This window comes from Sphingomonas sp. 77B (assembly GCF_056497825.1).
The window spans coordinates 2,734,024-2,848,243 of the sequence record NZ_JBWMBY010000001.1; the positions used below are offsets into that span (position 1 = coordinate 2,734,024).

Genomic DNA, 114,220 nt, shown 5'->3' on the forward strand with positions numbered 1-114,220 from the left:
ATGTCGGCACCGGCACCGGCCTGCTCGCTTTCGCCGCCCGTCACCTCTGGCCGGACGCCAAGGTCGTCGCGACCGATATCGATCCGATTGCGATCGACGTGACGGCTGAGAATGCCGCGATCAACGGCGTGGACGGCGTCGAACTGATCGTCGCCGACGGGGCGCTGGCCGATCCGATCATGGCGGCGTCGCCCTATGATCTGGTGATCGCCAATATCCTGGCCGGGCCGTTGATCTCGATGGCGCCGGAGTTGGCCGCGATCGCCGGGCCGGGGGCGACGCTGGTGCTCGCGGGGCTGCTGGAGACGCAGCGGGCAGACGTTGTCGCGGCCTATGAGGCATGCGGGTGCGCGCTGGAGACGGTCGACCGGCGCGGCGACTGGAGCGTGTTACGGCTGCGCGCGGGGGTGGAGCGGTTCGTGCCGAATGGGCCGTTCGATCCCAAGGGTCGCGACGGCTGGGCGCTGGATATCTGATCGCCGAAGACGCCTCTCCTTCTTCTCCCCTCCCGCAAGCGAGTTTCAAGTCGGTCATGCCCCCGGCATGACCTAAACGATGCGGGGCATCGTTTACCTGAAACTGGGCTGGGGGAGGGCAGGGCCGTGGGCGACAGTCTCTGTGAGACTCCCAACCCTCCCCCCAACCCCCTCCCGCATGCGGGAGGGGGAGCACAGTTCATCCACCTTCCCCTTACGAAAACGGAAATCGCCGCGATTGCCATCCCCTACGCCAGTCGGGCATAAGCCCCGGCAAAGACGTAAGGAGAGGTCATGGCATCGACGATGGTCGAACTGGAACGCCGCCGCGAGGGCGCGCGCGCCGGTGGTGGTGAGAAGCGCGTCGCCGCGCAGCACGCCAAGGGCAAGCTGACCGCACGCGAGCGGCTCGACGTGCTGCTCGACGAGGGCAGTTTCGAGGAACTCGACATGTTTGTCGAGCATAACTGCACCGACTTCGGCATGACCGAACAGGTCATCCCCGGCGACGGCGTGGTGACCGGCTCGGGCACGATCAACGGGCGGCTGGTGTTCGTCTTCAGCCAGGACTTCACCGTGTTCGGCGGCTCGTTGTCGGAACGGCACGCGCAGAAGATCTGCAAGATCATGGACATGGCGATGAAGGTCGGTGCGCCGGTCATCGGCCTGAACGATTCGGGTGGTGCGCGCATCCAGGAAGGCGTGGCCAGCCTGGGCGGCTATGCCGAGGTGTTCCAGCGTAACGTGCTGGCATCGGGCGTGGTGCCGCAGCTTTCGCTCATCATGGGGCCGTGTGCGGGCGGCGCGGTCTATTCGCCCGCCATGACCGACTTCATCTTCATGGTGAAGGATTCGAGCTATATGTTCGTCACCGGCCCCGATGTGGTCAAGACGGTGACCAACGAAGTGGTGACCCAGGAAGCGCTGGGCGGCGCGGTGACGCATACGACGAAGACCGGCGTCGCCGACGTGGCGTTCGAGGACGATATCGAGGCGCTCCTGGCGGCGCGCGACTTCATCGACTTCCTGCCCGCCAACAACCGCGAGGGCGTGCCCGAGCGGCCGACCGCCGATGCCTGGGACCGTATTGAGGAAAGCCTCGACACGCTGATCCCCGCGTCCGCCAACCAGCCCTATGACATGCACGAACTGCTGTCGAAGGTCGTCGACGAGGGCGATTTCTTCGAGGTGCAGCCCGCGCACGGCGCGAACATCATCACCGGCTTCGGCCGGATCGAGGGGCGCACGGTCGGCTTCGTCGCCAACCAGCCGATGGTGCTGGCGGGCGTGCTCGACATCAACGCGTCGCGGAAAGCGGCGCGCTTCGTGCGCTTCTGCGATGCGTTCGAGATTCCGATCGTGACCTTTGTCGACGTGCCCGGCTTCCTGCCCGGCACCGCGCAGGAGCATAACGGCATCATCAAGCATGGTGCCAAACTGCTGTTCGCCTATGCCGAGGCGACCGTCCCGAAGATCACGGTCATCACCCGCAAGGCTTATGGCGGGGCCTATGACGTGATGGCGTCCAAGCATTTGCGCGGCGACCTCAACTATGCCTGGCCGACCGCCGAGATCGCGGTGATGGGGGCCAAGGGCGCGGTCGAGATCATCTTCCGGGGGAAGACCCCGGAGGAGATCGCCGAGCGGACGGCAGAATATGAGGCGCGCTTCGCCAACCCGTTCGTGGCGGCGTCCAAGGGTTTCGTCGACGAGGTGATCCAGCCGCACTCGACCCGCCGTCGCATTGCGCTGGGCCTGCGCAAGCTGCGCAACAAGGATCTGGCGAACCCGTGGAAGAAGCATGACAATCTTCCGCTCTGAACGGGTCGTGAGCGGCGAAGCCCTCCCCCATCCCCTCCCGCCTGCGGGAGGGGCGTGCTCGCGGACGACGCTCACCCCAAACCTCTCCCCTCCCGCAGGCGGGAGGGGCCGGGGGAGGGCTGGCGCTCTCGCCACAATGAAACGCTGGAGGCACGCATGACCCTGGGCCGCCTCAACCATATTGGCATCGCCACGCCGTCGATCGAAAAGACGGTCGAAACCTATCGCCACCTGCTCGGCGCGGACGCGATCGGCGAGCCCTTCGATCTGCCGCCGCAGGGCGTGCGGGTGTGCTTCATCGACGCGCCCAACACCCAGATCGAGCTGATCCAGCCGCTCGACGAAACATCCCCTATCGCCAACTTCCTCAAGAAGAACCCGGCGGGCGGGCAGCATCACCTCTGCTTCGAGGTCGCCGACATCCCCGCCGCCGTCGCCGGGCTTCAGGCCAAGGGCGCGACGCTGTTGGGCCAGCTGCGGATCGGCGCGCATGGCACTCCGGTCGTCTTCCTCCATCCGCGCGACATGGGCGGGGTGCTGGTCGAACTGATGGAAACGCCGGGAGACGATCATTGAGCGACATGTTGCGTGTCGAGCGCCGGGGCGACGTGCTGGTCCTGACGCTCAACCGCCCCGAGCGGCTGAACGCCGCGCCGCCTGCGCTGTTCGATGCGATCCGCGAGGCGCTGGACGCTCGCGATGATGCGCGCGCGGTGCTGATCGCGGGCGAGGGGCGGGCCTTTTGTTCGGGGGCGGATATCTCGGGCGGTGATGTCGGCCCCGATACCGTCCACCGCGCGCTGGTCGAGCATTACAACCCCGCGATGCAGGCGCTCGCCGACCTGCCCATTCCCGTGGTCAGCGCGGTGCGGGGCGCGGCGGCCGGGATCGGGTGCAGCCTGGCGCTCGCCGCCGATTTCTGCATCGCGAGCGACAATGCCTATTTCCTTCACGCCTTCGTCAATATCGGCCTTGTCCCCGATGGCGGCGCGAGCTGGATGTTGCCGCGCCTGATCGGCCGCGCCCGCGCCGCCGAGATGATGATGCTGGGCGAGCGGCTTCCCGCGACCCGCGCGCTCGACTGGGGCATGATCCACAAGGTCATCGCCGACGCTGCGCTCGACGCCGAAGCCTTCGCGCTGGTCGAGCGGTTGGCGGCGGGGCCGAGCGTCGCGCTGGGGCTGATGCGCCGGGCGCTCCATGCCGGATTTGACAGCGACTACGCCACCGCGCTGGCTCGCGAGGCCACCGACCAGCGCACCGCCCGCGCGACGCAGGATGGCGAAGAGGGCGGCCGGGCCTTTTTCGAGAAGCGTCCACCCCTCTTCCAAGGACGCTGACCCTTGCGTGCGTATGATAATTTCGCTCTAGTGAAATAAAATAAGAGTGTATGAGGAGTGGCCCGATGGCCGAACGCCCTGAGCTGTCAGACTGGGAAGCCCTTGCCGCCAAGGAGGTGAAGGGCCGCGACCTCGACTGGCAGACGCCCGAAGGGATCACGGTCAAGCCGCTCTACACCGCTGCCGATGTGCGCGAGGACCCGGGCCTGCCCGGCTTCGCGCCGTTCACGCGCGGCGTGCGCGCCAGCATGTATGCGGGGCGTCCCTGGACGATCCGGCAATATGCGGGCTTTTCGACCGCCGAGGAGTCGAACGCCTTCTACCGGCGCAACCTGGCGGCGGGGCAGAAGGGGCTGTCGGTCGCCTTCGACCTCGCCACCCACCGGGGGTACGACAGCGACCACCCGCGCGTCACCGGCGATGTCGGCAAGGCGGGCGTCGCGATCGACACGGTCGAGGATATGAAGATCCTGTTCGACGGCATTCCGCTGGATGCCATGTCGGTCAGCATGACGATGAACGGCGCGGTGATCCCGGTGCTCGCCTTCTTCATCGTCGCGGCCGAGGAACAGGGCGTTCACCGATCGAAGCTGGAAGGGACCATCCAGAACGACATCCTCAAGGAGTTCATGGTCCGCAATACGTACATCTACCCGCCCGAGCCGAGCATGCGGATCATCTCGGACATCTTCGCCTATACCTCGGCCGAGATGCCCAAGTTCAACAGTATCTCGATCAGCGGCTATCACATGCAGGAGGCCGGGGCGACGCAGCTTCAGGAGCTGGCCTTCACCATCGCCGACGGCATGGAATATGTGAAATATGGCGTGGCGTCGGGCCTCGACATCGACAAATTCGCCGGCCGCCTGTCCTTCTTCTTCGCGATCGGCATGAACTTCTTCATGGAGGTTGCGAAGCTCCGCGCCGCCCGCGTGCTATGGCACCGGGCCATGACGCAGCTGGGCGCGAAGGACGAACGCTCCAAGATGCTGCGCACGCACTGCCAGACGAGCGGCGTGTCGCTGACCGAGCAGGACCCGTATAACAACGTCATCCGCACCACGATCGAGGCGATGGCGGCGATGCTGGGTGGCACCCAGTCGCTGCACACCAATGCGCTCGATGAAGCCATCGCGCTGCCCACCGACTTCTCCGCCCGGATCGCGCGCAACACGCAGATCGTGTTGCAGGAGGAGACGGGGATGACCAAGGTCGTCGATCCGCTGGGCGGCAGCTATTATGTCGAGAGCCTGACCCAGAGCCTCGTCGATGGCGCCTGGGAGCTGATCGAGCGGATCGAGGCCGAGGGCGGCATGGCCAAGGCGGTCGCTTCCGGCTGGCCCAAGGCGATGATCGAGGAAGCGTCCGCGGCGCGCGCCGCCAAGGTCGATCGCGGCGAGGATGTCATCGTCGGGGTGAACAAATACCGGCTGGCGGATGAAGCGCCGGTCGAGATCTTGGACATCGACAATCATGCGGTGCGTGCTGGCCAGGTGGCGCGGATCGCGGCGGTGAAGGCCGCGCGCGACGAGACGGCATGTCAGGCTGCCCTCGATGCCCTGCGCCAAGCCGCCAAAACTCCTCCCCTGCAAGGGGAGGTGGCATCGCGGAGCGATGACGGAGGGGTATCACCCCTCCCGAGCGTGGACACCTCTCCGTCAGCGGCTGACGCCGCTGCCACCTCCCCCGCCGGGGGAGGAATGGAGCGCAATCTCCTCGCGCTGGCGGTGGAGGCCGCCCGTGCCCGCGCGACGCTTGGCGAAATTTCCGCCGCGCTGGAGGATGCCTTCGGCCGCTACGGCACCCAGCCGACGCCGGTGTCGGGCGTGTACGGCGGCGCGTACGCCGAGGACGAACGCTGGGCGCGCCTGATCCGCGGCGTGGAGGCGGTCGAGCGCCGTCTCGGACGCAAGCCCCGGCTGTTCGTCGCCAAGATGGGCCAGGACGGTCATGACCGGGGCGCGAACCTCGTCTCCTCAATGTTCGGCGATCTCGGTTTCGAGGTGGTGGCGGGTGCGCTCTTCCAGACGCCGGAGGAAGCCGCGCAGATCGCGCTGGCCCGCGACGTCGATGTCGTCGGCGCCTCCAGCCTGGCGGCGGGGCACAAGACACTGATCCCCGAACTCATCGGCCACCTGCGCGACGCAGGCCGCGCCGATATCAAGGTCATCGCGGGTGGCGTTATTCCCGCACAGGACTATCAGGCGCTTTACGATGCCGGGGTGCAGGCGATTTTCGGCCCCGGCACCAATCTTGTGAAAGCGGCCGAGGATGTGCTGAGGCTGCTGGGCCATAATATGCCGCCCGAGACGGGCGAATGACAGGACGATACGGAATGACGACCACCGCCCTCAGTCCCCAGGCGACGACCTTGCGCACCGATTGGACCCGCGCCGAGATCAGCGCGCTGTTCGACCTGCCCTTTACCGAATTGCTGTTCCGCGCCGCTGAAGTCCACCGCGCGCATCATGCGGCGGACGAGGTGCAGCTTTGCACGCTCTGCTCGATCAAGACCGGCGGTTGCCCCGAGGATTGCGGTTACTGCTCGCAAAGCGCCTCGGCGGAAAGCGACGTGAAGGCCGAGAAGCTGATGGATGTGCAGGCCGTGCTGGCCGCCGCCGCCGAGGCCAAGGCGGCGGGCTCGCAGCGCTTTTGCATGGGCGCGGCGTGGCGCAGCCCCAAGGACCGCGACATGGACAAGGTCGTCGCCATGGTCGAGGGCGTGAAGGCCATGGGTCTTGAGACCTGCATGACGCTGGGCATGTTGGATGCGCCCCAGGCGCAGCGGCTGGCCGAGGCGGGGCTCGATTACTACAACCACAATATCGACACCTCGCCCGAAAACTACGCCAACGTCATCACGACGCGCTGCTTCGAGGACCGGCTGGAAACGCTGTCCAACGTGCGCGAGGCGGGGATTTCGGTGTGCTGCGGCGGCATCGTCGGCATGGGTGAGACGCGCGGCGACCGCGTCGGCTTCGTCCATGCGCTCTCCACCCTGCCGCGCCATCCCGAAAGCGTGCCGGTCAATGCGCTGGTCCCGGTCAAGGGCACGGTGCTGGGCGACATGCTCGCTGACACGCCGCTCGCGCGCATCGACGATATCGAGTTCGTCCGCACCGTTGCGGTCGCGCGGATCACCATGCCGATGAGCATGGTCCGCCTGTCGGCGGGCCGCGAGAGCATGTCGGCGGCGACCCAGGCCTTGTGCTTCCTGGCGGGCGCGAACTCGATCTTCACCGGCGACAAGCTGCTGACCGCGGGCAATGCGGGCGACGATGCCGACGCCGCGCTGTTCGCCAAGCTGGGCCTGAAGCCGATGGAAGGCGCCGAGCCTATGCGGGTTGCGGCGGAGTAATCCGTTTTACCCTTCTGTTCCCCGGCGAAGGCCGGGGCCCAGTTGCGGTGAGCCATCGATGGCGCGCTACCGATTATGAAGAAACTGGACCCCGGCCTTCGCCGGGGAACAGGTGACACGGACCAACGACATAAAAGGAGAGGTATCCCCGTGTTCCAGAAAATCCTGATCGCCAATCGCGGGGAAATCGCGTGCCGGGTGATCCGCACCGCCCGTGCGATGGGCATCGCCACCGTCGCAGTCTATTCCGACGCCGATGCCGGTGCGCCGCATGTCCGGCTGGCCGATGAAGCCATCCGCCTCGGGCCAGCGCCCGCCGCCGAGAGCTATCTGAAGGCCGAGCTGATCCTCGCCGCCGCCAAGGCGACCGGCGCGGATGCGATCCATCCCGGTTACGGCTTCCTGTCCGAACGCGAGAGCTTCGCGCGCGCCTGTGCCGAGGCGGGCGTCGCATTCATCGGCCCGCCGCCGAACGCCATCGCCGCGATGGGCGACAAGATCGAATCGAAGAAGCTCGCCAAGGCGGCCGGGGTCAATGTCGTCCCCGGCTATCTGGGCGAGATCGCCGATACCGAGGAAGCGGTGCGCATCGCCACCGAGATCGGCTTTCCGGTGATGATGAAAGCCTCGGCTGGGGGCGGCGGCAAGGGCATGCGGCTCGCCTGGTCGGAGGCGGACGTGCGCGAAGGTTTCGAGGCGACCAAGCGCGAGGGGCTGGCGAGCTTCGGCGACGACCGCGTCTTCATCGAGAAGTTCATCGAGTCGCCCCGCCATATCGAAATCCAGGTGCTGGGCGACCAACATGGCAACATCGTCTATCTCGGCGAGCGCGAATGCTCGGTCCAGCGCCGCCACCAGAAGGTGGTCGAGGAAGCCCCGTCGCCGTTCGTTACGCCCGAGATGCGCCGCGCCATGGGCGAGCAGGCGGTCGCGCTGGCGCGGGCGGTCGGCTATTATTCAGCGGGCACCGTCGAGCTGATCGTGTCGGGCGCGGATACTACGGGTAAGAGTTTCTATTTCCTCGAAATGAACACCCGGCTCCAGGTCGAGCATCCCGTCACCGAGGAGATCACCGGGCTCGATCTGGTCGAGCAGATGATCCGCGTGGCCGCCGGTGAGCCGCTGTCTTTCGGTCAGGATGAAGTGACGCTGACCGGCTGGGCGATCGAGAATCGCGTCTATGCCGAGGATCCGTATCGCGGCTTCCTGCCCTCGACCGGGCGGCTGGTCCGTTATAACCCGCCCGCCGAGCACTCGGACGACGATGTGCGGGTACGCGTCGACGACGGCGTCGCCGAGGGCGGCGAGGTCAGCATGTTCTATGACCCGATGATCGCCAAGCTCGTCACCTGGGCCCCGACCCGCGAAGCCGCGATCGACGCCCAGATCGCCGCACTCGACGCGTTCGAGATAGTCGGGCCGGGGACCAATATCGACTTCGTCTCCGCGCTGATGCAGCACCCGCGCTTCCGCTCCGGCGCGCTGTCCACCGGCTTCATCGCCGAGGAATATCCCGAGGGCTTCCACGGCGCGCCCGCCAGCGAGGAGCTGACCCGCACCCTCGCCGCCGTCGCCGCTTTCGCCGCCACCGCCGAGGCCGACCGCGCGCGCCGCATCGACGGCCAGCTCGGCCACCGCCTGCAACCGCCCGCCGACTGGACGGTCAGGATCGGCGGGGCGGACCATGCGGTCAACGTCTCGACCGACGGGATCGGCGTCGACGGTGCCGAACTCGACCTCGCCATCGCCTACACGCCGGGCGACCGGATGATCGCGGTGGAGGACGAGGATGGCGAGACGCTCCACGTCCGTATCGCGAAAACCCGCACCGGCTTCCGCCTGACCACGCGCGGCGCGGCACACACGGCCCGGGTCCTCCCCGCCCGTGCCGCCCCTTATGCGCAGCACCTGATCGAGAAGGTGCCGCCCGACCTGTCGAAGTTCCTGATCGCCCCGATGCCTGGCCTGCTCGTCCGGCTTGATGTGGCCGAGGGCGACAAGGTCGAGGCAGGCCAGCCGCTGGCGGTGGTCGAGGCGATGAAGATGGAGAATATCCTGCGCGCCGCGAAGACCGGCACGGTGAAGGCCATCTCCGCCAAAACCGGCGACAGCCTCGCCGTCGATGCCGTTATCCTGGAGCTGGAATAAGGCGACACACCCTCACCCTTCCGGCGCTGCGCGCCTCCCTCCCTCTCCCGGCGGGAGAGGGAAGGGGCCCGCCCGCGATAGCGGGTGGGAAGGGTGAGGGTAGATTATCCGGCTGCCTTCGCCGCGAGCGCCAAAATCCGTTCCGCCTCCGCCAGATGCAGCCGTTCGACCATCTGCCCGTCCAATCGGATCGCGCCCAGCGCGGCCTGCGCCGGATCGGCAAAGGCGGCGACCACGCGCCTCGCCCAGGCGATCTCCGCTTCGTCCGGCCCGAACCCCGCATTCGCCGACGCGATCTGGTTGGGGTGGATCAGCGTCTTGCCGTCGAACCCCAGCCGTCGCCCCTCGGCGCACTCCGCCGCCAGCCGCTCGGGTGTGTCGAGGGCGTTGCATACGCCGTCCAGCGCGACCAGTCCGGCGCTGCGCGCCGCGACGACGATCTGCACGCGCAAGGGGAGCAGGGCCTCGGGCGCCGGGGGCGAGGGCAGGCGCATGTCCTTCGCCAGGTCGTTCGTCCCCGCGACCAGCGCGGTCAGGCCCAGCTCCGTCGCGGATCGTGCGATTGCATCCAGCGACAGGATGCCACGACACGTCTCGATCATCGCCCAAAGCGGCACGTCCGGCCCCAGCGCGGCGCGCGCGGTGGTGAGGGTTGCGACGTCATCGACCTTGGGGATCAGCACCGCCGCCGGACGCGTCTCCGCCAGCGCAGCGAGATCGTCGGCCGCATGGGGGGTGTCTCGGCCATTCGTCCGCACGACCAGCACCCGCTCGCCGAAGCCGCCTTCGCGTACCGCTGCCACCGCCGCCTCGCGCGCCATGGTCTTGGCGTCGGGGGCGACCGCATCCTCCAGGTCGAGGATCACCGCGTCGCTGGGCAAGGTCCGTGCCTTGGCGATGGCGCGGGGGTTGGAGGCGGGGAGGAACAGGGCGCTGCGCAAGGTCATGCCGCGATCATAGCGGGGTCACGTCTCTGGTGGCACGGTCTTTCCGCACCCATAATACGGTGACGGCAAAATCAACCAGGCCATCCCGGCGAAGGCCGGGATCCGGCAGGGATGTCTTTGCATATCGCGTCCATCGTCTCGCAACTGGACTTCGGCCTTCGCCGGGGTGGACATTGAAGGTGGAGCAAATTGGGGGGAATGCCATGATAATCGCGACGGTGCTGCTGGGGCTGACGATATTGCTGCGCTGCTGGCCGACTTTGCCGGTCAGCCGCTGGCTGGCGGCGTATCTGGTGGCTGCGCCTGCAAGACTGCTCGGCCGGGTCCGGCCCGGGCATTGGGCGATGATGGCATTGGGAGCTGCGCTGCTCGGCCTCGCCATCTGGTTCGAGATCGACGAGATTCGGATGCTGGCCGCGGCGGCCGCGCCGATGGGCGATCTGGTCATGCTCGCCTCGGCGATCGAATGGGGCGGGGTGGCCGAATTGGTCATGGCGGCCGTCCTGTCCTCCTCGATGCTGGCGCGCTGGCCTGTTTTCGGTCGCTGGGCCGGGCGGATGTCCGCGAGCCGGACCACTCGCCCGCGCCGGGTGGAGCGGCCCGCCAACGACGCAGACGATGGCGAGGGGCGAAGACTCGCCGCCTGATCCTTTTACGGTGGCGGAACGAAAGCGTCGGGCCACCGTTCACCGCCTGAATGCTCCGCGATCCGCGCCTCGCCACAAATTCCGCGCGTTTCGCGTGTCTTGGGCTGTGCGTCGTTCTGTCCGCCTGCGAACCGGGCATCCTGAACCCCGCCGGGCCGATCGCGGCAGGCGAGCGTAGCATCTTCTTCAACTCGCTGGCGGTGATGCTGGCCATCGTGGTGCCGGTCATCGTTCTGGCCTTCGCCTTCGGCTGGTGGTTCCGCGCCGGCAACACCCGCGCCAGGCATCTGCCCGAATGGGCCTATTCGGGACGGCTGGAGCTGCTGGTCTGGTCGATCCCTGCGCTCGCCATCATGTTCCTGGGCGGCATCGCCTGGATCGGCAGCCATGACCTCGATCCGCCCAAGCCAATCGCCTCGCGCGCGAAGACGATGACGGTCGAGGTCGTAGCGACCGACTGGAAATGGCTGTTCCTCTATCCCGAACAGGGGATCGCGACGATCAACCGGCTGGTCGTGCCGGTCGGCACGCCGGTGAAGTTCCGCATCACCTCGGCAGGCGTGATGAACAGCTTCTTCGTGCCGCAGCTGGGCAGCCAGATCTACGCCATGTCGGGGATGGACTCGACGCTTCACCTGCGCGCCGACAAGGCCGGGCGCTATCGCGGGCTGTCGGCGCATTATAGCGGAGAGGGCTTTGCCGATATGGACTTCTTCGTCGATGCGGTGCCGCAAGCGAGCTTCGACCGCTTCGTCGCGACCGCGCGGGGAGGGCAGGGCAAGACGCTCGACTGGAACGAGTTCGTCGCCATGGCGCATCCCAGCCGCAATGTCCGCCCTGCCAGCTATCCTCGGCTCCAGCCCGGCCTGTACGACCAGATCGTCATGAAGAACGGCGCGCCCGAGGGCGAAAAGGCCAAGGACGGGCGCGAGCAATGAGTTTGACCGGCAAGCTCGGCTGGGACTCGATCCCGTTCCACGAACCGCTGCCCCTGGTGTCGGCGGGAGTCATCGGGCTGGTCTTGCTCGGCGTCTTCATCTGGGCGTGGCGGCGTGGGCACTTGCCGTACATCTGGAGCGAATGGATCACGAGCGTCGATCACAAGCGGATCGGCGTCATGTACTGCCTGCTGGCGGGCGTCATGCTGCTGCGCGGCTTTTCGGACGCGCTGCTGATGCGGTCGCAACAAGCCATCGCCTATGGCAATGGCGGCTATCTGCCGCCGGATCATTACGATCAGATCTTCTCCGCGCACGGCACGATCATGATCTTCTTCGTGGCGATGCCGTTCATGATCGGGCTGATGAACTTCGTCGTGCCGCTGCAGCTCGGCGTGCGCGACGTGGCGTTCCCGACGCTCAATTCGGTCAGCTTCTGGCTGACATGCAGCGGCGCGCTGCTCATCAATATGAGCCTGGTCATCGGCGAGTTCGCCAAGACCGGCTGGCTGGTCTATCCGCCCTTGTCCGAGCTGCGCTTCTCGCCCGGTGTCGGCGTCGATTATTATCTCTGGGCGCTGCAGATATCGGGGATGGGGACGCTGTTGTCCGGCGTGAACCTGGTCACCACCATCCTGAAGATGCGCGCGCCGGGCATGGGCTATAGCCGGATGCCGATGTTCACCTGGACGTCGCTGGCCTCCAACCTACTGATCGTTGCGGCCTTTCCGGTGCTGACCGCCGTGCTGGCCATGTTGATCCTCGACCGCTATCTCGGCTTCCACTTCTTCACGCCGGAAGCGGGCGGCAACCAGATGATGTTCGTCAACCTCATCTGGGCCTGGGGCCACCCGGAGGTCTATATCCTGATCCTGCCCGCTTTCGGTGTGTTTTCCGAGATCATCTCGACCTTCTCGTCCAAACCCCTGTTCGGCTACCGCTCGATGGTCATCGCGACCATGGTGATCTGCATCCTGTCCTTCATGGTCTGGCTGCATCATTTCTTCACCATGGGGGCGGGGGCCGATGTGAACGGCTTTTTCGGCATCACGACGATGATTATCGCGGTGCCGACGGGGGTGAAGGTCTTCAACTGGCTGTTCACCATGTATGGCGGGCGCATCCGCTATACGTCGATGATGCTGTGGTCGATCGGGTTCATCGTGACCTTCGTGATCGGCGGCATGACCGGCGTGATGCTGGCGGTGCCCCCGGCCGATTTCGTGCTGCACAACTCGCTGTTCCTGGTCGCGCATTTCCACAACGTCATCATCGGTGGCGTGCTGTTCGGGGCGTTTGCGGGCTTCACCTTCTGGTTCCCCAAGATGTTCGGCTTCACCTTGGACGAGACCTGGGGCAAGCGGGCCTTCTGGCTGTGGATCACTGGCTTCTACGTCGCCTTCATGCCGCTCTATGTCCTCGGTCTGATGGGCATGACGCGGCGGATGCAGCATTATGACGTGCCCGGATGGCACCCCTGGCTGCTGGTCGCGGGCGTCGGTGCGCTGCTGATCGCCGCTGGCATCGCGTGTCAGGTCATGATGCTCTACGTCTCGATCAAGACGCGCAAAGACCGCGTGGACGAAAGTGGCGACCCCTGGGACGGGCGCACGTTGGAGTGGATCACCACCTCGCCGCCGCCTGCCTTCAACTTCGCGGTGCTGCCCGATGTGAAGGGCGAGGAAGCCTATTGGGGCATCAAGGCCAAGGCGCGCGAGAACCGTGCTCTGTCCGATCTTCCCGATTACGAGCCGATCGAGATGCCGCGCAATTCGCCGACCGGGATCGTTGCGGCCTTCTTCGCCACGGCCATGGGCTTTGCGCTGATCTGGCATATCTGGTGGCTGGTGATCCTGGGCTTCTTCGGCGCATGGGGGACGTTCATCGTCTTCGCCTGGCGCGACAAGGCCGAGTATGAAATCCCGGTCGAGGAGGTCGAACGGCTGGACCAGGCGCGTCGGCGCAGCAAGGCGACCCTGCTCGACCTGCCCGAAGAGGCCCTCTCATGAGCAGCGCGGCGCAGACCCATGATCCCAACAAGCTGGGCCGCTCGGCCGAGCCGAACCCGGACGGCCCCGCGCCCAAGCGGGTGGTGGTGTCCTATGGCTTCTGGATCTTCCTGTTGTCGGACTTCATCCTGTTCGCCTGTTTCTTCGCCGGTTACGCGGTGTTGAAGGATGCGACGGCGGGCGGCCCCTCGGGCAAGGAACTGTTCGAGCTGAAGCTGGTTGAGACGGAGACGGTGCTGCTGCTCCTCTCCAGTTTCGCCTGCGGGCTGGCGGGGATCGCGACGCTGGCGCGCGACATGCGCTGGTTCCAGATCGCGATGGCGGCGACCGGGCTGCTCGGCGCGGGCTTCCTGGCGTTGGAGGCCTATGAGTTCCTGCACCTGATCGGCGAGGGCAATGGGCCGGGGCGTAGCGCCTTCCTGTCGGCCTTTTTTGCGCTGGTCGGATGCCATGGGCTGCACGTCCTGCTGGGGATGCTCTGGCTGACCACGATGATGGCACAGGCCTGGGCCAAGGGGTTTCGCGAGGATATCCTGCGCCGCATCCTGTGCTTCAGCCTGTTCTGGCATGCGCTCGACATCATCTGGGTGGCGCTGTTCACCATGGTCTATCTGATGGGAGTGCGGGGATGAGCCAGCGGCCTGACGAGGAAATGGCCCGCGACGAAACCGCGCCGGGCGAACAGAGCGAGCAGGACTCGATCGTCGGCGGCGTCCGCAGCTATGTCGTCGGCCTGATCGCGGCGGCGATCCTGACCACGGCGTCCTTCGCGCTCGTCCAGTTCGACATCGTCTGGGGGCCTGCCGTGCCCGCCGCGCTGGTCGCGCTGGCGATCGGGCAGATGGGGGTGCACCTCGTCTTCTTCCTCCACATCACCACCGGGCCCGACAACAGCAACAACGTGCTGGCGCTGCTGTTCGGCATATTGATCGTGGCGCTGGTGCTGCTGGGCTCGATCTGGATCATGGGGCATTTGAACCACAATCTCATGGGGCCGATGGCAACGCCCTAGCTTTGGAGGACAGCACCGCGGAGGGCAGAGACGCCGTGCGTGCGGTCGAAGCGCAGGATCAGGCTTTCGGTGCCGACGGGGACGTACAGGGCAAAGCCATCGCCGTCCCAATCGCCGGGCCCCATGACATCGCCCGATAGCGTCCGCCATTCGGCATCGGCGAGCCATGCCGTCCAGTCGATCGGGGTGTCCCGACGAAAGGCGCTCAGCGCCGCGACGAAATCCTCCAGCGCCCGATCACGGTTTTCCCAATCGAGCCAGGTCGTCTCGTTATCCTGGGCATAGCCGTTGTTGTTGCCGTTCTGGCTACGGCCGAACTCGTCGCCTGCGGTCAGCATCGGGGTGCCGCGCGACAGGAACAGTGTGGCCAGCATCGCGCGAACTGAGCGAATGCGCGCGGTGCGGATGGCGGGATCGTCGGTCGGTCCCTCGGCCCCATGGTTCCACGACACCTCGTCGCCATGCCCGTCGCGATTGTCCTCGCCATTGGCGCGATTATGGCGTTCGGCATAGGCGGTCAGGTCGGCGAGGGTGAAGCCGTCATGCGCCGCGACGAAATTGACCGAGCGGCTGGCGGGGCTGGCGAAGACATCCGCCGATCCCGCCACCCGCGTCGCCAGATCGCCCGCCCGGCCGTCACCGCGCCAGAAGCGCCGCACCTGGTCGCGATAGCGGTCGTTCCACTCCAGCCAATGATCGGGGAAATTGCCCAGCTGATAGCCGCCCGGGCCGATGTCCCAAGGCTCGGCGATCATGATGCGGGTCGCGAGGATCGGATCGGCGGCGATCTCGGCGAAGATGGGGGCGTGTGCATCGAACCCCGGCCCGCGCGCCAGCACCGGCGCCAGGTCGAAGCGGAAGCCGTCCACCCCGGCTCGCGCGAAATGGCGAAGCGTGTCGAGGATCATCGCGCGCACGCTCGGGCGGCTGGCGTCGAGCGTGTTGCCGGTGCCCGCATCGTTGATGAGCGTGCCGTCGGGTGTGCGGGCATAGACGTCCGGGTCGAGCCCCCGGAAGGATAGCGTCCCGCCCTGCACGTCGCTCTCGCCAAAATGGTTGAAGACGAGGTCGAGGATGACGCCGATCCCCGCCTCGCGCAGCGCCGCGACCGTGGCGACCAGTTCGGCGACGCCACCCGGCACCCGCTCGGGGCAAAGCGCCATCGGCACGACCGGGTTATAGCCCCAGGCGTTGCGCAGGCCGAGCGGGGGCAGGTGGCGCTCGTCGATCGCGGCGGTGATCGGCATGAGTTCGACCGCCGCCACGCCCAGCTTGCGGAGGTGATCCACCACCGTCGGATGCGCCAATGCCGCCAGCGTGCCGCGATGCTCCGGGGGGATGGCGGGATGGCGCATGGTGAATCCGCGCACATTGAGTTCGTAGATCAGCCTGCCCGGCCGGAACAGCGGCGGGGCAGGGCTGTCGGTCGGTGGTGCGACGACACGGGCGCGGGGGACGATGTCGGCGGTGTTCTCGCCATAGGCCACCAGACGCGGGGACTGGACGAAGGGGCGGTCGAGTTCGATGGCGTGAGGGTCGACGAGCAGCTTGGCGGGGTCGAACCAGCGATTGTGCGTCGGGTCGTATTCGCCGTGTGCGCGGTAGCCATAGAGATGGTTCGTGCCAGGGACGGTGGCGGTCCACACATCGCCGTCGCGCGTCATGGCAATGCGGCGTTCGTCCGCGCCGTCGAACAGGCAAAGCTCCACCTGCTCAGCGGTCGAGCGGACAGCGAAGCGGGTGCCGCCGGGGACGGGCGTCGCGCCGAGGGGATAGGGCTGATTCGTCATGGCGACCCGACCTTACCCATCATAACCACCCCGGCGAAGGCCGGGGTCCAGTTGGGCCAGCCTATCGAGACTCCCACCAGCTTGGTGGCATCTGGACCCCGGCCTCCGCCGGGGTGGAAGGGGGTAGGGCGATAGCCCCTCCCCCAAGGGCGATCAGGTCACCACATCGGGTTCGATGCGGCCGGTATGCCGGGTGATCCCGGCGATCTCGTCCGCCGCTTCGATGATGTCCGCCAGCATCTCGGGCGTTTCGCGGTCGAGCTGGTCGGCCGAGTAGCGCTCCAGATACACCCGCAGCGTCGCGCCGCTGGTGCCGGTGCCCGACAGGCGGAACACGACGCGGCTGCCGCCCTGGAACAGGACGCGGATGCCCTGGTTGCGGCTGACCGACTGGTCGGTCGGGTCGGTATAGGCGAAGTCGTCCGCCGTCTCGACCGTCAACCCGGCGAACGTCTCGTCCGGCAGGCTGGCGAGGCGGCCGCGCAGGTCGGTCATCAGCGCATCGGCGCGCTCGCTCTCGACGCCCTCATAATCATGGCGCGCATAATAGTTGCGGCCATAGGTCGCCCAGTGCTCGCGCGCGATTGCATCGACCGACTTGCCCGAGGCGGCGAGGATGTTGAGCCAGAGCAGCACCGCCCACAGCCCGTCCTTCTCGCGGACATGGTCCGAGCCGGTCCCAGCGCTCTCCTCGCCGCAGATCGTCGCCATCCCGGCGTCGAGCAAATTGCCGAAAAACTTCCAGCCGGTCGGCGTCTCGTATGCCGGAATGCCCAGCTTCTCGGCCACGCGGTCGGCGGCGGCGCTGGTCGGCATCGAGCGGGCGATGCCCTTCAGGCCACCGGCATAGGCGGGTGCCAGATGCGCGTTCGCCGCCAGCATCGCCAGGCTGTCCGACGGCGTGATGAAGCGTCCACGCCCGATGATGAGGTTGCGGTCGCCGTCACCGTCCGACGCCGCACCGAAATCGGGCGCGTCGGGGGCCATCATGCGGTCGTAGAGGTCCTTGGCGTGGACCAGATTGGGGTCGGGATGATGTCCACCGAAATCGGGGAGCGGCGTGCCGTTCCGGACAGTGCCCTTGGCGAAGCCCAGCCGGTTTTCGAGGATTTCGGTCGCGTAAGGCCCGGTCACTGCGCTCATGGCGTCGAACGACATGGTGAAGCCGCCCTCGACCGCGCGTCGGATCGCGGCGAAGTCGAACAGGCTTTCCATCAGCGCGGCATAGTCGGCGACCGAGTCGATCACCTCCACCGTCATGTCGCCGACCGTCACCTCGCCCAGCGCGTCGAGGTCGATGTCATCGGCCTCGACCGTCAGCCAGCGGCTGATCGTCCGGGTGTTGGCGTGGATCGCATCGGTCACCTTTTCCGGCGCGGGGCCGCCATTGGCGATGTTGTACTTGATGCCGAAGTCTTCGTCCGGGCCGCCGGGATTGTGGCTGGCCGACAGGACCAGACCGCCCAATGCCTTGCGCTGACGAATTACGTTGCTGGCGGCAGGCGTCGAAAGGATGCCGCCCTGCCCGACCACGACGCGGGCGAAGCCGTTTGCCGCCGCCATGCGGATCGCGACCTGGATCACCTCGCGGTTCAGGAAGCGGCCGTCGCCGCCGATCACCAGCGTCTGGCCGGTTTTCTCGTCACCCAGCGCGTCGAAGGTCGACTGGATGAAGTTTTCGGCATAATTGGGCTGCTGAAAGACGCGGACCTTCTTGCGCAGGCCCGAGGTGCCGGGCTTCTGGTCGAGATAGGGCTCGGTCGCGACGGTCTTGATCATGGGGTCCCCAGCACGGATCGATAGAGTTCGGCATAGTGGCGGCCGCTATGGTGCCAGCTATAGTCGGCGTTCATGCCATTGACCTGAATGGTCCGCCATTGGTCTTGGTCGGCATAGAGTCTCATTGTGCGACGCAGCACCGCGACGATATTGTCGGTGGTGACATTGTCGAACTGAAGGCCCGTGGGCACGCCCATCGCCAAAGCGGCCTCGTTGGCGTCGATGATCGTATCGGCCAGCCCGCCGGTGCGCGCGACCACGGGAACGCAGCCATAGGCGAGCGCATAGAGCTGGGTCAGCCCGCACGGCTCGAACCGCGAGGGGATCAGAATCGCGTCGCAGCCGCCCTGCAGCAGGTGCGAGACCGGCTCGTCATAGCCGATCCGCACCGCGACGCGGCCCGGATGGCGCAGCGCGGCGGTGGCGAAGGCGATCTCCAGCGCCGGATCGCCGGTGCCCAGCACGACCAACCGTCCGCCCAGCGCGACCAGATCGTCGATCACCTCGACCAGCACGTCCATGCCCTTTTGCCAGGTCAGGCGGCTGATGACGGTGAAGATCGGGCTGTCATCCTCGTCCAGCCCGAAGGCCTGCTCGACCGCGCGCTTGTTGGCGATGCGATCGTCCAGCGTGTCGACGGTGAAGGGGGCGGGCAGGGCGGCATCGGCCCTGGGGCTCCAGATGGCGGGATCGATGCCGTTGACGATGCCGCTGACGCACTCGGCGCGTGCGGCGATCAGGCCCTCCAGTCCCATGCCATATTGGGCGCGGTGGATTTCCTCGGCATAGGTCGGGCTGACCGTGGTGATCGCGTCGGCGGTGCGCAGGCCCGCCTTCAGATAGCCGATCTGGCCATAATATTCGACGCCGTCGACGCTCCACGCTTCGGGCGGCAGACCCAGATCGGGGAAGTGGTGTGCCGCGAACGAGCCCTGGAAGGCGATGTTGTGGATGGTGACGATGCTCTTCGCCACCGGCCCGGGGCCGGGCGCGTAATGGAGAAAGGCGGGGGCCAGCGCCGCCTGCCAGTCATGCGCGTGGAGCAGGTCGAAGTCGTAACCCGGCACCGCGCCCGAGGCGAGGTCCGCGCCCGCCCGCGCCAGCACCGCGAAACGCCGCCAATTGTCGTGCCAGTCGTTCCCGGCGGTATCGACATAGGGAAGCCCCTCGCGCTCCCACAGCTGCGGCGCCTCGATCACCAGCAGCCGGTGCGTGCCGATCATCGCCTCGCGCAGCCAGGCGTCGGTGCCGATGATGTGCGTCCAGTGATGGACGCGCGGTGCGTCCTCGCCGATCGCGCGCATCACCTTGGGGAAGCCGGGGATCAGCGTGGTGACGGCGATGTCGTGCGGCGCCAACGCCTCGGGCAGCGCGCCCACGACATCGGCCAGACCGCCGGTCTTGATGAGCGGGAACGCCTCCGAGGCGACCGACAGGACGGAAAGGGTCATGGGGACTTTCAGTTGGCCAGACGGTCGATCATCGGCTGGGTGATGAGGCAGATGCCCTTGTCGGTGCGCCGGAAACGCTGAGCGTCGAGCACCGGGTCTTCGCCGACCACCAGTCCGTCGGGGATCTTGACGCCGCGATCAAGGATAACCCGCCGCAGCTGCGCGCCCCGCCCGATCTGGCAGAAGGGCAGGACGACGGCCTCGTTCAGCGACGCATAGCTATGCGTGCGAACCCCGGTCGATAGCAGTGAGCGGTTGATCGACGATCCCGAGACGATGCAGTCGCCCGCGATCAGGCTGGCCACCGCCGATCCGCGCCGTCCCTCGATATCATGGACGAACTTGGCGGGCGGCGTGATCTCGGCATAGGTCCAGAGCGGCCAGCTGCGGTCGTAGAGGTCGAGCTGCGGCACCACGTCGGTCAGGTCGAGGCTGGCCTCCCAATAGGCGTCGACTGTGCCGACATCGCGCCAATAGGCACCGGGTTCATCCTCGGATCGGACGCAGCTGGCGGAGAAACGGTGCGCCTGGGCTTTGCCGTGTTCGACCAGATAGGGGATGATGTCCTTGCCGAAGTCGCGGGCGGAGCCGGGCGTCTCGGCATCGCGGCGCAGCTGTTCGAACAGGAAGGCGGTGCGGAAGACATAGATGCCCAGCGACGCCAGCGACACGCCCGGATTGCCGGGGATGGACGGCGGATCGGCGGGCTTTTCGACGAAATCGACGATGCGGTCGGTCTCGTCGACATGCATCACGCCAAACGCGCTGGCCTCCTCGCGCGACACTTCCAAGCAGGCGACGGTGACGTCGGCGCCACTGTCGACATGCTGCTGGAGCATCAGTTCATAGTCCATCTTGTAGACGTGATCGCCCGCCAGGATGACCATGAACTCCGGCGCATAGCTTTCGATGATGTCGATATTCTGGAACACCGCGTCGGCGGTGCCCTCATACCATTGAAACTCGCTGATCCGCTGGCTGGCGGGCAGGATGTCGAAGCTCTCGTTGCGTTCGTCGCGCAGGAAGTTCCAGCCGCGCTGGAGGTGGCGGATCAGCGAATGCGCCTTGTACTGGGTCGCCACGCCGATGCGACGGATGCCGGAGTTGATCGCGTTGGACAAAGCGAAGTCGATGATCCGCGCCTTGCCGCCGAAATAGACGGCGGGCTTGGCGCGGGTGTCGGTCAACTCCATCAGGCGACTGCCGCGACCGCCCGCCAGCACATAGGCCATGGCATCGCGCGCCAGCGGTTGTCCGCGCCTGTGGTCCATCGTCCGTCTCCTGTCCGTATGTTAGTGTCGCAACGCTTGATCGGTGCGTTGTTATTCCAGGCAAATTCGATTGCGCGTCAGCCATCGAAGCGCAGGATGACGGTGGCGAGCGGCGGCAGCGTGACCCAGGCCGCGCCGTCCTTCGCATCCACGCCGCCCATATTGCCCAGGCCCGAGCCCCAATATTGGGTCGCGTCGGAGTTCAGCACTTCGGTCCAGCGGCCGTCATGCGGCAGCGGCAGGCGATAGGGCGCGCGCGCGACGGGCGTCATGTTGGCGATGACCGCAACCGGCGGCTCGCCCGGTGCCTTGCGCAGCCAGGCGAAGACCGATTGCGCGCTGTCGTCGGCGACCAGCCATTCAAAGCCTTCGCGCTCACAGTCGCGGGCATGGAGCGCGGGCGTGTCGCGATAGAGATGGTTCAGGTCGCGGACCAGCGAGCGAACGCCCTCATGCGCATGGCTGCACCGCAGATGCCAGTCGAGCGGACGATCCTCCGACCATTCCTCGCGCTGGGCGAATTCCTGGCCCATGAAGAGCAGCTTCTTGCCCGGATAGGCCCACATGAAGGCGTAATAGGCGCGCAAATTGGCGAATTTCTGCCAGTCGTCGCCCGCCATCTTGGTCAGCAGGCTGCCCTTGCCGTGCACCACCTCGTCATGGCTGAGCGGCAGGACAAAATTCTCGTCGAAGGCGTAATGCAGGCCGAACAGGATCTCGCCATGATGGTGCCGCCGATGCACGGGTTCGCGCGCCATATACTGGAGCGTGTCGTGCATGAAGCCCATGTTCCACTTGAAGCCGAAGCCCAGCCCGCCGTCGTGCGCGGGTGCCGAGACGCCGGGCCAAGCGGTCGATTCTTCGGCAACGGTGAAGACGCCGGGATGCTGGCCGTAAACCTGGCGGTTGACCTGGCGGAGGAATTCGACCGCCTCCCAATTCTCGCGGCCGCCCTGCTCGTTGGGCACCCACTCGCCGTCCTTGCGGCTATAATCGCGATAGAGCATCGAGGCGACGGCATCCACGCGAAGCCCGTCGATGTGATAACGCTCGGGCCAGAACAGCGCGTTGTTGACCAGGAAGCTCGCCACCTCGCGCCGCCCGAAATTATAGATGGCGGTGTTCCAGTCGGGGTGGAAACCCTGGCGCGGATCCTCATGCTCGTAGAGCGCGGTGCCGTCGAAATGCGACAGGCCATGCGCATCGGTGGGGAAGTGCGCAGGCACCCAGTCGAGGATCACGCCCAATCCGGCGCGGTGAGCGCCGTCGACGAAGCGCGAAAACCCCTCGACATCACCGAAGCGCGCCGACGGGGCATAGAGGCCCGTCGTCTGATAGCCCCAGCTGGGATCGTAGGGATGTTCGGAGATGGGCAGGAATTCGATATGGGTGAACCCCATCTCGACCACATAGGGGATTAGCCGGTCGGCCAGCGCATCCCAGCTGAGATACCAGCCATTCTCATCGCGGTCCCACGATCCGGCATGAACCTCGTAAATGCTGATCGGCACGCGGCGCGGGTCGATCTTTGCCCAATGCTCGCGGTGGGCCACGTCCTGCCAGACATGGGCAGGCGGCGCGGTCGTGACCGAGGCGGTCTTGGGACGAAGCTCGGCGGCGAAGGCGAAGGGGTCGGCCTTCATCGGCTGGTCCGCGCCATGCGGGCCGGTGATGGCGAACTTGTAGGCGCGCCCCTCGCCGATATCGGGGATGAAGATTTCCCAAACGCCGACATCCAGGCGGCGGCGCATGACGTGGCGGCCGGGATTCCAGTCATTGAAGTCGCCGACCACCGCGACCCGCTCGGCATTGGGCGCCCAGACTGCGAAATGCACCCCCGCCACGCCCTGATGCCCGATCAGGTGTGCGCCCATCTTGTCGTACAGGCGGAAGTGATTGCCTTCGCCCATCAGGAAGTCGTCGAGGGGCCCCAGTACCGGGCCGAAACTGTAGGGATCGGTGATCCACCACTCCGCGCCATGGCCCCGGGCGCGGTACTTGACCGGCTGGGCGGGGCCTTTGACGGCTCCCTCGAACAGGCCGCGCGCATCGACGCTTTCCAAATCGCCCAGGGTCGTACCGGACAGGTCGAAGGCGGTGACCGCCTCGGCGCCCGGCACCAGCGCCCGCAGGAACGTACCGCCCGGCCCTTCATGAGGTCCCAGCAACGCGAACGGATCGGCGTTGCGGCCCTCGATCAGGGCATCCAGAGCGGCACGGGGTGGCTTCACATCACGTTCCAGATTTCCTCGGCATATTGCCGAATGGTGCGATCGGAGGAGAACCATCCGACTTTCGCGACATTGTGGATGGCCGAGGTCGCCCAGCCCGCCTGGTCCTGCCAGCGCGTGTCGACGCTGCGCTGCGCGGCGGCATAGGCATCGAAATCGGCGGCGACCATGAACCAGTCGCCGTCGTAGAGGCCGCCCATCAGCCCGGCATAACGGCCGGGATCGTCGGGCGAGAACACGCCCGAGGCGATGGCGGAGACGGCTTGGCGCAGCTCCGGGCTGCCCTCGATCACTTCGCGCGGGTTATAGCCGTCGCGGCGCTTGGCGGCGACCTCGTCGGCGGTCAGGCCGAAGATGACGATGTGATCGTCGCCGACATGCTCCTTGATCTCGACATTGGCACCGTCGAGCGTGCCGATGGTCAGCGCGCCGTTCAGCGCGAACTTCATGTTCCCGGTGCCCGACGCCTCCATGCCCGCGGTCGAGATCTGTTCGGACAGGTCGGCGGCGGGAATGATCTTCTCGGCCAGGCTGACATTGTAATTGGGGATGAACCCGACCTTCAGCAGATGGCCGACGCTGGGGTCGGAATTGACCCGACGGGCGACGTCGTTGGCCAGTTTGATGACCAGCTTGGCGTTGTGATAGCTCGACGCGGCTTTCCCGGCGAACAGCTTGACGCGCGGCGTCCAGTCACGTTCGGGGTGGCTGCGGATCTGGTCGTAGAGCGCCACCGTCTCGATGATGTTCAGCAGCTGGCGCTTATATTCGTGGATGCGTTTGATCTGGACGTCGAACAGCGCATCGGGGTCCACCCGAAGTCCCGTCGATTCCCGAAGATAATTCCCAAGCCCCACTTTGTTGGAACGTTTGATCGCCGAAAAGCGTTCCCTGAAATTCGCGTCCTGCGCAAATTCCGTGAGCGCTATCAATTTTTCCGCGTCATCCTCGAAGCCCGGCCCGATCGCCTCGCGGATCAGCGCGGTCAGTTGCGGGTTGCATTGCTGCAACCAGCGGCGCGGGGTGATGCCGTTGGTCTTGTTGTTGATCCGCGTCGGATAGAGGCGATGCAGGTCGGCAAAGACCGTCTGCTTCATCAGCTCGGTGTGCAGTGCGGCGACGCCGTTGACGCTGTGGCTGCCCGCAAAGGCCAGGTTCGCCATGCGCACCCTGCGCTCGCCGCCCTCATCGATCAGGCTGATCGCCGCGATGGCGCGGTCGTCGATACCTTCCATGCCCCGCGCCTCGCGCAGCAGCTTGGCGTTGATCGCATAGATCAGCTGCATGTGACGCGGCAGCAGCCGCTCGAACAGGTGCAGCGGCCAGCTCTCCAGCGCCTCGGGCAGCAGCGTGTGGTTGGTATAGCCGAAGGTGCGCCGGGTAATGTCCCACGCCTCGTCGAAGCCCAGGTCATGATGATCGACCAGCAGCCGCATCAGCTCGGCGACCGAGACGGCGGGGTGGGTGTCGTTCAGCTGGATCGCCGCCTTATCGGGCAGGGTGCGGATATCCTTGAAATACTGGATATGCCGCCGAACGATGTCCTGGAGCGAGGCGGAGGAGAAGAAATATTCCTGCCGCAGCCGCAGCTCCTGGCCCGCGGGCGAACTATCCGATGGATAGAGGACACGGACCAAGGTTTCTGCCGCCAGCTGTCCCGCCAGCGCGCCGCTATAGTCGCCCGCGTTGAACCGATCGAGCCGGATGGGGTCGATCGCCTGTGCGGTCCATAGCCGCAGCGTGTTGACCCGCTTCCCGCGCCAGCCCACGACGGGGGTGTCGACCGCCACCGCCTCGACCGCCTCGGCGGGCTTCCAATGGACCGCGCCGGTCTCGGTCCCGATCACCTCGCCGCCGAAGCCGACGAAATAGGCACTCTCGCGACGCTCGAACTCCCAGGGATTGCCGTGGCTCAGCCATGTTTCGGGGAGTTCGACCTGCCAGCCGTCATCGATCCGCTGGCGGAACATGCCGTTCACATAGCGGATGCCATAGCCGTAAGCGGGCAGATCCAGGCTGGCGAGGCTCTCCATGAAACACGCCGCCAGCCGCCCCAGGCCGCCATTGCCGAGCGCGGCGTCGGGTTCCATCTCCTCCAGTTCGGCCAGATCGACACCCAGCGATTGCAGCGCGCCCGCCACTTGCGCCATCACCCCCAGATTGGACAGCGCGTCACGCAGCAGCCGCCCGATCAGGAACTCCAGGCTGAGATAATAGATCCGCTTGGCGCCCGCCGCATGGGCTTCGCGGGTCGAGGCCATCCAGCGTTCGATGATGTCGTTGCGCACGGTCAGGATGGTGGCGGCCAGCCAGTCGTGCGGCCGCGCATTGGCGGCATCCTTGCCGATCCGGTGCACCAGCGTGTCGACGATCGCGTCGGCCAGCGGCCCGGTGTCGTCGACATGCAGGGTGGTGATGGTGGTCGTCATTGATTCGGGCGTCCCTGTGGGTCCAGTCGCGCCCAGCTTAACCGCGTGAAGAGCGAAGTCACGCGGCATTCCTTCGCATGTGCGAGACGAAATCAGCCCGTCGCCAGACCCCATAGCAGCGTCAGGTTCAGCCCGATGATGATCGCCGCAATGATCCAGGCCAGGATGCGCAGCCAGGCGGGGCTGGCAAAGGGTCCCATCATCCCCTTGTTCGCGGTGAAGCGGACCAGCGGCACCACCGCGAAGGGCAGCTGGAGACTGAGGATCACCTGGCTGAGGACCAGCAGCTTCGTGGCGCCCGCCTGACCGCTCGCCCCCACGACCAGCACGGCGGGGATGATGGCCAGGCCGCGCGTGATGAGCCGCCGCAGCCAGGGGGCGAGCCGCAGATCGAGAAAGCCCTCCATCACGATCTGCCCGGCCAGCGTTCCCGTGACGGTCGAGTTCTGGCCCGAGGCGAGCAGCGCGACGCCGAACACCACGCTCGCCGCGCCCGCGCCCAGCATCGGGGCGAGCAGGCGGTAGGCCTGGTCGATCTCGGCGACGTCGGTACGCCCGGCGACATGGAAGGTGGCCGCCGCCACGATCAGGATCGCGGCGTTGATGAAGAAGGCGAAGAACAGTGCGACCGTGCTGTCGATCGTCGCCATCCTGATCGCGTCACGCTTGCCATGCTCGGACTCGTCGAAGGCGCGCGTCTGCACCACCGAGGAGTGGAGGTAGAGGTTATGCGGCATCACCGTCGCCCCCAGGATGCCGATCGCGATGTAGAGCATCGCCGGGTCGGTCACGATGCGCGCCGTGGGGATGAACCCGGCCATCACCGCCCCCGCATCGGGGCGCGAGGCGATCAATTCATAGAGGAAACAGCCGCCGATGATGAGGAGCAGCGCGATGATGAACGCCTCGACCTTCCTGAATCCGTAACGCTGGAGCGCCAGGATCAGGAACACGTCCAGCCCGGTGATGAGCACGCCCCAGACCAGCGGCAGGTCGAACAGCAGTTGCAGCGCGATGGCGGTGCCCAGCACCTCGGCCAGGTCGCAGGCGATGATCGCGATCTCGCACAGCAGCCAGAGGATACGCGAGACGGGCTTGGAATAGGCCGCCCGGCACGCCTGCGCCAGGTCCAGCCCGGCGGCGATCCCCAGCCGCGCCGACAGCGCCTGCAGGATCATCGCCATGATGTTGGACAGCAGGATGACCGAGAGGAGGGCATAGCCATAGGCCGATCCGCCCGCGATGTCGGTCGCCCAATTGCCCGGGTCCATATAGCCGACCGCGACCAGATAGCCCGGCCCGGCAAAGGCGAACAACCGCCGCAGGAAGGACGCACCCTCCGGCACGACGATCGAACGATGGCTTTCGGCAAGCGAGCGGGTGGCGGGCGTGGCTACGGTCATCGGCTTTCCGATGTGGCGGAGTTTGGGCAAGGCGACAACCCGTCATGGCGTTACGCGCGGTAAGGACGTTCTGCCGATTGTGAGGGAGAAACGCTCGGTTTGCCCTGACATTTCCTCCTTATCTTCCTTCCCCCTCCCCTGGATAGGGAGGGTTAGCGGAGCTTGCCAGCATGCTGGCTAGCGCAGCTTGGGTGAGGGGTTGAGCGAGCCAAAGGCTCGCGCGCTCGCGTCCCGCGAACGCTCACCCCTCACCCAGCTTCGACTAGGACTTTGCTTACGCAAAGCCCAAGTCTGCGCAACCCTCTCCCCTCAAAGAGGGGCGAGGGAGGGAGTATGAAACGGACGGCGCGTCTCTTCCTAACGCCTTGCTTACCGGAATACGCTAAGGCCCGTTTGCCATGGTCGATTCCGCCCCGCCTGTTCCGCGCCTGCCGCGTCCTCGCTCCGCCGTCAGTGCGGGGGTCGGGCTGGCCGGGCTGGTGGGCTCGCTCGGCTGGATCGGCTATGCCCGGTGGCAGCATCTCGACGGCCCTTATGCGGCGCTGATCCATCTGGTCTGTGCGGGCGTGCCGATGCTGCTCTGGTCGGTGCTGGTCGACAAGGTGCATCGCCATGCCTCGACCGGGATCGACTGGGCCAATCCGCGCCCCTGTCGCGAGACGCTGGACATCAGTCTGACCAAGCTGGCCGGGCTCTGGGCGACGTTCGGCGGGATCGCGCTGATCTTCGCGACAGGGCGCTTCTATTGGCAAGGGATTTTCGCCTTTGCCATGTGGTGCCTGGGCTGGATGGCGCCCGTGCTGTTCCTGCTGTCCATTCCCTATGTGATCTGGCTCGACCGGCGGCTGGTCGAGCCCAAGGACGGCGCCTGGATGCTCGGCGCGTGGCTGACCGGACAGCCGGGGGTGGATCGGCACGCCATCTATTCGCATCTGCGGGCCTGGGCGGTGAAGGCGTTCTTCCTGCCCTTTATGCTGGGGGTGGTGCCGGGCGGCTTTGCGATGTTCGTGCGCGGCGACCTGTCGGTAGTGTTGCACGACCCGGTGGCGCTGGCCAACTGGCTCATCACACTGATGTTCCTGATCGACGTGGCCTTTGCGACGGTCGGCTATATGCTGACCATGCGGCCACTCGATGCGCATATCCGCTCGGCCAATCCTTATGCGGCGGCGTGGGCGGCGGCGCTGATCTGTTACCCGCCGACGATCCTGATGGGGGATAACGGCCCGCTCAACTATCGGCCGGGGACCGCCGAGTGGAGCTATTGGTTCGCGGGGCATCCCATCGTGCTGACGGCGATCGGCGCGGTGCTGGTGGCGCTGACCGCCATCTATGCGTGGTCGACGGTGGCGTTCGGCATCCGTTTTTCCAACCTGACGCATCGGGGGATTTTGACTCATGGGCCCTATGCGGTGTCGCGGCATCCGGCCTATCTGTCGAAGAACCTCTTCTGGTGGATCGCGACGATCCCGATCCTGTCGACGGGGACCTGGGTGGATGCCGCGCGCAGCACGCTGTTGCTCGGCGTGGTCAGCGGGATCTATTACTGGCGGGCGCGGACGGAGGAGCGGCATTTGTCGGCCGATCCGGCGTATCGGGATTATTATGACTGGATGGAGCGGTATGGAGCGGTACCGCGGTTCTTTGGCTGGGTTTTTGGGCGGCGTTAGTCCCTTGGCCTTCGACTTCGCTCAGGCTGAACGGGGTTTGATAGCCCCTAAAGCCGTTCAGGCTGAGCGAAGTCGAAGCCTACGCCGAAACCTCAAAAACTCGCTTCCCCATAAACCCGCGAGATATCCCCACCCCATTCGCCATGATAACGGTCGAGCAGCACCTGCGCGGGCACCTTGCCCGAACGGACGATCTCGCGCAGCGGGTCGAGGAAGCCGGTCTCGTTATCCCCCGCCCCATTGAGCCGCGCCCGCGCCGCAAGGCCCGCATGGGCGATGTCGAGCACCTCGCCCGCGATATCGCGCAGACGTCCGCCCCCCGGCAGCGGCGCATCCAGCGCCAGCTCGGGCACCGAATCACGCAGCGCCTGCCGCTCGTCCAGCGACCAGCCCTTGACCAGGTCCCAGGCCGCATGCAGCGCGCCATCGTCATAGAGCAGCCCGACCCATAGCGCGGGCAGCGCGCAGATGCGGTTCCACGGCCCGCCATCGGCCCCGCGCATCTCCAGGAAGGTCTTCAGCCGCACCTCGGGGAAGGCGGTCGAGAGGTGATCGTTCCAGTCGTCGATCGTCGGCAGCTCGCCCGGCAGGACCGACAGCTCGCCCTTCAGGAAATCGCGGAACGACAGCCCCGCCGCGTCGATGTACTTTCCGTCGCGGTAGACGAAGTACATCGGCACATCGAGCGCATAGTCGGCGTAACGCTCATAGCCAAAGCCGTCCTCGAACACGAAGGGCAGCATGCCGGTGCGCGCGGGATCGGTGTCCGACCAGATATGGCTGCGGAAGGACAGCTTGCCGTTGGGCTTACCCTCGGTGAAGGGCGAGTTGGCGAACAGCGCGGTCGCCAGCGGTTGCAGCGCCAGCCCGACCCGGAACTTCTTCACCATGTCGGCTTCCGACGCGTAATCCAGGTTCACCTGGATCGTCGAGGTCCGCAGCATCATGTCGAGCCCCAGCGAGCCGACGCGCGGCATGTGGCGCAGCATGATCGCATAGCGGCCCTTGGGCATGATCGGCAGCTCGGCGCGGGTCTTGTCCGGCCACATGCCCAGGCCCAGGAAGCCAACGCCCAGCTTGTCGCCTGCCGCCTTCACCTGGGCCAGATGGCGCCCCGTCTCGGCACAGGTCTGGTGCAGATTGTCGAGCGGCGCACCCGACAGCTCGAACTGGCCCGCAGGTTCCAGGCTGATCGATCCGTCCGCGCCGGTCAGCGCGATGACGTTGCCGCCCTCCATGACCGGAGCCCAGCCATATTGCTCCAACTCGCCCAGCAGCGCACGGATGCCCGATGCTTCGTCATAGGAGGGCGCGTGATGGTCGCCCAGCGCATAGACGAACTTCTCGTGCTCGGTGCCTATCCGCCAGCGATCGCTGGGTTTTTCGCCGCGCGCGAAGCTGGCGATCAACTGGTCGCGCGACTCGATGATGGCGCTCTTGGCTGTGCTCGCGGTCTTGGTGCTCATGAACCGCGCCTTACGCGCGCGGAAGCGTCCACGCCATAGGGTGAATCAACGCCAGTCGCCCGCCGCCGCCATCCAGAGGGACACCGCCGCCGCCGCCGCCGTATCCGCGCGCAGGATGCGGGGCCCCAGCCCGATGCCGATGGCGGAGGGATGGGCGCGGATCGCCTCGCGTTCCTCGGCGTCGAAGCCGCCTTCGGGGCCGATCAGGATCGCGGCCGGGCCCTGGTGCGCCCGCATCGCCTCCAGCGCGGGCACGCCGCCGGTCTCGTCGGCGAAGAACAGTGCGCGCCCCTCGGGCCAGTCGCGCAGGCACGCCGCCAGCTTTACCGGCTCGGCCACCTCCGGAAGGGCGGTGCGGCCGCATTGCTCGGCGGCCTCGATCATGTGCGCGCGCAGCCGCTCGGTATTGGGCTTGTCGACCACGGTGCGGCGGGTGACGACCGGCACCAGCCGCGCCACGCCCAGCTCGCATGCCTTTTCCGCCAGCCAGTCGACCCGCCCCTTCTTCAGCGGCGCGGCACACAGCCACAGGTCGGGCACCGCCTCGCGCGCGCGCAGCAGTTCGGTCACGTCCAGCGTCAGGTCGCGCTTGCCGACCGAGGCGGCGACGCCCAGCCATTCGCCGGTGCGGTCGTCGAACAGCTTGACCGGATCGCCGACCTTGGTGCGCATCACCGACACCAGATAATGCGCCGCCGGGCCGTCGATGCGGATCGGCCCCTCGGCCAGAGGCTGGTCAACGAACAGGCGGGGCGTGGATTGCGGCGGCCAGGCGGGGGTAGCGGGCATGGGCTTCGCTTACACGGGTCACGCGGCACTTGCCACTTTTGCGGCTTCGGGTGTTTTCTGTCGTGAAAGGACGGACGATGGGCAAACATTACCAAGAGGAACTGGAGTCACTGCAACTCGCGCTGGTGCGCACCCAGATGGCGATGGCGGGGTCGGACGAGCGCGTCGTGATCGTACTGGAGGGACGCGACGGCGCGGGGAAGGACGGCACGATCAAGCGGATCACCGAGCATCTCTCGGTTCGCGCCACCCGCGTGGTCGCGCTGCCCAAGCCGTCCGATCGCGAACGCACCCAATGGTATTTCCAGCGTTACGCCACCCACCTGCCCGCCGCGGGCGAGATCGTGATCTTCAACCGCAGCTGGTACAACCGCGCCGGGGTGGAGGTCGTCATGGGCTTCTCCACCGCCACCGAGCAGGAGGCGTTCCTGCGCGACGCCCCCGACTTCGAGCGGATGCTGGTCGAAAGCGGCATCAAGCTGGTCAAGATCTGGCTCGACATCTCGAAGAAGGAACAGGAAGAACGGCTGGAGGCGCGGCGAACCGATCCGCTGAAGGCCCTGAAGGTGTCCGACATGGACAAGGTGGCCCAGGCCAAATGGGCCGATTATTCGGCGGCGCGCGACACGATGCTGACCCGCACCCATACGCCCTTCGCGCCGTGGCATATCGTGCGCGCCGACGACAAAAAGGACGCCCGGATCGCGATCATCCGCCACATCCTCCACCAGATCGCCCCCGCCGACATTGCGGACGATGTGAAGGCGCCGGACCCCGACATCCTGTTTCCGTTCGAGATGGCGGCGCTGGAGGATGGGCGGCTGGCGAAATAGGGTTGCGGCCGCATTAGGCAAATCTTCACGGGGGCGGTGATAGCGTCGACGGTAATCTCCTGTGCCTCGAGGACCGTCCGCCATGTTGCCCACTGCCCATCGGCCCTCATCGTCCAGGATCGCCGCGACGCTGATCGTCCGCAACGAGGAGCGCTGCCTGGCGCGCTGTCTGGACAGCGTCGCGCCGTTCGTGGACCGGATCGTCGTGCTCGATACCGGATCGACCGATGGGACGGTCGCGATTGCGAAGGCCGCCGGGGCGGAGGTTCATCACCTTGCCTGGCCGAACGACTTTGCCGAGGCGCGGAACCATGTGCTGGCCTGCGCCGATGCCGACTGGAACCTGATGCTCGATGCGGACGAGTGGATCAGCGCGGGCGGCGAAGACCTGCGCCGCTGGTGCGCGGGGCCGCCCCGGCTGGGGGCCGTCTGTATCGAGAATAGCGTGAACGGCAGCGCCGATCCGACGCGCAGCTGGCTCCCGCGACTGTTGCCGCGCGGCGCCTATTATGAGGGGCGGGTCCATGAGCAGGTCATCTCATCCCTGCCGCGCGCGAATACGCCGATCCATGTCGGGCATGACGGCTATCTGTCGGCCCAGAAGGCCAGGAAGATCGACCGCAACTACCGGCTGCTGGAGCGCGAACTCGCCGCACAGCCGGACAATCCCTATCTCCTGTTCCAGCTCGGCATGGAGGCGCAGGCCCGGCGCGACCTGCCCACCGCCTGCGACTATCTGGAACGTGCGCTTGCGACCGCGCCGCGCGACGCGGGCTGGCGGCATCCGCTGGTGACGAGCGCCATGACGCTGATGACCTATATGGGGCGGCGCGACGAAGCGCTGGCGCTGGCCGATGCCGAGTTCCCGCATTGGCCGCAGTCCCCCGACTATTTTTATGTGCTGGGTGACATATTGTTCGACCGGGCGCTGGCCGATCCCGCGCAGGCGATCGGCCATTGGCTGCCGCTGGCCCAGGTGGCGTGGGAACGCTGTCTCGCCATCGGCGAGCGCCCCGATCTGGACGGCAGCGTGGCGGGGCGGGGCAGCTATCTGGCGCAGCAGAGCCTGGACATCGTCCGGTCGCAACTGGCGACGCTGGCCGCCTGATGCCGACGACCCCGCTTCTTCAACCTTCGACTCCTGTCATGTCCCCAGCACCGTCGATCGCCGCGACCCTGATCGTCCGCAACGAGGCGCGCTGCATCGCGCGGTGCCTGGAAAGCGTCGTGCCATGGGTCGACCGCATGGTCGTGCTGGACACCGGCTCGACCGACGATACCGTGGCGATCGCCAAGGCCGCCGGGGCGGAGGTGCATCATCTGCCCTGGCCGGACAGCTTCTCGATCGCGCGCAACCATGTCCTCGATCTTGCCGACAGCGACTGGTCGTTGATGCTGGACGCCGACGAATGGCTGATAGCGGGTGGCGAGACCCTGCGCGACTGGTGCAGCGGCTCGGCGCTGTTGGGGCGGTTGTGCATCCACAACCAGCATGACGACGGCGCGACGGCGACGCGCAGCTGGATCACCCGGCTGATCCCGCGCGGCACACGCTATGAGGGGCGTGTCCACGAGCAGGTCGCTTCCCCGTTGCCGCGCGTGGCCCTGCCCGTGCATGTCGGGCATGACGGCTATCTGACGGCGCAGATCGCCCCCAAGCGCGATCGCAATCATGCCCTTCTGCTGCGCGATCTGGCCGAGCAGCCGGACGATCCGTACCTTCATTACCAGATCGCGCGCGACGCGCGGATGCGCGGCGACCTGACCGCCGCCTGCACCCATTTTGCGCAGGCGCTGGCGCTGACCCCGGCGGAGGCGAATTGGCGGCATGAACTGGTCGTCACCGCGATCACGGTCCTGACAAAGGCGCGGCGGCTGGACGAGGCGCTGGCGCTGGCCGATGGGGAAATGCCGCATTGGCCCGAATCGCCGGACTTCTTCTTCGTCCTGGGCGATCTGCTGCTCGACCGGGCCATGGCCGATCCGGCCCATGCGATCGCACATTGGCTGCCGCTGGCCGAGGGGGCATGGCAACGCTGTCTGGCGATCGGCGAGCGCCCCGAACTGGAAGGCAGCGTTTCCGGGCGCGGCAGCCATCTGGCGCAGCATAATCTGGACGTCCTCCGCTCGCAGCTGGCGATGCTGGCCGCCTAGGTGTTTGATCCCGGCATTTGATGGTGCATCATCGTCGCAAGCTTGGAGGGATGCACTATGGGACAGGTTCTACACGGGAGCGCCCGCACGACAGAGGCGGTCCGTCGAGCGATACAACATAGTCAAGAGAGCCTGAGGGTGCTGGCGAAGCGCCACGGGATCAACCAGAAGACCGTCGCGAAGTGGAAGAAGCGGACGGCGGTCAAGGATCTGCCGACTGGGCCGAAGGACCCGCACTCGACGGTACTGACCATCGAGGAGGAAGCGGTCATCGTCGCTTTCCGGCGCCACACGTTGCTGCCGCTGGACGACTGCCTCTACGCGCTACAGGCGACGATCCCGCACCTGACGCGCTCGTCGCTACACCGCTGCCTGCAACGCCATGGCATCAGCCGGTTGCCCGAGATCACCGGCGACAAGACGCCCAAACGCAAGTTCAAGACCTACCCGATCGGCTACTTCCACATCGACATCGCCGAGGTTCAGACCGCCGAGGGCAAGCTGCGCCTGTTCGTGGCGATCGACCGAACGAGCAAGTTCGCGTTCGTCGAACTGCATCAGGAAGGTGGCAAGATGATCGCGGCGCAGTTCCTGCGTAATCTGGTCACGGCCGTGCCCTACCGTATCCACACCGTGCTGACCGATAACGGTATCCAGTTCACCAACCATGCCCACCAAAAATACGCCTTCCACCACATCTTCGATCGCGTCTGCGACGAGAACGGCATCGAGCACCGGCTCACCAAGGTGAAGCATCCCTGGACCAACGGCCAGGTCGAGCGGATGAACCGCACCATTAAGGAAGCGACCGTCAAGCGCTACCATTACGACAGCCACGACCAGCTCCGGCAACATCTCGGCGACTTCGTCGCCGCCTACAACTTCGGCCGCAGGCTCAAGACGCTCAAAGGCCTCACGCCCTACGAGGCCATCTGCAAAGCATGGCAGAACGAGCCAGCACGCTTTACATCAAACCCGCACCATCAAATACTGGGACCAAACACCTAGAGCATGATGACATTGCATTGAATCGAGGCAAACCCCTCCCCTTCAGGGGAGGGGCTCTCCTTGGTTCAACGCAACGTCATCACGGTCTAGCGCCGCCGGATCGTCCACCACATCACGCCCAGCACGGCACCGACGAGCAGCACCACGCCGCCGACCATGCCCGCCACGCGCAGGATCGCCCAGAACAGCGCCTCGACGAAACGGCCGACCGCGACCGACAGGCCGATCATGACAGGGAGGCGCGCGGGAGGATCACGGCGGTGACGATAGCCGCGAACGGGCTTGCGCGCCACGGGTCGCCCCCATAGGGGCCAGCCCCATGACCATCGAGCCCATGACCGTCGAGATCGTACCCGATAGCGAGCATCGGGGATTGGTCGGGCGACTGCCGCCCCGACTGCGCGGGCTGGCGCTGCTGGCGCGGTTCGACCGTCCGATCGGCTGGTGGCTGCTGTTCTGGCCCGGCGTCTGGGCGATCGCACTGGCGGGCGGGCTGCCCGATCGATGGCCGCTGGTGCTGTGGTTCCTGCTCGGCTCGATCGCGATGCGCGGGGCGGGATGCGTGTTCAACGACATCGTCGACCGCGACCTGGATGCCAAGGTGGCACGGACGCGCGCGCGGCCGATCCCGTCGGGGCTGGTGTCGGTGAAACTGGCGGCGATCTGGCTGGTGGCGCTGTGCCTGATCGGCCTTGTCGTGCTCGTGCAGTTGCGCCCGCTCGCCGCGATCGTCGCGGTCGCCAGCCTGGCGCCGGTCGCGGCCTATCCCTTCATGAAGCGGATCACCTGGTGGCCGCAGGCATGGCTGGGCATGGTGTTCAGCTGGGCCGCTCTGGTCGGCTGGGCGGAGGTGGCAGGCGAACTTTCCGCGCCGCTGTGGCTGCTCTATGCCGGGTCGATCGCCTGGGTGATCGGGTACGACACCATCTACGCGCTTCAGGACCGCGAGGACGATGCGCTGATCGGGGTGCGCTCCTCGGCGCTGCGCATGGGTGCGTATGTGAAGCCGGGCGTGGGGGCGTTCTACCTAGCGGCGGTTCTGTGCTGGGCCGGGGCGATCTGGCTGGTACGGCCCGACGGGCTGGCGGTCGCGGCGCTGGCGCCGGTGGCGCTGCATCTGGGATGGCAGGTCGTGACGCTGAAGCCCGAGGACGGCGCAGGCGCGCTCCATAGGTTCCGGTCGAACCGTTTTGCCGGGCTGTTGATGGCGCTGGCCTGCGCGGTGGTGGGCAGCAGCCTCTAAGGCCGGGGAAGGATCAGGAAGGCTCGTCCGTCGCGAGGATGTGTGCGACCTCCTCCGGCGTAATGCCGAATGCCGCCGCCAGGCCCGATAGCGACGCCCCCCGTTTGGACAATTCGCGGATCCGCCCCTCGTCGACCACCGTGGTATAGCCGCGGGTATCCCGCTGTTCGCGCACCACATCCTTGCGCCCCGAGGTGCGGTGCCGCTTGGCGGCGGCGGCATGGGGGTCCCTCGCGGCGGCGGCTTCCTCCGCCTCGCGGCGTGCGGCGCGCTCCGTTTCGCGGGCCAGCGTCTCGCGTTCGCGGAAGGCCGCGCGTGCCTCCATCCGCTCGGCCATCAGCGCACCGCGGTCGGCCGCCCGCGCCTCGCGAGCCTTGGCCCGTGCGGCGGCGCGCTCTTCCAAACTGTCATTCGTCCGGACGCGCAGTCCGCCGCGCGGCGGCGTCACGCCCCAGCTGTCATCGACCATGTCTTGCCTCAAATTCGGAAGCTGCCGTCTATAGCGTGGCCGCCCGCCCCCGCCAGAGGGCGCGGGTGTTCGTCCCGAAAGCGGCAGCAATGGCAACCAGCGCGCGCTCCAGTTGTTATTGATCCAGAATAAAAAGGGAGGATGGTGATGAACCCGATGCTGGACCCCGATCTCATGGAATTCATGGACGACGAATCGCTGCTCCTGGCCTTCGCCATGGCCAGCGCAGAACCCGGCGGCGGCGACGCCCAGGCGATCCAGGCCGAGATGACCCGGCGCGGCCTGCGGCCGATCGCGGCCATGCCCGGATTGCTTGACGCGGTGCGCACCGATCATCGGAGCGCACAGCTTCGCCTCTAGGCTTCGGGGGGCGGGGGATTACCGCCGGATATACCGGAAATACCACACTTCATGCCCCTGGCGGCGGGCCTTGCGTTCGTAGCGCGTTTCGGGCCAGTCGGCGGGGCGGGTCAGGAAGTCGGCGGGCGTGCGCGCCTGCCATTCGAAATCGTCTCGGCCGTTCATAATCATCATCGACCAGCGGCAATAGGTTGGGTCGTCGGTGCCGAGGCGAAACTCGCCGCCCGACCTGAGCTTGCGCGCGATGGTGTCGAGCGGGCCGTGGTTCATCATCCGCCGCTTGGCATGGCGCGCCTTGGGCCAGGGATCGGGGTGGAGCAGATAGACGCGCTCCAGGCTAGCATCGGGCAGCCGCTCGATGACTTCCAGCGCGTCGCCCATGTGCAGGCGGACATTGGTCAGCTCCCGGTCGCGGATATGGCCGAGCGCGCCGACCACGCCGTTCAGGAACGGCTCGCAGCCGATAAAGCCGGTGCCCGGCGTCGCCTCGGCCTGTCCGGCCAGATGCTCGCCCGCGCCGAAGCCGATCTCGACCTGGAGCGGCCGATCCTCGCAGAACAGACGCGTCGCATCCAACGGCCCTTCCTCGGGGACGCTCAATGTCGGCAGCATCTCCTCGACCAGCGCGGCTTGGCCCTGGCGCAGCTTATGGCCCTGGCGCCGACCGTAAAGGCGGCGGATCGTCGTCGGATCGTTCATCGCCGGGCCTTTAGCGCGGGTCGGGGAGGGAGCCAAGGGTGGGGCCGCTCGTTGCCCTGGCATCATGAATGACGATGCTCCCCAACCCGATGGCCCCGTGGATGACGGGAAGGCGCAAAAGGCCGCCGATGCCAAGGACCTTCACCGCGCGGTGCGCGAGGCGGGGGAGAGCGAGCTGGACCGGCCCGCGGGCGCGCTGTTCTGGTCGGGGCTGGCGGCGGGAATTGCGATCCACAGCTCGCTGATCGCCGAGGGCGCGCTCCATGCCGGGCTTCCCGAGGCCCTGTGGCGCGGGCTGGTCGCGGCGCTTGGCTATCCGGTGGGATTCCTCGTCGTCATTCTCGGGCGGATGCAGCTGTTCACCGAAAGCACGATCACCGCGATGCTGCCGCTGGTGACGAAGCCGTCGGGCTGGGCGCTCCGGCGGACCTTGCGGCTGTGGGGGATCGTGCTCTTCGCCAATCTGATCGGCACCGCGCTGGCGGCGGGAATGGTCGCGGCGGGTGCGCTGGGCAATGCCGAGATCCGCGAGGCGATGGTCACGGTGTCGGCCCGCATCCTGGAACTGGGCGGGTGGGAGACGTTCGTGAACGCCATCCCCGCCGGATTCCTGATCGCGGTGGTTGCCTGGATCCTGCCCAATGGCCGGACCCAGGCCTTCTGGATCATCCTGGCGATCACCTATGTCATCGCCATCGCCGGGTTCAGCCACTCGATCGTCGGCGCGGACGAGGCGTTCCTGTTGCTGTTCACCGGCCAGGCCGATCTGGGACGCACCGTGTTCGGCCTGCTGATCCCGGCGATCCTCGGCAACCTGGTCGGCGGCGCGGGGCTGTTCACCCTGCTCGCGCACGGACAGGTGCAGGGCGAGACGCGGGAATAAAAAAGGGGAGCCGAAGCTCCCCTTTTCCTTTGCCGATGGCGATCGGATCAGGCGACGGCGGCCTTGATCTGGTCGACCAGGTCGGTCTTCTCCCAGGTGAACAGCGCGCCTTCGGCTTCGCGGCCGAAATGGCCATAGGCGGCGGTCTTGGAATAGATCGGCGCGTTCAGCTTGAGGTGTTCGCGAATGCCCTTGGGGGTCAGGCGAACCAGCTTCGGCAGCGCGGCCTCCAGCTTGGCTTCCTCGACCTGGCCGGTGCCGTGCAGGTCGACATAGACCGACAGCGGCTCGGCGACGCCGATCGCGTAGGACAGCTGAATGGTGCAGCGCTTGGCCAGACCCGCCGCGACGACGTTCTTGGCGAGGTAGCGCGCGACATAAGCCGCCGAGCGGTCGACCTTGGTCGGGTCCTTACCGCTGAACGCGCCGCCGCCATGCGGGGCCGCGCCGCCATAGGTGTCGACGATGATCTTGCGGCCGGTCAGCCCTGCGTCACCGTCCGGGCCGCCGATTTCGAACAGGCCGGTCGGGTTGACGTAGATCTGCTTGTCCTGCGGAAGCCAGCCCTCGGGCAGGATGTCGGTCAGGACGGACGTCACATAGTCGCGGAGCTTGGCTTGGCCCGCCTCGTTCGACAGCTCTGCCGAATGCTGGGTCGACACGACGATCGCGGTCGCGCGGACGGGCACGCCGTTCTCATACTGCAGCGTGACCTGGCTCTTGGCGTCCGGCTCCAAGAAGGGGGCCGCGCCGGAGTGGCGGTCGGCCGCCATCTTTTCCAAGATCTTGTGGCTGTAATACAGGGTGGCGGGCATCAGGCCGGGCGTCTCGTCGGTCGCGTAACCGAACATGATGCCCTGGTCGCCGGCGCCCTCGTCCTTGTTGCCGCTCTCGTCCACACCCATCGCGATGTGCGCCGACTGGGCGTGCAGGTTGTTCGAGAAGTCGAAGGTCTGCCAGTGGAAGCCCGACTGCTCGTAACCGATGCGCTTGACGGTATCGCGCACGGTCTGCTCGATCTCCTCCAGCGCGCCCTCGGCCCACTGGTCGTTCTCGAACACGCCCTTGCAGCGGATTTCACCCGCCAGCACGACCTTGTTGGTGGTGGTCAGGGTTTCGCAGGCGATACGCGCTTCCGAATCCTTGGACAGGAACAGGTCGACGATCGCGTCGCTGATCTGGTCTGCGACCTTGTCGGGGTGACCTTCGGAAACCGATTCCGAGGTAAAGATGTACGAGTTCCGCATTCCCGTCCTCATAAGGATATAAAGATAGCTTTATATCGGTCCTAGCGGCCACGGCGGCGGAAGGCAACGCCGATCGCGGCCAGCGCTGCGGCGATGGCCAGTGCCATCATGTTGCCGATGCGCGAAAAGACCGTGGGCGGCAGGGCGGCGGGCAGGGGGGCTTGCGCGGCACCCGCCGTCTCGTGGGGCACGGTGGCGATCAGGTGGCCATCGGCGGCGATGATCGCCGAGATGCCGGTGGGCGTCGCACGGATGATCGGCAGCCCCTCCTCGATCGCGCGCATCCGCGCCTGCGCCAGATGCTGCGGCGGCCCCCAGCGGCCGAACCAGGCGTCGTTGGACGGATTGAAGATCAGGCGCGGGCGATGCGCCTCGTCGACCACCTGGCCGGAGAAGATGATCTCGTAGCAGAGCTGCACCCCGACCGGCCCAAAGTCGGGCACGCGCAGATTGCGGGGACCGGGCCCGGGGGTGAAGTCCATGTCGCCGGGGACGAGGCGGGCAAGCCCCAGCGGCTTGAGCAGCCACGGCATGGGCAGATATTCGCCGTACGGCACCAGATGCGCCTTATCGTAGCGGCCGGTGATCTGCGCGCGCGGATCGATCGCGAAAACGCTGTTCGTCGCGCTGCTCACCCGAGCGCGGTCGGGCGAGAAGATCAGCGCGGTGCCGCCGACCAGCGCGGTGTCGCGGGGCCCAAGCACGCGGGCGATCTGGCGGCGCGTCCAGAAGGGGGGGGCGTAATTGAACCCGAAATAGGCCCAGTCGGGATAACCGTCCTCGATCATGTCGCGCACGACGCCCTCGGGCCAGACGACCAGACGCGGACGGGGGCCGGGGCGCCCCGACAATTCGGTCAGCCGTTGGAGGAGTAGAGGCCCGTCGCTCTGCCCGCGCTGGTCCTGGCTGACATTGGGCTGAACCACGCGGACCAACGGCGCATCGGCGGCGGGCTCGGGCGCGCGGGTGAGGGGGGCGGACAGTGCGGCGAGCCCGGTGGCGGGCACCATCACCGCCGCCAGATGCCAGTGCCGCCGAAGCGCCAGCCAGATTGCGCCCGCCAGCACGACGGTCAGCCCCGACAGCGCATAGGTGCCGACGAATGCGCTCATCCGCGCCACGCCGATCACCGGCAGCCACGCGACCGAAATCGGGTCCCAGGCATAGCCGGTGAACAGGCGTGCGCGCAGATACTCGGTCGCGATCCACGCCGCCCCGAAGATCAGGACATAAGCCGCATCCGGCCGCCGCCCGCGCAACCGCCAGGCGACACCCGCTGCCGCCATCGGAAAGATGGCGAGGTACAGCGCCAAGCCGACCGCCGCGAAATAGCCCAGCACCGGCGGCATCTTGTCCTGAAAGTCGAAGGCGTGCTGGAACCAGTTGTTGTTGACGGTGAAATGCCCGACCCCGAACGCCCATCCGCGCCAGAGCGCACTCCGGATGCTCGGCGCATCCTGCACCAGCGCGAGCAGCACGATCAGCCCGATGAGCAGCAGCGGCCACAGGTCGAGCGGAGCAAAGCCGCAGGCGGCGACGGCCCCGGCGATCAGGGCGATAAGAGCGGGATAGCGGGTCACGGCGGCAGGATATGGCGCGGGCCTGTGACAGGAGCAATGCGGGATGTGGGGTGATGCCCCTTCACCATGCTTGCGCATGGTCCCCCTCCCCAAGCCAAGCTCGGGGAGGAATGGGCTGAACAAATCCTCCCCAAGCTGTGCTTGGGGAGGGGGACCGCCCGGCAAGGCCGGGTGGTGGAGGGGCGGAAGCTCGGAAATGCTGGCAAATCCCGCCCCGCCACCCTAGCTTCCCCCGCATGACCCTGCGCCCTTTCCACCTTGCCTTTCCGGTCCACGACCTGGCCGCAGCCCGCCATTTCTATGGCGAGGTGCTGGGCTGTCTCGAGGGGAGGTCGAGCGATCACTGGATCGACTTCGACCTGTTCGGGCATCAGATCGTCGCGCATCTCGATCCGGCGGCCAAGCCGGTCGCGGTCGAGAACGCGGTCGATGGCCATCAGGTGCCGGTACCGCATTTCGGCGTCGTCCTGACTATGCCGGACTGGGAGGCACTGGCCGCAAGGGTCGAGGCGGCGGGCGTCTCCTTCGGCATCGCCCCCTATGTCCGCTTCAAGGGCCAGCCTGGCGAGCAGGCGACGATGTTCTTCCGCGACCCCAGCGGCAATGCGCTGGAGTTCAAGGCCTTTGCCGACGACGCGATGCTTTTCGCTACGGAGATGACCGCATGAGCGCCCCCATTTCGCTCGATATCCCGCACAAGCTCGGCAAGGAGGGCGTGCGCCAGCGGCTGGACGGCGGTATCGGCAAGATCGGCCGGATGATCCCCGGCGGCGCGACCGTCGAGCATCGCTGGGACGGCGACACGATGCACTTCACCGTCGGCGCGATGGGTCAGTCGATCGGCGCGCAGGCGACGGTTTATGAGGACAAGGTCCACGCCGTGGTGAACCTGCCCGCCTTCCTGTCACTCTTCTCCGGCCAGCTCGAGGCGGTGATCCGGTCGGAGGTGCCGAAGCTGTTGAAATAGGGGGGCCTGACGGGCGTTGGGAAGAATAGGAAAAGATGGCGCTTCATACCTGGTGGTTGTTCGTCGGGGCGGTGTTCCTGCTTTCGGGGACGCCTGGCCCGAACATGCTGCATATCATGACCCGCTCGGTCGATATGGGACTGAGGCGCAGCATCGCTGCCATGGCGGGATGCCTGACCGCCGTCGTGATCGTCCTCGCCGCCTCTGCGGCCGGACTGACGACCCTGTTGCTGGCCCTGCCGGGGGCATTCGAGGTGATCCGCTATCTGGGCGTCGCCTATCTGCTCTTCCTGGGTATCAAGGCCTGGCGCGCGGATGTCGCGCCGGTCGATGTCGGGGGCGGCGTCGGGGGCGGGGCACTATCGCCGGGTCTGTCGCGCGGCGCAGTGTTTCGAGGGGGCTTGCTGATCGGGATCAGCAACCCCAAACTGATCCTGTTTGCGGTGGCTTTCCTCCCGCAGTTCATCAACCCGGCAAAGGCGCAGGTGCCGCAATTCGCGATCCTCGTGGGCAGCTTCGCCGTGATCGAGGCGATGTGGTACGGGGTTTATGCGCTGGGTGGACGCTCCCTGTCGCGCCACCTCGGCAGGCCGAACGTGAAACGGGCATTCAACCTGGCGACCGGCGCCATCTTCATGGGTTTCGGTCTGATGCTCCTGAAGGTGAAGCCCGCCTGAGCTTTGGGCGGGCGCCCGACCTCACTTCGCCGCGCTGACCTTCCACACCATATTGCCGACATCGTCCGCGACCAGCAGGCCGCCGGTCTTGTCGACGATCACGCCCACGGGCCGCCCCTGCGCCTCGCCCTTGGCGTTCAGGAAGCCGCCAACCACCTCGACCGGCTTGGCGTTCGGCACCGGGAAGGCTCCCGCGAAGGGCACGAACACGACCTTGTAGCCCGAGGGTGGCTTGCGGTTCCACGAGCCATGCTCGCCGACGAACACCCCTTGCGCATATTTGTCGCCCAGCTTCGCGCCCTCTGAGAAGGTCAGGCCGAGCGCGGCGACATGCGGCCCCAGCGCATAGTCGGGGCGCTTCACATATTGCTGGAGCGGCGGATTGGTCGGCTGGACCCGGTTATCGGGATAGCCGCCCCAATAATACCAGGGCCAGCCGAAGTGATCGCCGAACTCGACCTGGGTCAGATAATCGGGCGCGAGGTCGGAGCCCAGCATGTCGCGCTCATTGACCACGGTCCACAGCCGCCCGTTGACCGGATTGAGCGCCATGCCGGTCGGATTGCGCAGGCCTGCCGCATAGATGCGCCAGTTCTTGTCCTGTGGCCAGACCTGCAGGATGGCCGCGCGGTTCTTCTCGGCATCGATGCCGTTCTCGGCGATATTGGTGGCCGAACCGACCGACACGAATAACGTCTTGTTATCGCCCGACGCGATGACGTTGCGCGCCCAGTGATTGCCCCCCGGCGGCAGCGGCACGACCTTTTCGGGCTTGGCGGTGATCTTCGTCTCGCCGTCGCGATACGGTACGCGGACCAGCGCATCGGTGTCGGCGATATAGAGCTGGCCGTCGAACAGCACCATGCCGAAGGGCGAGTTGAGCCCGGTCATGAACGGCGTCTTCACATCCGCCACGCCGTCGCCGTTCGTGTCGCGCAACAGGGTGATCCGGTTGGCCGAGGGCACCGCCGCGCCCGCCTGGCCCAGGAAGAAGTTCATCACCCGCTGGACGATCCCCGAACTGGGCCGCGGCGGCGAGTTGGTCTCGGCCACCAGCACATCGCCATTGGGCAACTGGTACAGCCAGCGCGGATGGTCGAGCCCGCTGGCGAAGGGCTGGATGGCCAGCCCCGGCGCGACGCTGGGCTTGGCGCCGTTCGCCCAGCCGATGGGCTTGGCGATGTCGACCGTCGGGATCGTCTGCTCGCGCGGCGCGCTGATCGTGGGCACCCTGCCCGCGACCTGATCGACGCTCAGCCGCGCCGTGTCGGGCCAGGCGAGCCAGGTGACGACCCCGATACCGATCAGGACGATGATGCCAAGGACGATCAGGACATGTTTGCGCATGGGCGGAAACTAGGCGGCGCAGCGCGTCGGGGGAAGCGCCTATGGGCTCCGCGCCTCAAAAATTTGGCCGCCGGTGCCACGGGGAGCGCACCGGCGGCCGTCAAGGGCGCAAAAGACAGGGAGTTATTCCGCGCCCTCGAACTCGGAGGCCTGAGCTTCATAACCTTCTCACCGCAGCCCATAGGGCAGGCCGTTGTGCGGAGATAACGTAATAAAATGCAGTCTGTGATCGATTGAGTGATCTTGAGCGGGTGGTGACGTCCCCTCCGAAACGAACCCATCGGGCATTGTCCGGCTTGAACCTGCGCCTACACTCGATCGCGCCATAGGGCATTTCAGGGAGGCCAAGATGAAGAAGATTGCGCTGTCCATTCCGGGGTTCGCCGCACTCGCGACGGTCGCCGTTGCTGGAGCGGCAACGCCAGCTGTTGCCGCTCCGACGTGTCAGCAGGAAGTCGAAATTCGCTGCTCTGGCTATGATTTCAATGGCCGGCCTCGGCTGGACATCTATTATTCGAGCTATGACGAATGCGTCGAACACGAAACGGCCGCGCGCTGCACTGCGCCCCGCGACGATCAGCAGACCGCCAGTTTGATGCGCTTCCGGTATCAGCAGGCATAAGGGTGCTGCGGGGCGGTTTGTCTGATTGTCCGGCAAGCCGCCCACCACGTCGCTTCACGAACAGCGTTCAGAGCGTCCGCACCATATCCCATCGATCCAGCCCCGGCCCATATCTCTCGGCCGTCATCGTTTCGGTACGAAAACCTAGCCGCGCATAAAGACCTCGTCTGCGCTGGCTTGTATCCAGCCGGACCTCGCGGGCGGCCTTGTCCAACCGGCGCGGACCAGCGCAATTCCGATGCCGTGTCGGTGCAACGAGCGGTCGGCCATGTCCCAGCGGAAACGTGCTGTCCTGCCAACCGCGCCGATTGCCATGCCGCCGCAGCCGATGGGGCCGCCGTTGCGATCCACCGTCCGACAGGTGCGTATCACTCCTCGGCCGTCGCCACGCCCGGGTGCAGGCGGAGGCGGTGGATGCGACGTTCGTCGGCTTCCGTAACCTCGATCCGCCAGCCGCTGGGATGGTCGATACAGGTGCCGACCGGGGGCACCTGTCCCGCCAGCACCGCGGTCAGGCCGCCCAGCGTGTCGACATCGTCCTCTGCCTCTTCAAGCAGCGGGTCGACGGCGCGGCCGACTTCCTCCAGCCCGACGCGGGCATCGGCATCCCATGCCCCGCCGTCGAGCGGCACGAGCAGCGCCTGGGGCGCGTCGTCATGCTCGTCCTCGATCTCGCCGACGATCTCCTCGATCAGGTCCTCGATCGTGACCAAGCCCTCGGTGCCTGAATATTCGTCGAGCACGATCGCCAGATGAACCCGCTTCTGGCGCATGTCCGCCAGCAGATCGAGCGCCCCGCGCGACATCGGCACATAGAGCGGATCGCGGATCAATCCCGCGATGGTCGCGGGATGCTCCGCGCCGGTCGCCAGGATATTGAACACGTCCTTGATGTGGACCATGCCGATGATCTGGTCGAGCGTCTCGCGATAGACGGGAAGGCGGCTGTGCCCGGCCTCCGCGAAGATCTGGACGAGATGGTCGAAGGTCGTCCGCTCCTCGACCGCGATGATGTCGGCGCGCGGCACGCCCACGTCGCCTGCATCGCGTTCGCCGAAATGCAGCAGGTTGCGCACCATCTGCCGCTCCAGCGGGGTCAGGTCGCCCTTGGCATCGGGGCCGGGATCGCCCTCATGCCGGTCGATCGCGCCCTCCAGCTGGTCGCGCAGCGACTCTTCCTGATCGCCGCCGAAGATCAGGGATTTCAGCCCCCGCCAGATACCGGATTCGTTGGAGTCACCGTTGCCGGTGCTGCTACTGGGGCCGTCGGCCATCGGGGGGTGTCAGTCCTCGCGCACTAGATAGGGGTCGGCGATGCCGAGGCTGGCCAGCGCGTCGCGTTCGATCGCCTCCATCGCCTCTGCCTCGTCATCGTTCATATGGTCATAGCCTAGCAGATGCAGCACGCCATGCACCAGCAGATGAGTCGCATGGGTCTCCGCCGAAATCCCGCGCTCGGACGCCTCGGCCAGGCAGACGCCGTGCGCGAGCACGATATCGCCCAGCAGCACCTCGCCATCGTCGGAATTCTGCGTCACCGTCTCGATCAGGTCGGGCTGGACCATCGGGAAGGACAGGACGTTGGTCGGCTTGTCCTTCTGGCGATATTGGCGGTTGAGCGCGTGCACCTCGTCATCGCTGGTCAGCCGCACCGAGATTTCGATCAGCGCGGGCGTGGTCAGCAGCGGGCCGTACGGCGTCCGCTCGATCGCGACCCGCGCGGCGCGGGTGGCGAGTGCCTCCCAGCTTTGCTCGTCCCCGGACCAGGGCTCTTCGTGGATCAGCGCAATCTCGATCATTGGAGCCTTTCGGTATCGGCCAGGTCAGTCAGGGCGAAATCGTCGCCCTTGTACAAGAGTTCCGCGCTTTGGCTATGCGCGCAGGCATAGGCGAAACAATCGCCCATATTGAGGCGGGCGGGGTGGTGGCCCTTGCCGTAGCGGGCATGGGCGATGACGGCTTGTTGCACTTCCTCGGCGCCGATGGGTATGAGGCTTAGTCCAAGCGCAGTACGAAACCGCTCGACTTCAGCCCAGGCCAGTTCGACGCTCGTATCCCGGGCACGACGGACTGCGGCCATCGTTTCCCAGAGTGCGACGGCGCTGGTCAGACGCTGCTCGTGACGGTCCAGGCGATCGGCAAGCACGTCGACATCTGGTTCCCTGAGGATGATCGCAACCAGAGCCGATGCATCGACGAACAGGGTCACAGGCCGCCCGAAAGATCGTCGTAAAAGGCCTTGTCGATCACGATTCCTGTCGGAGGCGGCAGCGGCGAGGTGCGGTGCAGTTCGGCGATGACGTCTCGCACCGGTCGCCGTTCCGGCTGGTCGGGTACCCGGTTCGCCAGCATCTCCGCCAGCGCCCGCCGAATCGCTTCCTCCTCACTGACGCCCAGACGCCGGGCCGCGCGGGCGACCTGCTCGCGCGTTTCCGTGCCCAGCGTCAGCGGCGGATAGGGATCGCGTTCGGCCATGGCGGCATCCTATCTCAGGCGTTGGGTCCTTCATAGGCGTCGACGATCCGCCCGACGATCGGGTGGCGGACGACGTCGGCGGCGGAGAAGCGGCTCATCGCGATGCCCTCGACGCCCTCCAGACGGCGCACCGCATCGGCAAGGCCAGATGCCGCGACGCCGCCGGGCAAGTCGACCTGGTTGGGGTCGCCGCAGATGACCATGCGGCTGTTCTGGCCGAAGCGGGTCAGGAACATCTTCATCTGGGCAGGGGTGGTGTTCTGCGCTTCGTCGAGGATGACGAAGGCGTCGGCCAGCGTCCGGCCGCGCATGAAGGCGATGGGCGCGATCTCGATCTCGCCGCTGGCGATCCGCCGCTCGACTTGTTCGGCGGGCAGGCAGTCGTGCAGCGCGTCGTAGAGCGGGCGGAGATAGGGATCGACCTTCTCCTTCATGTCGCCGGGCAGGAAGCCCAGCTTTTCGCCCGCCTCGACCGCCGGTCGCGACAGGATCAGCCGCTGGACAGAGCCGGTGATGAGCTGCGCCACCGCCTGCGCGACCGCGACATAGGTCTTGCCGGTCCCCGCCGGGCCAAGCGCGAAGATCATGTCGTTGGACACGAGCTCCTTCATGTAATGCGCCTGGGCGGGGGTGCGCGGCACGATCGTCTTCTTGCGGGTGCGGATCATGACCGACGGGGTCGAACTGCGCTCGGCACTCAGGATGCCGTCGAGCGTGGGTTCGGACGCCATCGCGATTGACGCGTCGACCAGGCCGGTATCGACCTCCTCGCCGCGCTGGATACGGGCATAGAGGTCGTTCAGCACGTCGCGGGCCAGCGCGACCTGTTCGGCGGTCCCCTCCAGCCCGACGCGGTTGCCGCGCGCGGTGATGTAGACGCCCAATCGATTCTCCAATGCGACCAGATTGCGGTCATATTGGCCGAACAGCTGCGCCAGCACTTGCGGCTTGTCGAAGCTGAGTTCCGCCCGGCTGCGTTCACCGGCCTGGGCGGGGAGGGGCTTGCGGCTCATGCGGTCCTTTCACCGTCTGTAGGTTCCACCAAGATGGGGTGGCGTCGGTTGGAACGCCAGCGAAATTGCGTGACTTGGGTGTGACGGGATGAGAGTTTTTTGCGCGCCAAAAAAGATTTTGGTTCACGCGGAGACGCGGAGGCGCGGAGAGGGTGTATCCAACCGCGATCTTGGCCTGTCTGCTTCAGGCGCTCGGAACATGTCTTCCGACCGCGAGGGCCGGATGGACCATCGGCAGGCGAGACATCTCCGCGCCTCCGCGTCTCCGCGCGAACAAAATCGCGGAGGCGTGGGCTTCGACTTCGCTCAGCCTGAACAAAGGTTGGTGCTTACGCCGCCACTTTCACCTTCGCCTGCCCGGTCAGCGAGTTCGGGCCTGCCGCGACCAGTTCGACCTCGACCAGGTCGCCGATCTGATGGTCGCCGATCAGGTGGACCGATTGCAGCCAGGGCGACTTGCCGAGCATCTGTCTGGGTAGTTTGCCGCGCCGCTCCAGCAGGATGGTGCAGGTCCGCCCGACGCTGGCGAGGTTGAACGCATGCTGGTCGCGGTTGAGCGCAGCCTGCAAACGCTGGAGTCGGTCGTCCATCACTTCAGGCGGAACCTGATCCGCCATCGTCGCGGCGGGGGTGCCGGGGCGGGGCGAGTATTTGAAGCTGAACGCCTGGGCATGGCCCATCGCGTCGACCAGGCTCAGCGTATCGGCGAAGTCCTCTTCTGTCTCGCCGGGGAAGCCGACGATGAAGTCGCCCGACAGCGCGATGTCGGGGCGCGCCGCGCGCACCCGGTCCATCACCCGCATATAGCTGTCGCGCGTATGCTGGCGGTTCATCGCCTTCAGGATACGGTCGCTGCCCGACTGCACCGGCAGGTGGAGGAAGGGCATCAGGCTCTCGACATCGCGATGCGCGTCGATCAGCCCCTGCGTCATGTCGTTGGGATGGCTGGTCGTATAGCGGATGCGATGAAGCCCCGGAATCCGGTCCAGCGCGCGGATCAGGCCGTGCAGCCCGCGATCGTCGGCGTCGTTCCAGGCATTGACGTTCTGGCCCAGCAGCGTGATCTCGCGCGCGCCCGCATCGACCAGCGCTTTGGCCTCATCGACGATCGCCGAGAAGGAGCGGCTGACCTCCGCGCCGCGCGTATAGGGTACGACGCAATAGGTGCAGAATTTGTCGCAGCCTTCCTGTACGGTCAGGAAGGCCGAGGGGTTCACCTTGCGACGGCCGGGCAGGTGCGCGAACTTCGACTCGACCGGCATATCGGTGTCGAGCGCGGCCTCGCCCGCCGCGGCCCTGGCGACGAGATCGGGCAGGTTGTGATAGGCCTGTGGGCCGACCACCACATCGACCTTGGCGCGGCGGACGATCTCCGCGCCTTCGGCCTGCGCGACGCAGCCCGCGACCGCGATCATCGGCTTGCGCCCCTGCTCGCCCGCCTCTTTCCGCAGGCGGCCGATCTCCGAATAGACCCGCTCGGTCGCGCGCTCGCGGATGTGGCAGGTGTTGAGCACCACCAGATCGGCGGCGCTGGCATCATCGGTCGTCGACAGGCCTTGCGCGGCCATCAGCTCGGCCATGCGCTCGCCGTCATAGACGTTCATCTGACAGCCGAAGGACTTGACGTGGAAGGTCTTGGGAGATGCGGGCATGACGCGGCCCTTATCGCAAATCGCGTGCGGTCGCCAGCGTTGGAGCGCAACGCCCTTCCTCCCCTGTAAGGGGAGGGGGACCAGCGCAGCTGGTGGAGGGGTGTCCCGCTCTCGATAGGGTGACACCCCTCCGTCAGGGCTGCGCCCTGCCACCTCCCCTTGCAGGGGAGGAAGCGGTGTTCCTCAGCCCTTTGGCAGGCAGACACGGGTTTCGTCGGCGATGTCGCTGCTCTGGCGGTAGAGGTCGATAAAGGCGGAATAGGCGGCGTCACGCGGGGGCTGGGCCTTGGCGGAGACATAGCGCGTGATCGTCACCGCTTCGGTATCGGTGACAGCGGGTCCGCTGGCTCCTTTGGTCACCACGCGGACCAGGGTCGTCCGGGTCGGGTCCTGGTGGCTGACATACCAGGCATTGTGCGCGGCGACGGCCTTGGCGAAGGTCGCCCACTGGCCGGGCTTGATCCTGTTATGGCGGATCGTCGCGGGGGTCGTGCCGCCGGGACAGGGGTTGGCCATCTGCGCCGTCGCAGCGGTCGTGGTCAGCAGGCTGGCGGCAACGAGAATCGTCTTGAGCATGGCGTCCCCCCGGATTGGCGCGCCGATCCTATCGCGGACAAACACTGCTGGCGATGGGGGATGTCAGGTGTCGAGGATCCCCCTGCGCGCCTCCGCTGCGATGGCCTTGCGATCCGGAAAAGCGGCGGGATCGAAGGGGGCGAGATAGTGCAGGGTCACGGTGAAACGCCCCCGCCGCCGCAGCACCCGCTTGGCATGGGCATCACCCGGATCGGTGCCGAGCCACGCCAGGTCGTGCGCGGCCGTGCCATAGTCGATCCGCACCGGCTGCACCCGGATGCCCGGCAAGGGCGGGACCAGCGCGGCGAACAGCGCGGGCTTGAAGGGCAGGAGGGACAGGTCGTCGCCCGTCGTCCCCTCGGGAAACACCGCCAGCGGCTGCCCTTCCGCCAGCGCGGATCGGATCGCCGCGACCTGATCGCCGACCCCCAGCTTGTCGCCGCGCTCGACGAAGAGCGTGCGGTTCAGTCCCGCCAGCCAGCCGACCAGCGGCAGGGCGGCGACCTCGGCCTTGGCGACGAAGCGCGTGCCCGCCGTGCCCGCCAGCAGCAATATGTCGAACCAGCTGAGATGGTTGGCCGCGATCATCACGTCACGGCGCAGCGGCTGGCCCTCGACCCGAATGTCCGCACCCAGGATCATCGCGACCCGGCGCAGGAACCAGCGCGGCCAGGGTGAAAAACGGCCGAACAGCCGCCACGCCCCGTGCAGCGCCAGCGCGATCAGCAGCGTGGCCACGATACACAAAAGGCGACCCGCTGCACGCAGGCCGCCTTTGCTCTCGGCATCGGTCGAGGCCGCGACGGCCATCACCCCTTGCGGTCGAGGCTGACGCCGTAGAGTTCCATCCGGTGATCGACCAGGCGGAAGCCCAGCTTCTCGGCGATCGCCTTTTGCAGCTGTTCCAGCTCGGGATCGACGAATTCGATGACCTTGCCGGTCTCGACGTCGATCAGATGGTCGTGATGCGCCTCGGGCGATGGCTCGTAGCGGGCGCGGCCGTCGCCGAAGTCGTGGCGGTCCAGGATGCCCGCTTCCTCGAACAGGCGAACGGTGCGGTACACCGTCGCGATCGAGATGCCCGGATCGATCTTGGCGGCGCGCTCATAGACCTTTTCCACGTCCGGATGGTCCTCCGCTTCGGACAGGACGCGGGCGATCACGCGGCGCTGTTCGGTGATGCGCAGTCCCTTTTGTGCGCACAGCGCTTCGAGATCGATCTTGCGGGCCATGATAACGTCTAACTCCTCGGGCGAACCCCTCTCTATCCGCAAAGCCCAATTGCGAAAAGAGGATAGCGACTCGCAATAACCCGGAAACAGTGATCGGGTCAGCCGATCGGGCGGGAGTAGGTATGCGCGTCGTGATGCCGCCCGTCCGCGCCCTTGTAATAATTGCGCCGTTCTCCGCACTTGGCGAAGCCGTGGGTCGAGTAGAACAGGATGGCGGGATTGTTCGACCGCACCTCCAGATGCAGCGTTTCTACGTTATGCGCGGCGCAATCGGCGACGACCGCCTCGACCAGCTGGCTGCCGATGCCGTGGCGGCGATGCCCGGGGGCGACGCCGAGCAGCAGCAGCTCCGCTTCGTCCAGCACCGAGCGGGTCAGCGCAAAGCCCGCCGGTTCCTCGCCCGCCTCGGCGATCAGCAGCTTAATACCCGGCAGCGCCATCACGCCCAGCAGCTGCGAGCGGGTCCAGGCCTCGCCCCATTGCGGGTCGAAGGCGGCGGCCATGACCTGTTCGACGACACCGGCGTCGCGCGCGTCACCGGGGCGAAGCGAGATGCCGATGCTGGCCATCAGGCGACCGGCTCGGGCGGTGTGATGCCGCCGGGCAGCTTGGCGTCGGGCGCACGGCCATAGACCGGGCGCGGGGGCAGGGCGGTCAATTCGAGCGTCAGCCGCCATGCCTCGGCGGCATCGGGCAGCGCCTCGATGACCGGCAGATCCGGCGCCAAGGCCGTCAGCCAGCGCACGCCGTTGCCGACCGCGACCCGCCCTTCCAACGCGGCAAGCGCGGCGTCGGGCTTCATCGAGGCGAAGGCGGCGAGCGCGGTCAGATCGCGGGCGAAGGGCTGAACGAAGACCTCGCCATGCCCGCCCTCCAGCACGACCGACAGCGCCTCGTCGTCGCAGGTCGCGAACGCGGCGGCGGCGACCAGCGCCAGCGAACTGTAGCCGGAGGCGGGGACGCCCCAGCCCAGCGCCAGCCCGCGCGCCGCCGCGATGCCAACGCGGATGCCGGTAAAGCTGCCCGGCCCGCAATCGACCAGGATGCGCTCCGCCCGCCCGCCATCGGGCAGGGCCGCGATCATCGGCACCAGCCGCTCGGCATGGCCGCGCCCCACCACATTATGGTCGCGCGCCACCACCCGATCGCCATCGAGAAGGGCGACCGAGCAGGCGGCGGTGGCGGTGTCGATGACCAGCGTGCGCAAAGTCGGGCTCAGGCGATCCGGTTGGCTTGCTCGAACGCCAGCCGGGGATTGCGCGGGTGCAGCTTCTCGCGATCGCCATAGCCCAGCGTCGCGATGAAGTTCGACCGCACGCCCGGCTGGTCGGCGAAGAACGCCTTGTCCACCGCGCCCTGGTCGAAGCCCGACATCGGCCCGGTATCGAGCCCCAGCGCCCGCGCGGCGAGGATCAGATAGGCGCCCTGAAGCGAGCTGTTGCGGAAGGCGGAGGCCTCGCGCAGTTCGGTATTACCCTCGAACCAGCTCTTCGCGTCCACATGCGGGAACAGCTGCGGCAGGGTTTCGTGAAAGTTCACATCCATGCCGATAATCACGGCGGCGGGCGCCTGGCGGATCTTGTCGGCATTGCTGTCCGAGGCGCAGGCCGCGAGCTTGTCCTTCGCCTCTTCGCTCAGGCACCAGACCATGCGGGCCGGGCTCTGGTTGGTCGAGGTCGGCGGCATCTTCATCAGATCCCAGATCGCCCGAATCTCGTCCTCGCCGACGGGCGTGTCGAGATAATGGTTGAAGGTGCGACCCTCGCGGAACAGCCGGTCGAGGCTGGCGTCGTCGATCGGGTTCATCAGACGGCCCTCACTTCGGTGACTTCGGGGACATAATGGCGCAGTAGCTGCTCGATGCCGTTCTTCAGCGTCGCGGTGGACGAGGGGCAACCGGCGCAGGCGCCCTGCATCTTGAGGTAAACCTTGCCCTTGTCGAAGCCGCGATAGACGATGTCGCCGCCGTCATTGGCAACGGCAGGGCGCACGCGCGTGTCGATCAGCTCGCGAATCTGCGCGACGATGTCGGCATCCTCGGGATCGTCGGTGAAGCTCTCTTCGGAGGGCACCGAGAAATCGGCCGCGCCCTGGCGGAACAGCGGCATCTGCGCCGAGAAATGGTCGAGCAGGATGCCGAGCACGTCGGGCTTCACCTCCGACCAGTCGGTGCCGGGCGCAATCGTCACCGACACGAAGTCGCGGCCGAAGAACACGCCGGTCACGTCGCCCAGATTGAAGATCGCCTCGGCCAGCGGGCTGGCGGCGGCTTCCTCGGGCGAGGCGAAGTCGCGGGTGCCGCTGTCCATGACCTTGCGGCCGGGCAGGAATTTCAGCGTCGACGGGTTGGGCGTCGGTTCGGTCTCGATCAGCATGACCCCCATGTGGCGCGGGTCGCGATGGGGATCAAGCAGGGGACGGGAAAGGATGCGTTTCCCGGCTGCAATCTATCGCGTTAGGCCGCGTTGCCCAGCAGGCGCAGCACGCCGTCGGCGACCGTGCGGCCGGGCTGGCGCAGGGGGCGGGCGAAGCGCAGGCGCAGGACGATCCGTGCGGCTCGCGCCTCGTTCCACAATTCATGCGGATGGGTGTCGTCGAAGACCAGCGTCTCGCCCTCGGCCCAGCGGACGATCCGGTCGCGCACCCGCATCCGCGCATCGCCGTCACGCGGCACCGTCAGCCCCAGGTGACAGGTCAGCAGTCCCTTGGTCGTCCCGCGCCGCATCGCGACATGGGCCCCCGGCGCCAGCAGCGCGAAGGCGGCGTCGTGAAGCCCCGGCACCTCGGCCAGGGTCGCGGTCGCGACGGGGCAGCGATTCGCCGTCTCGCCACCGCGCGGCAGCGGCACGATCCGGCTCGTCGCCGCAGGGCCCGTCACCGCCAGCGCCTCGTCCCGGATCGCCCGCCACTGGCGGCGCAGGCCAGCCGTCCAGTCGAAGTCGCGGACATTGAGCACCGGCTCGTTCGATACCAGCGACGAGGCCGCGATCACGCCATCGAACAGGCGACACAACCGGGCAAGCGCGGGATGGGGTAGGGGCGAGGGCAGGCTGGGGACGGCGACGAGATCCGGAACCGCCATGATCGGAGAGGGGCGCGCGGGCCGCATGGCCTCGCCCGAATTGTGCCATATTGTGGCCTGTCCCTGACGCTGGGCACTGGCCTTGATCGACTTGGTCATCACGTTCCGAACATCCCCGGCCCGACCCTTGGCGCCCCAGGCATCGACGGCCCTTGTGACGCGGGATCAGCCTGGACGTGCTACGCCGCCACTGGGTCGAAATGATGGCGTTCCGCGTCCGATCCGCGCCGCATTGGGGCGATTTAGGGGCGGCTGGCGATCCGGCGAGCGGCGGGCTATGAGGAGGGCATGGCGTTTCCGTCCCGCGCTATGCGCAGCCTTGCCCTGCCGGTCCTTCTCGGACTGGCGATTCCCGTCATCGGCCAGGTTCCCGGCCAGACCGACAGTCGTTCGGTGCCGCAGGGCATGCCGGTGCCCGCCACCGTCGCGCCCACTCCTGCGACGCCCACCGCCGATCCGCTGGCCCCGCTGCCGCCGATCCCCGGTGTCGACCAGACCCCCTGGCTCTACAAGGGCTCCGACCTGCCGCAGGACAAGATGTGGAAGTTCGGGCGGCTGGCCAACGGCCTGCGCTATGCCGTGCGGCGCAACGGCGTGCCGCCGGGACAGGTGGCGGTGCGGGTGCGGATCGATGCGGGCTCGCTAAACGAACAGGAATCCGAACGCGGTTTCGCCCATCTGATCGAACATCTGTCCTTCCGCGGATCGCAGCACGTTCCCGATGGCGAGGCCAAGCGCATCTGGCAGCGGCTGGGCGCGACCTTCGGGTCGGATTCCAATGCGTCCACGACGCCGACCCAGACCGTCTATCAGCTCGACCTGCCCGGCGCGACCGAGGCGGGGCTGGACGAAAGCCTGAAGATCCTGAGCGGCATGATGGCCGCGCCGTCGCTGACCGCCCAGTCGCTGAACGCCGAACGCCCCGTGGTGCTGGCCGAGCGGCGTGAGCAGCCGGGGCCGCAGGTCCGCTATTCGGACAAGCTGCGCGAGACCTTTTTCGCCGGACAGCCGCTGGCCGAACGCTCGCCGATCGGCCAGCTCAAGACGCTGGAAGCCGCGACGCCGGAAACGGTGAAGGCCTTCCACGACCGTTGGTATCGCCCCGAGCGCGCGACCGTCATCATCTCGGGTGACATGGACCCGTTGCTGCTCGCCAAGCTGGTGACCAAGAATTTCGGTAGCTGGCAGGGTGTCGGCCCCAATCCGCCCGACCCCGATTTCGGCAAGCCCAAGGCGGACGCGGCCGTCGCGGGCGCGCTGGTCGAGCCGTCGATGCCGCCGGTCGTCGCCATGGCGGTGCTGCGCCCGTGGCAATATCAGGACGACACCGCGATCTTCAACCAGAAGCGGATGGTCGACATGGTCGCCGCCCGCCTCATCAGCCGCCGTCTGGAGAACCGCGCGCGGGCGGGGGGCAGCTTCCTCCAGGCCAGCGTCGCGCTCGACGACGTGTCGCGCTCGGCCAATATGACGACGGTCAATGTCGTGCCGCTGGGCGACAATTGGGAAGCCGCGCTGAAGGACGTGCGCGCGGTCATTGCCGATGCGATGGCGACCCCGCCGACCCAAGCGGAGATCGACCGCGAACTGGCCGATTACGACGCGATCCTGCGCAACCAGGTGGACACCGCCCGGGTCGAGGCGGGGTCGAAACAGGCCGATGACATGGTCGGTGCGCTCGACATCCGCGAAACGGTGACCGCGCCCGAGACCAGCTACCAGATCTTCAAGCAGGCGGTGGCGGCGAAGATGTTCACGCCCGACACGGTGCTGGCCTCGACACGCAAGATCTTTCAGGGCACCGCGACGCGTGGGCTGGTCAATACCCGAACCGCGCAACCCGATGCCGTCGCCAGGCTGACCGCCGCCTTGAAGGCCGATGTCCGACCGCTCGCCGAGCAGCGCCGTCGCCAGGGGACGGTCAGCTTCGCCCAGCTCCCCAAGCTTGGCACGCCGGGCAAGGTCGTCTCGCGCGAGACGGTGTCCGATCTGGGGCTGGAGCGGGTGACGTTCGCGAACGGCGTGCGCCTGTTGCTGCTGGCCAATGACGGCGAGACGGGCCGCGTTTACCTGCGCGTCCGGTTCGGGCGGGGCTATGACGCCTTGCCCGCCACCCGCGAGAGCCCGGCCTGGGCCGCCGACCTCGCGCTGGTCGCGGGCGGGATCGGCAAGTTCGACCAGGGCGATCTCGACCGGCTTACCGCCGGGCGGACCATGGGCATGGACTTCGACATCGACGACGATGCCTTCGCCTTCAACGCGCTGTCCTCGCCGGGCGATTATGCCGACAACCTCAAGCTGATGGCGGCCAAGCTGATCGCGCCGCGCTGGGACGCCGCGCCGGTCAACCGGGCCAAGGCGGCGATGCTGGCGGGTTATGACGGGTTCGACTCGTCGCCCGATGGCGTGCTGGGCCATGATCTGGAACGGCTGCTGCGTGACGGCGACCCGCGCTGGGGCACCCCGCCGCGCGACGAAGTGGCGGCGACCACGCCCCAGGCGTTCAAGGCGCTCTGGGCCCCGCTGCTCGCCTCGGGCCCGATCGAGGTGTCGGTGTTCGGCGACGTGAAGGCCGACGACGCGATCAAGGCGGTCGCGGCTAGCTTCGGCGCGATCCCGGCGCGCAAAGCCGATACCGGCCCGGTGCCGCCGATCCGCTTCCCCGCGCATGTCGCGACGCCGGTGGTGCGCTATCATACTGGCCCGGCCGACCAGGCGGCGGCGGTGATCGCCTGGCCGACCGGCGGCGGCTCGGCCGACGACCGGGTTCGCAACCGGCTGGACGTGCTGGCCCAGGTCTTTGCCGACCGGCTGTTCGACCGGCTGCGATCGCAGGCCGGCGCCAGCTACAGCCCGCAGGTCGCCAGCCAGTGGCCGATCGGCTTGCCGACCGGCGGGCGGATGATCGCGATCGGCATGGTCGCGCCCGACAAGGTCGACTTCTTCCTGTCGACCGCCCGCGCGATCGCCGCCGACCTGGCCTCCAAGCCGATCGATGCCGACGAGCTGCAGCGTATCAAGCGCCCGATGGCCCAGCGGCTGGCGCGCATGGCCTCGGGCAACATGTTCTGGATGCAGCGGCTGGGCGGCGCGGCCTATGACCCCAAGCGGATCGACGCGACCCAGCGGCTGGCCAAGGACTTCGTGTCGATCGGCCCGGCGGACCTGCAGGCGGTCGCGGCAAAGTATCTGCGGCCCGATACCGACTGGACGCTGAAGGTGGTGCCGCGGCAAAAGTAATCCTCCCCTGGAAGGGGAGGTGGCAGCCCGAAGGGCTGACGGAGGGGTGTCACCATCAGCGGGGACACCCCTCCACCAGCTTCGCTGGTCCCCCTCCCCTTCCAGGGGAGGAACAACAAGGCCGTCAGGACGTTTTACCCACCAGCTACATTTGTGCGGCGCAATATCCGCGCTGCCCTTTCGCTTTGCTTGGCTTTCGGCTATGGCGCGCGGCGACATACCCTCCGAACAAGAGAAATTTGCATGAGCCTCCGCAACGTGGCGATCATCGCGCACGTCGACCATGGCAAGACGACCCTGGTCGATCAGCTGTTCCGCCAGTCGGGCACCTTCCGCGACAACCAGCGCGTCGAAGAGCGCGCGATGGACTCCAACGACCTGGAAAAGGAGCGCGGGATCACCATTCTCGCCAAGCCGACCTCGGTCGACTGGACTCCGCCGGGCAGCGACGAGTCGATCCGCATCAACATCGTCGACACCCCCGGCCACGCCGACTTCGGTGGCGAGGTGGAGCGCATCCTGTCGATGGTCGACGGCGTCGTCCTGCTGGTCGACTCGTCGGAAGGCGCGATGCCGCAGACGAAGTTCGTGACCGGCAAGGCGCTGGCGCTGGGCCTGAAGCCCATCGTCGTCGTCAACAAGGTCGACCGCGCCGACGCGCGTATCCAGGAAGTGCTGGACGAAGTGTTCGACCTGTTCGTCTCGCTCGACGCGAATGACGAGCAGCTCGACTTCCCCGTCCTCTACGCCTCGGGCCGCAATGGCTATGCCTCGACCGACATGGACGCGCGCGAAGGCACGCTGATCCCGATGTTCGAGACGATCGTGAACCATGTTCCCGCCCCCAAGGTCGAGGTCGAGGACGTGCCCTTCACCTTCCTGGTGACGCTGCTCGACCGCGACAACTTCCTCGGTCGTATCCTGACCGGCCGCGTCAACTCGGGCACGGTCAAGCTGAACCAGGCGATCCACGCGCTCGACGCCGATGGCAATGTCATCGAAACCGGCCGCGCGTCGAAGATCCTGTCGTTCCGCGGCCTGGACCGCGTTCCGGTCGAGGAAGCCAAGGCGGGCGACATCATCTCGCTGGCGGGTCTGGCCGTCGCAACGGTCGCGAACACCATCGCCGACACTTCGGTCAGCGAGCCGCTCCAGGCGCAGCCGATCGACCCGCCGACGCTGTCGATGCGTTTTGCGGTCAACGACTCGCCGATGGCCGGCCGTGAGGGCACCAAGGTGACCAGCCGCATGATCCGCGACCGCCTGATGCGCGAAGCGGAATCGAACGTCGCGGTGAAGGTCACCGAGAGCGACGACCGCGACAGCTTCGAGGTTGCCGGTCGCGGCGAACTCCAGCTTGGCGTTCTGATCGAAACGATGCGCCGCGAAGGCTTCGAGCTGGGCATCAGCCGCCCGCGCGTGCTGTTCGGCGAGGACGAGGACGGCAAGAAGACCGAGCCGTATGAAACCGTCATCATCGACGTGGACGAGGAATATTCGGGCACGGTCGTCGAGAAGATGAACCTGCGCAAGGCCGAGATGACCGACATGCGTCCCTCGGGCGGCGGCAAGACCCGCATCACCTTCTCGGCGCCGTCGCGCGGCATGATCGGCTATCATGGCGAGTTCCTGTCGGACACGCGCGGCACTGGCATCATGAACCGCCTGTTCGAGCGTTACGGCCCGCACAAGGGCAAGATCGAGGGCCGCAAGAACGGCGTCCTGATCTCGAACGGCGCCGGCGAAGCGCAGGGCTATGCGCTGGGTCCGCTCGAAGAGCGCGGCATCCTGTTCGTCGGTCACGGCGAGGCGCTCTATGAGGGCATGATTATCGGCGAAAACGCCAAGACGGATGACCTTGAGGTCAACCCGATGAAGGCGAAGCAGCTGACCAACTTCCGCGCCTCGGGCGGTAAGGATGACGCCATCCGCCTGACCCCGCCGAAGAAGATGACGCTGGAGCAGGCGATCGCCTATATCGACGACGACGAGATGGTCGAAGTGACCCCGAAGTCGATCCGTCTGCGCAAGCGCTACCTCGACCCGAACGAGCGCAAGCGCGCAGCTCGCTCGAAGGCAGCGTAATGAAGAAAGGGGCCGGACGGAAACGTCCGGCCCTTTTTCGTCATGGGCTAAAAATCCTCCCCGGCACGGGGAGGGGGACCATGCGCAGCATGGTGGAGGGGGCGTGCCGCTAGGGACGTCTTGGGGGGAAGCCCCCCTCCGTCAGCCCTTCGGGCTGCCACCTCCCCGTGCCGGGGAGGATCGTCAGCGAGCCATCACGCCGCGTGCGACAGCGTATCCCGCTCCGCATCCAGCGCCGCGCCCAGATCGGTCCAGATGTCCCGCACATCCTCCAGCCCGACTGACAGCCGCACCAGATCGGGCATGATCCCGTGCGCGATGAGCTGTTCGACCGGATAGGTGGAGTGGGTCATGCTGGCGGGATGCTGGATCAACGTCTCGGCATCGCCCAGCGACACCGCGCGCTGGATCAGGCTCAGCCGGTTCATCACCCGCTTGCCCGCCTCATAGCCGCCGCGCAGCTGGAAAGCGATCATGCCGCCGGGCAGCGCCATCTGGCGCCGGGCAAGGTCGTACTGCGGAAAGCTCTCCAGACCCGGATAATGGACCGCATGCACCGCCGGATGCGCCTGGAGCCGTTCGGCGATGTCCTGCGCCGAGGCGGCATGACGCTGCACACGCAATTCCAGGGTCTTCAGCCCGCGCAGGATCAGCATGGCGTTGAACGGCGACAGCACCGCGCCGGTCATGTCCTTGACGCCGAACAGCCGGATCTGCTGGATGTCCGCCGCGCGGCCCAGCACCATGCCCGCGACCAGATCGCCATGTCCGCCCAGATATTTGGTGGCGGAGTGGACGACGAAGTCCGCGCCCAGCGCGATCGGGCGGGTGATGACCGGCGTGGCATAGGTGTTGTCCACCACGCTCCACGCGCCATGCGCCTTGGCCAGCGCGCAGACGGCCTGGATATCGACCAGCCGCATATTGGGATTGGCGGGCGTCTCGAAATAGACGAGTCTGGTGTCCGGCCCGAACGCCGCCTCGACCGCGGCGATATCGGTCATGTCGACATGGGTGACGCGGATGCCGAACCGGCCCAGCCCGTGCTGCATGAAGGCGAAGGTGCAGCCATAGAGCGTCATGTCGGTCAGGATCTCGTCACCGGGGCGCAGCAGCGTCCACAGCGTCGCGGTGATCGCACCCATGCCCGATGCGGTCCCTAGCGCCGCCTCGGCCCCCTCCAGATGCGCGATGCGCCGTTCCAGCAGGTCGACCGTCGGGTTGGAGATGCGGCTATAGACATGGCCCAGCGCCTCGCCGGAGAATCGCGCCGCGCCGTCCTCCGCGCTCTCGAAGGCGAAGGTCGAGGTCAGGTGAAGCGGCGGGGTCAGCGCGCCCTCATGATCCTGGGGATCATAGCCATGATGGATGGCGGCGGTCGCGAAACCGAAAGGGGCTGGGGTCGACATGGGGACAGGCTTTCTTTGCGTGGTGAAGCCATTCTAGGGTGGAAGGGTCTTGCCGAAATTGCGTTCTTTGCCAATCGTGCGTGCCAGATTGGCAGAATCTGCTAAGATCAGGCATGGACACGAAGGATCGCCAGATCGTCCGCCTGCTCCAACAGGATGGGCGTCTCACCAATCAGGACTTGGCCGAGCGGGTCGGCCTGTCACCGTCGCCCTGTCTGCGCCGGGTGCGGCTGCTCGAACAGGCGGGCGTCATCCAAGGCTATGGCGCGATCGTCGATCAGCAGCGATACGGCCTGCCGGTGACGGCCTTCATTCGGGTGCGGCTGGAGCGCCACGCCCGCGATCTGGTGCAGCAGTTCGAGGAGGCGATCCGCCAGCTGGACGAGGTGATGGACTGTCACCTTCTGACCGGCGACGCGGATTATCTGCTGCGCGTCATCGTCGCCGATCTGGAAGCCTATGAGCGCTTCATCCGCCGCAAGATGCACGCGATCGCCGGGGTCGCCAGCCTGGATACGACCTTCGCTTACGGGGTGGTGAAGAGCAGCCGGACCTTTCCGGCGGTTTAGACTGTGATGACATTGCCTTGAACCAACGTAAGCCCCTCCCCTTCAGGGGAGGGGTTGGGGTGGGGTCTCGCCACAGACTGTACGTTTGCGGAAACGCCCCACCCCCGGCCCCTCCCCTGAAGGGGAGGGGGGCATCTCATGTCGTCCCGCCTAAAAACGCCTGCACTCTGGGGTGGAGTTTTCGACCTACCAACGAAAAACGCCCTCCTTCCGCTTGGGGAAGGAGGGCGTCTTGCCGTTCGGTGCCGGGGCGATCAGGCGCCGAAGGTCCGCTGCCACCAGCCGCGGCGCGGGGTTTCCCCGGTCGTGCTTTCGGCGTCGGCCGATGCCGCCGGTTCCTCGGCCGGAGCCGGTTCGGCGACAGGGGCCTCCTCGGCGACCGGCTCGGCGGCGACCTTGGGGGCGGCCTTCTTGCGGACGCGCTTGGGCTTGGTCGGGGCTTCGGCTTCCGCCTCAGCGACCGGCGCGGCTTCCTCGGCGGCGACCTTCGGAGCGGCCTTCTTGCGGACGCGCTTGGGCTTGGCCGGGGCTTCCGCCTCGACTTCGGCCACGGGGGCGACCGGCGCAGGCGCTTCCTCGACGACCGGCGTCTCGACCGCTTCGTTGGCGACCGGCGCGGCCTTGCGGGCGCGCGGACGGCGGCGGGTCTTGGGCGCGTCGCTCGCCTCGGCCTCGGCCACCGCGAGCGGAGTCGTTACCGGCGCGGCATCGCCCGCCTCGATCGGCTCGACGATCGGCAGCGGCGCGTCCGACGCATCGTCATCCGATGCCGCATCGGTCGCGGCCTCGGCCGTGTCATTCGCGGCACCCTCGCCACGACGACCGCCACGGCGACCGCGACGCCCGCGACGGCGGCGTCCGCCTTCGCGCGGCTCGGCCTCGGTGGCGTCGACCGTCTCGGCGGCGTCGTCCTCGACCGATTCCTCGGCGTCGGTTGCGTCCTGCTCGGCCCCGTCCTGCTCGGCGTCGGCGTGATCTTCGCCCTCGGCCGGCTCGGCGCCTTCGCCCTCGCCACGGTTGCGGCGACCACGGCGGCGGCGACGGCGCTTGCGGCCATTGCCGTCACCCTCGTCACGCGACTCGCGCGGACGAGGAGCCTCGGTCGCTTCCTCCTCGACCTCGTCCTCTTCTTCCTCCTCGACCTCGTCGATCAGATCGTCCTCATCTTCCTCGACGGAAAGGAGCGTGTCGATCTTGGGCGCATAGGCGGGCGGCGGGCCCGAGGCCTCGACCGTCATGCGCGCACCCTCTTCCTCGCGGTCGGGGATGATCTCGACGGTCACGCCGTAGCGATCCTCGATCTCGGCGATGTCGGCGCGCTTGCGGTTCAGCACATAGACGGCGGCTTCCTGGCTGGCGCGCAGCGTCAGGATCGAGCCGCGACCGCGCGCGGCCTCGTCCTCGATCAGGCGCAGTGCCGACAGGCCCGAGGACGAGGCGGTGCGGACCAGGCCGGTACCTTCGCAATGCGGGCAGGGGCGGGTCGAGGCTTCGAGCACGCCGGTGCGCAGGCGCTGGCGGCTCATTTCCATCAGGCCGAAGGACGAGATGCGGCCGACCTGGATGCGGGCGCGATCGTTCTTCAGCGCCTCCTTCATCGCCTTCTCGACCTTCCGGACATTGGAGTTGTTGTCCATGTCGATGAAGTCGATGACGACCAGACCCGCCATGTCGCGCAGACGCAGCTGGCGCGCGATTTCCTGCGCGGCTTCCAGATTGGTCGCGGTCGCGGTCTGCTCGATATTATGCTCGCGGGTCGAACGCCCGGAGTTGATGTCGATCGAGACCAACGCTTCGGTCGGGTTGATGACCAGATAGCCACCCGACTTGAGCTGGACGACCGGATTGTACATCGCGGCCAGCTGATCCTCGACATGCGCACGCTGGAACAGCGGGACCGCGTCGGCATATTGCTTCACCCGGCGGGCGTGGGCGGGCATCAGCAGGCGCATGAAGTCCTTCGCCTGGCGATAGCCTTCCTCGCCCTCGACGATCACTTCCTCGATCTCGCGATTATAGATGTCGCGGATCGCGCGCTTGATGAGATCGCTGTCGCCATAGATCAGCGCGGGCGCCGACGAGTGCAGCGTCTTCTCGCGAATGCCGTCCCACAGGCGCGCGAGGTAATCGAAGTCGCGCTTGATCTCGGTCTTGGTGCGCTGAAGCCCGGCGGTGCGGACGATGCAGCCCATGGTCGAGGGCAGCGCCATCTCGGCCATGATGGTCTTCAGCCGCTTGCGGTCGGCCGCGTTCGAGATCTTCCGGCTGATGCCGCCGCCGTGCGACGTGTTGGGCATCAGCACGCAGTAGCGACCGGCGAGCGACAGATAGGTCGTCAGCGCCGCGCCCTTGTTGCCGCGCTCTTCCTTGACGATCTGGACCAGCAGCACCTGGCGGCGATGGATGACGTCCTGGATCTTGTAGCGGCGGCGCAGATTCTGCCGACGCTGGCGCAGCGCCTCGACCTGGTCGTCGTTGACGGTCGACTTCTTGGGACGCGGCGCGCCTTCGCCGTCCTCGTCGTCGTGATGGTCGTCGGCGTGATCGTCATGATCGTCGCCGTCATGATCCGCGTGATCGTCGTCATCCTCGGCGTCGAGTTCGGCGCGCAGCGCGGCCTCTTCGGCGGCATGCTCGGCTTCTTCGCGCAGCAGGGCTTCGCGATCTTCCTTGGGGATCTGGTAATAGTCGGGGTGGATTTCCGAAAAGGCCAGGAAGCCGTGACGGTTGCCGCCGTAATCGACGAACGCCGCCTGCAGCGACGGTTCGACCCGGGTCACCTTGGCGAGGTAGATATTGCCCTTGAGCTGCTTGCGCTCGGCCGACTCGAAGTCGAATTCCTCGATCCGGTTACCCTTGACGACGGCCACGCGGGTTTCTTCCCGGTGGCGTGCGTCGATCAGCATACGCGTGGTCATTGTGAAGTCTCCACGCGCGCGCCGGGCCTGAAGGCAGCCGTCGCGCGCGGTAAATAAGGTGGGCGGCGGCGCGGGGCGCCGATGCGCTGGAAAAAACGGAAAGCGTGCCGCTCTCAGCCGCAGCATCGGCAACGGGGCCGGTGCGGACCCACGGCACCGCGATCCCACCGGCAAAGGCCGGTCGGTCAGCGGGGTGGATCATATGCGTCATGCGAGCGTCAACCTGGTTGGTCCGGGCGCGAAATCCTCGCAGTCCCAGCCCTTTTAGAGATGGCCCCGTCCCGATCGTGGGAGAGGTGATCGAGGCCGGGGTCCGCAGGAGTGCTAGCATCATCGGAACGTTTGCGCAACAGGCGGGAATTTGCCGATTCGGCGGCCGGAATATGCCGAATTTTGGGTTAACCAATGGCTGAAAGCCCTGCGTCAGCTACGTCCTTCTATGCCCGATGTTCGATCCCCGGATCGTTGAAAAGGGTATGGCGTAATGGCTTTTCGCTGGACCGGCGGGGCACCGACGCGGCATGGTTGCCGGGTCGTGCTGATGCTGTTCACTTTCCTGTTCGGGCTGTTCGCGCCGGTGGGCGCGATGGCGGCGACGGTGCAGAAGGTCGTGGTGCGCGGCGCCCGGCTCATCATCCGGTTCGACACGCCCGTCAAACGCGCGCGCAGCGTCATGCTGAACGAACAGCGGCGGGTGGCGGTCGACGTGACCGGGGCCTCGCCGGGCAGTGCCTCCATTCGGACGGGGGTGGTGCGTGGGCTGACCCAGACCCGGATCAAGCCCGGCGTCACCCGGCTGAGCTTTGCGCTGGCGCAGGACGCGACGATCTTCGACGGCGGCTTCGACGACGACGGCAAGACTCTGTCGCTGACGCTGAAGCCCGTCACCGGCCGCTATACCCAGGCGAGTTTCGCGGGGGCGCTCGACTTCTTCCCGTTCCATTTCCAGCGCAAGCCCGCCTACACGCTGACCGTGCCGGTCCCCAGTCCGTCGCGCACCCTGCCGATGCCGCGGGTCCGGGGCGCGGACAACCGGCCGCTGGTGGTGATCGATGCCGGGCATGGCGGGGTCGATCCCGGCGCGATCAACCCGGTGACGGGCTTGCGCGAAAAGGACGTGACGCTGGCCATCGCGAAGGAAATTCGCGACACGCTGGTCGCGTCCGGTCGGGTGCGCGCGGCGCTGACCCGCGAGGACGATCGCTATATCCTCCACCGCGAGCGTTACGGCATCGCGCGGCGGCTGCACGCCGACCTGTTCATCTCGATCCATTGCGACAGCGCGGGCGCGGGCGAAGCGCGCGGGGCGACCGCCTATACCCTGTCCGACGTGGCCTCCGACAAGGAAGCCGCGCGACTGGCCGCACGCGAGAACAAGGCGGATGTGATCGCCGGTGTCGACCTGGGCGGAAACAGCGACGTCTCTTCGATCCTGATCGACCTGACCCAGCGCGAGACGATGAACGCCTCGGCCAGCTTCGCGCGGCTGCTGGGTCGCGAGGCGCAGCCGCTGATCCCGGTCAAGCCGACCTTCCACCGCATGGCCTCGCTGATGGTGCTGAAGGCCCCCGACATGCCGTCGATCCTGTTCGAGACGGGCTATATCTCGAACATGCAGGACGCCGCCTTCCTCGACAGCGAGGCGGGCCGCGAGCGGATCGCCAAGGCGGTGCTGCAGGCGGTCGAGGTGCATTTTGCACGGCGGATGGCGGCGCGCTAAAGAAGCGCACCAATGATCGTTGGCGGATCGGCGAGAAGGTCAATGTATAGCGAGTTGGTCACCCTGTTGAGCGGCCGGACGCTCGATGACGAGGCTGTTCGGGAAATGGTCGCAGAGCTGGACGCGGCACTGCGCGAACCCGAGGAATGGATGCTCGACTTCGACCCCGAGACGATCAGGCAACTGACTGTCGAGTTGGCGATCATCGATTATGTCCTGATCGGCGATAAGATCGACGAACTTCATGAGCTTATCAGCGACGAATTCGCCGAACCGCTCAAGCCCTTTCCATACCGCGACGATAACGAAAAAGTCCTGGTTGCGGATTACTTCGCGTGGCTCGACAACGAGCTGGGGGCGAGGACCCCGGCCTGGGAATTGCTGTCCTGGGACAATGATCTGGACGACAATCTGCACGTCGTCATCGTCCGCCGTTTGGATACGGACAGGATCGTCGCGCTGGCCGACTCGCTGGGCCTGCGGGTGAGCAGGGCGACCGACGCGGTAAGGCTGCCCTGACGAGCGGGGGCGTTATGTCCGGGCGCGGGGGGCGATCAGCATCGCACGGATCGGGTGGCCATCGGCCCGCGCCCGCCGGATCGATCGCACCATCGCATAGACCAGCGCGGCCAGCCCGAGGAGCCATAGCGCGGTGGTCAGGATGAACGGGCCGATCAAAGCGAACAGGGCGAAAAAGAGCAGCAATCGCCCAAGTGGCTCCACGCGACGGAGCGCGATCCACAGGATCGGCGCGAGGACGAGGGTGCCCAGCAGCGCGACGAACAGGGCGGCGTAACCGCAGCCCCCTTCGAAACAGGAGCCGAAAATGGTCGGATCGATCGCCTTGGCGATGCCCGTGCCCGCGACGGCGATGACGAAGGCGAGCATCAGGGACAGCAGGACTCTCATCGCCTGATGAGTGACCGCCGTATCCGCAGGGGTCAAGGCCGTCGCGGCGCGGTTGATCCGGCTGGTGCGGGCTGGCAGGATCGTGGGATGGTTCGCCGCCTGTCTGTTATCCTGCCTCTCGTCTTGGCTTTGGCTCGGCCAATTCCTGTGCAGGCCCAGACCGCGCCTGCGAAGTCCGATGCGCCGGTTGCGCTGACGCCCGAATTGCTCAGTAATGCCCTGTCCTGTCGTTCGCGTGACGCGCTCTACGCCTTTGCCGATGCCCTGTTTCTCGATCCCAGGCCGCCCGCCTGGATGCGGGAGATGACGGACGACAAGGCGACCAAGGGCATGGTGGGCATTGCGGGCTATCGGCTCGCCACGCCGGTCTTGTTGTCGGGGCGGCAGGTCGATCGCGTCTATTTCCTGAACGACTGGATCGTGACGCTCTGGCCGCGCAAGGTCGCCGAGGCCTTCATCGCCGCCCAGGCGATGAAGCGCGCCCCGATCGCTGCGACCGAGCAATATTATCGCTTTCTCGACCCGGACAGCGGCCCGATGCTGGGAGCCTTCGCGCCTACCGGCCATGCGACCGCCGCCATGCTGGCCCGGGCGTTCGGCGCCAAGGTACCGCCTCCGCCGCCCGCCGACAGCCTGTTCGTGGGATGCAATTACACATCGGCCTCCGAGGCCGAGTTTCTGTCCCTCGCGCGCCGGGCATCCGGGATGGCGGCAGATGCCGGTCAGGACGTCGCCGATGACATTCAGGCCATCGTTCCGCCGCGATAGGGTCCTCGACAGATGTTTCGCGTCATTGCCAGGATATGCGGGTGATCGACGGCCATTCCGAACTGGCGAAGCGCTATGCGGGGCGCATCCAGACCCTTATCGGGCACTGCCCGGTCGGCAAGTCGCTGAAGGTGCGTGACAAGGAACGCCTCGTCCAATGCTCGCGCAGAGCCGATAGCGCGGAACTCGACCTGAAGATGGAGCTGCGTTCCGACGTGTCGGGCGCGGCGTTGCTGCATGCCCGGTTTCGCCTTCATGTCCCCCCGGGCTGCGATGCCCGAATTTCGTTGCACCATCTCGAAGGGCGACGGGAAACCGAGACGTTGACCGGACGGCAGGAAAAATACCTCTCGGCCTTGCTGGTCTGGGCCGAACAGGTCCTTCCCACGGCATCGCCCCATGCACCCGGCCCCGGACTATCGCCATGGCAGCGGCAATTCGCAGAGCTGTATCATCGGTTGTCCGGCGTTTCGGTGCCGGTCGCACGGCGGCGGCTGCGCGAGAGCTTCTTCGTCGATCAGGAGGACGCGCCGGATTCGGTGCGGATGGAGGCTTTTCTCGACATGCTGCGCGAGGAAGGGTGGGTGGCGCTGGTCGACTGGCGGGAAGACACGGTCGATGAGATCGTTCTCCAGCTTGCCGAACAGAGACTCGCAAGCCTCCGCTTGCAACCGGCAGGCCCCATTGATCGGGCCGTGTTGGCGGCGGTGGGATATGTCGTCGTCCGGCTGGAAGACGGCAGCGACCAGGCGGTGATGGCTCTGGTGGCGAATGAGGAGGTCGCGCCGGTCGAGCATCTGTTGTCCGATCTCGCTCCGCCCATGCGCGTTCGGCGATAAAGGAGCGATCGGGTCCCGCCTGCCGCATGAGGAACGGCATCTGGTCCCCCACGTCCGATCTGCGTAAAGGCAACCGGATGATCCGCGTCTGTGCCCTGTATCGTTTCGCTTCTTTCCCCGACCCCGCCGCCTTGCGCGAACCCCTGCTCGCCGTCGCCGAGGCGAACGGGATCCTTGGCACGCTGCTGCTCGCGAGCGAGGGGATTAACGGCACGGTGGCGGGCACCCACCACGCGATCGAGGCGCTGCTCGCGCATATCCGGACGCTGCCGGGGTGTGCCGATGTCGACTATAAGGACTCGACCGCCGAGACGATGCCGTTCCACCGGATGAAGGTGCGGCTGAAGCGCGAGATCGTGTCGATGGGCGTCGAGGGCATCGACCCCACCCGCGAGGTCGGCACTTATGTCGCGGGGCAAGCGTGGAACGCACTGATCGCCGATCCCGACACCCTCTTGATCGACACGCGCAACGATTACGAGGTCGCGATCGGCACGTTCGATGGTGCGGTCGATCCGGGGACGAAGAGCTTCCGCGACTTCCCGCGCTGGTTCCGCGAGCATCGCGACGAACTGATGGCGGGCAAGTCGAAGGTTGCGATGTTCTGCACCGGCGGCATACGCTGCGAAAAGGCGACGGCATTTTTGAAGGCGGAAGGGGTGGCGGATGTCTTCCACCTTGATGGTGGCATCCTGAAATATCTGGAGACGATGCCCGAGGAGCAGAGCCGCTGGAACGGAGAATGCTTCGTCTTCGACGCCCGCGTCGCGGTCGGGCATGGGTTGGCGCAGGGATCGCACGGCTTGTGCCATGGCTGTCGGATGCCGGTCAGCCCGGAGGATCGGGCCTCGCCGCTTTATGTCGAGGGGGTGAATTGCCCCGTCTGTCACGGCACGCGCGATGCGGAGCGACTGGCCGCCTATGCCGAGCGGCACCGGCAGGAGCAACTGGCGGCGGCGCGGGGCCACGCGCATGTCGGGGCGCGCTACCCGTCCGACGAGGATGCGCGCGACGAACCGCCGCACCCCTGACGCGCAACGACTATCCAGGCGGGTGGCAAGCGTGGGCGAACCTGCTACACGAAGCCCCGCAAAGCCATGGCCGTCGAAACCTTTTCCCCCTCCGAACCCGCCGAACCGCCGCGCCGCCCGCTCTGGCGCCGCTGGTGGGTGCGGCTGTTCGCCGTCCTTGCGCTGCTCGCGGCGATCGGTGGCGGCGTGTTCTGGTTCCTGTTCATCCGCGACCTGCCCTCGGTCGATGCGCTCAAGGCCTATGAGCCGCCGCTGCCGACCCATGTTCGTGGTATCGACGGCACGCCGATTCAGTCCTACGCCCGCGAACGCCGCGTCGAATTGTCGTTCAACGAATATCCGCCGCTGCTCGTCCGTGCGTTCCTGGCGGCCGAGGACAAGAGCTTCTTCGAGCATGGCGGCGTCGACTATCCGGGGCTGGCGGGCGCGGTCATCGACTATGCCAAGAAGTTCGGCAGCGGTCGGCGCGCGCGCGGCGGCTCGACCATCACCCAGCAGGTCGCCAAGAACCTGCTGATCGGCAACACCTATTCGCCGACCCGCAAGATCAAGGAGGCGATCCTCGCCTACAAGATCGAAGATACGCTGACCAAGCCGCAGATCCTGGAGCTGTATCTCAACCAGATCGGGCTGGGGCGGAACGCGTACGGTGTCGAGGCGGCCGCCCATGCCTATTTCGACAAGGAACTGAACGAGCTGACGCTCGGGCAGATGGCCTATCTGGCGCTGCTGCCCAAGGGACCGGCGAATTACGATCCCGTCCGCCATCCCGACCGCGCGCTGGAGCGCCGCGCCTATGTGCTGCGCGAGATGCTGTCGAACAACTTCATCACCCGCGCGCAATATAATTCGGCGATGGCCGAGCCGCTGGGCACGGTGCTGCGCCGTACGCCCAAATATGCGCAGGTCGGCGGCTATTTCGTCGAGGAACTGCGTCGCCAGCTCGTCAAGCGGTACGGCGAAAAGGCCGCGGACGGACCCAATAGCGTCTATGAGGGCGGCCTGTGGGTGCGCAGCTCGCTTGACACCCGGCTCCAGGACTTCGCGGCCGAAGCGTTGCGCGACGGGCTGGTCCGGTTCGAGGGCGGTCGCGGCTGGTCGGGGCCGATCCGGCACGAAGAGATTGACGACGGCAACTGGCAGCAGGTGCTGCTGAACAGGAATATCGGCCTCGACTATCGCGACTGGCGCGCTGGCATCGTCACCGCCAAGGAGGCGGGCGAGGCGACGATCGGGTTCGCCAATGGTCGAACCGGCATCTTGCCGCGCAGCCTGGCGCAGATGCCGCGCCGGGGCACGGCCGCGACCGCGTTCAGCGCGCTGAAGGTCGGCGACATCATCGCCGTGTCGCCCGCAGGCGAGCAATTCCAGCTGCGTTCGATCCCGCGCATCTCGGGCGGTTTCGTGGTCGAGGAGCCCGCCACGGGGCGCGTGCTGGCGATGCAGGGTGGCTTCGACGCGCGGCTCAGCGATTTCAACCGCGCGACCCAGGCGGAGCGCCAGCCGGGCTCGACGATCAAGCCGATCGTCTATTCCGCCGCGCTGGAGCATGGCATGACGCCCGCCTCGATCATCGTCGATGGGCCGTTCTGCGTCGACCAGGGCGCGGGGCTCGGCACCAAATGCTTCCGCAACTTCGGCAATTCGGCGGGCGCCGGGCCGCACACGATGCGCTGGGGCATCGAGCAGTCGCGCAACCTGATGACCGTGCGGACGGCATCGACCGTCGGCATGAAGAATGTCGTCGCGATGATAAAGCAGATGGGGATCGGCGACTTTCCGCCCTATCTCGCCTATTCGCTGGGCGCGGGCGAGACGACGGTGGGGCAGATGGTCAACGCCTATGCCATCCTGGCCAATAACGGACGCGGCGGCGACCCCTCGCTGATCGACTTCGTGCAGGACCGGCATGGCAAGGTCATCTGGCCGGAAAATTGGCGCGCCTGCGACCGCTGCAACGCCGCCGATTATGACGGCAAGCCGATGCCGCGCCCGGTCTCGCACCAGCGCCAGGTGCTCGACGCGATGACCGCGTATCAGATGGTCCATATCACCGAGGGCGTGGTCCAGCGCGGCACCGCCACGGGCTTGCGCGACCTGAACCGGCCGATGTTCGGCAAGACCGGCACCAATAACGGCCCGACCGATGTCTGGTTCGTCGGCGGCACGCCGCAATTCGTCGGCGGCCTTTATATCGGCTATGACACGCCGCGCTCGCTGGGCGGCTATGCGCAGGGCGGGACGATCGCGGTGCCGATCTTCCACCAGTTCGCCGAAAAGGCCTATGAGGGGCTGGAGAAACTGCCCTTCCGCGCCGCGCCCGGCATTCGCATGGTCCGGATCGACCGGGCGAGCGGACGGCCGGTTTACGGCACCTTCCCGACCGGCGACGATCCCAAGCCCGCCGTCATCTGGGAGGCGTTCAAGCCGGAGAGCGAGCCGCGCCGCCGCGCCCGCCGTGCCGCCGCCGAAGCCCCCGTGACGCCGACCGGCCCGGCCAAGCCCGCAGCCCCGCGCGACAGCGATTTCTTGCAAAGGGAAGGCGGAATCTACTAGCCCGCTACCCATATTGGGTTTTCCGCCCGTTTGGCGGACGTACGACCGATTCGGAGAATATTCATGCGCGCTGAAGCGCAGGCTCATGTCGACACGATCAAGGACGCCCTGGAGCTGCTGCGCCGCTTCCTCGACTGGGACCGCGCGCTGCGCCGCCTGGACGAGCTGAACGCGCGCGTCGAGGACCAGGCGTTGTGGAACGACCCCAAACAGGCCCAGGCCGTGATGCGCGAACGTCGCCGCCTGGACGAGGCGATCACCGCCACCCGCGCCATCGAGAACGAGCTGTCGGGCACGGTCGAGCTGATCGAGCTGGCCGAGATGGAGGGCGACGAGGAGCTGGAGAAGGAAGCCGTCGCCAGCCTGGGCGAGCTCGCCAAAAAGGCCGAGGGCGACAAGGTCAAGGCGCTGCTGGCCGGTGAGGCCGATGCCAATGACAGCTATATCGAGATCAACGCGGGCGCAGGCGGCACCGAAAGCCAGGACTGGGCCGGGATGCTCCAGCGCATGTACACGCGCTGGGCCGAGCGGCACGGCATGAAGGTCGAGCTGATCGACTATCATTCGGGCGAGCAGGCGGGGATCAAATCGGCCACGCTGCTGGTCAAGGGCGAGAATGCCTACGGCTATGCCAAGGTCGAATCGGGCGTGCACCGGCTGGTGCGGATCAGCCCGTACGACTCGGCTGCGCGCCGCCACACCAGCTTTTCGAGCGTGTGGGTCTATCCGGTGATCGACGACAATATCGAGGTCGAGATCAACGAGAGCGAACTGCGCATCGACACCTACCGCGCGTCGGGTGCCGGTGGTCAGCACATCAACACGACCGACTCGGCAGTGCGCATCACCCACTTGCCGACCGGCATCGTGGTGCAGTGCCAGAACCAGCGCTCGCAGCACAAGAACAAGGCCGAGGCGTATAACCAGCTTCGTGCTCGCCTCTACGAGCGCGAACTGGCCGAGCGTGAAGCGGTGGCGAACGCCGAGAACGCGACCAAAACCGATATCGGTTGGGGCCACCAGATCCGCTCCTACGTGCTCCAGCCCTATCAGCTGGTGAAGGATCTTCGGACGGGGGTGACCTCGACCGCGCCGGGCGATGTGCTGGACGGCGATCTCGACGCATTCATGGCCGCGGCCCTGTCGCAGCGCGTGACCGGCGAAGCGGTCGCGGTGGAGGATGTCGACTAAGATGCGTGTCCGGGGGGCGGGGCCCATGATGGCGGCGGCACTCGTTATCGCGCTGGGGGGCGCGGTGGCGGCGTGCGACGGATCGAAGCCGCTGATCCAGCAGCATGACGATTCGGATGACGACAAGGTCGGCCCGTTCCCGGCGGCGGATCGGCCGGTCGCCGATGTCGTGTCGTCGCGCTGGTCAAGCGAGGATGCGCGCGATCGGCTGCGCGAGGCGGATCAGGTCATGGACCGGGCCAGGATCCGCCCCGGCATGACGGTGGCCGATATCGGCGCGGGCGAGGGCTATTACACCGTCCGCCTGGCGCAGCGGGTCGGCAAGAACGGCCGGGTGCTGGCCGAGGACATCGTCGCGGCCTGGCGCGATCGGCTCGCCGAGCGTGTCTCGCGCGAGCGGCTGGACAATGTCAGCGTCCGGCTTGGCGAACCCGCCGATCCCAAGCTGCCGCCGAACAGCTTCGACCGGGTTCTCATGGTCCACATGTATCATGAGATCGAACAGCCTTATGAATTCCTCTGGCGGCTGTTCCCCGCGCTGAAGCCCGACGGCCTGGTCGTGGTGGTCGACGCCAATCGCCGCACCAAGGCGCACGGCACCCCGCCCGCGCTGTTGAAATGCGAATTCGAGGCGGTCGGCTTCACCCAGGTCTCGTTCGAGAACATGCCTTCGGCGGGCGGGTATCTGGCGACGTTCCGCACGACCGGCTCGCGCCCCGATCCCAAGGACATCCGCCCCTGCCGCATGAAGGATAACTGACGCCCGCTTGGGAGTGATCGGCGATCACGCAGGTCTGCCGCCCATTCCACCCCTGTAAGGGGAGGGGGACCATGCGAAGCATGGTGGAGGGGTGTCGCTCTATCGAGAGCGGGACACCCCTCCGTCAGGCCTTCGGCCTGCCACCTCCCCTCACAGGGGAGGAATGGATAGGTATTCGTCGCTGCGGCCACGACAAATTTGGAACATGACAGCTTTGTCATGTATTGATCCCGTATCGGCCCCGAACGGTGCCGATAGACCACCGGCCGACACAAGCCGGGGTCCCGCAGAAGGAGAAGATGATGAACATGCTTTTGATCGCCGGGCTCGCGCTCGGTGGTGCCGTCGCCTCCGACGGGGCGCTCGAACACCGCGTCCAGCTCGACCATCATTCCGGGCCGGTTGCGGTTCGCTACAGCGCCGATGTCGGCGTGACGCACAAGCAGATCGGCGCGGTGACGACCGGCGGCCGTCCCTCGACGCTGCGCTGCCTGTGGAGCGCCAATGTCATCGTGCACCGCGAGGCCCGCGGCGCCAGCGGTACGGCCCTGATGCGCAGCGCTGCGCAGGACCGCGTGATCGAGGGCAGCCGCCCCGGCTGGTGCAGCACCAACCGCGCCGCCATCGCACAGGAGGTCGCCCAGCGTCAGGACGCAGTGCGTGATCACCTTCAGGCGGTGGCCCAGGAAGATCATGACCTGCTGCATGCCGAGATGGATCGCCTCCATGCCGAGACGCGCGCCGGATGACCTTGCGTAATATCGTTCTGACCGCCCTGCTGGGTGGTTCCATGGCGTCGCCGCTCCTCGCGCAAGAGCGGCCTTCGATCGGCGTCGAGCTGAACAGCGACGAGAATCGCCGGGGGCTGAGCTGGAGCGGGGGGCGCGTCTCGCCCTCCGCCGATATCTTTGCGACCCAGGGGCCGTTCGAGGCGAGCGGCCGGATCGTCGCGCTTCGCGAATCGGATCGGCATGGCGGCGCTGGCGTGGTCGGCGACCTGAGAGTCGGCGCCTCGACGCTGGTTGGTCCCGTAACGTTACGCGGGCGTGTGACCGGGCATCTGTTCGGCGGCGCGGGCTTCGACGCCGATTATGTCGAACTGGGCGGCTCGGCGGCCTATACGCTGGGTCCCGTGCAGGTGAACGCCGGTGCGGACTATGCCCCGTCGCAAAGCGCGATCGGCGGCGACAATCTCTATCTCCATGCGGGCGCGCAAGCGGGCATACCGGGCACGCCCTGGACAGTGCTGGCCGGGGTCGGCCATTCGACCGGCAAGACCGACGACCCCTTCCGCGCCGCGCGGCTGCGCCCCGGCGGCGATTACAGCGACTGGCGGATCGGGGTGGAGCATGTCACCGGGCCGGTGACGCTGGGGCTGGATTATGTCGGGACCGACGTGTCGGAGCGGGCGGCGTCGGCCTTTGCGCTGGCCGATGCGCGGCATTCGGGGGATCGGATCGTCGGGCGGGTGCGCTTCGGTTTTTAAGGGCCAGTTTGAAATTCGACGGAAGCGTGCCGTGGACGCCATGTTTTGACAGTCTCGTTGTTAACCGTCTCAAAAGCACGCTGATCGCCGGCCACAAGCTTTTCCCCTCCCGCAGGCGGGAGGGGATGGGGGAGGGTAACGCCCCAAGCTGCATGGCCCGCTTGACCCCCACCCCAAACCCTCCTCCTGCCGGGAGGAGGGGCTTTTTAGACCAGCCCCATTTCGCGCAGGCTTAGGACCGAACCGCCCCCCAGGATCAGGTGATCGAGCAGCATCACATCCAACGCCGCAAGCCCCTGCGCCAGCCGCCGGGTCAGCGCCATGTCCGCCGCGCTCGGCCGCAGATCGCCATCGGGGTGATTATGCGCGATCAGCACCGTGGCAGCTCCCATCAGGATCGCATCGCGGGCGATCCGGGTGACCGGTACCGTTACCGAATCGCCGTGCCCCCAGACATGGCGCAAGCCCAACAACATCCGATCCGAACCCAGATAGGCGACGCCCATCGCCTCGCCGCCGTCGCGATCCAGCCCGGCGAACAGCATCAGCGCGTCCTGGCGCGTGCGGATCATCCGCGAAGGGCGGGGTAAGCGGTACACCGCCAGAACTGCCGGAACGGCGGCCCGCGCGCACCATCATCCCGCGCCAATCCGGTTCGGCTTGGCTCCGGCGCTGCGCGGCGCTAGGCCCGGATCATGCGGCAATATCTCGATCTCATGGACCGGGTCCTGACCCAGGGCGTGCAGCAGATGGACCGGACGGGCACCGGCACGCTGTCGGTCTTCGGCCACCAGATGCGCTTCGACCTGGCTAGGGGCTTTCCGGTCCTGACCACCAAGAAGCTCCATCTGCGCTCGATCATCGTCGAGCTTTTGTGGTTCCTGCGCGGCGACACCAATGTCCGCTGGCTGCAGGAGCGCCGGGTGAGCATCTGGGACGAATGGGCCGACGAGCAGGGCGATCTCGGCCCCGTCTATGGCAAGCAGTGGCGCGACTGGGCGGCGGCGGATGGTCGCCATATCGACCAGATCGGCGAGCTGGTGGAGCAGATCCGCACCCAACCCGCGTCACGCCGCCAGATCGTGTCCGCCTGGAACCCCGGCGACCTGCACGCCATGGCATTGGCCCCGTGCCACTGCCTGTTCCAGACCCATGTCGCGAACGGCCGCCTGTCGCTGCAACTCTATCAGCGTTCCGCCGACATCTTCCTGGGCGTGCCGTTCAACATCGCCTCCTATGCCCTGCTGACCCACATGCTGGCGCAGCAATGCGATCTGGAGGTGGGCGAGTTCATCTGGACCGGCGGCGATTGCCACCTGTACCTGAACCATCTGGAGCAGGCCAAGACACAGCTCGGCCGTGAGCCGGGCGTGCTGCCCCGCCTGGAAATTCTGCGCCGCCCGGATGGTATCGACGGCTATGAGCCGGAGGATTTCGTGCTGCATGACTATGTGGCGCAGCCGCATATCAAGGCGCCGGTCGCAATATGATAACGCTGGTCCTCGCACGGGCGCGCAACGGCGTGATCGGACGCGACGGGGGGTTGCCCTGGCATCTGCCCGCCGATCTCAAGCGGTTCAAGGCGCTGACCATGGGCAAGCCGATGATCATGGGTCGCAAGACCTTCGACAGCTTTCCCGCGCCGTTGCCCGGTCGGCGGCACATCGTGCTGACCCGCGACCGCAACTGGAGCGCGGCGGGTGCGGAGGTGGCGCATGACGTCGCGGGCGCGCTGGCGCTGGCGGGCGAGGGGCCAGCGGCGGTGATCGGCGGCGCGGAGATTTTCGATCTGTTCCGGACTATTGCCGATCGCGTGGAATTGACCGAAATCAATATCGACGCCGATGGCGACACGGTTGTTCCCCCCTTTGCGGAATGGAACGAGGTCGACAGGCAAGATCATCCCGCGATCGATGATCGTCCTGCCTATTCCTTTGTGACGCTGACACGATAACAGAAGTTTGAATTTTTTCCCGGCTATCGCGTATGTCGGGAAAAAATCTGCCACAGCCGTCTTCTATTGTTAATGGAACGATCGTAAACCTTTGAACGGATAAAGAACTGCGACATGAATCGCATTCGTCTTTGATACGGGCGGGATCGGGATGATTATCGACGGGGGGATCGGGCAGGGGCATCGTGGCGGTGGCGATCCGCTCGGCATTCTGGATGCCAGTCATGAGGCGGTGGAGTTCCTCGATCGCCATCATCTGCCCCGGACCACGACCAGCTATGCGCTGGCCCTGCAGGCGGTCCTTCACCCCTATGGTCCGCTTGGCGGAGAGGTCGCACGGCGAACCGATGGCGGCGTGCGCCTGACTGAAGATGATGTCCGCGAACTGATGCCGCTGGTCCGCGAGCATGAGGTCTCCGATCTCGGCCTGGGCCGTTTGCAGATGGAGCGCGACCTGGGCGAACAGGCCGAGACGCTGGAGGCGTTGACCTCCGACGCGCGGGCGATCACCAGCGATTTCTCGGAACAGGTCACCGCGCTGTCCTATGCGCATCGCAGCAATGATCTGGGCCCCGACACGCGGGCCATCGCGATGCTGCTCGAACAGCTGATCGCGCGGATTTCCAAGACCGAGCGCGATCTGGAAGAACTGGCGGGCAATATCGCGGGCCTGCGCACCCGGATGGAGCCGGGCGAGGCCGACGACCGCATCGACCAGCTGACCGGCGTGACCAGCCGCACCGGCGCGCGCGCCATGGTCGACGGGCTGGTCGACGCGCCGCATGGCTATGTCCTGGCGGCGTGCAGCCTGGACGATCTGGAGGGGATCAACGAACGTTACGGGCGATCGGTCGCCGACAATGTGCTGCGTGCGTTCGTCGCCACGCTGCGTCAGGCGTGCGAGGGAACCGAGATCATCCGTTGGCAGGGCAATCTGTTCCTGGTCGTGCTGCGCGGGCGGCCGCTGTCGACACTGACGGGAATGATGGAGGATGCGCGGACGGCGATGCGCGAGCGTACGCTCCGCCTGCGCGGATCGGGCGAACCGATCGGCGTCGTCACCATGTCGGGCGGCGTCGCGGTGGGCGTCGGCGTGCCATTGGAAGACACGCTGGCCCGCGCCGACATGTTGCGCGATCTGGCGAGCGGGGGCGTGGGCAATCGCATCCTGTCGCGCGCCTAGCCAATTCGGCGCGGCCTGTTATAGGCCCGGTCATGCAGCGTGTTGACGGCGCGGGGCCTATCCCGGCGCATCTGGCGGGCGGAATCGTCGCGCTGGGCAATTTCGATGGGTTCCATCTGGGGCATCAGGCAGTCGTCGGTGCCGCCGTTGCCCGCGCGCGCGCCGAAGGGAGGCCTGCGCTGGTTGCGACCTTCGACCCGCATCCCATCCGCTATTTCAGGCCCAACGCCGCGCCTTTCCGCCTGACCACGCTCGACCAGCGCGAGCGGCTGTTCGCCGCGGCGGGCGTGGACGCGATGGTGGTGTTCCACTTCGACGAAGAGCTGGCCGCGCTGTCGGCGCAGGATTTCGTGCAGGCGCGCCTGCTGGCCGCCTTGCGGGTCGGTGGCGTGGTGACGGGCGAGGACTTCACCTTCGGCCGCGCGCGCAGCGGTGACGTGACCTCGCTGCGTGCCTGGGGCCGGACGCACGGTTTTTCGACCGATGCGGTGGCGCCGGTGATGCTGGACGGCGAGACGATTTCGTCCAGCCGGATTCGCGCCGCGCTGACGGCGGGCGATCCCGAGGCGGCGGCACGATTGCTGACCCGGCCTTATACCATCGAGGGGGTGGTGCAGCACGGAGACAAGCTCGGCCGGACGATCGGCTATCCGACCGCCAATCTCGACATGGCCGAGTATCTGCGTCCCGCTTACGGTATCTACGCGGTGCGCGGGCGGCTGGAGGATGGGCGCGTGCTGGACGGGGCGGCCAATCTGGGCATCCGGCCGCAGTTCGATCCGCCCAAGGAATTGCTGGAGCCCTATTTCTTCGACTTCAGCGGCGACCTTTACGGTCAGCGCCTGTCGGTCGAGCTGATCGATTATCTCCGGCCCGAGGCGAAGTTCGATTCGCTGGACGCGCTGGTGACGCAGATGGACGCCGATTGCGCTCGTGCACGTCGGATACTTTCGTCGCATAATCCGGCATGACGTGTTAACCTAAAGTCGTTAAGGGCGTGTCCCCTATGAGCGACGCGCCCGATTTCCGCGACACCGTCTTCCTGCCGAAGACCGATTTCCCCATGAAGGCGGGGCTTGCCGCCAAGGAACCGGCGATCCTGGATCGCTGGGCCAAAATGGGGCTGTACGACCGCCTCCGCCGCGAGCGGGCCGGGCGCGAGCGGTTCATCCTGCATGACGGTCCGCCTTATGCGAATGGCGACATTCACATGGGTCATGCGCTCAACAAGGTGCTGAAGGACATCATCGTCCGTTCGCAGAGCTTGATGGGCAAGGACGCGCCCTATGTCCCCGGCTGGGACTGTCACGGCCTGCCGATCGAGTGGAAGGTCGAGGAGGCCTATCGCGCCAAGAAGCTGAACAAGGACGAGGTGCCGGTCGCGCAGTTCCGCGCCGAGTGCCGCGCCTATGCCGATACCTGGGTCGGTACGCAAAAGGCGCAGTTCGAGCGGCTGGGCGTGATGGGCGACTGGGCAAACCCCTACCTGACCATGACCTATGACGCCGAGGCGGTGATCGCGGGCGAGCTGCTGAAGTTCGCCGAATCGGGCCAGCTCTATCGCGGCGCCAAGCCGGTCATGTGGTCGCCGGTCGAAAAGACCGCGCTGGCCGAGGCCGAGGTCGAGTATGAGGACATCACCTCGACCCAGATCGATGTCGGGTTCGAGGTCGCATCCTGCCCCGAATATCCCGATCTGGTCGGCGCGCTGGCTGTCATCTGGACGACGACCCCCTGGACGATCCCGGTCAACCAGGCGCTGAGCTATGGCGAGGCGATCGACTATCTGCATTTCGAGTGCGACGGCCGCCGCTATCTCGTCGCCGAGCCGCTGCTGCCCGCCTTCACCAAGCGCACCGGCATTTCGATGAAGGGCTTCCTGGCGCTGGCCAAGGGCCCGGTGCTGGAGGGCGCGACCGCGCTCCACCCGATGCACAAGCTGGGTGGTTTCTTCGCCAAGCCCCGTCCGTTCCTGCCGGGCGAGTTTGTCACCACCGACGCCGGCACGGGTCTGGTCCACATGGCCCCCGACCATGGCGAGGACGACTTCCTGCTGTGCAAGGCACACGGCATCGACCCGGTCTTCGCGGTGCAGGGCGACGGCACTTATCGCCCCGACTGGGCGTGGCTGGGCGGCCAGGGCAGCGTCATCAACAAGAAATTCGTCTCCGCCGACGGCCCGATCTGTTCGGACCTGCGCGAAGCCGGCGCGCTGCTATCGGCCTCGGACGATTTCCAGCACAGCTATCCGCATAGCTGGCGGTCGAAGGCCAAGGTCATCTTCCGCGCCACGCCGCAATGGTTCATCCCGATGGACCGGGCCGACACGACGCTGATCCCCGACATGGCGATGGCCAATGTCGACCCGATCTCGGGCGTGACGCCGCTGCTGACCGTGCCACTGGGTAATGGCGCGACGCTGCGCCAGACCGCGCTGGACGCGATCGAGCGCACCCGCTGGGTGCCCGAGCGCAGCCGCAACCGCATCCGTTCGATGGTCGAGGGGCGTCCCGACTGGGTCATCAGCCGCCAGCGCGCCTGGGGCGTGCCGATCGCGCTGTATGTGAATCGCCAGACCGGCGAATATCTCGCCGACAAGGCGGTCAACGCCCGTATCCTCGACGCCTTCCGCGCAGGCGGGGCGGATGCGTGGTTCACCGCCGACCACCAGGCGCTGCTCGGCCCCGACTATAATCTCGCCGATTATGAGCCGGTCAATGACATCCTCGACGTGTGGTTCGACTCCGGCTCGACCCATGCCTTCGTGATCGAGGCGCGGTACGGCGAGGGCACCCGCGCCAACCTGTATCTCGAAGGGTCGGACCAGCATCGCGGCTGGTTCCAGTCGTCGCTGCTCGAATCCTGCGGCACGCGCGGCCGCGCGCCGTACGACGCGGTGCTGACCCACGGCTTCGCGCTCGACGGGCAGGGGCGCAAGATGTCCAAGTCGCTGGGCAATGTCGTCGATCCGCTGAAGATCATTGGCGAGTCGGGTGCCGACATCCTGCGCATCTGGACCGCCTCGACCGATTATTTCGAGGATGTCCGCATCGGCAAGGAGGTGCTGGCCACCGCCTCGGACAGCTATCGCAAGCTGCGCAATACCTTCCGCTATCTGCTCGGCGCGCTCGACGGGTTTACCGAAGAAGAGCGCATCTCGTTCGACGCGATGCCCGAGCTGGAGCGTTATGTCCTGGCGCGCCTGACCGCGCTCGACACCGAGCTGCGCCGTGCGGCCGACGCCTATGAATTCAACCGCTACCTGCGCGCGCTGACCGATTTCGCGAATGAGGACCTGTCGGCCTTCTTCTTCGATATCCGCAAGGACTCGCTCTATTGCGATGCCGCGACCGATCCGAAGCGTCGCAGCTATCGCACCGTGCTCGACATCCTGTTCCACGCGCTGGTCCGCTATGCCGCGCCGATCCTGTGCTTCACCGCCGAGGAAGTGTGGCAGTCGCGCTTCCCGTCGGAGGATGGCTCGGTCCATCTGCTCGAATGGCCGGAGCTGCCGCAGCTTGGCGAGGACGAGGCGCTGATGGCGCGCTGGACCGAAATCCGGTCCTTGCGCGCGCAGGTGACCGAGGCGATCGAGCCGCTGCGCAGGGAAAAGACCGTGCGCTCGTCCAACGAGGCCGAGGTGACGGTGCCGTCGCTGCCGCTCGAGCCCCATGCCATGGCCGAGGCGTTCATCGTCGCGGACGTGAAGATGGCCGATGAGGTGACGGTCGCACGCACGACGCATCACAAGTGCGGCCGCTGCTGGCGTCACCTGCCCGACGTTTCGGCAGACGGCGAACTGTGCGGTCGCTGTGCCGAGGTGGTCGCGCATGGCTAATCTGCCCAAGCGTGGACTGGTGACGGCGCTGGCGCTGTTCCTGGTCGATCAGGTCATCAAATGGGCGGTGACCGGGCCGATGGGCCTGCGCGCGCTCGGCGACGTGCGTGAAGTCCTGCCGATCTTCAACCTGCGCTTCGTGCCCAATTACGGCATTTCGCTGGGCCTGCTGACCGCCGACAGCAACGCCTCGCGCTGGGCGCTGGTCGCGATGACCGGCGCGATCGCGCTGGCGGTGGCCTTCTGGATGACGCGCGAGCGTAACCCGGTCGACCAGGTCGCGCTCGGCTGTGTGCTGGGCGGCGCGCTGGGCAATATCCTCGACCGGGTGCGCTTCGGCTATGTCGTCGACTTCGCCGATCTGCACTTCGGCGAGTGGCGTCCGTTTTTGGTCTTCAATGTCGCTGACGCAGCGATTACGATAGGCGTTCTGGTTCTGCTGGCGCGCGCGCTTCTCGTGCGCGACCGGCCCGCTCCCGTGGAGAAGAGCAATGCGTAAGTTGGTGCCCGTCATCGCAGGTCTGTCCTGCGCCGCGTTGCTGACGGGATGTGGGGCCGGTCGTGGCCTGGACCGGGCGCGTCCCGACGAATTCGCCGTCGCGCGCCAGCCCTCGCTGGTGATCCCCCCCGACTTCGCGCTGGTCCCGCCGCAGCCCGGCGCCGCGCCCGTCCAGTCGCGCAGCGGCCAGCAACAGACGCTGGACGCGCTGTTCGGCGGTCAGGCGGCGCGCAGCCAGTCGGAATATGGCCTGGTGCAGAATGCCGGTGCCGATAGCGCGGACCCGGGCATCCGCTCCTCGGTCGGCGATCCGGGCACGAACGTCGTCGACAAGGGCGCGACCACCCGCGACATCGTCGCCGCCCCCGAAGGCGACGGCCAGGACGCGCGCGCCGCGACCAAGTGACGCCGTACAAGGTTTAGAAAAGGGCCGGGGGCGGATCGCCTTCCCGGCCCTTTTTTGTTGTGGCCTGATTCCTCCCCGGCACGGGGAGGGGGACCATGCGGAGCATGGTGGAGGGGGCGTGCAGCCAATGCCGTCCTTTGCGGCGATCCCCCTCCGTCAGGGCTTCGCCCTGCCACCTCCCCGTACCGGGGAGGATCTGATTACGCCTCGGGCACCGGCGCGCCGCCTTCACCGCCGACGGCGGGCGATACTTCCGGCCCCATGTTGAACCGCACCCGGTCGACGCAGCCGGTATAGCCCTGCTGGCTGCTGGGCAGCTTCGCATCGCGGATCATGGCCATGGCCTGCTTCCCGAACTCATCGGAGGGCTCGGCGGCGATCACCTTTAGATTGCCCGTCTGGCCCCAGGGCGCGACGTCATAGCTGACGACCGCCCAGCCCTCGATCGACCGGCGGCGATAGGGTTCGGGAAAGCGAAGCTGCGGCGGAACGGCCCAGCCATGCTGGTCGGGGCAGTTGCCCTCGACCTTCGTGGTGCGGATGGACTCGGGCATGACGGGCGCGGGCAGTTTCGCCGCGGCCCGCCAATAGGGATAGAAACACCCCGTCCGGGCGCCCTTGGTAAAGCGGGATTCGCGGATGGCCTTCACGGCCGCACCGTCGAGCGCGCGATTGCCGGTGCCGATCAGCACCGCCGCCCCGCGCGTCCGGCCCGCCGCGTCGATGTCGTAGCGGATCATCGACCAGTCCCGCACGCCGGGCGTGGCGGGAATCGTCGCGAAGTCCGGAAAATGCCGTTCGAGCGGTTGGGGCTGCGGATCGCTCAGGCAGGTGCCGCCCGCCGCGCGGATCCGCTGCCACCCTTCCTCGGGCAGGCGGCCCGACAGCGGATGGACGGTATAGGACATGAGTTCGGGCACCGCCGCGTCGGCCAGCGGACTGCTGCGCATCGTATAGGTGACGGTGCAGCCCTGTTGCGACTTTCCGGCGGCGAAGCGGCTGGCGGCGAGGGCGGGCTCGACATCCTCGGACAGCGGTACGAAGCCCGTCGTCTCGCGCGCCAGCGAGACGGGACGTCCCGTCGCGTCGATCGCGAATCGGACGGTCACGGCGCGGAGCGCCTGATTGCCAGCCCAGCTCAGCTGGTTCCACGGCCGCCGAATCGGTTGCCCCGCCACCGGCGCGCCGTTGCAGCGTATCTCGCCCGGCTCCCACTGGACCAGCACCCGCGCGGAGCCCCCGGTTTTCAGCTCGACGATGGGGAGAGCCTTCTGAAGCGACCAGGCTGCGGCGGCGGGAAGGGTCAGCGCGCCCAACAGGCCGAGTGACAGGGCGGTGTGGCGGAATCGGATCATCGAACGCACTCCACGACGAGAGGGCGTCAGCTTAGGCGCGGGTCCGGCCCAAGGCGAGGGGCTTGTCCGCAACGCAAAGGAAAAGGGCGGCACCGCCATCGGCACCGCCCCTTCACCCCCCGAAAAGCCATTTCGCCTTTTAGAAAGCGGCGGTCAGCGAGAACACCACCGTCGCATCCGAGATCGAGGCGCCCCCCGGCACCTGACCCTGCGAGAAGTTCGGCTGGATATAGGCCGCCTTCGACTTGGTGATGTCGGTGTCGATATAGGACACGTTGAAGGTCAGGTTCTTGTACGCGGCGACATCGGCGCCCAACGACCAGTCCCAATAGCTGCCGGTCGGCGACAGGCTGGTGCCGTTGGGGCCCAGGCCCGGATTGCCCTTGGAATAGCCGATATGCGCCTTGGCGGTGATCGGCGTGCCCGGAATGCCCGCCGCGCCGTCGCCGGTCAGATAGACGTTATCCCAACGCTGGCCCCGGCTGTACGAGGTGTTGGAGAAGTTGCCGAGCGACGTCTGCTTGGGCGCGTAATAGGCACCGGCTGTCAGAGTCGCGGGACCGGCGGTGCCCGACAGGCGGCCGAAGAACTCGACGACATCGGTCTCGGACGCGCCGCCCGGATAGGTGTACCAGGTCACGCCCGCATCGACCGTCGCGGTGCCGTATGTGTGCTTGTACCCGGCAATGCCGTCCAGCTCCATATTGGCGCCGCCGAACGTGCCCCAGCCCGCCAGGTTCGACGCGAAGGTGCCGATGTAGAATCCGCTTTCATGCGCGACGGTCAGCGCCGCCTGGACGGCGGCGTTCTTGTTGGTCTGCGACACGCCGCGCAGGCGATAGTCGGTCAGGATCGCGGCGCTGCCGCTGACCGTGATCGGCGAGGGCGGCGCGGTGTCCGCACCAGCGCTGTCCTGCGCAAAGGCGGGCGTCGCGGCGACCAGCGAGAGGCCGCCAAGGAGGATCGTGGAGAAGCGCATCGTTTCCCTTTCAAACGGAAATTCGATGTTCTCACCTGCAACCTCGCATGGGTGCGGCCTCTGTATGTCGGGTAAACCCGGCGGACCGTCTGCCGTAGCGAGGACCGAAGGATTGGCAGGCCGTGGTGCACTGCACAAGCATAATCTAACGCCGGGTGATGCTCGGATGACGCGATGTTGCGCGAATCACACAGATCAAGCGTCGAGATTCTCGTGGCGCATCCCCGTCGGCAGCGACCGGATATGGATGTCGCGCTGGGGATAGGGCAGGCCGATGCCATGCTCCTTGAACAGGAACCACAAGCGGTTGAGTACGTCGGAGCGGACATTGCCGACGCCGCTTTCCGGGTCGCTGATCCATGCCAGTATCTCGTGCTGGAGCGCATAATCGCCAAAGCTCATCAGCCAGACGGTCGGCTTGGGGCTTTTCAACACGCGCGGTGATTCGCGTGCGGCGCGCAGCATCAGTTCCTGCGCCAGCTTCAGGTCGTTGTCATAGGCGATCGACACAGGGATTCGGACGCGGACGTTGCGGTCGGAATACGACCAGTTCTCCACCTCCTGCGTCATCAGATTCTCGTTCGGGATCAGATGCTCCTTGCCGTCGCGGGTGATGATCGAGACGGCACGCACGCCGATCTTGTTCACCCAGCCGATCTCGTTCTGGAGGGCGATGACGTCGCCGGGCTTGATCGAGCGATCCATCAACAGGATGATCCCGGCGATCAGATTGCCGATCGTCTTTTGCAGCCCGAACCCGATTGCCAGACCAAACCCGCCTGAGAACAGCGCCAGGCTGGTCAGGTCGATTTCCAGCAAGTCCATCGCGAAGAAGAAGGCGAGGACGACGATGGCGATGCTGGCAAGCTTCTGCGCCAGCAGCTTCTGCGTCGGATCGAGTCCGCGCGCATGGCCGATCCACTGCTCGGTGATGCGGGTGACGGCACGGGTGACGGCGAGAATCGCGACGACGGTGACCAGCATCGTCACCAGCAGCATGACCGAGAATCGCCGCGATCCGATGGTGAATCCGATCTGCTCGGCCAGGCGACTGACCGGCTCCAGCCCGCCGATCTCGCGGCTGAACAGCGCCACGAAACAGACGATGGCAAAGACCCAGGCCAGCCAGCGCGGCAGGTTCAGCCCACGCAGCAGCTGGAACCCCGCGCGGGCCACCGACGCGCCCAGCGCCAGCCCGATCGGCACCCCCGCCAGCGACTCCCACGGCCAGATCGCGCCCAGCGTCATCAACAGGAAGGCGGCGGTGCCATGCCGGGTGATCGCGCAGATTCGCGCGTGCAGCGCCTCGCCCTTGGCGATGGCGAAACGCTGTACCATCGCGGCGATGGGCGGGCCCAGCTTGCGCCCCGCGATCACGCCGGCCGCCAACATGGCGAGCGTCAGGACCGAGGCGACGGCCGCCTCCATGGCCTCGGCGCGGGTCGGCAGTTCGATGCCGCTGGCTTGAAGCCATTCGAACAGGGTCATCCGCGCGCGGCCCGGAAGCGAGCAAGCCCCCGGTCGAGATCCGCGATCAGGTCGTCCGTGTCTTCCAGCCCGATCTGAAGCCGGATCAGCGGCCCGGCGAACTCGCGCCTGGTCACGCTGCGATAGCGATGCGGGTCGGCTGGGATGGCGAGGCTTTCATAGCCGCCCCAGCTGAACCCAAGTCCGAAATGCGCGAGGCCATCGAGCATCGCGGTGCGCGCGGCGTCGTTGCCGCCGTCGAGGACGAAAGCGAACAACCCGCTCGACCCCAGGAAGTCGCGCGCGAAGACCTCATGGCCGGGGCAGGAGGGCAAAGCGGGGTGCAGCACCTGCGCCACGCCCGGCTGCTCGGCAAGCCACTGGGCGATGGTCAGCGCGCTTTGCTGATGCTGGGCGAGGCGCACGCCCATGGTGCGCAGGCCCCGACTGCCCAGATAGGCGTCGTCGGGGCTAACGACCTGGCCCAGCTGGAAACTCGTGTCGCGAAGCGCCGCCCAGTGCGAGGGCGCGGCGGTCACCGATCCCAGCATCGCGTCCGAATGGCCGACGACATATTTGGTGCAGGCCAGCACCGTCAGGTCGATGCCCTTCTCGATTGCGGGCAAGAACAGCGGCGTCGCCCAGGTATTGTCGAGGATCGTCGTGATCCCGCGATCCTTGGCGACCGCGACGATGGCGGGAATATCCTGCACCTCGAAGCTCAGCGAGCCGGGGCTTTCGAGGAAGATCGCGCGTGTCGCCGGGCCGATCAGCTCGGCGATGCCTGCTCCGATCAACGGATCGTAGAAGCGCGTCGTGATCCCCATCCGCGCGAGCAAGCCGGTCGCCAGCCCGCGCGTCGGGTCATAGGCGCTGTCGACCAGCAGCAGTTCGTCGCCCGGTGACAGCACCGACAGCAATGCCGCCGCGATCGCCGCCACGCCCGAGGGATAGAGGAAGGTCGCCTCCGCCCCCGGCTCCAGGCTGGTCAGCGCATCGGCCAGCGACCATTGGGTGGGCAGGCCCTTGCGGCCGTAGAACAGCTTTTCGTGCAGATCGCCCGCCCCGACGCTGCGCATGTGTGCGACATTGTCGTAGAGCACCGTCGAGCCGCGCCAGACGGGGACGTTGACCACGCCCTTGGTCCATTCGGCGCGGCGGCCCGCCTGGACCAGACGGGTGGCGGGCTTGATGGGCAGGTCGTCGTCGGTCATCGTTTCAAGCGTCTTTCGCCTTGGGGGTGCTGGGGTCGGAACCCCATTCGGTCCAGCTGCCGTCATAGACCGGCATCAGGCCGCCGATCCGCTCCGCCCCGAAGGCGAGGACGCAGGCGGTGATACCCGAACCGCAGGTAGCGACCATCGGCTTGGCCGGATCGACCCCGGCGGCGGTGAAGGCGGCGGCGATGGCGTCCGGGGATTTCCAGCGGCCATCGCCCTCGAACAACTGGGAATAGGGCAGGTTCAACGCGCCCGGAATATGGCCGGGCTCGACACCGGGGCGGGGCTCGGGCTCGGTGCCTGCGAAGCGGCCGGGCGAGCGGGCATCGACAATCTGCGCATCGCCCGCCTCGACATGGGTGCGGACCTCATGAAGGCTGCGGACGCGGGCGAGATCGGCTTGCGCGACGAACAGGCCGGGGACCTCGGGCGCACCCGCCGGGCCGACCATCACGGGATGCCCCGCCGCTGCCCAAGCCTCCAGCCCGCCGTCGAGCAGCGCCACCGATGGCGCGCCGAACAGGGTCAGCAGCCACCAGACCCGCGCCGAGCTGTGCAGCGGCGAGCGGTCGTACAGGACGATGCGGTCGGCATGGCCGACGCCTGCCTCGCTCATCGCATGGGCGAAATGCTCGGGCAGGGGCAGCGTCATCGGCAGGTCGCTGTCGGGGTCGGCCAGGGTGCTCATCGGCAGGAAGCGCGCACCGGGGATATGGCCGTCCTCATAACCGCGCCGGGCCCTGGTGCCGTCCGCGTCGTCGAGGAAGTAGGTGACGTCGAGGATGCGGACGTCTGCGTCGCCCGCGATGGCGGCGAGGTCTTGCGGGTTCAGGAGTGGCGGCATCTCGGATCCCCTTGGTCGAGCGCCGTACCTAGGCGCGTTGGGGGCGGGCTCGCAAGCCACGCGCGGTAAGCCCCTCCCGCAGGCGGGATGGGTTTGGGGAGGGCGGGGCCATGGGCAACAGGCTCTGTGAGACTCCAAGCCCTCCCCCATCCCCTCCCGCCTGCGGGAGGGGAGCGGCTAGAGGTGAGGGAGGCCTATCCCAAACTCTGTTCAGCCTGAGCGAAGTCGAAGGCCACGGGAATAGCTCTATTCCAACCCCTTCAAATACCCGGCCGCCTGCGCCCGCACCGCTTTCTGATCCGCCTCCGTCATCCGGTTCCAGTTGCGATAGGCCATCGCCATCCGCACATTCTCCCCCAGCCGCTTTTCATGCCGCGCCAGGAAATCCCAATAGAGCGCGTTGAACGGACAGGCGTCCTCGCCCACCCGCTGCTTCACATCGTATCGGCAAGCCCCGCAATAATCCGACATGCGGTTGATATACGCCCCCGACGAGACATAGGGCTTGGACGCGATGATGCCGCCATCGGCGAACTGGCTCATGCCGACGACATTGGGCAGCTCGACCCATTCATAGGCGTCGATATAGATTTCCAGATACCAGCGATGCACCTCCGCCGGATCGGCGCCGATCAGGATGGCGAAATTGCCCGTCACCATCAGCCGCTGGATGTGATGCGCATGCGCGGTGTCGAGCGTCTGGCCCAGCGCCTGCGCCATGCAGTGCATGTCGGTCTCGCCGGTCCAGTAGAAGCCGGGCAGCTTGCGATGCGCGCGCAGGAAATTGCGGTCCACATAATCCGGCCCGACATGCCAGTAGAGCCCGCGCACATATTCGCGCCAGCCGATGATCTGGCGGATATAGCCCTCGACCGAATTGAGGCTGGCATGGCCGTCCTCATACTCCCCCTCGGCCATCCGGCAGAGTTCGAGCGGGTCGAGCAGCCCCGAATTGATGTAAGGCGACAGGACCGAGTGCCATAGCTGGTGCTGCCCGGTCAGCATCGCATCCTGATAGTCGCCGAACTTGGGCAGGCCGTGGGCCATGAACGCCTCGGCCTGCTTGCGTGCGTCCTCGGCGGTCACCGCATAGGCGAAGCCGTCGAGCGAGCCGGGATGGTTGTCGAACCGCGCGGCGGCCAGTTTCAGCACGTCGCGGGTGATCTTGTCGAGCGCGAATTTCAGCGGCTCGGGCGGCGTGTCCTTTTTGGGCGCGGGCTTGCGGTTGTCGGCGTCGTAATTCCACTTGCCGCCCTCGGGCTTGTCGCCCTTCATCAACAGGCCGGTCTTGCGCCGCATCAGGCGGTAGAAGAACTCCATGCGGAGTTCCTTGCGATCCTTCGCCCAATCCTCGAACTCGGCCTGGCTGGCGATGAAGCGGGTGTCGGGGCGGATGTCGACGGGAATGCCGAACATCGTCTCCCATGCCTCCAGCATCGCGGCCACCCGCCATTCGCCTGCCTGCGTGATGACGATGCGGGTCGGATCGTGCCGTTCGACCGCACGCGCGACCTCGCCGGTGAAGCTGCCCGCATTGTCCGGGTCGTCCAGCTTCACATAGTCGACCCGCCAGCCCGCCTTCTTCAACGCCTCGGCATGGTGGCGCATGGCGGACAGGATATAGGCGATCTTGGCCTTGTGGTGGCGGACGTAACCCGTCTCGTCCGCCACCTCCATCATGAGGAGGACGGTGTTTTTAGGGTCGGCGCCCTCCAGCGACGAGAGGTTCATCGACAATTGATCGCCGAGAATGGGGATCAGCGTTGGCGCTTTGGGCATGGCTGTCCTACATGGCCTTTCATGAAGCATCTCGGCCAGACCAGCGCGCTGCCCGCTTCCCCGGAAGAGGCGGTGCTCGATTATGTTCCCAACCCCCGGCCCGGACGGACCTATCTGATCCGGTTCGCCGCGCCCGAATTCACCTCGCTCTGCCCGGTGACCGGCCAGCCCGACTTCGCGCATCTCGTCATCGATTATGTGCCGGGCGAGACGATCGTCGAGTCGAAGTCGCTGAAGCTGTTCCTGGGCAGCTTCCGCAACCATGCCGGTTTCCACGAGGACTGCACCGTCGGTATTGGCGAGCGTCTGTTTGAGGAAATGAAGCCGGTCTGGCTGCGCATCGGCGGCTACTGGTATCCGCGCGGCGGTATCCCGATCGACGTTTTCTGGCAGTCCTCCGCGCCGCCCGCCGATCTTTGGCTGCCCGACCAGGGCGTCGCCGGGTATCGCGGCCGGGGCTGACCGGCCCCGCACCTGCCGCGCGTCGACCCTCGTTCCCATCCCGATGTGATACAGTACTAGTATTTGAAGCCCTCCCACGGACGGGGTATGTACCGTCGCAAGGAACGTACCTTTGTGTGCGAAAGGGAATTGGGCAGTGCAAAAGATCGTCAGGTTCGTCGCGATGATGGTGTGTTCGGTGGTCGGGCTCGGCACGGCCGGTGCGGCCAGCGCCAATCCGACCATCCTCATCAATGATGCGAACGGCAGCATCGTTTCGTATGATACGGTGACCCGGGCATCGACGGTGCTCAGCAAGACGAGCACCCAGATGTTCGACATCGCGTTGAACTCCGGCGGCGACCTGTTCGGCGTGGACGGCGGCACGCTGTTCAAGATCGCGCCGACGACCGGCGTTACCACCCGCCTGGGTTCGCTGGGCGCGTTCGTGAACGGTCTGGTGTTCGGCGCGGACGGCACGCTGTTCGGTTCGGGCGACAACAACCTCTTCAAGATCAACACCACCACGGGTGCTGCCAGCTTGGTCGGTTCGATGGGCATTGCGCAGTCGTCGGGCGATCTCGCTTTCTTCAAGGGGCAGATGTACCTCGCCAGCAATCTGGGCCTGGCGATTGTCGATCCGACGAGCGGCGCGACCCGCCTGATCGGCGGTACGCCCGATCTGTTCGGCCTTGCCTCGACCGCTGATGCGCTGTTCGGCGTGAAGGACACGACGATCTACAAGATCGATCCGACCACCGGCCTGGGCGTGAATGTCGGCACCTATAGCGGCAGCGGCGCTTATGGTGCGGCGTCGGTCCCGGTCTCGGTGCCCGAGCCCGCGACCTGGGCGATGATGCTGCTGGGCTTGGTCCTGATCGGTGGCGTCGTCCGCCGCCGCCAGGCCGCACCGCGCGCCGCGATGGCCTGAATATCCTCGGTCCACGCGCGTCGGCGCGAAGTAAGGGAATGACGACCGGCCGCCCCTATGGGCGGCCGGTTTCGTTTCGGGCATCTGGCAGATCGCCAGGCTAAGGATATCGAAACCGATTTGCGCCACGATCCGGCAACTGAAATAGAAGCCGGCATGGGTCCGCATCCGCTTTTACCCTGCGGGCGTGGCCGATTCGGTAATGGAGTACATTGCGTGAGACATCTGCTTTGGAGCGCCGCTCCGCTGGCCCTGCTGGCGCTGTCGGGATGCCAGTCCCGCTCCGATGGCCCGGCGGCCGCCAAGGTGGACGGGCGTGTGATTTCGACCCAGGCGCTGGATGCGGAGCTGAAGGACGCGCCGCCGACGGTCGACCGCCTCACCTATCGCAGGACCGTCCTGCCGCAGGTGATGGACCGCGATCTGCTGGCGCAGGCGGCACGGCAGATGGGGCTGGACAAGACGTCTGAATTCGCGGCCCAGCGCGACCGCGAAGAGCAGAAGCTGTTGGTCGGCCTGCTGGCGGAAAAGCTGGCCAGCACCTTGCCCGCGCCCTCGGTCCAGGCGGTCGACCGCTATGTGGCCGCCAATCCCAACGAGTTCGCGCAGCGCCAGAAATATTTCGTCGACCAGATCCGCTTCGCGAAGCCCGCCAGCACCGAGGCGCTGATCGCGCTGGGCCAGTACAAGACGCTGGACGCGCTGGCCGATGCGCTGACCCAAAGTGCCACGCCGTTCGTGCGCGATCATGTGCTGGTCGATTCGGCGTTCCTCGACCCGGCGATCGCGGGGGCGATGGCCAAGCAGCCGCTCGGCGATCCGATTCTGGTGCCGTTCGAAGGCAATTACACCGCCAATGCGATCCTGCAGCGCCTGCCGACGCCGGTTTCGGGTAACGACGCGCGTAGCCTCGCCGCCGAAATCCTGAAGCGCAAGGCGATCGCCGACGCGATGGGGCAGAAGCTGAAGGAGCAGCGCAAGGCCGCCAGCATCTCCTACGAACCCGGCTTCAAGCCGGACGGAAAGGCATCGGGCAATAGCAAGGCCATTGCCGAGGCCACCAGTCGGGCGCCTGCGCGCTAGGGCCGATCGACATTCAGGCGAAATGCCGCATATTCCTCCCCTGCAAGGGGAGGGGGACCATCCAGAGGATGGTGGAGGGGTGTCGCCGGTGGTAAGGGAGATCCAACCTTTCCAACCGGGACACCCCTCCGTCAGGCCTTCAGCCTGCCACCTCCCCTTACAGGGGAGGAATAATGTGAATATCGATCCGGCTTAATACCAATATCGGTCTGGGCAGCGGGGGCAGTGCGGGCGAACAGGTCCCCGCCTGCCTCCGCTGAAGTCGTCGTATGACCGAGGGTGCGGCCTGCGCACCTGGGCCTGCCGTAGCGTCATCCCGCCGCAAGGATCGGGTGCGGTGCAGCAAATATGTAATACGCCTTGCAACCTTCCCCGATCATCGCGGGTTAATCTGGCAGCGAGGGGATTTGCGGATCTGCCGCTTCCTCGCGCCTGCAAGGACAAGCGATATGGTGGATGCGAACGGAACCGTGATCGAACGACTGGCGCTGATCGGCAATTTCCTGCCCCGTCAATGCGGGCTCGCAACCTTCACCACCGACGTCTATTCCGCGCTGCGCAATCGCTTCCCCGAACTGGCGGTCGATGTTTATGCGATGGATGACCATCCGGGTCGCTACGCCTATCCGCCCGCCGTCACCGCCGCCATTCCGCAGCATGAGCGCAGCGCCTATCTCGACACGGCTCGTCGTATCGAGTCGAGCGGGGCGCAGGCGATCTGGGTCCAGCACGAATATGGCATCTATGGCGGTGCCGCCGGCGAGCATCTGCTCGCACTGCTCGATCGCACCACGCTGCCCGTAATCGCCACGCTCCACACCGTCCTCGAAAAGCCGTCCGCCGATGAGCGCCGGGTGATGGAGGGGCTGCTGCGCCGCTGTGCGCGGATCATCGTCATGGCCGACAAGGGCCGCGACATCCTCCAACGCGTCTATGGTGCCGATCCGCGCCAGATCGCGATGATCCCGCACGGCGTGCCCGACCGCGAACTCATCACCCCGGATGCGCTGAAGGCGCGGTTCGGCTGGGAAGGGCGCAAGGTGGTCTTCACTTTCGGCCTGCTCGCCCCGAACAAGGGGATCGAGACGATCATCGAGGCGCTGCCCGCCGTCGCCGCGAACCATCCCGAACTGCTTTACGTCGTGCTGGGTGCCACGCATCCGAACCTCATCGCGCATGAGGGCGAGGCGTATCGCGACCGGCTGAAAGCGCTGGCCGAAGCGCGCGGCGTGGCCGACAATGTCGCCTTTGTCGACGCCTTCGTCGAGCATGACGAGCTGATCGAATATCTCCAGGCGGCCGATATCTATGCGACGCCCTATACCAACCCGGCCCAGATCACGAGCGGAACGCTGTCCTATGCGGTCGGTGTGGGCAAGGCGGTGATCTCCACCCCTTATGTCCATGCCACTGAAATTCTGGACGACGACCACGGCGTTCTCGTGCCCTTCGGCGACGTCGGTGCCTTTGCCCGAGAGATCGATCGGCTGCTGTCGAACGAGGGCGCGCGCAATCGCCTGTCCAGCCGGGCCTATACGCGGGGCCGCACCATGATCTGGCCGCGCCTGGCCGAAGCGGCGATCGAGCAGATCGCGACGGCCATCACCGCGCGTCCCCGCCGGATCGCCAGTCACCAACCGTCCATCAAGCCGCTCAAGGCCGATATCGCCGCTGTCGAGCGGATGAGCGACTCGACCGGCATGTTGCAGCACGCCATCTATTCGATCCCCGATCGTCGTCATGGCTATTGCATCGACGATAATGCCCGCGCGCTGATCTTCATGACCCAGGCGCCCGATATCGATCCGGTGACACGCGACAAATGGACGACCATTTACGCCTCGTTCCTGCAATATGCCTGGAATCCGGAGGCGCGGCGCTATCGCAACTTCATGCGCTTCGACCGTAGCTGGTGCGAGGATGTCGGGTCGGAAGATTCGAACGGCCGAACCCTGTGGGCGCTGGGCGTGACCGCGCGCGATGCGCAACTGCCCAAGCATCGCGATTGGGCGCAGATGTGGTTCGACGCCACCGCCTCGCTGGCCCTCGACCTCGGTTCGCTGCGCGCGCAGGCCTTTGCGATGCTGGGCGCGGCCGCGATGCTGGAGGCACGCCCGGGCCATCAGCTGGCGCGCGCCATCCTGGAGAAGCTGCCCCCGCTGCATCTGGCCCTGCTTGAAGAGGCACGGCGGCCCGAATGGCAGTGGTTCGAGATCGTGCTGGCCTATGACAATGCCCGCGTGCCGCAGGCGTTGATCGAGGCGGGTCGGGCGCTCGACCGGAAGGATCTGATCGATTGCGGCATCTCGACGCTGGAATGGATCGTCGCCAAGCAGACCTCGCCCGAGGGCCGTTTCCGCGCGGTCGGCAGCGAGAGCTTCGGCCGCCCCTATGCCGAGCCGCTCCAGTTCGACCAGCAGCCGCTGGAGGCGCAGGCCACGGTCGAGGCATGCCGCTCGGCCTATCTGGCGACGGGCGATGCGGCCTGGGTCGCCGAGGGGGAGCGGGCCTATGGTTGGTTCCTGGGCGCCAACGACCTCGACCTGCCGCTGGCGACCGCGCATGATGGCGGCTGTTTCGACGGCCTGATGCCCACCGGCCTCAATCGCAACCAGGGTGCCGAGTCCATCCTAGCGCTGCAACTCGCCAATTGCGCGATAGCCAGGCTTTGCCATTCCGCGTCATCCATGGCAGGAGCCGATCGTCACATTGCCTGACATGCTGTCATGTTTCGGGGGTGTGATGAGCGTTTTAGGTAAAGTGGCGAGACGGTAGCGCGATGGATCTTTTCAACCACCGGCTGCGGCTTCATGCCGACCCTTCGCGCGTCGTGGTGCGGCCGTTTCATATTGCCTGGGGCGGCGGCAACGGTGCACCGCCCAGCCGCACCGAGCGGCTGGTCGGCGAGGTCCTGGCCATGTCGCCGCAGGAAGCCCGCGACCAGCTGGAAACCGTGCTGAAGGATTTCGAGGCGCGGCATTGGCAGACGCGGCGCGTCTTCATGACCCGTTACGACCAGATCGAGGATCTGCTGAAGCTGGACGGATCGAAGATCAGCGACGAGAAGCGTCAGCTGATCGGCGCCTATTTCTGCCACGAATACAGCTATGCCGCGGCCGCGCTGATGAACCCGTCGGCGGTGCCGCATTTCGACCAGACCGGCATCCAGCCGGGGTCGCAGCGTATCCTGATGTCGATGCGCGCGGTGGGCGAGGGGCATATCTCCTCGGTCGCCTTCCGCGAAGGCATCATCAACGACCAGAACCAGCTGCGCCTCGCGCCCGAGCCGCCCTTCGCGACCGCGACCGACGTGCATGGCTGGGGCGACGAGGATGTGCCGAGCGGCCCGATCACGGTGCATCGCCACCGCGACTCAACGCTGTCGGGCACCGTCATCTTCCCGATCACCCAGGCCCAGTCCAAGGGTCTGGAGGACATGCGCATCGTCCAGTTCACGCATGACGACGGCGCGGTCGAGTGGATCGGCACCTACACCGCCTATGACGGCTCGGGCATCCAGTCCGAACTGATGCGAACCCGCGACTTCCGGGCGTTCGACCTCGTGCCGATGACCGGCGCGGCTGCGCGCAACAAGGGCATGGCGCTCTTCCCGCGCAAGGTCGCCGGGCAATATATGATGATCGGGCGGCAGGACGGCGAGAATCTGTTCCTGCTCAAGTCCGACTCGCTGACGCACTGGGACGAGGGCGAGAAGATCCTGACCCCCGTCTATCCGTGGGAGCTGGTGCAGATCGGCAATTGCGGCCCGCCCATCGAGACGGACGAGGGCTGGCTGCTGCTGACCCACGGCGTCGGCGCAATGCGCAAATATTCGATCGGCGCGGCGCTGCTCGACAAGGACGATCCGTCCAAGGTGCTCGGCCGGACGAAGCAGCCGATCCTGGCCGCCAAGGATCAGGACCGCGAGGGCTATGTGCCCAACGTCGTCTATTCCTGCGGCGCGATCCGCCACGGCGATTCCCTGTTCCTGCCTTACGGCATCGCGGACAGCTCGATCGGTTTTGCGTTCGTGAAGATCAGCGAGTTGCTCGCCGCGATGTGATGTCCAAGTGGTGCGGGTGCCGTCCCGCGCCATTGAGACTTATCTCTTCCTCCCCCTTAGGGGGAGGGGGACCATCCGAAGGATGGTGGAGGGGTATCCCCGCTATCGATAGGGTAACACCCCTCCGTCAGGCCTTCAGCCTGCCACCTCCCCTTACAGGGGAGGAATGACCGCCAGTTCCTGTGATAAGGATCAGCGCACCGCTGGCGGCAGGCTCACGACCTGACGGCGGGTATAGCGATACAGCGCCGCCACGATTCCCAGGAACAGGATCGTCCCCCCGACCAGCGCGGGGGTGGCGAAACCGTCTCCGACCAGTGCCAGCGGCGCGTCCGAGTTGGTCAGGTACACAATCCCCGCAAAGCCCACGCCCCACAGGCTCTCACCCACGATCAGCCCCGTCGCGGCCAGCACGCCCAGCCGCTCGGCGGCCTCCGGGTTCGCGCTGCGCTTGGCCCAGCGGTCATAGGCGTGGCCGATCACCGCACCGACCACGACGGGCAATGTCGCCGACATGGGCAGATAGATGCCCAGCCCCACGCCCAGCGGGGGGAGGCGCAGCCAGCCGAGCTTGCCGCACAGCTCGTCGACGACAATCACGCCGACGCCGACCAGCGCACCCACGCCGATCATCGTCCAGTTCAGGTCGCCACCCAGCACACCCTTGGCCAGCGCGGAGATCAGCGCGGCCTGCGGTGCCGACAGCGCGTTCGGTCCCGCGCCCGGCGTGCCCGCAAAGCCCAGCGTGGCGTTGAGCAGGTCGAGCACCGGCGGGATCACCAGGCTGCCGAAGACGACGCCGATCATCAGCGCCACCTGCTGCTTCCACGGCGTCGCGCCGACCAGCTCGCCGGTCTTCAGGTCCTGGAGATTGTCGTTGGAAATGGTCGCAACGCCGAACACAATGCCGGTGACGATCAGGGCATAGGCGACCAGCGCCTGGGTCGTCTCGGGCGGGGTACCGCGCCCGAACAGCCCGACCAGCAGCAAAGCGGCGGCCAGGACGGACAGGATGCCGATCCCAGATACCGGGCTGTTCGACGCCCCGATCAGGCCCGCCATATAGCCGCAGACAGCCGCGATCACGAGGCCGATGAGCAGGATGAACAGCAGCGCACCACCGATCAGCGCAACGCCTGACGCCGCCAGCGGCCCGCCCGCGATTACCGACCAGAGCAGCCCCGCGATCGGCACCAGCGTCGCCAGCGCGACGGCAGTGACGATCCCGATCGGCAGGTCGCGTTCACCGATTGCCAGCACCGCGCCGTCGCGCTTGGCGGAGGCGGCGGCCAGCGAGGAGCGGATGCCGCCGATGACCGGCCCGATGATCTTCAGAAGTGTCCAGATCGCCGCCACGCCGATGACGCCCGCACCCAGGAAGCGCACATCGCGACTGAAGACTCCGCCTGCCCATTCGGCGACTGGCCCGGCCGAGGGCGACATGGCGGTGAGGATGGGTAGCGCGACCCACCAGCCGATGGCGATCCCCGCCAGCATCGCGATGCCGACCGACAGGCCGACCAGATGCCCGACGCCGATCAGCGCGAAAGAAAGCCCGCCCGAAATCCCGGTCGCGCCCGCGCCGGTACGGAACCAGATGGCGGCCTCCGCGACCGCCAGCTTGGTCTGGGTCAGCACCGCGAAGGCGGCCGAGGCGATGGCGTTGACGACGATCAGGCGCAGCCCGGTCGCGCTCTCCGCCTCACCCTCGCGGCTGCCCGCGCCGACCTTCAGCACTTCGGCGGCGGCTCGGCCTTCGGGGTAAGGAAGGTCGGTGTCGACGACGAGCGCGCGGCGCAAGGGGACCGAGAACATGACGCCCAATATGCCGCCCGTCGCGGTGATCCCGGCGGTCAGGAGGTAGGGAAAGCCCTGCCACCAGCCGATCATGACCAGACCGGGCAGCACAAAGATGATCGCCGCCAGCGTCCCCGCCGCCGAGGCGACCGTCTGGACGATATTATTCTCCAGCACCGAGCTGTTCGGCAGGTAGCGCAGGATCGCCATCGAGATGACCGCCGCCGGGATCGAGGTGGCGAAGGTCAGCCCGACCTTCAGACCCAGATAGACGTTTGCGGCGGTGAACAGCAGGGTGATGATCCCGCCCAGCGCGATACCGCGAAGGGTCAGCTCGGCGATGGGGGCGGTCGTGGTCGGGGTACGGCTCATGCGCGCAGATGTGGCAGAGTGCGGGGCGCTCGCCTAGCGTTTCGTGGCGGGCGTGGGCTTCGACTTCGCTTAGCAGGGGCGGGGAATTTACACCCCAACCTCCGTTCAGCCTGAGCGAGGTAGAAGGCCCAGGGACTCCATCGCCGCCGACCCTCACCCTTCTGGCGATCGAGCAAGATGACATGAGATGAACGCACCCCTCCCCTTCAGGGGAGGGGCCGGGGGTGGGGCGTGTCCACAAACGTGTGGCCTGTGGTGAGGCCCCACCCCAACCCCTCCCCTGAAGGGGAGGGGCTTACATTGGTTCAAGGCAATGTCCTCACAATCTGAGACGCCTCCCTCGCTCCCTCCCTCTCCCAGCGGGAGAGGGAAGGGCCCCGCCCCGGCGGGTGGGAAGGGTGAGGGCGGTGCCTTCGCCTTCGCGCGACCCATTCCATCGAGGGGGACCGATCCCGTGGTCTTCGACGTCGCTCAGGCTGAACGGAGGTTGGGGTGGCGGTGCTGGAAGGGGGAAGCATTACCCCCGAAACAGATTCCCCAGCACGCCGCGCACCACCGCGCCCACGATCCCCCCGCCCGCGCTGTTCGATCGCCGCCGCGATCCACCGCCGAACACCTGCTTGCCGATCTCGTTGGCGACCTGTCGCCCGATCGAGGAACTGGCCGAGCGCGCCGCGCTGCTCGCCATCTTGGCCCAGGGCGAGTTCGCGGCGGCGCGCTGTTCGGCGATGCGGGCGCGTTCGGCCTCCTTGGCGGCCTTTGCGTCCGCCTTGGCCTGTTGCGCCGCCTGCTTGTCGGCTTCGGTCGCCGCCTTGGCCTCGGCGGCCGCGGCGGCCGCCTCCTGCGTCTTGGCGGCGAGCAGTTCCTCGGCCGACTCGCGGTCGATGGCCTCGTCATATTTGGTGCCGACCGCGTCGGTCTCGACCAGCACCTTGCGTTCCTCGGGTGTCGCGGGGCCGACCCGGCTGCGCGGCGGGACGATCAGCGTGCGCTCGACCGGCGAGGGCGAGCCGTCGGGCTGGAGCAGCGAGACCAGCGCCTCGCCGACCTTGAGCTCGGTGATGGCGGTGGCGACATCGACACCGGGGTTCGCGCGGAACGTCTCGGCGGCCGAGCGTACCGCCGCCTGATCGCGCGGGGTGAAGGCGCGCAGCGCGTGCTGGACCCGGTTGCCCAGCTGCCCGGCGATCTTGTCGGGCACGTCGATCGGATTCTGGGTGATGAAATAGACGCCGACGCCCTTGGACCGGATCAGCCGCACGACGCGCTCGATCGTGTCGACCAAGGCGGGCGCGGCCTCGTCGAACAGCAGATGGGCCTCGTCGAAGAAGAAGACCAGCTTGGGCTTGTCGGGGTCGCCGATCTCGGGAAGCTGCTCGAACAATTCGGACAGCAGCCAGAGCAGGAAGGTGGCATAGAGCTTGGGGCTGGCCATCAGCTGGTCGGCGGCCAGGATGTTGACCACCCCGCGCCCCGCATCGTCGGTGGCGATCAGGTCGCTCAGTTCGAGCGCGGGTTCGCCGAAGAAATGCTCGCCCCCTTGCGTGCGCAACTGGAGTAGCGCGCGCTGAATCGCGCCGACCGACTGTTTCGACACATTGCCGTAGGTCGTGGTCAGCTCGTCCGCCCGCGCGGCGCATTCGGCCAGCATCGCCTGGAGATCGTCCAGGTCGAGGAGCAGCAGTCCTTCCTTGTCCGCGACGTGGAAGGCGATGGTCAGCACGCCCTCCTGCGTCTCGTTCAGGCCCATCATGCGCGCGAGGAGCAGCGGCCCCATCTCCGACACGGTCGCGCGAACCGGATGGCCCTGGGTTCCGAACAGGTCCCAGAACTGCACAGGCGCCGCGTCATAGGCCCAGTCGGTCATTCCCAGTTCGGCGGCGCGGGCGGCGAAGGCGGCATGGGTCTTGCCCATCGCCGATCCGGCCAGGCCCAGGCCCGACAGGTCGCCCTTCACGTCGGCAACGAAGCTGGGCACCCCGGCGCGCGAAAAGCCCTCGACCATCGTCTGCAGCGTCACCGTCTTGCCGGTGCCGGTCGCGCCCGCGATCAGGCCGTGCCGGTTCGCGCGCTTGAGGTCGATTGCCTGTGGCTTGCCGCCACCCATGCCGATGAAGATGCCGTCCATGGTGCGCATATTATCGCGGTGAATGGGGACGGGAATAGCAAAAGGCCGCCGCACCCCTGGGATGCGACGGCCTTTCGTGCCTGCCCGTAAAGAGCGTGCGGGTTACTTGATCCGCAGCGGGATCAGCGCGCCTGCGATCTTGCCGCGGGTGATCTGCGCCAGCACCTGCGGACGGCCCGCGGCCTTGGCGGCGGCGACGACCTGCTGGAGGTCGGCGGCGCTGCGGATCGGCGTGCCGTTGACGGCGGTGATGACGTCGCCGCGCTTCAGCTTGGACGCCGCATCGCTCGACGGATCGACCGCCGCGACGACCACGCCCTGCGTCGACGGATCGACGTTGATCGCGCGCGCGATCGCAGGCGTCAGGGCCTGTACTGCCAGACCCAGGCCGCCGCCGGGGGTGGGGGTGGTCTGCGCATCGTCATCCTGGTCGGGGAAGGCATCCGAGCCGTCGCCCATGGTCGAGCGCAGTTCCTCGTTCGAGGGGCGGGTCGCGGCGGTGGCGGTGACCGATACCGGCTTGCCGTTGCGCAGCACCTCCAGGTTGACGCGGCCGCCCGGCGGCACGTTTGCGATCAGATAGGACAGGGTCTGGTCGGGGGTCACCGACTGTCCGTTGACCTTCGTCACGACGTCGAACGCCTTCAGGCCGGCCTTGGCGGCGGGGCCATTGGGTTCGACCTTCGCGATGATCTCGCCCTGGCCCTTGGGCACGCCGAGCGAAGCCGCGACATCGTCGGTGACCGGGCCACCGATCTGCACGCCCAGATAGCCGCGCTCGATCTTCTGACCCTTCATCAGACGGTCGATGATCGGCTTGGCGTCCTCCGCCGGGATGGCGAAGCCGATGCCGATATTGCCGCCCGACTGCGAATAGATCTGGCTGTTGATACCGATGACGTTGCCGTTCATGTCGAACATCGGGCCGCCGGAATTGCCCTGGTTGATCGCGGCGTCGGTCTGGATGAAGCGGTCGTTCGCACCGCCCTGTCCGGTGACGCGGTGTACCGCCGAGACAATACCGGCGGTGACGGTGCTCGACAGGCCGAAGGGCTGGCCGATCGCCAGCACCCAGTCACCCGGACGCGCGCGCGACGAATCGCCGAAGCGGACGAAGGGCAGGTTCTTGCCGTCGATCTTCAGGACCGCGAGATCGGAGGTCTCGTCGCGGCCGACGACCTTGGCGGTATATTCCTTGCGGTCGTTGAGGGTGACGGTGATCGAATCGACCGACGCGCCCGCCGCGCCCGGCGCGATGACGTGGTTGTTGGTGACGATATAGCCGTCGGGCGAGATCAGGAAGCCCGAGCCCAGCGACATGCCCTCACGCTTTTGCGGCTGCGGCCCGGCCTGACCGCCGAACTGGCCGAAAAAGCCCTCGAACGGCGTACCAGCAAAGGGGTTCGCCTGCTGCTTGGTGGTGATCGACTGCTTGGTCGAGATGTTGACGACGGCGGGCTGGAGCTTGGCGACCATGTCGGCAAAGCTCATCGGCGCACCGGCGCGCGGGGCGACTGCCTGGATCGCCCCGGGTTCGTTCTGCGCGACCTGGGCGGTCCCGGGCTGAAGGGCCAGGGTCGCGGTCGCGCCACCGAGGAGGAGCGCACTGGTAATGGCGTAGGCGTAGCGCACTGGGCTAGGGTCCTCTCAAAGAAAATTCAGTTTGACCGTGACCTATTTGCCACGGCCAGGCTGAACGACGCTTGAATATGAACGAGCGGAAAGGTGAATTGTCCACCTATCGGCCCGGCGCGGTAAATTCCTTCAAATAGCTGTTCTCGGGCGACAGAATGATCTGGGTCGACCCGTGTTCCTGGTTCGAGCCGTCCGCGCCGAAGGTATGGCGATAGGACTGCATGGCACGATAGAAGTCGTAGAAGCCGGGATCCTTGCCGAACGCCTGGGCATAGATTTGCGCGGCTTCGGCATCGGCGTCCGCCCGCACGATCTGCGCCTGCTTCTGCCCTTGCGCGGCGATGGTGATCGCTTCCTGCTGGCGGGCGGTGCGCATCCGGGCGAGCGCGCTGTCGAGCGGCGTGCCCTCGGGCAGTTCGGCTTCCTTGATGCGGACGTCGACGATCTGGACGCCATATTGGCGCGCGATTCGGTCGAGCCGCACCTGGATCGCGTCCATCACCTGGCCACGCTCCGGGCTGAGCAGTTCGGACGACCGACGCTTGCCCAACTCGTTGCGCAGCGCCGAACCGAAGATCGGGCGAAGCTGGTTGATGACGCCGTCCACGCTGCCCGCCGTCGCCAGCATGCGGCGCGGATCGATCACGCGGAAACGGGCGAAGGCGTCGACATTCATGCGCAGCTGGTCGGTCGACAGCACCTGGGTCTTTTCCAGGTCGAGGTCGAGCACGCGCTTGTCGACCCAGACGATCCGGTCGACGAACGGGATGCGCGCGATCAGGCCCGCGCCGCTATCGCCCAGCTGTTCGCCCTGCCGATAGCCGTTGACCACCCGGCGCGGCTGTTCGAAGCGATAGATCACCGCCTGCTTGGTTTCCGGTACTATCGCGAAGGTCGAAGCCGCGATGATGACCGCGACCAGCAGGGCGACGCCCAGCACGATCGGGTTGCGTGCGTTCAGGCCGTTCACTGGCCACCCCCCTGACCGGAACCGGCGGCTGGCGTAGCGGGAGCGGTCGCGGTGATCTCGGGCGGCAGCGGCCGGGGCTGCGCCTTGGACAGCGGCAGATAGGGCACGACGCCCGGCGTCTCGACGATGGTCTTGTCCGACTTGGCCAGCACGGCCTCCATGGTCTCGTAATACATGCGGCGGCGGGTCACTTCGGGGGCCAGGCGATACTGTTCATACACCTTGTCGAACTGCGCTGCCTCACCCTGGGCGCGGGCCACCACCTGTTGCGCATAGGAGCGCGCCTGGTTGACGTCCGCGACCGCACGCTGCTGCGCCACCGTCACCTTGTTGAAATCGTCGACGATCTGCTGCGGCGGGGCGGCCTGCTTGATCGCCACGCCCTGGATGCGCACGCCCGAGCGATACTCGTTCAGGATCGACTGGGTCAGTTCCTGCACCCGCTGTTCGATGCCGGTGCGCCCCGATCCCAGCGCCTGGTCGAGCGAGGTGTCGGCGATCACCGCGCGCATCGCGCTTTCGGCCGCCGCCCGGACGGTTTGCTGAGGTTGGGCCAGACGGAAGGCATAATCGGCCGGATTGGCGATGTCCCAGCGCACCGAATAGGTCAGGTCGATGATGTTCTGGTCGTTGGTCAGGACCAGATTCTGGCCCGAGCCTTCCGGAAAATTCTCGGTGCGGATCTTCTGCACGTCCAGCACCCGGACATTGGCGAACGGCGCGGGCGCGGTGATCTGGATGCCCGGATCGAGGATGCCGGTATAGCGGCCGAAATAGGTGACGACGCCGCGCTGCTGCGGGCCGATCGGGTGGATCGAGGTGTAGAGCAGCCAGACGACGATCAGGATCGCCGCGCCGATCGCCCAGAGCGTCCGCCCGCCGGGTGCGCCGGGAAGCCCGCCGAAACCACTGCCCGATCCGCCTGGCCCTTCACCGGGGCCGCCGCCGCCGGAGCCACGCGCCTTGCGGATGAATTCGTCCAGCGCGGTGGGCTTGCCCGGCGCCTTGCGGCCGCCCGGCGGCACCGCCCAGGGGTTGCGGGGACCATTGTCGGGGTCATCGCCGGACCCGCCCCAGGGGCCCTTTGGCGTGTTCGCGGCCAGAATGGGGGGGCGTTGAAACCGGCCCGTCAGCTTTCTCATGTTCATCGTTATAGGAACGGTTCGCCGACAAAAACAGTGCCAAGCCGCGCATCGCGTCCTATCTGCCGCGCATGAGCATCATCGAGACGGTAAAGGCGGCGGTCGCCGCGGTGGCGGGCAAGCGCGCGAATGTACGGATGGAGGGCGCGCGGGCGGGGGTCGTGCTCGACACCACCGGCCTGGACGGCGCGGGCCGCCACGCGCTGGAGGAAGAGGTAAAGGCCGCCGCGATCCAGTCGGGGGCCGAGGATGTCCGTGTCGTCCTGACCGCCGAGAAGCGCGAGCGTCGCATCATCGCGGTCGCCAGCGGCAAGGGCGGGGTGGGCAAGTCCACCCTGTCGGCCAATCTCGCCATCGCGCTGGCGAGGGCTGGCCGCAAGACCGGCCTGGTCGACGCCGATATCTATGGCCCGTCGCAACCGCGCCTGATGGCGGCGGAGGGCGTGAAGCCGGTCGCGCAGGACGGCAAGCTGCAACCCGTGCCCACGCCCTATGGCGTCTCGCTGCTGTCGATGGGCCAGCTGGTCGAGCCGGACAAGGCGATCGCGTGGCGGGGGCCGATGGCGGCGGGCGCGCTGAGCCAGCTGGTCGACGGCGACTGGGGCGCGACCGAGCTGCTGGTCCTGGACCTGCCGCCCGGCACCGGCGACGTACAGCTGACCATGGTACAGAAGCATCGCCCGGCGGGCGCGGTGATCGTCTCGACGCCGCAGGATCTGGCGCTGATCGACGCACGCCGCGCGATCGACCTGTTCACCAAGGCGGGGGTGCCGATCATCGGCCTGGTCGAGAATATGGCGGGCTATTGCTGCCCGCATTGCGGTGGCATCTCCGACCCGTTCGGTTCGGGCGGGGCGGAGGCGGCCGCCGCCGAGCTGGGCATTCCGTTCCTGGGCCGGGTGCCGCTGACCATCGCGATTCGCACCGCCTCTGATGCGGGCCGGCCTCCGGCGGCGGGCGAGGGCGACACGGTCTTTTCGCCACTGGCGGACAAGGTTGTTGAATGGCTCGCTCGGGCATGATGAAACCGGCATGGCGGCGGGGCGTTAGACTGCGATAGCCTGCCGCCCCTGCCCGAAAATGTCCGGCGCCGGTGGGCAACAAGGGGATAGCCGATGCCGTTGACCGCTGATGACGATATTCGCGAGCTGTTGGCGAATGCGCGGACGATCGCGCTGGTCGGCGCGTCGGATCGGCCGGATCGGCCGTCCTATGGCGTTATGAAGCGCCTGCAGGACCATGGCTACCGCGTGATCCCGGTCAATCCGCAGATCACCGGCGAGCATGTGCATGGCGAGTTCGTTTTTCGCGAACTGGCTCAACTGGGCGATCCCATCGACATCGTCGATATCTTCCGTCGATCCGAGGCGGCCGGGGATGTGGTGGATGAGGCGATCGCGATCGGCGCCAAGGCGGTCTGGCTGCAGCTGGGCGTCGTCAACGAAGCGGCCGCCGCGCGAGCCGAAGCCGCTGGTTTGAAGGTCGTGATGAACCGCTGCCCCGCGATCGAGATACCCCGTCTGGGCATCGCGCCGGTCGGGCAGGACTGACAAGGTACAAAGGGGCGAAGCGCGATATTCAAAGGGGAGAGAGACGATGGTGCCGTTGCTGTTGTTATGGGCTGCCCCGATGGCGGATGGAGAACAGAAGCTGTCCTTGCCGCGCCTGACGCCCGCCTGCACCCTGTCCCGCTGTCACGGCGACAAGCGTCCCTCGCCCTATCGCCTGACCCCCAGCCATGTGGTGCCGACCGATTCCAAGGCGCGCGCCTTTGCCAATGACGGGACCTATTGCGCGGTGGTCGGCGACAAATATTGCACCAGCAAGCCGCGCACCCTGTTCCGCACCGCGATTGATTAGCGGCGGCGATGGGCGCTAGGTTCGCCGAACCGAGGAGGATCGCCGATGCTGCCCCTGTTATTGGTCGCCGTGCAGGCCGTTCCCGCCGCTCCGTCGCCGGGGCATGAGCGGGTTTCCATCCTTCTCCCGGATTGCCCGGCATCGGCGGACGCCAAGCAGGACGTCGTCGTTTGTGGTCGTCGACCGGGAAGCGACCGCGCGCCCGAATTGCGTGACGCACCGTCCGATCGTCCGATGCCCTCGAATCCTGCCATGACGGGCATCGGCGCTTTGCGTGCGGAGGGGACGCCGTGTGCGGCCACCCAATGGGGTTGCTCCTCGCAGCTCAATCTGGTCGCCCCTGCGCTGATGCTCGCCAACGAGGCGCGGGTCGGCCTCAGCAAGCTGTTCGACAAGGCGCGCGACAAGAGCAACCGGGTGCCGATCGCGCTCGACGGGCCGGGGCCGCAGGGGCATCTCGAACCCTGAGCGAAAGCGGGACTCTTTCGGCGCTGGCGGTCGGCCCGGAAAAGCGGCATGATCGCCCCGCCCCGGCCTTCAGGCACGAGCGGGCGATGCCGGGAGGGCGTCATGATTGCGACGATGCTAGTCATGGTGATGGCGGGACTGTCGGGGCAGGGCGAGGATGCGCCGCCGCCCTCGGTCGATACGATCATGGCGAAGACTCGCCAGTTGACCAGTGTCGAGACACGCTGCGTCTATGATCCCAACCACGCCGACATCACGGTCTGCGGCCGCCGTAATGCGGATCGCTTCCGCATCCCCTTCGCACTGCCGCCCGAACCCGGCGATCCCCGTCATGAAGGGGTGATGGAGGAGCGTACCCGGCTGCTCGCCCGGACCACGCCGGTCAAGGATCTGTCGCCCTTTCAGGTCGGTGGCGGCATGGCCGGGGTGACGATGGACACCAACGCGCGGGGGAGCGGCGGCAAACCCACCCTGCGCCAGCCCGCGCCGTGACCAAGGGGGATGCGCGATGATCCCGCTGTTGCTGATCGCCTTGCAGGCGGCGCCCGCCGCTCCGCCGCCGGGGACCGAGCGTTTTTCGATCCTGACGCGCGATCCCTGTCCGCCCTCGGCCGGGACGGAGGCGGATATTCTGGTCTGTGGGCGGCGGTTGGGGAATGACCGGCTGCCACATGATCCGGACGCGCCGCCCGCCAAGCCGCTGATGTCCAATCCCGACTTGACCGGCGCGGGCGCGCTGGCGGCCGCCGGTACACCTTGCGCGGCGCGGCAGGCAGGATGTCAGGTCGGCATGGACGTCCTCACTCCCGCCCTGCTGCTCGCCAACGAGGCGCGGATCGGGATCAGCAGGATCGTCGACAAGATGCGCGACAAGAGCCGGCGCGTGCCGATCGCGCTCGACGATGCCGGGCCTCGGGGGCATCTGGAGCCCTGAATTTGCGCGAATGCCGAGCCCCTCCCGTCCAAGGGAGGATTTCTCTGCAAAACTCCCTCTCCGCCATCCCGGCGAAGGCCGGGATCCATTTGCGGGGCGACGGTAAGTTACTCTTATGGTTGCCCAACTGGACCCCAGCCTCCGCCGGGGTAATACATTTTCCTAGACCGTGATGACGTTGCGTTGAACCAAGGCGAGCCCCTCCCCTTCAGGGGAGGGGTTGGGGAGGGGTTGGGGTGGGGCCTCGCCACGGGCCGCACGCTTGCGGAGGCGCCCCACCCCCGGCCCCTCCCCTGGAGGGGAGGGGTGAGTTCATCTCATGTCATCATGCTCTAGGCGACGTGCGGACCTTCGCAGAGGAATCAAGGGAGGAATGGGGGCCTGTTCTCAGGCTGCGTACCTGTCGAAGCGCACCGCCCTCCGCCCCTCCCCTCCAGGGGAGGGGAGATTATTGGACTTCATCAGCCGCGCCGGACCTGGCGTCGCGAGCGAGCGGAGGGTGGCGGCAGGAACCAGTCGGCCAGCGTCATGCCCGTCTCCGCCATCGCGCGCAGCACGACCTGACCCGCTGCGCGCGCATCGCTGAGCGCGTCATGGTGGCGGTGCTCCAGTTCCAGGAACGCCGCCAGCGTATTGAGCTTGTGATTGGGCAGCTCCGGCCAGGCGCGCCGCGCGATCGTCACACTGTCCAGCCAGCGCGCGGCGATGGGCGGCAGGGCGTCGCGCTCGCACGCGCGGCCCAGCGCGCCCTTGTCGAAGCTCGAATGCGCCACCGTCACCCGCCCGGCCAGATGCCCCGCCAGTTCGGGATGCAGCGCGGCAAAATTCGGCTTGCCCAGCACATGGTCGGCGGTGATGCCGTGGATGGCGACATTGAACGCGCTGAACTCGTCGCACGGGTCGACCAGCGTTTCATAGGTGAGCACTTCGACGCCCGCGGCATAGCCGACGATGCCGATCTGGCAGATGCTGCTGGTCCGCGAACAGGCGGTTTCGACGTCGATGACCACGAAATCGGGGGAGATCATGAACGGCCTTTAGCGGCATTGCCCCATTCGAGCAATAAAAGGTCGCTGACCGGCTCGACAGCGACCGTTTCTATCCGCTACCGGCCTGCACTCAACAAACGCTCCGATACGGGATTTGGACGATGGGCGATGCTTTGCGAGTGGCTTTGGCGGGATTGGGCACGGTGGGGGGCGGCGTCATTCGCCTGCTCGATGCGAACCGTGACCTGATTACCCGGCGCGCCGGTCGCCCCATCGAAATCGTCGCCGTGTCCGCGCGCGACCGGACCAAGGATCGGGGCGTCGACCTGTCGCGCTTCGAATGGGTGGACGACACCGCCGCGCTCGCCTCGCACCCGAACGCCGATGTCGTGGTCGAGCTGATCGGCGGGTCGGACGGCCCGGCGCTGACGCTCGCACGCACGGCGCTGGGGGCGGGACGCGGTTTCGTGACCGCCAACAAGGCGATGCTGGCCCATCACGGGCTGGAACTGGCGCAGAAGGCCGAGGAATCCAACGCCGCGCTGAAGTTCGAGGCGGCGGTCGCGGGCGGCATTCCGGTCATCAAGGGCCTGCGCGAGGGCGCGGCCGCCAATGCCATTGCGCGCGTCTATGGCATCCTCAACGGCACCTGCAATTTCATCCTGTCGAAGATGGAGGCCGAAGGCCGCGACTTCGCCGAGGTCTTGGCGGAGGCGCAGGCGCTGGGTTATGCCGAGGCGGACCCCAGCTTCGATATCGACGGCGTCGATGCGGCGCACAAGCTGTCGATCCTGGCGGCCATCGCCTTCGGTACCCAGCCCGCCTTCGACGACGTCGCGATCGGCGGCGTGCGCCATGTGCTGGCCGCCGATATCGCGCAGGCGGCGGCGCTCGGCTACCGCGTCCGCCTGGTCGGCGTCGCGGAGGAGGGGGCGAACGGCCTGTTCCAGCGGGTGCACCCGCATCTGGTGCCGCTCGACCATCCGCTGGCGCATGTCACCGGCTCGACCAACGCCGTCGTCGCGGAGGGCAATTTCGTCGGCCGCCTGCTGTTCCAGGGCGCGGGCGCGGGCGACGGCCCGACCGCCAGCGCGGTGGTCGCCGACCTGATCGACATCGCGCGCGGTGAATATGGCGCATCCTTCGCCATGCCTGCGCACGAGCTGACCCCGGCGTCCAAGGCCGATAGCGGCGAACGGCGCGGCCGGGCGTATCTGCGCTTCACGGTGCAGGACAAGGTCGGCGTCCTGGCCGAGATCGCCGCCGCGATGCGTGATGCGGGGGTGTCGATCGAAAGCCTGATCCAGCGCGGCGAGGCGGCGGACGGTGGCGTCATGATCGCCATCGTGACGCATGAAGGGCCGGAACGCGCGGTCGCGCAGGCGCTGGAGCGGTTGCGCGGGAGCCAAAGCTTGGTCGGGCAGCCGCTGTTGATGCATATTTTGGGGTGAATGTTGAGGAGGTTGGGCTCGGTGAGACCCCGTGCCCTCCCCCAGCCCCTCCCGCCTGCGGGAGGGGAGAAGAATGCCTTCCCCGTCTCCGGGGGTGTTATTTGAATTCAAACCTAGGCTCTTGCCGCGCCCCTCCCGCAAGCGGGAGGGGATGGGGGAGGGCAGGGTGTCTCACCGAGCCCGCCCTATCACTTCTTAATCAACCCGATCTCCACCAGCCGCTCGAACAGATAGTCATGCGCGGTGATTGGCTCCGGGTAACGATCCGGGTGCCCCTCGCTCACCGTCCCCGGCAGCGTCTTGATAAGAAAGTCCGGCGCCGGGTGCAGGAAGAAGGGCATCGAATAGCGCGAGAAGCTGCGCCGCTCGACCGGCGGGTTGACCACCCGGTGCGTGGTCGAGGGCAGGACATGGTTCGTCAACCGCTGCAGCATGTCGCCGACATTGACCACCATCGCGCCCTCAGGCGGACGGATGGCCAGCCACTCGCCTGAATCGCGGTCGAGCAGTTCCAGCCCCGCTTCCTCGGCGCCGAGCAGCAGGGTGATGAGGTTGATATCCTCATGCGCCCCCGCCCGGACACCCTCGGCATCGGCCGGGATCGGCGGATAGTGGAGCAGGCGCAGGACCGAATTGCCGTCCTTCACCGCCGGGTCGAACCAGTTCGGCTCCAGCTTCAGATGGCGTGCGATGGCGGAGAGCAGTCGGTCGCCTGCCCGGTCGAAGGCCGAGAAGAGTTCGACGAAATCCTCGCGAAACCCCTCGGGCCGGTCGGGCCAGATATTGGCGGGCATCCGGTCGGCATAAGGGTGGCCCTCGGGCAGTTCGCGGCCGACGTGCCAGAATTCCTTCAGGTCGACGACCTTGGCATCCTTGGCGATTTCGGTCTTGAACGGGGTGTAGCCGCGCGCGCCGCCGCCGCCGGGGACATGGTAAGCGCGCTTCTCATCCTCGGGCAGGTCGAACAGCGCCTTGGTCTGCGTCCAGGCGCGGTCGATCAGGTCGGCGGGGACGCCGTGATCGGCGACGATCGCGAAGCCGAACCGCTCGAACGATTGGCCCAGCGCGGCGGCAAAGCCTTCGGGGTCACGGTCCTGGTCGGCGAGGCTGAGCGTCGGAACCTCGGCGGAGCGGGTGTCGGTCATGGCGATATGTCCAGAAAAACGAATAGGCTGGCCTCTATATAACGCGCCCGTCATCCGCGAACAGGGTGCGTCATCCGCCTAGCGTGATCGTCCCCGTCGATCGATCGCCGCCCGCGGGGCGAAGATCGAGGCGGAAGGATTTCTCCTCCGCCGTCTTGCCGACCAGCGCGCCGCCCCGATCGGTCAGGGTGAAGTCGGCCTGATCCATCTTGTCGCGAAACCAGTCGCGCACGGTCGCCGGATCGGCCGGGCTGTCGAAGGTCATGGTGAACGCCTTGTCGCGCCCATTGCCGACATCGACGTTGCGGATCGTCGAGCCGGGATAGAGGTGCACGCCGTTCAGCTCGAAATTATCGGCCTCCATCGACACCTTGGGCAGCTTGAACGCACCCGAAAAGCCGGGCAGCGCCAGCTTCACTTCGCCCGACTTGCCATCGACCGACGCCAGCGTTTCGCCGTCCGAACCGTTGACGGTGATCGACGTGCCCTGGCTGGGCCGATCACAAGCGGACAGCGCCAGCGCCGCCAGCAGCGGGAGGGCGAGGGGCGAGCGGGACAGGATGGACATGGCGATAAACTCCTTACGCGTCCTGTGGGCCGAGATGGCTGACCGGGGATTGTCGGCCTGCTATGCTTTAGCCACGCTGAATGTCCGCCTTTAACAGTTGGATGGCGCTGTCGGTGCCAGGGGCGCGGCAATGCTGGAAGGAAC

At 66.8% G+C, this 114,220-nt stretch carries 104 protein-coding genes (1 of these 104 cut by a window edge); 56 read left to right on the forward strand and 48 right to left on the reverse strand.

Features of this window, described 5'->3' with window-relative positions; genetic code table 11:
- The 7 genes from AC1GI4_RS12815 to AC1GI4_RS12845 form a co-directional block, all read left to right on the forward strand.
- On the forward strand, positions 1–476 hold the 3' portion of the coding sequence (locus tag AC1GI4_RS12815; RefSeq protein ID WP_479629756.1) for a 50S ribosomal protein L11 methyltransferase. 457 nt of this gene lie to the left of the window's left edge; the window shows 476 of its 933 coding nt (coding positions 458–933); the start codon falls outside the window, past its left edge; the stop codon is at positions 474–476.
- 294 nt (positions 477–770) lie between these two features.
- Entirely contained in the window at positions 771–2,297 is a 1,527-nt protein-coding gene (locus tag AC1GI4_RS12820; RefSeq protein ID WP_058734606.1) for an acyl-CoA carboxylase subunit beta, read from the forward strand.
- A gap of 156 nt (positions 2,298–2,453) precedes the next feature.
- Positions 2,454–2,873, forward strand: coding sequence for a methylmalonyl-CoA epimerase (mce, locus tag AC1GI4_RS12825; RefSeq protein ID WP_479629757.1), 420 nt, complete (start codon positions 2,454–2,456; stop codon positions 2,871–2,873).
- A gap of 5 nt (positions 2,874–2,878) precedes the next feature.
- The gene (locus AC1GI4_RS12830) at positions 2,879–3,637 is read left to right on the forward strand and encodes an enoyl-CoA hydratase-related protein (RefSeq protein ID WP_479630405.1); all 759 of its coding nucleotides are present in this window, start codon (positions 2,879–2,881) and stop codon (positions 3,635–3,637) included.
- A 65-nt stretch (positions 3,638–3,702) separates the two neighbouring features.
- Positions 3,703–5,958 (forward strand): methylmalonyl-CoA mutase, encoded by a 2,256-nt coding sequence (gene scpA / locus AC1GI4_RS12835; RefSeq protein ID WP_479629758.1) that lies wholly within the window; start codon positions 3,703–3,705, stop codon positions 5,956–5,958.
- A gap of 14 nt (positions 5,959–5,972) precedes the next feature.
- Complete coding sequence (bioB, locus tag AC1GI4_RS12840) at positions 5,973–6,995, forward strand: biotin synthase BioB (protein WP_479629759.1); 1,023 nt, start codon at positions 5,973–5,975, stop codon at positions 6,993–6,995.
- A gap of 150 nt (positions 6,996–7,145) precedes the next feature.
- Positions 7,146–9,143, forward strand: a complete 1,998-nt coding sequence (locus AC1GI4_RS12845) for an acetyl-CoA carboxylase biotin carboxylase subunit (RefSeq protein ID WP_479629760.1) — start codon at positions 7,146–7,148, stop codon at positions 9,141–9,143.
- Between the two features lie 104 nt (positions 9,144–9,247).
- Here the strand turns inward: AC1GI4_RS12845 and AC1GI4_RS12850 are convergent, their stop codons facing one another.
- Entirely contained in the window at positions 9,248–10,090 is an 843-nt protein-coding gene (locus AC1GI4_RS12850; protein ID WP_479629761.1) for an HpcH/HpaI aldolase/citrate lyase family protein, read from the reverse strand.
- 203 nt (positions 10,091–10,293) lie between these two features.
- Here AC1GI4_RS12850 and AC1GI4_RS12855 point away from each other — a divergent pair, with 203 nt between their 5' ends.
- From AC1GI4_RS12855 to cyoD, 5 genes are read left to right on the forward strand one after another with little or no spacing between them, the layout of a single operon-like run.
- The gene (locus tag AC1GI4_RS12855; protein ID WP_479629762.1) at positions 10,294–10,737 is read left to right on the forward strand and encodes a hypothetical protein; all 444 of its coding nucleotides are present in this window, start codon (positions 10,294–10,296) and stop codon (positions 10,735–10,737) included.
- Between the two features lie 50 nt (positions 10,738–10,787).
- On the forward strand, positions 10,788–11,675 hold the full coding sequence (gene cyoA / locus AC1GI4_RS12860; RefSeq protein ID WP_479629763.1) for a ubiquinol oxidase subunit II: 888 nt from the start codon (positions 10,788–10,790) through the stop codon (positions 11,673–11,675).
- Entirely contained in the window at positions 11,672–13,684 is a 2,013-nt protein-coding gene (gene cyoB, locus AC1GI4_RS12865; RefSeq protein ID WP_479629764.1) for a cytochrome o ubiquinol oxidase subunit I, read from the forward strand. The genes cyoA and cyoB overlap by 4 nt, the downstream gene beginning before the upstream one ends.
- The gene (locus AC1GI4_RS12870; protein ID WP_479629765.1) at positions 13,681–14,316 is read left to right on the forward strand and encodes a cytochrome (ubi)quinol oxidase subunit III; all 636 of its coding nucleotides are present in this window, start codon (positions 13,681–13,683) and stop codon (positions 14,314–14,316) included. Before cyoB ends, AC1GI4_RS12870 begins: the two co-directional genes overlap by 4 nt.
- On the forward strand, positions 14,313–14,696 hold the full coding sequence (gene cyoD, locus AC1GI4_RS12875) for a cytochrome o ubiquinol oxidase subunit IV (RefSeq protein ID WP_058753599.1): 384 nt from the start codon (positions 14,313–14,315) through the stop codon (positions 14,694–14,696). The genes AC1GI4_RS12870 and cyoD overlap by 4 nt, the downstream gene beginning before the upstream one ends.
- Here the strand turns inward: cyoD and glgX are convergent.
- The 7 genes from glgX to AC1GI4_RS12910 form a co-directional block, all read right to left on the reverse strand.
- On the reverse strand, positions 14,693–16,486 hold the full coding sequence (glgX, locus tag AC1GI4_RS12880; protein ID WP_479629766.1) for a glycogen debranching protein GlgX: 1,794 nt from the start codon (positions 16,484–16,486) through the stop codon (positions 14,693–14,695). The genes cyoD and glgX overlap by 4 nt on opposite strands.
- Before the next feature lie 153 nt (positions 16,487–16,639).
- On the reverse strand, positions 16,640–18,265 hold the full coding sequence (locus AC1GI4_RS12885; RefSeq protein WP_479629767.1) for an alpha-D-glucose phosphate-specific phosphoglucomutase: 1,626 nt from the start codon (positions 18,263–18,265) through the stop codon (positions 16,640–16,642).
- Positions 18,262–19,716 (reverse strand): glycogen synthase GlgA, encoded by a 1,455-nt coding sequence (gene glgA / locus AC1GI4_RS12890; protein ID WP_479629768.1) that lies wholly within the window; start codon positions 19,714–19,716, stop codon positions 18,262–18,264. Before glgA ends, AC1GI4_RS12885 begins: the two co-directional genes overlap by 4 nt.
- A gap of 8 nt (positions 19,717–19,724) precedes the next feature.
- A complete protein-coding gene (glgC, locus tag AC1GI4_RS12895) occupies positions 19,725–20,987 on the reverse strand; it encodes a glucose-1-phosphate adenylyltransferase (RefSeq protein WP_479629769.1) in 1,263 nt (420 codons plus the stop codon).
- 77 nt (positions 20,988–21,064) lie between these two features.
- Entirely contained in the window at positions 21,065–23,218 is a 2,154-nt protein-coding gene (gene glgB / locus AC1GI4_RS12900) for a 1,4-alpha-glucan branching protein GlgB (RefSeq protein WP_479629770.1), read from the reverse strand.
- Positions 23,215–25,647, reverse strand: a complete 2,433-nt coding sequence (locus AC1GI4_RS12905; RefSeq protein WP_479629771.1) for a glycogen/starch/alpha-glucan phosphorylase — start codon at positions 25,645–25,647, stop codon at positions 23,215–23,217. Before AC1GI4_RS12905 ends, glgB begins: the two co-directional genes overlap by 4 nt.
- A gap of 92 nt (positions 25,648–25,739) precedes the next feature.
- Complete coding sequence (locus AC1GI4_RS12910; RefSeq protein ID WP_479629772.1) at positions 25,740–27,050, reverse strand: Nramp family divalent metal transporter; 1,311 nt, start codon at positions 27,048–27,050, stop codon at positions 25,740–25,742.
- A 398-nt stretch (positions 27,051–27,448) separates the two neighbouring features.
- Here AC1GI4_RS12910 and AC1GI4_RS12915 point away from each other — a divergent pair, with 398 nt between their 5' ends.
- Complete coding sequence (locus AC1GI4_RS12915; RefSeq protein WP_479629773.1) at positions 27,449–28,720, forward strand: methyltransferase family protein; 1,272 nt, start codon at positions 27,449–27,451, stop codon at positions 28,718–28,720.
- Positions 28,721–28,812: 92 nt separating this feature from the next.
- Here AC1GI4_RS12915 and AC1GI4_RS12920 read toward each other — a convergent pair whose 3' ends face one another.
- Both AC1GI4_RS12920 and AC1GI4_RS12925 read right to left on the reverse strand, forming a co-directional pair.
- Positions 28,813–30,186 (reverse strand): glutamate--cysteine ligase, encoded by a 1,374-nt coding sequence (locus AC1GI4_RS12920; RefSeq protein ID WP_479629774.1) that lies wholly within the window; start codon positions 30,184–30,186, stop codon positions 28,813–28,815.
- Between the two features lie 45 nt (positions 30,187–30,231).
- Positions 30,232–30,975, reverse strand: a complete 744-nt coding sequence (locus AC1GI4_RS12925) for a 16S rRNA (uracil(1498)-N(3))-methyltransferase (protein WP_294271101.1) — start codon at positions 30,973–30,975, stop codon at positions 30,232–30,234.
- A 77-nt stretch (positions 30,976–31,052) separates the two neighbouring features.
- On the opposite strand from AC1GI4_RS12925, the gene ppk2 reads away from it, so the two are divergent.
- The 4 genes from ppk2 (at position 31,053) to AC1GI4_RS12945 (ending at position 34,970) form a co-directional block, all read left to right on the forward strand.
- Positions 31,053–31,808 carry a polyphosphate kinase 2 gene (ppk2, locus tag AC1GI4_RS12930; RefSeq protein ID WP_479629775.1) on the forward strand — a complete coding sequence of 252 codons (756 nt, stop codon included), beginning with the start codon at positions 31,053–31,055 and terminating at the stop codon, positions 31,806–31,808.
- 82 nt (positions 31,809–31,890) lie between these two features.
- On the forward strand, positions 31,891–32,916 hold the full coding sequence (locus AC1GI4_RS12935; protein ID WP_479629776.1) for a glycosyltransferase: 1,026 nt from the start codon (positions 31,891–31,893) through the stop codon (positions 32,914–32,916).
- Between the two features lie 38 nt (positions 32,917–32,954).
- The gene (locus tag AC1GI4_RS12940) at positions 32,955–33,962 is read left to right on the forward strand and encodes a glycosyltransferase (RefSeq protein ID WP_479629777.1); all 1,008 of its coding nucleotides are present in this window, start codon (positions 32,955–32,957) and stop codon (positions 33,960–33,962) included.
- Positions 33,963–34,019: 57 nt separating this feature from the next.
- Positions 34,020–34,970 carry an IS481 family transposase gene (locus AC1GI4_RS12945; RefSeq protein WP_479628588.1) on the forward strand — a complete coding sequence of 317 codons (951 nt, stop codon included), beginning with the start codon at positions 34,020–34,022 and terminating at the stop codon, positions 34,968–34,970.
- An 86-nt stretch (positions 34,971–35,056) separates the two neighbouring features.
- Here the strand turns inward: AC1GI4_RS12945 and AC1GI4_RS12950 are convergent, their stop codons facing one another.
- A complete protein-coding gene (locus AC1GI4_RS12950; RefSeq protein ID WP_479629778.1) occupies positions 35,057–35,263 on the reverse strand; it encodes a hypothetical protein in 207 nt (68 codons plus the stop codon).
- Between the two features lie 41 nt (positions 35,264–35,304).
- Between AC1GI4_RS12950 and ubiA the strand changes: the two genes are divergently transcribed.
- Positions 35,305–36,213 (forward strand): 4-hydroxybenzoate octaprenyltransferase, encoded by a 909-nt coding sequence (ubiA, locus tag AC1GI4_RS12955; RefSeq protein ID WP_479630406.1) that lies wholly within the window; start codon positions 35,305–35,307, stop codon positions 36,211–36,213.
- Between the two features lie 13 nt (positions 36,214–36,226).
- Here ubiA and AC1GI4_RS12960 read toward each other — a convergent pair whose 3' ends face one another.
- On the reverse strand, positions 36,227–36,682 hold the full coding sequence (locus AC1GI4_RS12960; protein WP_479629779.1) for a hypothetical protein: 456 nt from the start codon (positions 36,680–36,682) through the stop codon (positions 36,227–36,229).
- Positions 36,683–36,829: 147 nt separating this feature from the next.
- Between AC1GI4_RS12960 and AC1GI4_RS12965 the strand changes: the two genes are divergently transcribed.
- Complete coding sequence (locus AC1GI4_RS12965) at positions 36,830–37,042, forward strand: hypothetical protein (protein ID WP_294271119.1); 213 nt, start codon at positions 36,830–36,832, stop codon at positions 37,040–37,042.
- Between the two features lie 18 nt (positions 37,043–37,060).
- Here the strand turns inward: AC1GI4_RS12965 and trmB are convergent, their stop codons facing one another.
- Positions 37,061–37,741 (reverse strand): tRNA (guanine(46)-N(7))-methyltransferase TrmB, encoded by a 681-nt coding sequence (trmB, locus tag AC1GI4_RS12970; RefSeq protein ID WP_479629780.1) that lies wholly within the window; start codon positions 37,739–37,741, stop codon positions 37,061–37,063.
- 64 nt (positions 37,742–37,805) lie between these two features.
- Between trmB and AC1GI4_RS12975 the strand changes: the two genes are divergently transcribed.
- Positions 37,806–38,624, forward strand: a complete 819-nt coding sequence (locus AC1GI4_RS12975) for a formate/nitrite transporter family protein (protein WP_479629781.1) — start codon at positions 37,806–37,808, stop codon at positions 38,622–38,624.
- A 47-nt stretch (positions 38,625–38,671) separates the two neighbouring features.
- Here AC1GI4_RS12975 and metK read toward each other — a convergent pair whose 3' ends face one another.
- Positions 38,672–39,871 carry a methionine adenosyltransferase gene (metK, locus tag AC1GI4_RS12980; protein ID WP_433908971.1) on the reverse strand — a complete coding sequence of 400 codons (1,200 nt, stop codon included), beginning with the start codon at positions 39,869–39,871 and terminating at the stop codon, positions 38,672–38,674.
- A gap of 41 nt (positions 39,872–39,912) precedes the next feature.
- Positions 39,913–41,451, reverse strand: a complete 1,539-nt coding sequence (lnt, locus tag AC1GI4_RS12985) for an apolipoprotein N-acyltransferase (protein WP_479629782.1) — start codon at positions 41,449–41,451, stop codon at positions 39,913–39,915.
- Positions 41,452–41,687: 236 nt separating this feature from the next.
- On the opposite strand from lnt, the gene AC1GI4_RS12990 reads away from it, so the two are divergent.
- The 3 genes from AC1GI4_RS12990 to AC1GI4_RS13000 are packed head-to-tail and all read left to right on the forward strand — an operon-like array spanning position 41,688 to position 43,095.
- Positions 41,688–42,119, forward strand: coding sequence for a VOC family protein (locus tag AC1GI4_RS12990; protein ID WP_479629783.1), 432 nt, complete (start codon positions 41,688–41,690; stop codon positions 42,117–42,119).
- On the forward strand, positions 42,116–42,418 hold the full coding sequence (locus AC1GI4_RS12995; protein ID WP_479629784.1) for a polyhydroxyalkanoic acid system family protein: 303 nt from the start codon (positions 42,116–42,118) through the stop codon (positions 42,416–42,418). Before AC1GI4_RS12990 ends, AC1GI4_RS12995 begins: the two co-directional genes overlap by 4 nt.
- A 35-nt stretch (positions 42,419–42,453) precedes the next feature.
- Positions 42,454–43,095, forward strand: a complete 642-nt coding sequence (locus AC1GI4_RS13000; RefSeq protein WP_479629785.1) for a LysE family translocator — start codon at positions 42,454–42,456, stop codon at positions 43,093–43,095.
- Positions 43,096–43,116: 21 nt separating this feature from the next.
- On the opposite strand, the gene AC1GI4_RS13005 is transcribed toward AC1GI4_RS13000, so the two are convergent.
- On the reverse strand, positions 43,117–44,442 hold the full coding sequence (locus AC1GI4_RS13005) for a PQQ-dependent sugar dehydrogenase (protein ID WP_479629786.1): 1,326 nt from the start codon (positions 44,440–44,442) through the stop codon (positions 43,117–43,119).
- A 349-nt stretch (positions 44,443–44,791) separates the two neighbouring features.
- On the opposite strand from AC1GI4_RS13005, the gene AC1GI4_RS13010 reads away from it, so the two are divergent.
- Positions 44,792–45,064 carry a hypothetical protein gene (locus AC1GI4_RS13010; protein WP_479629787.1) on the forward strand — a complete coding sequence of 91 codons (273 nt, stop codon included), beginning with the start codon at positions 44,792–44,794 and terminating at the stop codon, positions 45,062–45,064.
- Positions 45,065–45,432: 368 nt separating this feature from the next.
- Here the strand turns inward: AC1GI4_RS13010 and AC1GI4_RS13015 are convergent, their stop codons facing one another.
- The 14 genes from AC1GI4_RS13015 to AC1GI4_RS13080 all read right to left on the reverse strand — a co-directional run bounded on the left by AC1GI4_RS13015 (position 45,433) and on the right by AC1GI4_RS13080 (position 55,193).
- Positions 45,433–46,338: a hemolysin family protein gene (locus AC1GI4_RS13015; protein WP_479629788.1), complete on the reverse strand. Its 906-nt coding sequence runs from the start codon at positions 46,336–46,338 to the stop codon at positions 45,433–45,435.
- Between the two features lie 9 nt (positions 46,339–46,347).
- Positions 46,348–46,863, reverse strand: a complete 516-nt coding sequence (gene ybeY / locus AC1GI4_RS13020; protein ID WP_479629789.1) for an rRNA maturation RNase YbeY — start codon at positions 46,861–46,863, stop codon at positions 46,348–46,350.
- Entirely contained in the window at positions 46,860–47,273 is a 414-nt protein-coding gene (locus AC1GI4_RS13025; RefSeq protein ID WP_479629790.1) for a type II toxin-antitoxin system VapC family toxin, read from the reverse strand. The genes ybeY and AC1GI4_RS13025 overlap by 4 nt, the downstream gene beginning before the upstream one ends.
- The gene (locus AC1GI4_RS13030) at positions 47,270–47,539 is read right to left on the reverse strand and encodes a hypothetical protein (protein WP_479629791.1); all 270 of its coding nucleotides are present in this window, start codon (positions 47,537–47,539) and stop codon (positions 47,270–47,272) included. Before AC1GI4_RS13030 ends, AC1GI4_RS13025 begins: the two co-directional genes overlap by 4 nt.
- Before the next feature lie 14 nt (positions 47,540–47,553).
- Positions 47,554–48,552: a PhoH family protein gene (locus tag AC1GI4_RS13035; RefSeq protein WP_294271156.1), complete on the reverse strand. Its 999-nt coding sequence runs from the start codon at positions 48,550–48,552 to the stop codon at positions 47,554–47,556.
- Positions 48,553–48,881: 329 nt separating this feature from the next.
- Positions 48,882–50,204, reverse strand: a complete 1,323-nt coding sequence (gene miaB / locus AC1GI4_RS13040; RefSeq protein WP_479629792.1) for a tRNA (N6-isopentenyl adenosine(37)-C2)-methylthiotransferase MiaB — start codon at positions 50,202–50,204, stop codon at positions 48,882–48,884.
- Between the two features lie 183 nt (positions 50,205–50,387).
- On the reverse strand, positions 50,388–50,780 hold the full coding sequence (locus AC1GI4_RS13045; protein ID WP_479629793.1) for a hypothetical protein: 393 nt from the start codon (positions 50,778–50,780) through the stop codon (positions 50,388–50,390).
- Positions 50,781–50,843: 63 nt separating this feature from the next.
- Positions 50,844–51,590: a lysophospholipid acyltransferase family protein gene (locus tag AC1GI4_RS13050; RefSeq protein WP_479629794.1), complete on the reverse strand. Its 747-nt coding sequence runs from the start codon at positions 51,588–51,590 to the stop codon at positions 50,844–50,846.
- The gene (locus AC1GI4_RS13055; RefSeq protein WP_294271170.1) at positions 51,590–52,012 is read right to left on the reverse strand and encodes a Fur family transcriptional regulator; all 423 of its coding nucleotides are present in this window, start codon (positions 52,010–52,012) and stop codon (positions 51,590–51,592) included. Before AC1GI4_RS13055 ends, AC1GI4_RS13050 begins: the two co-directional genes overlap by 1 nt.
- Positions 52,013–52,110: 98 nt before the next feature.
- A complete protein-coding gene (locus tag AC1GI4_RS13060; protein WP_479629795.1) occupies positions 52,111–52,581 on the reverse strand; it encodes a GNAT family N-acetyltransferase in 471 nt (156 codons plus the stop codon).
- Positions 52,581–53,219: a tRNA (adenosine(37)-N6)-threonylcarbamoyltransferase complex dimerization subunit type 1 TsaB gene (tsaB, locus tag AC1GI4_RS13065; RefSeq protein WP_479629796.1), complete on the reverse strand. Its 639-nt coding sequence runs from the start codon at positions 53,217–53,219 to the stop codon at positions 52,581–52,583. The genes AC1GI4_RS13060 and tsaB overlap by 1 nt, the downstream gene beginning before the upstream one ends.
- Positions 53,220–53,227: 8 nt before the next feature.
- A complete protein-coding gene (locus AC1GI4_RS13070) occupies positions 53,228–53,818 on the reverse strand; it encodes a malonic semialdehyde reductase (protein ID WP_294271181.1) in 591 nt (196 codons plus the stop codon).
- Positions 53,818–54,387 carry a NifU family protein gene (locus AC1GI4_RS13075; RefSeq protein ID WP_294271184.1) on the reverse strand — a complete coding sequence of 190 codons (570 nt, stop codon included), beginning with the start codon at positions 54,385–54,387 and terminating at the stop codon, positions 53,818–53,820. Before AC1GI4_RS13075 ends, AC1GI4_RS13070 begins: the two co-directional genes overlap by 1 nt.
- An 80-nt stretch (positions 54,388–54,467) precedes the next feature.
- Positions 54,468–55,193 carry an aspartyl/asparaginyl beta-hydroxylase domain-containing protein gene (locus AC1GI4_RS13080; RefSeq protein ID WP_479629797.1) on the reverse strand — a complete coding sequence of 242 codons (726 nt, stop codon included), beginning with the start codon at positions 55,191–55,193 and terminating at the stop codon, positions 54,468–54,470.
- A gap of 189 nt (positions 55,194–55,382) precedes the next feature.
- Here AC1GI4_RS13080 and AC1GI4_RS13085 point away from each other — a divergent pair, with 189 nt between their 5' ends.
- Both AC1GI4_RS13085 and typA read left to right on the forward strand, forming a co-directional pair.
- Positions 55,383–58,334, forward strand: coding sequence for a M16 family metallopeptidase (locus AC1GI4_RS13085; RefSeq protein ID WP_479629798.1), 2,952 nt, complete (start codon positions 55,383–55,385; stop codon positions 58,332–58,334).
- A 243-nt stretch (positions 58,335–58,577) separates the two neighbouring features.
- Positions 58,578–60,419: a translational GTPase TypA gene (gene typA, locus AC1GI4_RS13090; RefSeq protein ID WP_479629799.1), complete on the forward strand. Its 1,842-nt coding sequence runs from the start codon at positions 58,578–58,580 to the stop codon at positions 60,417–60,419.
- A 194-nt stretch (positions 60,420–60,613) separates the two neighbouring features.
- Here typA and AC1GI4_RS13095 read toward each other — a convergent pair whose 3' ends face one another.
- A complete protein-coding gene (locus AC1GI4_RS13095; RefSeq protein ID WP_479629800.1) occupies positions 60,614–61,828 on the reverse strand; it encodes a methionine gamma-lyase in 1,215 nt (404 codons plus the stop codon).
- Positions 61,829–61,941: 113 nt separating this feature from the next.
- On the opposite strand from AC1GI4_RS13095, the gene AC1GI4_RS13100 reads away from it, so the two are divergent.
- On the forward strand, positions 61,942–62,397 hold the full coding sequence (locus AC1GI4_RS13100) for an Lrp/AsnC family transcriptional regulator (RefSeq protein ID WP_294274737.1): 456 nt from the start codon (positions 61,942–61,944) through the stop codon (positions 62,395–62,397).
- 254 nt (positions 62,398–62,651) lie between these two features.
- Here AC1GI4_RS13100 and AC1GI4_RS13105 read toward each other — a convergent pair whose 3' ends face one another.
- Positions 62,652–65,315, reverse strand: coding sequence for an Rne/Rng family ribonuclease (locus AC1GI4_RS13105; RefSeq protein WP_479629801.1), 2,664 nt, complete (start codon positions 65,313–65,315; stop codon positions 62,652–62,654).
- Between the two features lie 484 nt (positions 65,316–65,799).
- Between AC1GI4_RS13105 and AC1GI4_RS13110 the strand changes: the two genes are divergently transcribed.
- A complete protein-coding gene (locus AC1GI4_RS13110; RefSeq protein ID WP_479629802.1) occupies positions 65,800–67,035 on the forward strand; it encodes an N-acetylmuramoyl-L-alanine amidase family protein in 1,236 nt (411 codons plus the stop codon).
- Between the two features lie 42 nt (positions 67,036–67,077).
- On the forward strand, positions 67,078–67,554 hold the full coding sequence (locus AC1GI4_RS13115; protein ID WP_479629803.1) for a hypothetical protein: 477 nt from the start codon (positions 67,078–67,080) through the stop codon (positions 67,552–67,554).
- Between the two features lie 12 nt (positions 67,555–67,566).
- On the opposite strand, the gene AC1GI4_RS13120 is transcribed toward AC1GI4_RS13115, so the two are convergent.
- Positions 67,567–67,944: a hypothetical protein gene (locus tag AC1GI4_RS13120; protein ID WP_479629804.1), complete on the reverse strand. Its 378-nt coding sequence runs from the start codon at positions 67,942–67,944 to the stop codon at positions 67,567–67,569.
- A gap of 147 nt (positions 67,945–68,091) precedes the next feature.
- On the opposite strand from AC1GI4_RS13120, the gene AC1GI4_RS13125 reads away from it, so the two are divergent.
- The 8 genes from AC1GI4_RS13125 to AC1GI4_RS13160 all read left to right on the forward strand — a co-directional run bounded on the left by AC1GI4_RS13125 (position 68,092) and on the right by AC1GI4_RS13160 (position 76,575).
- The gene (locus AC1GI4_RS13125; RefSeq protein WP_479629805.1) at positions 68,092–68,712 is read left to right on the forward strand and encodes a hypothetical protein; all 621 of its coding nucleotides are present in this window, start codon (positions 68,092–68,094) and stop codon (positions 68,710–68,712) included.
- A 35-nt stretch (positions 68,713–68,747) separates the two neighbouring features.
- Entirely contained in the window at positions 68,748–69,551 is an 804-nt protein-coding gene (locus tag AC1GI4_RS13130; RefSeq protein ID WP_479629806.1) for a DUF6630 family protein, read from the forward strand.
- 77 nt (positions 69,552–69,628) lie between these two features.
- Positions 69,629–70,582: an oxygen-dependent tRNA uridine(34) hydroxylase TrhO gene (gene trhO, locus AC1GI4_RS13135; RefSeq protein ID WP_479629807.1), complete on the forward strand. Its 954-nt coding sequence runs from the start codon at positions 69,629–69,631 to the stop codon at positions 70,580–70,582.
- Between the two features lie 66 nt (positions 70,583–70,648).
- A complete protein-coding gene (locus AC1GI4_RS13140) occupies positions 70,649–73,138 on the forward strand; it encodes a penicillin-binding protein 1A (protein WP_479629808.1) in 2,490 nt (829 codons plus the stop codon).
- A gap of 63 nt (positions 73,139–73,201) precedes the next feature.
- Positions 73,202–74,329: a peptide chain release factor 2 gene (gene prfB / locus AC1GI4_RS13145; protein ID WP_294275064.1), complete on the forward strand. Its 1,128-nt coding sequence runs from the start codon at positions 73,202–73,204 to the stop codon at positions 74,327–74,329.
- A 25-nt stretch (positions 74,330–74,354) separates the two neighbouring features.
- On the forward strand, positions 74,355–75,089 hold the full coding sequence (locus AC1GI4_RS13150) for a class I SAM-dependent methyltransferase (RefSeq protein WP_479629809.1): 735 nt from the start codon (positions 74,355–74,357) through the stop codon (positions 75,087–75,089).
- A gap of 302 nt (positions 75,090–75,391) precedes the next feature.
- Positions 75,392–75,838, forward strand: coding sequence for a hypothetical protein (locus tag AC1GI4_RS13155; protein WP_479629810.1), 447 nt, complete (start codon positions 75,392–75,394; stop codon positions 75,836–75,838).
- 2 nt (positions 75,839–75,840) lie between these two features.
- Complete coding sequence (locus tag AC1GI4_RS13160; protein ID WP_479629811.1) at positions 75,841–76,575, forward strand: TorF family putative porin; 735 nt, start codon at positions 75,841–75,843, stop codon at positions 76,573–76,575.
- A gap of 206 nt (positions 76,576–76,781) precedes the next feature.
- Here the strand turns inward: AC1GI4_RS13160 and AC1GI4_RS13165 are convergent, their stop codons facing one another.
- A complete protein-coding gene (locus AC1GI4_RS13165; protein ID WP_479629812.1) occupies positions 76,782–77,147 on the reverse strand; it encodes a JAB domain-containing protein in 366 nt (121 codons plus the stop codon).
- 123 nt (positions 77,148–77,270) lie between these two features.
- Between AC1GI4_RS13165 and AC1GI4_RS13170 the strand changes: the two genes are divergently transcribed.
- The 7 genes from AC1GI4_RS13170 (at position 77,271) to AC1GI4_RS13200 (ending at position 84,455) form a co-directional block, all read left to right on the forward strand.
- A complete protein-coding gene (locus AC1GI4_RS13170; RefSeq protein ID WP_294275068.1) occupies positions 77,271–78,065 on the forward strand; it encodes a thymidylate synthase in 795 nt (264 codons plus the stop codon).
- Entirely contained in the window at positions 78,062–78,529 is a 468-nt protein-coding gene (locus tag AC1GI4_RS13175) for a dihydrofolate reductase (RefSeq protein ID WP_479629813.1), read from the forward strand. Before AC1GI4_RS13170 ends, AC1GI4_RS13175 begins: the two co-directional genes overlap by 4 nt.
- A gap of 151 nt (positions 78,530–78,680) precedes the next feature.
- Positions 78,681–79,712, forward strand: a complete 1,032-nt coding sequence (locus AC1GI4_RS13180) for a GGDEF domain-containing protein (protein ID WP_479629814.1) — start codon at positions 78,681–78,683, stop codon at positions 79,710–79,712.
- A 32-nt stretch (positions 79,713–79,744) separates the two neighbouring features.
- Positions 79,745–80,683 carry a bifunctional riboflavin kinase/FAD synthetase gene (locus tag AC1GI4_RS13185; protein ID WP_479629815.1) on the forward strand — a complete coding sequence of 313 codons (939 nt, stop codon included), beginning with the start codon at positions 79,745–79,747 and terminating at the stop codon, positions 80,681–80,683.
- A 35-nt stretch (positions 80,684–80,718) separates the two neighbouring features.
- Positions 80,719–83,550, forward strand: coding sequence for an isoleucine--tRNA ligase (ileS, locus tag AC1GI4_RS13190; RefSeq protein WP_479629816.1), 2,832 nt, complete (start codon positions 80,719–80,721; stop codon positions 83,548–83,550).
- Positions 83,543–84,049 (forward strand): signal peptidase II, encoded by a 507-nt coding sequence (gene lspA / locus AC1GI4_RS13195; protein WP_294271683.1) that lies wholly within the window; start codon positions 83,543–83,545, stop codon positions 84,047–84,049. The genes ileS and lspA overlap by 8 nt, the downstream gene beginning before the upstream one ends.
- Positions 84,042–84,455, forward strand: coding sequence for a DUF3035 domain-containing protein (locus AC1GI4_RS13200; RefSeq protein ID WP_479629817.1), 414 nt, complete (start codon positions 84,042–84,044; stop codon positions 84,453–84,455). Before lspA ends, AC1GI4_RS13200 begins: the two co-directional genes overlap by 8 nt.
- Positions 84,456–84,655: 200 nt before the next feature.
- Here AC1GI4_RS13200 and AC1GI4_RS13205 read toward each other — a convergent pair whose 3' ends face one another.
- The 6 genes from AC1GI4_RS13205 to AC1GI4_RS13230 all read right to left on the reverse strand — a co-directional run bounded on the left by AC1GI4_RS13205 (position 84,656) and on the right by AC1GI4_RS13230 (position 92,099).
- Positions 84,656–85,810 (reverse strand): TonB family protein, encoded by a 1,155-nt coding sequence (locus AC1GI4_RS13205; protein WP_479629818.1) that lies wholly within the window; start codon positions 85,808–85,810, stop codon positions 84,656–84,658.
- Positions 85,811–85,949: 139 nt separating this feature from the next.
- Positions 85,950–86,789, reverse strand: coding sequence for a TorF family putative porin (locus AC1GI4_RS13210; RefSeq protein ID WP_294271691.1), 840 nt, complete (start codon positions 86,787–86,789; stop codon positions 85,950–85,952).
- 195 nt (positions 86,790–86,984) lie between these two features.
- Positions 86,985–88,277, reverse strand: coding sequence for a mechanosensitive ion channel family protein (locus AC1GI4_RS13215; protein WP_479629819.1), 1,293 nt, complete (start codon positions 88,275–88,277; stop codon positions 86,985–86,987).
- The gene (metC, locus tag AC1GI4_RS13220) at positions 88,274–89,470 is read right to left on the reverse strand and encodes a cystathionine beta-lyase (protein ID WP_479629820.1); all 1,197 of its coding nucleotides are present in this window, start codon (positions 89,468–89,470) and stop codon (positions 88,274–88,276) included. The genes AC1GI4_RS13215 and metC overlap by 4 nt, the downstream gene beginning before the upstream one ends.
- Before the next feature lie 4 nt (positions 89,471–89,474).
- Positions 89,475–90,320: a sulfurtransferase gene (locus tag AC1GI4_RS13225; RefSeq protein ID WP_479629821.1), complete on the reverse strand. Its 846-nt coding sequence runs from the start codon at positions 90,318–90,320 to the stop codon at positions 89,475–89,477.
- A gap of 246 nt (positions 90,321–90,566) precedes the next feature.
- Complete coding sequence (locus AC1GI4_RS13230; RefSeq protein ID WP_479629822.1) at positions 90,567–92,099, reverse strand: cryptochrome/photolyase family protein; 1,533 nt, start codon at positions 92,097–92,099, stop codon at positions 90,567–90,569.
- A 21-nt stretch (positions 92,100–92,120) separates the two neighbouring features.
- Between AC1GI4_RS13230 and queF the strand changes: the two genes are divergently transcribed.
- From queF to AC1GI4_RS13255, 5 genes are all read left to right on the forward strand, one after another.
- Positions 92,121–92,561, forward strand: a complete 441-nt coding sequence (gene queF, locus AC1GI4_RS13235) for a preQ(1) synthase (RefSeq protein WP_007403692.1) — start codon at positions 92,121–92,123, stop codon at positions 92,559–92,561.
- A 136-nt stretch (positions 92,562–92,697) separates the two neighbouring features.
- Positions 92,698–93,471 carry a PEPxxWA-CTERM sorting domain-containing protein gene (locus tag AC1GI4_RS13240; RefSeq protein WP_294274297.1) on the forward strand — a complete coding sequence of 258 codons (774 nt, stop codon included), beginning with the start codon at positions 92,698–92,700 and terminating at the stop codon, positions 93,469–93,471.
- 216 nt (positions 93,472–93,687) lie between these two features.
- Complete coding sequence (locus AC1GI4_RS13245; protein WP_479629823.1) at positions 93,688–94,554, forward strand: hypothetical protein; 867 nt, start codon at positions 93,688–93,690, stop codon at positions 94,552–94,554.
- A 449-nt stretch (positions 94,555–95,003) separates the two neighbouring features.
- The gene (locus AC1GI4_RS13250) at positions 95,004–97,271 is read left to right on the forward strand and encodes a glycosyltransferase family 4 protein (protein WP_479629824.1); all 2,268 of its coding nucleotides are present in this window, start codon (positions 95,004–95,006) and stop codon (positions 97,269–97,271) included.
- Between the two features lie 62 nt (positions 97,272–97,333).
- The gene (locus AC1GI4_RS13255) at positions 97,334–98,617 is read left to right on the forward strand and encodes a glycoside hydrolase family 130 protein (protein ID WP_479629825.1); all 1,284 of its coding nucleotides are present in this window, start codon (positions 97,334–97,336) and stop codon (positions 98,615–98,617) included.
- A gap of 192 nt (positions 98,618–98,809) precedes the next feature.
- Here AC1GI4_RS13255 and AC1GI4_RS13260 read toward each other — a convergent pair whose 3' ends face one another.
- The 5 genes from AC1GI4_RS13260 to hflK form a co-directional block, all read right to left on the reverse strand.
- Positions 98,810–100,786, reverse strand: coding sequence for an OPT family oligopeptide transporter (locus AC1GI4_RS13260; RefSeq protein WP_479629826.1), 1,977 nt, complete (start codon positions 100,784–100,786; stop codon positions 98,810–98,812).
- 517 nt (positions 100,787–101,303) lie between these two features.
- A complete protein-coding gene (locus AC1GI4_RS13265; protein ID WP_479630407.1) occupies positions 101,304–102,938 on the reverse strand; it encodes a helicase HerA-like domain-containing protein in 1,635 nt (544 codons plus the stop codon).
- 78 nt (positions 102,939–103,016) lie between these two features.
- A complete protein-coding gene (locus AC1GI4_RS13270) occupies positions 103,017–104,546 on the reverse strand; it encodes a Do family serine endopeptidase (protein WP_433908926.1) in 1,530 nt (509 codons plus the stop codon).
- A 106-nt stretch (positions 104,547–104,652) separates the two neighbouring features.
- The gene (hflC, locus tag AC1GI4_RS13275; protein ID WP_294270123.1) at positions 104,653–105,519 is read right to left on the reverse strand and encodes a protease modulator HflC; all 867 of its coding nucleotides are present in this window, start codon (positions 105,517–105,519) and stop codon (positions 104,653–104,655) included.
- Positions 105,516–106,661, reverse strand: coding sequence for a protease modulator HflK (gene hflK / locus AC1GI4_RS13280; RefSeq protein ID WP_433908924.1), 1,146 nt, complete (start codon positions 106,659–106,661; stop codon positions 105,516–105,518). The genes hflC and hflK overlap by 4 nt, the downstream gene beginning before the upstream one ends.
- A gap of 71 nt (positions 106,662–106,732) precedes the next feature.
- Between hflK and AC1GI4_RS13285 the strand changes: the two genes are divergently transcribed.
- From AC1GI4_RS13285 to AC1GI4_RS13310, 6 genes are all read left to right on the forward strand, one after another.
- Positions 106,733–107,683: an Mrp/NBP35 family ATP-binding protein gene (locus tag AC1GI4_RS13285; protein ID WP_479629827.1), complete on the forward strand. Its 951-nt coding sequence runs from the start codon at positions 106,733–106,735 to the stop codon at positions 107,681–107,683.
- Between the two features lie 93 nt (positions 107,684–107,776).
- Complete coding sequence (locus AC1GI4_RS13290) at positions 107,777–108,211, forward strand: CoA-binding protein (protein ID WP_479629828.1); 435 nt, start codon at positions 107,777–107,779, stop codon at positions 108,209–108,211.
- A 79-nt stretch (positions 108,212–108,290) separates the two neighbouring features.
- Entirely contained in the window at positions 108,291–108,521 is a 231-nt protein-coding gene (locus tag AC1GI4_RS13295; RefSeq protein WP_479629829.1) for a hypothetical protein, read from the forward strand.
- Between the two features lie 45 nt (positions 108,522–108,566).
- Positions 108,567–108,989, forward strand: coding sequence for a hypothetical protein (locus tag AC1GI4_RS13300; RefSeq protein ID WP_479629830.1), 423 nt, complete (start codon positions 108,567–108,569; stop codon positions 108,987–108,989).
- 102 nt (positions 108,990–109,091) lie between these two features.
- Positions 109,092–109,481, forward strand: coding sequence for a hypothetical protein (locus AC1GI4_RS13305; RefSeq protein WP_479629831.1), 390 nt, complete (start codon positions 109,092–109,094; stop codon positions 109,479–109,481).
- Positions 109,482–109,497: 16 nt separating this feature from the next.
- Positions 109,498–109,923, forward strand: a complete 426-nt coding sequence (locus tag AC1GI4_RS13310; protein ID WP_479629832.1) for a hypothetical protein — start codon at positions 109,498–109,500, stop codon at positions 109,921–109,923.
- Between the two features lie 461 nt (positions 109,924–110,384).
- Here the strand turns inward: AC1GI4_RS13310 and AC1GI4_RS13315 are convergent, their stop codons facing one another.
- Positions 110,385–110,951: a 3'-5' exonuclease gene (locus AC1GI4_RS13315; protein WP_294270101.1), complete on the reverse strand. Its 567-nt coding sequence runs from the start codon at positions 110,949–110,951 to the stop codon at positions 110,385–110,387.
- A 122-nt stretch (positions 110,952–111,073) separates the two neighbouring features.
- Between AC1GI4_RS13315 and AC1GI4_RS13320 the strand changes: the two genes are divergently transcribed.
- Positions 111,074–112,363: a homoserine dehydrogenase gene (locus AC1GI4_RS13320; protein WP_479629833.1), complete on the forward strand. Its 1,290-nt coding sequence runs from the start codon at positions 111,074–111,076 to the stop codon at positions 112,361–112,363.
- Positions 112,364–112,551: 188 nt separating this feature from the next.
- Here AC1GI4_RS13320 and AC1GI4_RS13325 read toward each other — a convergent pair whose 3' ends face one another.
- Together AC1GI4_RS13325 and AC1GI4_RS13330 are read right to left on the reverse strand one after the other, a co-directional pair.
- Positions 112,552–113,508, reverse strand: a complete 957-nt coding sequence (locus AC1GI4_RS13325) for an isopenicillin N synthase family dioxygenase (RefSeq protein ID WP_479629834.1) — start codon at positions 113,506–113,508, stop codon at positions 112,552–112,554.
- Between the two features lie 70 nt (positions 113,509–113,578).
- On the reverse strand, positions 113,579–114,076 hold the full coding sequence (locus tag AC1GI4_RS13330; RefSeq protein ID WP_479629835.1) for a hypothetical protein: 498 nt from the start codon (positions 114,074–114,076) through the stop codon (positions 113,579–113,581).
- Between the last annotated feature and the right edge of the window lie 144 nt (positions 114,077–114,220).

Coding starts and splice junctions, on each gene's coding strand:
- AC1GI4_RS13050 (WP_479629794.1), bottom strand. CDS start 51,590: ATGGCCGTCGCGGCCTCGACCGATGCCGAGAGCAAAGGCGGCCTGCGT.
- AC1GI4_RS13230 (WP_479629822.1), bottom strand. CDS start 92,099: ATGCCCAAAGCGCCAACGCTGATCCCCATTCTCGGCGATCAATTGTCG.
- AC1GI4_RS12855 (WP_479629762.1), top strand. CDS start 10,294: ATGATAATCGCGACGGTGCTGCTGGGGCTGACGATATTGCTGCGCTGC.
- AC1GI4_RS12975 (WP_479629781.1), top strand. CDS start 37,806: ATGAATGACGATGCTCCCCAACCCGATGGCCCCGTGGATGACGGGAAG.
- AC1GI4_RS13250 (WP_479629824.1), top strand. CDS start 95,004: ATGGTGGATGCGAACGGAACCGTGATCGAACGACTGGCGCTGATCGGC.
- AC1GI4_RS13290 (WP_479629828.1), top strand. CDS start 107,777: ATGCCGTTGACCGCTGATGACGATATTCGCGAGCTGTTGGCGAATGCG.
- metC (WP_479629820.1), bottom strand. CDS start 89,470: ATGACCGACGACGACCTGCCCATCAAGCCCGCCACCCGTCTGGTCCAG.
- AC1GI4_RS13115 (WP_479629803.1), top strand. CDS start 67,078: ATGTATAGCGAGTTGGTCACCCTGTTGAGCGGCCGGACGCTCGATGAC.
- AC1GI4_RS13030 (WP_479629791.1), bottom strand. CDS start 47,539: ATGGCCGAACGCGATCCCTATCCGCCGCTGACGCTGGGCACGGAAACG.
- AC1GI4_RS12830 (WP_479630405.1), top strand. CDS start 2,879: ATGTTGCGTGTCGAGCGCCGGGGCGACGTGCTGGTCCTGACGCTCAAC.
- AC1GI4_RS13180 (WP_479629814.1), top strand. CDS start 78,681: ATGATTATCGACGGGGGGATCGGGCAGGGGCATCGTGGCGGTGGCGAT.
- AC1GI4_RS13175 (WP_479629813.1), top strand. CDS start 78,062: ATGATAACGCTGGTCCTCGCACGGGCGCGCAACGGCGTGATCGGACGC.
- AC1GI4_RS12945 (WP_479628588.1), top strand. CDS start 34,020: ATGGGACAGGTTCTACACGGGAGCGCCCGCACGACAGAGGCGGTCCGT.
- glgX (WP_479629766.1), bottom strand. CDS start 16,486: ATGACGAATCAGCCCTATCCCCTCGGCGCGACGCCCGTCCCCGGCGGC.
- AC1GI4_RS13010 (WP_479629787.1), top strand. CDS start 44,792: ATGAAGAAGATTGCGCTGTCCATTCCGGGGTTCGCCGCACTCGCGACG.
- AC1GI4_RS13210 (WP_294271691.1), bottom strand. CDS start 86,789: ATGCGCTTCTCCACGATCCTCCTTGGCGGCCTCTCGCTGGTCGCCGCG.
- AC1GI4_RS13305 (WP_479629831.1), top strand. CDS start 109,092: ATGATTGCGACGATGCTAGTCATGGTGATGGCGGGACTGTCGGGGCAG.
- AC1GI4_RS13285 (WP_479629827.1), top strand. CDS start 106,733: ATGAGCATCATCGAGACGGTAAAGGCGGCGGTCGCCGCGGTGGCGGGC.
- AC1GI4_RS13155 (WP_479629810.1), top strand. CDS start 75,392: ATGAACATGCTTTTGATCGCCGGGCTCGCGCTCGGTGGTGCCGTCGCC.
- AC1GI4_RS12920 (WP_479629774.1), bottom strand. CDS start 30,186: ATGAGCACCAAGACCGCGAGCACAGCCAAGAGCGCCATCATCGAGTCG.
- cyoD (WP_058753599.1), top strand. CDS start 14,313: ATGAGCCAGCGGCCTGACGAGGAAATGGCCCGCGACGAAACCGCGCCG.
- hflK (WP_433908924.1), bottom strand. CDS start 106,661: ATGAGAAAGCTGACGGGCCGGTTTCAACGCCCCCCCATTCTGGCCGCG.
- lspA (WP_294271683.1), top strand. CDS start 83,543: ATGGCTAATCTGCCCAAGCGTGGACTGGTGACGGCGCTGGCGCTGTTC.
- AC1GI4_RS13140 (WP_479629808.1), top strand. CDS start 70,649: ATGGCCGTCGAAACCTTTTCCCCCTCCGAACCCGCCGAACCGCCGCGC.
- AC1GI4_RS13105 (WP_479629801.1), bottom strand. CDS start 65,315: ATGACCACGCGTATGCTGATCGACGCACGCCACCGGGAAGAAACCCGC.
- AC1GI4_RS13110 (WP_479629802.1), top strand. CDS start 65,800: ATGGCTTTTCGCTGGACCGGCGGGGCACCGACGCGGCATGGTTGCCGG.
- typA (WP_479629799.1), top strand. CDS start 58,578: ATGAGCCTCCGCAACGTGGCGATCATCGCGCACGTCGACCATGGCAAG.
- AC1GI4_RS13165 (WP_479629812.1), bottom strand. CDS start 77,147: ATGATCCGCACGCGCCAGGACGCGCTGATGCTGTTCGCCGGGCTGGAT.
- AC1GI4_RS13015 (WP_479629788.1), bottom strand. CDS start 46,338: ATGGCCGACGGCCCCAGTAGCAGCACCGGCAACGGTGACTCCAACGAA.
- AC1GI4_RS12915 (WP_479629773.1), top strand. CDS start 27,449: ATGGTCGATTCCGCCCCGCCTGTTCCGCGCCTGCCGCGTCCTCGCTCC.
- AC1GI4_RS13085 (WP_479629798.1), top strand. CDS start 55,383: ATGGCGTTTCCGTCCCGCGCTATGCGCAGCCTTGCCCTGCCGGTCCTT.
- AC1GI4_RS12990 (WP_479629783.1), top strand. CDS start 41,688: ATGACCCTGCGCCCTTTCCACCTTGCCTTTCCGGTCCACGACCTGGCC.
- AC1GI4_RS13215 (WP_479629819.1), bottom strand. CDS start 88,277: ATGACCCTGTTCGAATGGCTTCAAGCCAGCGGCATCGAACTGCCGACC.
- AC1GI4_RS13185 (WP_479629815.1), top strand. CDS start 79,745: ATGCAGCGTGTTGACGGCGCGGGGCCTATCCCGGCGCATCTGGCGGGC.
- AC1GI4_RS13255 (WP_479629825.1), top strand. CDS start 97,334: ATGGATCTTTTCAACCACCGGCTGCGGCTTCATGCCGACCCTTCGCGC.
- AC1GI4_RS13000 (WP_479629785.1), top strand. CDS start 42,454: ATGGCGCTTCATACCTGGTGGTTGTTCGTCGGGGCGGTGTTCCTGCTT.
- ubiA (WP_479630406.1), top strand. CDS start 35,305: ATGACCGTCGAGATCGTACCCGATAGCGAGCATCGGGGATTGGTCGGG.
- AC1GI4_RS13055 (WP_294271170.1), bottom strand. CDS start 52,012: ATGGCCCGCAAGATCGATCTCGAAGCGCTGTGCGCACAAAAGGGACTG.
- AC1GI4_RS13205 (WP_479629818.1), bottom strand. CDS start 85,810: ATGATCCGATTCCGCCACACCGCCCTGTCACTCGGCCTGTTGGGCGCG.
- AC1GI4_RS13150 (WP_479629809.1), top strand. CDS start 74,355: ATGATGGCGGCGGCACTCGTTATCGCGCTGGGGGGCGCGGTGGCGGCG.
- ybeY (WP_479629789.1), bottom strand. CDS start 46,863: ATGATCGAGATTGCGCTGATCCACGAAGAGCCCTGGTCCGGGGACGAG.
- ileS (WP_479629816.1), top strand. CDS start 80,719: ATGAGCGACGCGCCCGATTTCCGCGACACCGTCTTCCTGCCGAAGACC.
- cyoA (WP_479629763.1), top strand. CDS start 10,788: ATGCTCCGCGATCCGCGCCTCGCCACAAATTCCGCGCGTTTCGCGTGT.
- trmB (WP_479629780.1), bottom strand. CDS start 37,741: ATGAACGATCCGACGACGATCCGCCGCCTTTACGGTCGGCGCCAGGGC.
- AC1GI4_RS12905 (WP_479629771.1), bottom strand. CDS start 25,647: ATGACGACCACCATCACCACCCTGCATGTCGACGACACCGGGCCGCTG.
- AC1GI4_RS13095 (WP_479629800.1), bottom strand. CDS start 61,828: ATGTCGACCCCAGCCCCTTTCGGTTTCGCGACCGCCGCCATCCATCAT.
- AC1GI4_RS12925 (WP_294271101.1), bottom strand. CDS start 30,975: ATGCCCGCTACCCCCGCCTGGCCGCCGCAATCCACGCCCCGCCTGTTC.
- AC1GI4_RS12870 (WP_479629765.1), top strand. CDS start 13,681: ATGAGCAGCGCGGCGCAGACCCATGATCCCAACAAGCTGGGCCGCTCG.
- AC1GI4_RS13315 (WP_294270101.1), bottom strand. CDS start 110,951: ATGATCTCCCCCGATTTCGTGGTCATCGACGTCGAAACCGCCTGTTCG.
- AC1GI4_RS13075 (WP_294271184.1), bottom strand. CDS start 54,387: ATGCTGATCGAGACCGAACCGACGCCCAACCCGTCGACGCTGAAATTC.
- AC1GI4_RS12885 (WP_479629767.1), bottom strand. CDS start 18,265: ATGATCAAGACCGTCGCGACCGAGCCCTATCTCGACCAGAAGCCCGGC.
- AC1GI4_RS13300 (WP_479629830.1), top strand. CDS start 108,567: ATGCTGCCCCTGTTATTGGTCGCCGTGCAGGCCGTTCCCGCCGCTCCG.
- scpA (WP_479629758.1), top strand. CDS start 3,703: ATGGCCGAACGCCCTGAGCTGTCAGACTGGGAAGCCCTTGCCGCCAAG.
- AC1GI4_RS13100 (WP_294274737.1), top strand. CDS start 61,942: ATGGACACGAAGGATCGCCAGATCGTCCGCCTGCTCCAACAGGATGGG.
- AC1GI4_RS12965 (WP_294271119.1), top strand. CDS start 36,830: ATGAACCCGATGCTGGACCCCGATCTCATGGAATTCATGGACGACGAA.
- AC1GI4_RS13035 (WP_294271156.1), bottom strand. CDS start 48,552: ATGAGCCGCAAGCCCCTCCCCGCCCAGGCCGGTGAACGCAGCCGGGCG.
- AC1GI4_RS12960 (WP_479629779.1), bottom strand. CDS start 36,682: ATGGTCGATGACAGCTGGGGCGTGACGCCGCCGCGCGGCGGACTGCGC.
- ppk2 (WP_479629775.1), top strand. CDS start 31,053: ATGGGCAAACATTACCAAGAGGAACTGGAGTCACTGCAACTCGCGCTG.
- AC1GI4_RS13060 (WP_479629795.1), bottom strand. CDS start 52,581: ATGGCCAGCATCGGCATCTCGCTTCGCCCCGGTGACGCGCGCGACGCC.
- AC1GI4_RS13170 (WP_294275068.1), top strand. CDS start 77,271: ATGCGGCAATATCTCGATCTCATGGACCGGGTCCTGACCCAGGGCGTG.
- AC1GI4_RS13320 (WP_479629833.1), top strand. CDS start 111,074: ATGGGCGATGCTTTGCGAGTGGCTTTGGCGGGATTGGGCACGGTGGGG.
- queF (WP_007403692.1), top strand. CDS start 92,121: ATGAAGCATCTCGGCCAGACCAGCGCGCTGCCCGCTTCCCCGGAAGAG.
- AC1GI4_RS13295 (WP_479629829.1), top strand. CDS start 108,291: ATGGCGGATGGAGAACAGAAGCTGTCCTTGCCGCGCCTGACGCCCGCC.
- bioB (WP_479629759.1), top strand. CDS start 5,973: ATGACGACCACCGCCCTCAGTCCCCAGGCGACGACCTTGCGCACCGAT.
- AC1GI4_RS13330 (WP_479629835.1), bottom strand. CDS start 114,076: ATGTCCATCCTGTCCCGCTCGCCCCTCGCCCTCCCGCTGCTGGCGGCG.
- AC1GI4_RS13310 (WP_479629832.1), top strand. CDS start 109,498: ATGATCCCGCTGTTGCTGATCGCCTTGCAGGCGGCGCCCGCCGCTCCG.
- AC1GI4_RS13120 (WP_479629804.1), bottom strand. CDS start 67,944: ATGAGAGTCCTGCTGTCCCTGATGCTCGCCTTCGTCATCGCCGTCGCG.
- glgA (WP_479629768.1), bottom strand. CDS start 19,716: ATGACCCTTTCCGTCCTGTCGGTCGCCTCGGAGGCGTTCCCGCTCATC.
- AC1GI4_RS13080 (WP_479629797.1), bottom strand. CDS start 55,193: ATGACCAAGTCGATCAAGGCCAGTGCCCAGCGTCAGGGACAGGCCACA.
- AC1GI4_RS13130 (WP_479629806.1), top strand. CDS start 68,748: ATGCGGGTGATCGACGGCCATTCCGAACTGGCGAAGCGCTATGCGGGG.
- AC1GI4_RS13225 (WP_479629821.1), bottom strand. CDS start 90,320: ATGCCGCCACTCCTGAACCCGCAAGACCTCGCCGCCATCGCGGGCGAC.
- AC1GI4_RS12935 (WP_479629776.1), top strand. CDS start 31,891: ATGTTGCCCACTGCCCATCGGCCCTCATCGTCCAGGATCGCCGCGACG.
- AC1GI4_RS12820 (WP_058734606.1), top strand. CDS start 771: ATGGCATCGACGATGGTCGAACTGGAACGCCGCCGCGAGGGCGCGCGC.
- AC1GI4_RS12995 (WP_479629784.1), top strand. CDS start 42,116: ATGAGCGCCCCCATTTCGCTCGATATCCCGCACAAGCTCGGCAAGGAG.
- AC1GI4_RS13070 (WP_294271181.1), bottom strand. CDS start 53,818: ATGAACCCGATCGACGACGCCAGCCTCGACCGGCTGTTCCGCGAGGGT.
- AC1GI4_RS13325 (WP_479629834.1), bottom strand. CDS start 113,508: ATGACCGACACCCGCTCCGCCGAGGTTCCGACGCTCAGCCTCGCCGAC.
- AC1GI4_RS13005 (WP_479629786.1), bottom strand. CDS start 44,442: ATGCGCAAACATGTCCTGATCGTCCTTGGCATCATCGTCCTGATCGGT.
- AC1GI4_RS12910 (WP_479629772.1), bottom strand. CDS start 27,050: ATGACCGTAGCCACGCCCGCCACCCGCTCGCTTGCCGAAAGCCATCGT.
- cyoB (WP_479629764.1), top strand. CDS start 11,672: ATGAGTTTGACCGGCAAGCTCGGCTGGGACTCGATCCCGTTCCACGAA.
- glgC (WP_479629769.1), bottom strand. CDS start 20,987: ATGGACCACAGGCGCGGACAACCGCTGGCGCGCGATGCCATGGCCTAT.
- prfB (WP_294275064.1), top strand. CDS start 73,202: ATGCGCGCTGAAGCGCAGGCTCATGTCGACACGATCAAGGACGCCCTG.
- metK (WP_433908971.1), bottom strand. CDS start 39,871: ATGCGGAACTCGTACATCTTTACCTCGGAATCGGTTTCCGAAGGTCAC.
- AC1GI4_RS12850 (WP_479629761.1), bottom strand. CDS start 10,090: ATGACCTTGCGCAGCGCCCTGTTCCTCCCCGCCTCCAACCCCCGCGCC.
- AC1GI4_RS13200 (WP_479629817.1), top strand. CDS start 84,042: ATGCGTAAGTTGGTGCCCGTCATCGCAGGTCTGTCCTGCGCCGCGTTG.
- AC1GI4_RS13045 (WP_479629793.1), bottom strand. CDS start 50,780: ATGCTCAAGACGATTCTCGTTGCCGCCAGCCTGCTGACCACGACCGCT.
- mce (WP_479629757.1), top strand. CDS start 2,454: ATGACCCTGGGCCGCCTCAACCATATTGGCATCGCCACGCCGTCGATC.
- AC1GI4_RS12940 (WP_479629777.1), top strand. CDS start 32,955: ATGTCCCCAGCACCGTCGATCGCCGCGACCCTGATCGTCCGCAACGAG.
- miaB (WP_479629792.1), bottom strand. CDS start 50,204: ATGCCCGCATCTCCCAAGACCTTCCACGTCAAGTCCTTCGGCTGTCAG.
- trhO (WP_479629807.1), top strand. CDS start 69,629: ATGATCCGCGTCTGTGCCCTGTATCGTTTCGCTTCTTTCCCCGACCCC.
- AC1GI4_RS13260 (WP_479629826.1), bottom strand. CDS start 100,786: ATGAGCCGTACCCCGACCACGACCGCCCCCATCGCCGAGCTGACCCTT.